Here is an 84,425-nt window from a genome sequence, read left to right on the forward strand (position 1 = left end):
CCCGCGTGGGCCCACCCACCCGTGGCGAGCGACCGTGTTTGCACGCCGACACACCGCAAATGGTGTCATTTCGCGGTCGCTCGCGCCGATCGAGCGTCACCACTCGATACCCTTCTGACCCTTGCGCCCGACATCCATCGGGTGCTTGACCTTGGTCATCTCGGTGACCAGATCCGCGGCATCGAGCAACTGCTGCGGGGCGTCGCGACCGGTGATGACGACGTGCTGCATCCCGGGTCGCGAGCGGAGAGTCTCGACGACCTCGTCCACGTCGATCCAGCCCCACTTCAGCGGATAGGTGAACTCGTCGAGCACATAGAAATCGTGGCGTTCGTCGGCGATCCGCCGCGCGATCTCGGCCCAGCCGTCGGCCGCCGCCGCGGCGTGGTCGACCTCGTCGCCGTGTTTGCGCGACCAGGACCAACCCGAACCCATCTTGTGCCACTGCACCGGTCCCCCGACGCCGTGCTCGTCGTACAGTTTGCCGAGTTCGCGGAAGGCCGCTTCCTCGCCCACCTTCCACTTGGCGCTCTTGACGAACTGGAACACCGCGATGTCAAAGCCTTGATTCCATGCGCGCAGCGCCATGCCGAACGCGGCGGTCGACTTGCCCTTACCCGCACCGGTGTGCACGGCGAACAGCGGGGCGTTGCGGCGTGCGCGGGTGGTCAACCCGTCGTCGGGAACCGTCAGCGGCTGACCCTGAGGCATACCTACCTCTCCCTACTCCTTGTGGCCCATCTCAGGCGGCGGTGCGGATCACGTCGGTGAGGCTGTCCGCCCGCAGCTGGGCCAACCGCACCGCCGGGGCGCCCAGTTGTTCGGCGAGCTCTGCGGCCAGACCCAACCGCACATACGACGTTTCGCAGTCGACAACGACCGCGGCGGCGCCCTCGGCCACCAACCGCGCGGCGGCCGAGCGCGTGCGCCCCAACGGGTCGGCACCGCCGGTGGCGCGGCCGTCGGTCAGCACCACCACGAGGCTGCGCCGGGCGCGGTCGCGGGCCTTCTCCCTCACGACCAGGTCGCGCGCCGCCAACAAGCCTTCCGCCAGAGGCGTCTTGCCGCCGGTGTCGAAACGGGCCAGACGCCGGCTGGCGATATGCACCGACGACGTCGGAGGCAGCAGGACCTTCGCGTCGCTTTGGCGAAACGTGATCACGGCGACCTTGTCGCGGCGCTGGTAGGCGTCGCGCAACAGCGACAGCGCCGCACCCCCGACCGCGGACATCCGGTCGCGCGCGGCCATCGAACCCGATGCGTCGACCACGAAGATCACCAGATTCCCCTCGCGGCCCTCCCGGATCGCGCGCCGCACATCGCCCGGCTGCGGCCGGGGCGCTCCGGGCCTGCGTTGGTTCTCCACGGCGGCCAGCAGGGTGCCGAACACGTGCACACCGTGACCGGTCCGGCCGTCAGACGTGGCCGAGATCGTCTTGCCGGTGCGGTTACGCGCCCGCGACCGGCGGCCCGGCGCTCCCTCCCCCACACCGGGCACCACCAGCGAACGGGTGCGAAACACCGCCGAGGGTGCGGCGCTGGGACGCGAACTCCCCGAATTCCGTTGTGATGGTTGCCCATCGCGGCCGTCACCCTCCGGCGACGACGACGCGCCACCGCCCGGTGGGTCGGGATCGGGTTCGGGGTCGGGGTTCTCGTCGGTGGCCTCGTCGGCCTGCGCCATCACGTCGTCGAGTTGGCCGGGATCCAGGCCCGGGTCGTCGAACGGGTCGCGGCGTCGGCGGTGCGGTAGCGCGAGTTCAGCGGCCACCCGGATGTCCTCCTCGGACACCACCTCGGCTCCGCGCCACGCGGCGTGCGCGACAGCGGTCCTGGCGACGACCAGGTCGGCACGCATGCCGTCGACGTCGAAAGCCGCGCACAGCGCCGCGATCCGACGTAATTCGCTGTCGGGCAACGAAACCGAGTCGACCGAAGCGCGGGCCGCCGCGACACGGCGCGCGAGCTCGTCGTCGTCTTCGGCGTAGCGTTGGGCGAACCCGGCGGGATCGGCCTCATACGTCATGCGTTGTCGGATCACCTCGACGCGCACATCGACGTCGCGCGACGCCCGCACGTCGACGGTGAGCCCGAACCGGTCGAGCAGCTGCGGACGCAGTTCGCCCTCTTCGGGATTCATCGTGCCGATCAGCACGAAGCGTGCCTCATGGCTGTGCGACACCCCGTCGCGCTCCACGTGCACCCGGCCCATCGCCGCGGCGTCGAGCAGCACGTCGACCAGATGGTCGTGCAGCAGGTTCACCTCGTCGACGTAGAGCACACCGCCGTGCGCCCGGGCGAGCAGTCCCGGCGAGAACGCGTGCTCACCGTCGCGCAGCACCTTCTGCAAATCCAGCGAGCCGACCACCCGATCCTCGGTCGCGCCTATCGGCAGTTCGACCAGCTGCCCAGTGGTGCCCGTCGTCCCGTCCGCCGCAGCGGCCGCTTCCAGCACCTTGGCCAACCCACGCACCGCCGTCGACTTCGCGGTGCCCTTCTCCCCGCGGATCAGCACCCCTCCGATGTCGGGGCTGATCGCGCACAGCAGCAGCGCCAGCCGCAGACGGTCATGCCCGACGATCGCGCTGAAGGGATAGGTCACGGCTTCAGCATAGGGACGTGCGGAATGCCGTCCTGCATGAACTCCTCTCCGTCGCGGACGAAGCCGAGGCGGGCATACATATCGGCCAGGTACGTCTGGGCGTCGATGCGGCAGGGATAGTCACCCACCTCGGCCAGCGCGGCCTGCAGCAGCCGCGTGCTGTGCCCCTGCCCGCGCGCCTCACGCTTGGTGCACACCCGGCCGATGCGGAAGCCCTTCTGCCCGCCGGGATGCTCCTCCATCAGACGCAGCGTCGAAATCACCTCACCGGTGGACGTTTCCAGCCAGAAGTGCCGCGTCTCGGCGAGAAGATCGCGGCCGTCGAGTTCTGGATACGGAATGGCCTGCTCCACGACGAAGACCTCGACCCGCAGCTTGAGCAGTTCGTAGAGCGTTGCGGCGTCGAGGTCTCGAGACCAACTGCGGCGCAGCGCAACCGTCATCCCGTGGCCACCGCCGGGGATTCGTCGAGACGCAGGACCCGCGTTCCGTGCGACCACACCTCGTCGAACAGCGCAGGCTCGGAGGACAACTCGTGTCCCAGCGACGGCACCATCTCCTTGATCTCGGACTCCCACGCCGGATAGCGCTTGGCGAAGCAGCGCTGCAGCACGTCGATCATCGCGGGCACCGCGGTCGAGGCTCCCGGGGAAGCGCCGAGCAGCCCGGCGATGGTGCCGTCACCGGAGGTGAGCACGGTGGTGCCGAAGTCGAGCACACCCTTGCCGCTCTTACCGCAGATGACCTGGACCCGTTGCCCCGCCACGTTGAGCTCCCAGTCGGATTCCTTTGCGCTGGGCGCGAATTCGCGGAGTGCTTCGATTCGCTCGGCGTCCGACAACATCAGCTGGCCCACCAGGTACTTGAGCAGTCCGAACTGGGTGAGCGCGACGTTGACCATCGACGCGACGTTGTTGAGCGTGATGGATTCGGGCAGGTCCAAGACGTCGCCCTGTTTGAGGAATTTCGGTGACCAGCCGGCGAACGGCCCGAACAGCAACCAGGACCGGCCGTTGATCACGCGCGTGTCCAGGTGCGGAACCGACATCGGCGGCGCACCCACCGGTGGCTGGCCGTACACCTTGGCCTGATGCGCATCAGTCAGGCGCGGGACGTCGGTGCGCAGGAACTTGCCGCTGACCGGGAAGCCGCCGAAGTTCTTGGCCTCCTTCATGCCTGCCTTCTGCAACAGGTTCAACGCCCCGCCGCCCGCGCCGACGAACACGAAGCCGGCCTTGAGCTTGCTGGTGCGCCCGGTGCGCAGATTGACCAGCTTCAGGGTCCACGAACCGTCGGACTCCTGGTTCAGATCGCGCACCTCGTGCCCGAAATATGTGGTCATACCGCGCTGGGCGACGTAGCCGAGCAGCTGGCGGGACAGGGCGCCGAAGTCGACGTCGGTGCCCTGCTCGGTCCAGTTGAGCGCGACCGGTTCGGAGAAGTCGCGCATCTCGGCCATCAGCGGCAGCCGCCGGGTGAACTCGTCCTCGTCGTCGATGTACTCCATGCGCGCGAACAGCGGGTTGGTCACCAACGCGTCGTAGCGGCGCCGCAGATACTTCACGCTTTCGGCGCCGTGCACGAAACTCACATGCGGGATCGGGTTGAGGAAGCTGCGCGGATCGCTGATCAACCCGTTTTCGACCGCGTACGCCCAGAACTGGCGCGTCACCTGGAACTGCTCGTTGACGCGCACGGCCTTGGAGATGTCGATCGACCCGTCGGGCTGCTGCGGGGTGTAGTTCAGCTCGCACAGCGCCGAGTGGCCGGTACCGGCGTTGTTCCACGCGTCGCTGCTCTCGGCGGCCGCCGCGTCGAGGCGCTCGATCAGCGTGATGTCCCAGTCCGGCTCCAGCTGTCGCAGCAGCGCGCCCAACGTTCCGCTCATGATGCCGGCCCCGATGAGCACGACGTCTGTCTTCCTCGGTTCGTCAGACACTCTCAGTTCCCCCGACTGGACTCGGTTTTCCGCGCGGCCGCGGCCATGGTCGATCATCAGGTTAGCCCGCAAAGCGCGTTCTCAATCCCCGCGCGATCGCCGCGCGCAGAACGCCATAGCGCCGCTTCGCCCAGCGGTACCGGCTGTCGCGGCTATCGTTGCTGTCGTGCCCGACTGGAAGGCAGACGTGCTGCCGGGCTACTGGCAACACACGATGGCCCTCGGCGCGGACCCGGACGGGGAGGGCGAGCTCGTCGCCACCCTGGTTCGGCGCGGTGAACCGGATCGGTCGGCCACGCGCGCGGTGCTGTTGGTGCACGGGTTCACCGACTACTTCTTCAACACCGAGCTCGCCGATCACTTCGCCGGTCGCGGATTCGCGTTCTACGCCATCGACCTGCACAAATGCGGGCGTTCGTGGCGGGAGGGCCAGACCCCTCACTTCACCACCGACCTGGCCCGCTACGACGTCGAACTCGAACGCGCACTCGACATCATCGGCTCGGTGTCCCCGGCCGAGGTCCTGGTGTACGGGCACTCGGCCGGTGGGCTGATCGTGTCGCTGTGGCTGGACCGGTTGCGTCGGCGCGGGCGGACCGGGCGCAAGCGCATCGGCGGCCTCGTGCTGAACAGCCCGTGGCTTGACCTGCAGGGGCCATCGATCCTTCGGGCCGCACCGACGCGCGCCGCACTGGGGGCCGTCTCGCGGGTGTACAAGCGGCTGGTGGTGCGCCCGCCGAGCGAAGGTGGCTACGGCTCGTCGTTGCACCGCGACTACCACGGCGACTTCGACTACGACCTGAAGTGGAAGCCCGTCGGCGGCTTTCCCGTCACGACGGGCTGGATCGCCGCCGTCCGCCGCGGCCACGCGAGACTGCACCGCGGTCTCGACGTCGGCGTGCCCAACCTCGTTCTGCGCTCGGACCGCAGCGTGCGCGAGGTGAAGGATCCGGACGCGATTCAGAAGGGCGATGCGGTGCTCGACGTCAAACAGATCGCCCGGTGGGCCGGATGCATCGGCAACCGGACCACGATCGTGCCGATCGCCGACGCCAAGCACGACGTGTTCCTGTCGGTACCCGAGGCACGACGGGCCGCCTACGGCGAACTGGACCGGTGGCTGGACTGGTACCTCGATCCGGCCGCCCGCGGCTCCGCCGTCACCCGATCCCCAGGAGGCTGGTCATGACGCACTTCGACATCGCGATCATCGGAGCGGGCTCGGGCAACTCGATCCTCGACGAGCGCTACATCGACAAGAAGATCGCGATCTGCGAGCAGAGTGTGTTCGGCGGAACGTGTCTCAATGTCGGTTGCATCCCGACGAAGATGTTCGTCTACGCGGCGGGCGTCGCCGACACCGTCAGGGACGCGGCGCGATACGGTGTCGACGCGCACATAGACGCGGTGCGGTGGCCCGACGTCGTCTCGAGGGTGTTCGGACGGATCGACCCGTTGGCCGTAGCGGGAGAGAACTACCGTCGCTCCTCACCGAATGTGCAGGTGTTCTCCAGCCACACCAGGTTTGCGCCCACGAGACCCGACGGCCGGTATGCGCTGCGCACCGACGCCGGCGACGAGTTCACCGCCGACCAGGTGGTGATCGCGGCCGGTTCTCGCGCGGTCGTGCCCGACGCGGTCAGCGAATGCGGTGCGCCGTACCACACCAGCGACACGATCATGCGGATCACCGATCTGCCCGAACACCTCATCATCGTCGGCGGCGGTTATGTCGCTTGCGAATTCGCCCACATCTTCTCGTCGCTCGGCAGCAAGATCACGCTGCTGATCCGCGGCAGCACTCTGCTGCGCGGCCACGACGACGACATCGCGATGCGCTTCACCGACATCGCCGCCAAGAAGTGGGAGGTGCGCAACCATCACGAGCTGGCCGACGCCCGCGAGGTCGACGGCGGCGTCGAAGTCACCTGTCACGACGGCTCGACACTGCGCGGCGACGTCTTGCTGGTGGCGACCGGTCGCGTCCCCAACGGTGACCTGCTCGACGCAGTGCATGCCGGTGTGAAGGTGACCGCGAGCGGACAGGTCGTCGTCGACGAATACCAACGCACCACCGCCCGCGGCATTTTCGCGCTCGGCGACGTGTCGTCGGACTTCCAGCTCAAGCACGTGGCCAACCACGAAGCGCGCGTCGTCAAACACAATCTTCTGCAGGACTGGGATGACACGGACGCGCTCATGCCTGCCAACCACCGCCATGTCCCGTCGGCGGTGTTCACCGACCCGCAGATCGCCAGCGTCGGGTTAACCGAAAACGAGGCGCGCGCACAGGGTTTCCGGATCCGGGTGAAGATCCAGGATTACGCCGACGTCGCCTACGGGTGGGCGATGGAGGACACCTCCGGTATCGCCAAAGTCATCGTCGACGACGACACCGGGCTGCTCCTCGGTGCGCACATCATGGGCCATCAGGCGTCATCGCTGATCCAGCCTGTCGTCCAGGGCATGGCGTTCGACCTGCCCGCGCAGGAGATGGCGCGCGGGCAGTACTGGATTCACCCCGCCCTGCCGGAGGTCGTCGAGAACGCATTGCTGGCGCTGTGCGGCGAGCCGCCGTGGCCGCCGTCCCGACGACACTGACTTGCCGGCGGTTTGTGCACGTTTGGGAGCGCTCAACGCTCCTCGATGTGCACAAGTCAGGGCCGGGTGGGCACCTCGAAGCCCCAGGGCAGCTCGAGGCGATGCGTGGCGAGCAGCTCGGTGTCGGCGAGGATCTCCCGGATGGGGCCGTCGGCGACGATCACGCCGCGATCCATCACGACCGCCCGCTCGCACAGCTGAGCGGCATAGGGCAGGTCGTGCGTGACGATCAACATCGTGGAGTCCAGCGCAGACAACGTCTCGGCCAGTTCCCGGCGAGCGACCGGATCGAGGTTCGCCGACGGTTCATCGAGCACAAGGATTTCGGGCCGGCATGCCAGTACGGTCGCCAGCGCCGCACGGCGACGCTGGCCCGCCGACAGGTGGGTAGGGCTGCGGTCGGCCTCCTCGGTCAGAGACACCGTCTGGAGCGCTTCTCGGACCCGGTCGGCCAGCGCGTCACCGCGCAACCCGAAGTTCGCGGGACCGAACGCCACATCCTGGGCGACGGTCGGCATGAACAACTGGTCGTCGGGGTCCTGGAAGACCAGGCCCACACGTCTGCGCACGTCGTGAAGCGTCTTGCGGGTCAGCGCGACATCGCCGATGCGCACCGAACCCGACGTCGCGGTCAGCACGCCGTTGAGGTGCAACATCAGCGTGGTCTTGCCCGCGCCGTTGGGGCCGAGCACGGCGATGCGTTCGCCGCCGCGCACGGTCAGGTCGACACCGTCGAGGGCGACGTGGCCGTCGGGGTAGACGTGGCGCAGACCCTCGATCGTGATCGCGTTCATCGCAGCACCCACGCCGACGCGGAAACCGCGACCGCGGCCGCGGCCGGAGCCATGACGATCACCCACTGCGACGCGACGGCGCGCGGCGGCGCACCGATCACGGCCAGATCCGGTGCGTTGCCGTCGAACCCGCGCGACAGCATCGCGACGTAGACCCGCTCACCGCGTTCGTAAGACCGCAGGAACAGCGCGCCGATACCCTTGGCGATCGCACCGGCCTGATGCAGGACGCGCGGTGAATCGCCACGCGATATGCGTGCCATGCGCATCCGGCCGGCCTCGGCGGTCAGCAGATCGACGTAGCGGATCATCAGCACCAGCACAGACGTCGCGATCGCGGGCACACCGAGCCGGCCCAGCGCGGTGGGCAGCTCTGTCGTCGACGTGGTGGCGGCCACGGTCAGTGCCGCCGCGACCCCGAGCGTGCCCTTGATGACGATGCCCCACGCCGCCCACAACCCGCTGACCGAAAGCGCCAGTCCTGCAACGTCGATACGTTCGCCGCCCTCGGCGAAGGGCAGCAGCACGGCCAGGACGAGGAACGGCGCTTCGATCAGCATCCGGGGCAGGACCCACCGCAGCGGGATGCGGGCGAGACGCCAGATGCCGACGACGATCAGCGCGTAGACGGCGAAGGGCCAGAACATCTCCCGCGGCGTCGCGACGACCGCGAGCACGAACACCAGTAGGCAGACGACCTTCACCTCGGCGGGGGCGCGGTGCACGGCGGAGTCGTCGTGCCGGTAGAGGGGGTGAGCGCCCGCGCCCATGGTCAGCCCGATCCGCTGCGGTCGGTCGCTCTGCGGTTCCGCGCGATCAGCCAGAACACCGATCCTGCGACGAAGAGCGTCGCGAGCACGCCGATGATCCCGGCGATGCCGCCGGTGCCGTCGCGTCCGCCGATGGCGTAGTCGGCGAGCGGGGAGGCCGCCAGGCTGTGCTCCTCGGCGTGCTGGGCGATGCACTCGCCGGTGAGTTCCTCGCCGGCAGCGGTCTCGACGACCTCGCACCCGCGCAGCGTCGTCGAGTCGAGCCCGTCGGGGTTCGAGCTGGCGAGGTAGGACACCACCCCGGCGATCAGCAGCGTGACAGCCGCGAAAATCGCCAAGAACTGCCAGCGCGACCTCATGCCGCAACCTCCCGCCGGGTGCGGCGCAACAGGTAGACGAGGTCGGGACGCGAACGCGCGACGGCCATCACGGTCACGGCAGTGATGATGCCTTCTCCCACGCCGATCAGCGCATGGGTTCCGAGCATGTAGCCCGTCACCGCGCCGAGCGACGTGGTGGCCGCTCCACCGATCGCGTATTCGACGACGAAGCCCATTGCCGCACAGATGGTTCCGATCAGCGCGGCTACGAAGGCGATCACGCCCAAGCCGGCCACTGGTACTTCGGCGCGCTTCCTGACCGAGGTGTAGAGCAGGACGGCGGTCAGATAGCCGGCCGCGACACCGATCACCGCCATGTTGACGATGTTGGTGCCCAGCGCGGTGACCCCGCCGTCGGCGAACAGCAGCGCCTGTACGACCAACACGATGGCGATGCACAGCGCCCCGGTGTAGGGGCCGACCAGGATCGCGGCGAGCGCCCCGCCGAGCAGGTGCCCGCTGACGCCCGGGAGGATCGGGAAGTTGATCATCTGGACGGCGAAGATGAACGCGGCGACGAGGCCTGCGAGAGGCACCGTGCGCTCGTCGAGCTCGTTTCTGGCCTTGGCCGCGCACAGTGCGACAACAGCGACGGCGATGAGACCGAAGACGACGGAGGTCGGGGCGTTGACGATGCCGTCGCTCATATGCATCGCGACGTACGAGTAGGTCACCCCGCGAGCCTAGAGCTCCAGACGAACACATGTCTAGCTGAACACATGTTCAGACGGGGTCCGCGCCGGGCGTTACGGCTTGGTCGCTGTCACCAGGAGGTACTCGGCCTCCCAGAACCCCTCTTCGGCGACGCCCTGATTGGACCGCTCGAGGAAGGCGAGAAAATCCTCGTCCAGCGCTTCGACGCGCTCGGGGTTGTTCTCGTTGAACTTGTACGCGGCGATCGTGGGACCGTAGTTGCGTTTCCAGTACTCACGGAACTCAAGCGGTGTGGCGCACTGGTCCATCCGCACCGTCTGGCGGCGCATCGTCAGGTCGGTGACCCGATCACCGAACAGCGCGCGCACGTGCTCCTCACTGCCCCACAGCGGCGGCGGGGTCGCCCCCGGCGGCGGCGGCGGCGCGTAGGGCTTCATGGTCGCGAACAACTTCCCGATGAAGCCTTCGGGCGTCCAGTTGATCATCCCGATCCTTCCGCCGGGACGGGCCACCCTGATCAGTTCGCTGGCGGTTTCCTGATGATGCGGTGCAAACATCGCACCGACACAAGACATCACGACGTCGAAGCCGTTGTCGGCGAACGGCAGTGCCTCCGCGTCGGCCTCCGCCCACTCCAGACTCACACCGCGCTCCGCGGCGATCCGACGCCCGGCGTCGAAGAGCTCCGGAGTGAGGTCGCTCGCCGTGACCACGGCGCCGAGCTCCGCCGCCGGAATCGCCGCGTTGCCCGAGCCGGCCGCGACGTCGAGCACACGATCGCCGGGACGCACCCCGCAGGCTTGGACCAACTCAGGACCGAGTGCGGGGATCAGTTCGGATGCGACGGTGGGGTAATCACCCGAGGCCCATAACGCGCGATGTTTGGCCTTGAGCTGGCGATCGCCATCACCCGTCGTCGTGTTCTGTCCGGTAGTTGCCATGTCTTGTCCTCGTCAAATGTTCCGCCGTCGCCAATGCGGTGGGTTCAACCTCAGGCCGGTCGTCCACCGCCACGGCATACAGCCTCCACCAGAACAGCGTGTGTAGGGCGGAAACGGCGTCAGCCGTGCCGGGCGCCGATCCAGTGCAGCAGGTCGTGCACGATCTCGTCGTCGAGGCGGTAGCTGACGGCCCGTCCCACCCGAGTGGCGCTGACCCAGCCCTGCTGGCGCAGCACGCGAAGCGCTTGCGAGACGGCGTTTTCCGAGCGGCCCAGCGCCGCTGCGAGGTCTCCCACGCGGATTCCCGGCACCCGATGCAGCGTGAGCAGGATCTCCAGCCGATGCGGGTCCGACAGCAGGTCGAATCGCTGCGTCCAGCTGGCGGTGTCGACGTCGGCCAGCGCCGACGCGGCGCGTTCGACGTCCACCTGGCCGACTGGCTCGTTCACGGGACTCAATGTAGCGCCGATGTGCACGCTCGCGGGCGCATGAGCGTGCGCAAAGGTTGGAAATTCGACGGCGTGTCGTCGCCAAACACGCACGCTCGCGCGAAAAAGGTGAGGCCTAGTCGAGGAAGCCGTGCAGCAGCGCGGCCGACCCCTCGACGTGAGTTCGCATCGCTGATGCCGCTCGGTCGCCGTCGCCTGCGAGGATCGCGAGCACGATCGCCTCGTGCTGCTCGTCGGAATGGGCGATGTTGCGTGGCAGCAGCGGGATCTGGTCGAGCAGGGCGTTGAGCCGCATCCTGTTCTCGGCCAGCAGCGGGACCAGCGACGGCGATCCGGCGGCCTCGGCGATCGCCAGGTGCAGGCGCGAGTCGAGCCGGCGGTAGTCGTCGGCGGCAGCGGCGCGGACGTCGGCCATCCGGGCCCACAGTTGTTCGCGCTCCGATGCGCTCAGCGTGCGGCTGGCCGCCATGTGCGCGGCGCCGACTTCGAGGATCTCCCGCAGGCGCAGTGCGTCGTCGATCTCCGCGCGCGTCACGGCGTCGGTTCTGGCAATAGGTCGCGGCAGTTCGTCGGCGAGAAACGTCCCTCCGTACCGTCCGCGCCGAGATACCAGATAACCCGCGTCGGACAGCGACTTGATCGCCTCGCGCACGGTGTCGCGGCTGACGCCGAGACGTGAGGCGAGTTCGCGTTCGGGCGGCAGGCATTCGCCGGGCGCCAGCACACCGAGCCGGATGGTCTGCAGGAGCCGGGCGACGGTGTCCTCGAAGGCGTTACCCCCACGCACCGGACGCAGCAACGCTTCGGCGGCCGCCAACGCGGTGAACCCCACGTGCGCCATTGGTGCGTCCGAGTCGGCCGACATGACTACAGCGGGGTGACGTAGTGGCCGCCGATACCGCCGTCGACCAGGAAGCTCGACGCGGTGATGAACGACGCGTCGTCGCTGGCTAAAAAGGCGACCGCGGCGGCGAGTTCCTCCGGTTCGGCGAACCGGCCCACCGGCACATGCACCAACCGTCGTGCCGCGCGCTCCGGATCCTTAGCGAACAACTCCTGCAGCAGCGGCGTGTTGACGGGCCCGGGGCACAGCGCGTTGACGCGAATCCCCTGCCGCGCGTACTGGACACCGAGTTCACGCGACATGGTCAGCACACCGCCCTTCGATGCGGTGTAGGAAATCTGCGACGTCGCCGAGCCGACCACCGCGACGAACGACGCGGTGTTGATGATCGACCCCTTCTGCTGCGGAACCATGTGCCGCAGCGCCGCCTTACAGCAGAAGAACACCGATTTGAGGTTGACGTCCTGAACCCGCTGCCAGGCGTCGACGCTGGTGTCCTCGATGAGACCGTCCTCGGGTGGGCTGATGCCCGCGTTGTTGAACGCGATGTCGACCGATCCGTGTGTCTCGGCGGCGGTGTCGAACAGCTTATCCACCGCGACCTGATCGGAGACGTCGACCTGGACGAAGGTGCCGTTCAGATCGTCGGCGACGGTCTTTCCGGCCGCCGGGTCGATGTCGCCGATGACGACGGTCGCGCCCTCGGCCTTCATCCGCTTGGCGCTCGCCAGGCCGATGCCGCTGGCGCCACCGGTGATGACGGCGACCTTGCCCGCCAGTCGTTGCGTCAGATCCATCTAGGGTGCCTCCTGCACGGCGATGAACACGTTCTTGGTTTCGGTGAACGACAGCGGCGCGTCAGGGCCGAGTTCGCGTCCGAGGCCGGACTGTTTGAAGCCACCGAACGGCGTGTTGTACCGCACCGACGAATGCGAATTGACCGACAGGTTGCCCGCCTCCACCGCCCGCGACACCCGCACCGCCCGCGACAGGTTCTCCGTCCAGATCGACCCGGACAACCCGTAGGGGGTGTCGTTGGCCAGTGCGATCGCGTCGGCCTCGTCGTCGAACGGCAGCACGGTGACCACCGGGCCGAAGATCTCCTCGCGCACCGTGCGGTCGGTGCGCTGCGGCGTCAGCACCGTCGGCGGGAACCAGTACCCTGGGCCTGAGGGAGCCGAGCCGCGGAACGCGACGGGCGCGTCGTCGGGCACGAACGAGGCGACGGTGCTCCAATGCCCCTTCGACACCAGCGGACCCATCTCGGTGTCCTTGGCGCGCGGGTCACCGACCACCACACCCTTGACCGCGGGCTCGAACAGTTCCATGAAGCGGTCATAGACGTTGCGCTGCACCAATATTCGGCTACGCGCACAGCAGTCCTGGCCCGCATTGTCGAACACCCCGTAGGGCGCGGTGGCCGCCGCCTGCTCCAGATCACAGTCGTCGAAGACGATGTTGGCGCTCTTGCCACCTAATTCGAGGGTGACGCGTTTGACCTGTTTGGCCGCGCTCGCCATGACGCGGGTGCCGACCTCGGTGGAACCGGTGAACACCACCTTGCGCACGTCGGGGTGCGAGACGAATCGTTCCCCCACCACCGAACCCTTACCGGGCAGCACACAGAACAGGTCGGCAGGAATTCCCGCCTCGACGGCCAACTCCCCCAGCCGGATCGTGGTGAGCGGCGTCCACTCAGCGGGTTTGATGAGCACCGCGTTGCCCGCGGCGAGCGCAGGCGCGAAACCCCACGAGGCGATCGTCATCGGGAAGTTCCAGGGCGTGATGACACCGACCACGCCGAGTGGCTCGTTGAACGTCACATCGATACCGCCCGCGACCGGAATCTGGTTGCCGGACAAGCGTTCCGGTGTGGCGGCGTAGAACTGCAGCACGTCGCGGACGTGGCCGGCCTCCCACTCGGCGTTACCGATGGGATGCCCGGAGTTGGCGACTTCCAGCGCCGCCAGCTCGTCGACGTGCGCGTCGACCGTCGCCGCGAATGCGCGCAACGCGGCCGCCCGTTCGGCGGGCGCCTGCCGCGCCCAATCCCGTTGCGCCGCTTTCGCCCGGGCCACCGCATCGTCGACCGCGGCCTCGTCGGTCTGCTCGACGGTACGCAGCAGCTCCTCGGTCGCCGGGTTGATCACGTCGGATGTGCTCAAGCGTTCGCCCTTTCTGTTGCGTATGCGTCCGCTGCTTCGACGACGGCAGCGAACAGCCGCAGGTCGTCGAGGCGCTCTTCGGGATGCCACTGCACGGCCAGCACGAAGTCGTCCGGGTGCGCGGCCCTGTCGACTTCGACCGCCTCGATGACTCCGTCGTCGTCCTGCGCGCTGATCACCAGGCCGTCGCCGAGTCGGTCGATGGCCTGGTGGTGGTAGCACTGCGCGTCCGACGACTCGCCGATGAGCTCGGCCAACCGGGTGCCCGCAACGGTGCGGATGGTCGACGTCGTGAACACGGCGTTGCCCTGCTGATGGCGGTTGTGCCCGATGACGTCGGCCAGGTGCTGGTGCAGTGTGCCGCCCAGCGCCACGTTGAGCACCTGGGCGCCGCGGCAGATGCCCAGCACCGGGATGCCGCGCCGCAGCGCGCCGCGCACCAGCGCGAACTCGAATTGGTCACGGCGCCGGTTGTCTTCGACGTCGGCGTCGGTGGCCGGGTGCGGTTCCTGGCCGTAGTGCGCGGGCACGACGTCGCGCCCACCGGTGATGATGACGCCGTCGAGTCCGTCGAGCACCCGGTCGGCGATGTGGTCGTCGACGGGTTGCGGCGGAAGCAGAACCGAGATTCCGCCGGCCAGTTCGACACCCTCGAAGTAGATCGCGGGCAGGAAGCTCGCCCGCACATCCCACACCCCGGTCTGTGCCTGCTGCAGGTAGGTGGTCAGCCCGAGTACGGGTCTGCGCTTCTGCCCGCCCGCCGAAACATTAGAGCCGCTCAAAACCGCGGATCCTTTCCCAGTCCGTGACGGCGGCGTTGAACGCGTCCAATTCGACGCGGGCGTTGTTGAGGTAGTGCTCGACCACCTCGTCGCCGAACGCCTCCCGCGCCACCTCGGACTTCTCGAACAGCGCCGCGGCCTCGGTGAGCGTGGTCGGAAGCCGTTCCACACCACTGGTGTAGGCGTTACCCTCCATCGGCTCGGGCAACTCGAGTTCGCGTTCGATGCCGTACAGACCGCTGGCGATCAACGCCGACACCGCGAGGTACTGGTTGACGTCACCGCCGGGGGCCCGGTTCTCCATCCGCATGCCGTGGCCGTGGCCGACGACGCGCAGCGCGCAGGTCCGGTTGTCCAGACCCCACGCGATCGTAGTCGGGGCGAAACTGCCGTCGACGAACCGCTTGTAGGAGTTGATGTTCGGTGCGTAGAACAGCGTCAGCTCCCGCATCGTGGCCAGTTGGCCGGCCACGAAGCTGCGGAACATCGGCGACATTCCGAGCGGGTCGGTGTCGTCGGCGAACACCGCCGTGCCATCAGGACTGCCATCGTCGCCTCGCAGCGAGATGTGCACATGGCAGCTGTTTCCTTCGCGCTCATCGAATTTCGCCATGAACGTCAGGCTCTTGCCGTGCTGGTCGGCGATCTCCTTGGCGCCGTTCTTGTAGATCGTGTGGTTGTCACAGGTGACCCGGGCATGGTCGAAGCGGAATGCGATCTCCTGCTGTCCGAGATTGCACTCCCCCTTGACGCCCTCGCAGTACATGCCCGCGCCGGTCATGCCCAGCCGGATGTCGCGCAGCAGCGGCTCCATCCGGGTCGAGCCGAGCATCGCGTAGTCGACGTTGTAGTCGGAGGCCGCCCTCAATCCGCGATAACCCTTGGCCCACGCCTCGCGGAAGCCGTCGTCGAACACCATGAACTCGAGTTCGGTCCCGACGTAGGGCACCAGACCGCGTTCGGCGAGCCGGTCGATCTGACGGTTGAGGATGCTCCTCGGGGCCTGCTCGACCGGACTGCCGTCGTGCCAACCCAGGTCGGCCATCACCATCGCGGTGCCCGGCAGCCACGGAATGAGGCGCAGCGTCGAGAAGTCCGGCCTCATCACCATGTCCCCGTAGCCGGTCTCCCAACTCGACATCGCATAGCCGTCAACGGTGTTCATGTCGACGTCGACCGCCAGCAGATAGTTGCAGCACTCTGCGCCGTGTTCGGCGACCTCCTCGACGAACAGCCGCGCCGACACCCGCTTCCCGGTGAGCCTGCCCTGCATGTCGCAGAACCCGACGATCACCGTGTCGATCTCGCCGTCGCCGACCATGCGCTCGAGGTCGGCCTGCGACAACATGCCCGATGTGACGCTCATCCGTGGTGGGCCTTTCCTTCGACAGCGCGAGATTGCGGGTAGTCAACCATTGGATGTGGCTCGCTCCGGCCTTCGCCCAAGGCTTTACAGAAAGGTCACTTCCAAAGGTAGGACACCAGACCTTTGCAAGTTTATTCTCCCTATGCCCCATCACCGCAAGAACGGAGCGACCACGTGGCCCAGGATCAGGCACGGGACAAGATGAAGCGCTCGGGCGGGGTCACGTACAGCCAAGCGGGCGAGGGCTACTTCGAGAAGCGGCAACTCAAACGCACCGCCGGCTTCTGGGGCCTGTGGGGCATCGGCGTCGCCGCGGTGATCTCCGGCGACTTCTCGGGCTGGAACTTCGGCATCGGCGCGGCCGGATGGGGCGGCTTGGCGATCGCTTCGGTCGTCATCGTGATCATGTACTTCGGCATGCTCTTCTCGATCGGGGAGATGTCGGCGGCCATGCCACATACCGGCGGCGCGTACTCATTCGCGCGCGCCGCGATGGGCCCGTGGGGCGGCTTCGTCACCGGGTTCGCCGAGACCATCGAGTACGTGTTCACCACCGCGGTGATCGTCTACTTCTCGGCTTCCTACGCCAACGCCGTGACGACCGACCTGTTCAACCTCTCCCTGCCGATGTGGGTGTGGTGGGTCGTCCTGTATGCGCTCTTCGTCGGGCTGAACTCGTGGGGTGCGGAGATCTCGTTCAAGTTCGCCCTCGTCGTCGCGATCCTGTCGATCGGCATCCTGGTGCTGTTCGGCATCCTGGCCATCGCCAACGGCGCCGTGGACTTCAGCAAGCTTTTCGATATCGCGCCCGATCCGGCCGCCGCCGGTTCGTCGACGTTCCTGCCGTTCGGCTGGGTGGCGATCCTGTACGCGATGCCGTTCGCGATGTGGTTCTTCCTGGGCATCGAGGAACTTCCGCTGGCGGCCGAGGAGGCACACGACCCCGCCCGCGACATTCCCCGCGCCGGCATCTGGGGACTGCTCTCGCTGATCGGCTGCGGTGCGATCGTGTTCTTCCTCAACCCGGCGGTGACCGGGTCCGAGGCGCTGGGCAGTTCGGACGAACCGCTGCTCGACGGCTTCCGCGCCTTCCTGCCCGCCAACCTCGCCGCGGTGTTGTCGGCGTTCGCGCTGATCGGCCTGCTGGCCAGCCTGCAGGGCATCATGTACGCCTACGGCCGCAACATGTACTCGCTGAGCCGCGCCGGCTACTACCCGAAGACGTTGTCGCTGACCGGTTCTCGGCAGACACCGTACGTCGCGCTGCTGGCGGGCGCGGTCATCGGATTCGTGGCGCTGCTCATCGTCAACTACAACGAGGGCGCCGGTGCGGTGGTCCTCAACATCGCGGTGTGGGGCGCGGTGCTGGCATACGGGTTGCAGATGGTCTCGTTCATCCTGCTGCGGCGAAAGTTCCCCAACGCGCGACGACCGTGGGTGAGCCCCACCGGCAACTCGGGTGCGGTCGTCGCGCTGGTCATCGCGGCGGTGACGTTCGTCGGCATCCTCGTCAACCCGGACTACCGGCCGGCGGTCATCGCGATCGTCATCTTCTACATCCTGGGGCTGCTGGTGTTCGGCCTCTATGGCAGGCACCGCCTGGTGCTGTCGCCCGAGGAGGAGTACGCCGTCACCGGCGGCCTGCACGGCTACGACCCGAGCGCCGAGGGGCTCGGCGGCACCATCGAGGACGAGATCCTCAAGGGCCGCACCGACTGAGCCGCCGCGGCGCCACACGTTGCCCGTGGGGAGCCCCGCGTGGGCGGTTTTGCGGTCCCACCAGCACTGACTAGACCTACGTCACACCCGTAACAGGTTTCGCTACCGTCAACAGGGGTAATGTCGAGGGCGTGTGTGGAGCCACCGGCGAGGTGCGTCTCGACGGCCGGATACCTGATGTAGCAGCTGTCTCGGCGATGGCCGAGGCGATGACACCGAGGGGCCCGGACTCGGCGGGCGCCTGGTCTCAGGGCAGGGTCGCGCTGGGTCACCGTCGCCTGAAGATCATCGATCTCTCCGAGGCGGGCGGTCAGCCCATGCTCGACCCCGAGCTGGGGTTGGCGATCGCGTGGAACGGCTGCATCTACAACTACAAGCAGCTGCGCCGCGAGCTCAGCGGCCATGGCTACCGGTTCTTCTCGCACAGCGACACCGAGGTGCTACTCAAGGCGTATCACCACTGGGGCGATCGGTTCGTCGACCACCTCCATGGCATGTTCGCGTTCGCGATCGTCGAACGTGACAGCGGCCGGGTCCTGCTCGGTCGCGACCGACTCGGCATCAAACCGCTGTATATCAGCGAGAATTCCGCCCGCGTCCGGTTCGCGTCGTCGCTGCCCGCACTGCTGGCCGGTGCCGCCAGGGACGGATCGGTGGACACCCGCATCGATCCGGTCGCGCTGCACCACTACATGTCGTTCCACTCGGTGGTGCCCGCGCCGCGCACCATCCTGCGCGGGGTGGCCAAGGTGCCGCCGGGGTCGCTGGTGGCGATCGAGCCCGACGGCCGCCGCACGACGACGACGTACTGGGAGCCCGACTTCACCCGCAGGGCCGACCGGGCCGACTGGTCCGAACGGGACTGGGAGAACGCGGTTCTCGACGCTCTGCGCGTGGCCGTGGAGCGACGCCTTGTCGCCGACGTGCCCGTCGGCTGCCTGCTCTCGGGCGGCGTCGACTCCAGCCTGATCGTCGGGCTTCTCGCCGAGGCGGGACAGCACGGGCTCAAGACGTTCTCGATCGGCTTCGAATCGGTCGGCGGTGTGGCCGGCGACGAATTCAAGTACTCCGACATCATCGCCGAGCACTTCGGCACCGACCATCACCAGATCCGCATCGGCACCGACCGCATGTTGCCCGCGCTCGACGGCGCGATCGGCGCCATGAGTGAACCGATGGTCAGCCACGACTGCGTCGCCTTCTACCTGCTCAGCCAGGAGGTGGCCAAGCACGTCAAGGTCGTGCAGTCGGGTCAGGGCGCCGACGAGGTGTTCGCCGGATACCACTGGTATCCCCCGCTGGGCGGACCGGACGCGGCGTCGATCGACGGGGCGGTGGCCAGCTACCGCAAGGCGTTCTTCGACCGCGACCGCGCGGGTTACGACGCGCTGGTGACACCGGCGTTCGCCGTCGACGGCGACCCGAGCCTGGACTTCGTCACCGAGCACTTTGCGCGGGCGGGCGCCGAGACCGGCATCGACCGCGGTCTGCGACTGGACACCACCGTCATGCTCGTCGACGACCCGGTCAAGCGCGTCGACAACATGACAATGGCGTGGGGCCTGGAGGGTCGCGTGCCGTTCCTCGACCACGAACTCGTCGAGCTCGCCGCGACCTGCCCGCCCGAGCTGAAGATCGCCCACGAAGGCAAGGGCGTGCTGAAGCAGGCCGCGCGCCAGGTGATTCCGTCCGACGTCATCGACCGGCCGAAGGGCTATTTCCCGGTGCCTGCGCTCACCCATCTGGAGGGCCCGTACCTGGACATGGTGCGCGACGCGTTGTACGCGCCCGCGGCCAAGGAACGTGACTTGTTCCGGCCCGCCGCGATCGACCGGTTGCTCGCCGACCCGAACGGACGCCTGACGCCGCTGCGCGGCAACGAACTGTGGCAACTGGCGCTGCTCGAGCTGTGGTTGCAGCGACACGGCATCACCGGACCCGCGGCATGACGGCGCTCGGGCCCGACGCGGAGCAGACCGAAGCGATCACCCTCGGCTTGCACGACGCGTCACCGCAGCATCTCGTCGATGCGATGGCCGACGATGTCGTCATCGAGATGGGTTGGGGGCGATTGATTTTCGGTCAGACGTTCGCCGAACCTGCCAAGCTGGCCGAAGTGCTCAGGCATGAGGGACACGGACGACGCGACATCTGCATCTACGCGCGCGAACCCCACGTCCTGGTGTCGATGGCGCCCGCCGAACTCTTCATCGATCCGAGCCACACCTACCGGCTGCGGTTCACCGAGGACCCCGAGCCCGACAAGACGCCGAACGGGTTCTCGGTGCGTACGCTGCAGAGCGCCGACGACGCCGACGAGATGAACCGCGTGTACGTGCGCTGCGGCATGGTGCCCGCGCCCGTCGAAGTGCTGTGGAACAACCACCGGACTCAGGACGCCCTCGACTACCTGGTCGCAGTGCGTGACGACGACGGGTCCGTGCTGGGCACCGTGACCGGTGTCGACCACAAACGGCTGTTTTCCGATCCGGAGAACGGTTCGAGCCTGTGGACGCTGGCTGTCGACCCGGGGACGAGCCTGCCCGGTGTCGGCGCGGCGCTCACCCGGGCGCTGGCCGCGATCTACCGCGAACGCGGCCGCGCCTACATGGATCTGTCGGTCAGCCACGACAACGCGGCTGCGATCTCGCTCTACGAAAAGCTCGGATTCGACCGCGTGCCGGTCATGGCGGTCAAGCGCAAGAACGCGATCAACGAACCGCTGTTCACCCACCCGCCCGAAACCGTCGAGGACCTCAATCCGTACGCGCGGATCATCGCCGACGAGGCCATACGCCGCGGGATCTGGGTCGAGGTGCTCGACGCCGAGGCCGGTGAGATGCGCCTGTCTCACGGGGGCCGCACCGTCATCACCCGGGAGTCGTTGTCGGAGTTCACCTCCGCGGTCGCGATGGCGCGCTGCGACGACAAGCGCCTCACCCGGCGGCTGGTGGCCGAGAACGGCATCGCGGTGCCCAAGGGCAGGCTGGCGACCTTCGACGAGAAGGACCACGAGTTTCTCGAGGAGGTCGGCGACGTCGTGGTCAAGCCGACGCGGGGTGAGCAGGGCAAGGGCATCACCGTCGGTATCAGCAGCGCCGAGGACTTGGACGCCGCGGTGGCCCGCGCCCGCCAAGAACATCCGCACGTGCTGATCGAGCAGCGGGCACCCGGCGACGATCTTCGGCTGGTGGTCATCGACGGCAAGGTGGTGGCCGCGGCGCTGCGCAAGCCCGCCGAGGTCGTCGGGACCGGACACCACACGGTGCGCGAGCTGATCGAGGCGCAGAGCCGGCGCCGGGCGGCGGCCACGGGCGGTGAATCGCGCATCCCGATCGACGCGGTCACCGAGTCGACGGTCACCGAGGCGGGTTGGTCGTTCGACGATGTGCTTCCCGAAGGCGAGCGGCTGCGGGTGCGCCGCACCGCGAACCTGCATCAGGGCGGCACCATTCACGACGTGACCGCCAAGGTCCACCCCCACCTGTGCGACGTCGGGGTCAGGGCCGCCCACGCGATCGGAATCCCCGTCACCGGGATCGACCTGCTGGTGCCCGATGTCACCGAGCCGGAGTACGTCTTCATCGAGGCCAACGAGCGGCCCGGGCTGGCCAATCACGAACCACAGCCCACCGCAAAGGCTTTCGTCGACTTTCTGTTCCCGGGCAGCCCGGCGCTGCCTCAGGCGTGGACGCCCGAGGAGTCGCCCGCCTGAGTCACCAGGTGCTGGTGCGCATCACGATCTCGGCGGCCAGCTGCGCGGTGGATTCGGCGGCGTTGCGCCTGCCGAGCAGGTCGACCATCCGGTAGTCGCCGTACACATAGCGCTGGCTGGCCTTGGCGACCGCACGCGCCGCGGGGGTGCTGACCAGTGCCGTGGTGTTCATCTCCACCGGCGGGCAGTGCTCGTCGCGAATCACGCCCGCGGCGTCCGCGACGCGCGGATGCCCGCGGTCGATGACGACCAACCCGATGAATCGGTCGAGCCGAGTGGCGGCCAGTTCCCACGCCAGCTCGCCGCCGACGCGGTCCCCCACCAGCAGCGCCCATTTCACGTCGAGGGCGTCGAGGATGCCGACCACCGACTTCGCGGTCAGCCGGGGATCGGGAGGCACGACGACGGTCCGCAGCGACGCGGTGTGCAGCCGCTGACACACGGCGTCATAGGCGGCGGCCGGCTGATGGCCTGCCCCGAGCACCACCACGACCGACCCCTTCTCGGGACCGGCGACGTCGACGGGCACGCTGAACCCCTCGACGGTGACCGTGGTGGATGGCATTGGGCCACGCTACAGCGGTCGACGGTGCGACGCGGTCATTTCGCCGGGAGTGAACGGGGCGATTCAGAGCGCGGCGACGCGCTCTGCCTGCTCGGCCGCGATGTCCAGAAAGGTTTGCGGCAGCGTGGCTTTGACCGGAACCGTCGGGTTCGGAGTCGGGAACGCGACACCGTACACCGCCATGGTCCCGATGTTCTCGAAGGTGAAGTAGACGCTGCTGTCGACTCCGCCGAGTTGCATGGTCTGCTCATAGAGGAGCGCGTCGGCGCGAGATGGATCCATCCTGGTCGTCGTCATCGGGATGCCCGGCGAGGACTCGTCGAAGAACGTCTCGAAGTGCGCACACCGTTCGGCCGTGGCCGCCAGCTTGTCGAGATCCAGACGCCATGTCAGCACCGTCATCACGATGCGGGCGCCGTCGTAGCCCACGACGTACTCCGCGGCGCTGCCCGGTCCGCGCTCCCCCGTCCCGGCGATCACCCGGGTGAGTCCCTCCGAACACCCCGCCGGTCGGGACAGCATGGCCGGAGGGGCACCAGCACCGTCGCCACCCTCGCCGGGTTCGCGGACGACGTGGTCGAACTGCACCCCCTGCGGGAAGTCGGCCGCGGTCAGCAGCGCTCGGTCCAGGCGGGCGCCTGGCCAGGTCGGCGAGCCCTCGGTCGAGTGCGCGCAACCGGTCAACGTCACCGCGGTCAGGGCGGCCGCCACGGCGAGTCGCCGGATCATCGCCGCAGTCCGGTCACGATGTCGGGCCGGGCCGGGGCGCCGTCGGAGAGCAGGGTGAGCACCGCGTCCAGGTCGAGATGGCTGGTCAGCAGGTCGGCCATCAGGTCGAGTTGCGCGTCGCGCCGGGCACTGACGTCGACATCGTCGGCCACGACGAACCCGTCGCGGCCGGCCGCCTGCGCGACCTCGACCAGCCACGCGCGCCGCACGTCGTCGTTGTCGAGCACGCCGTGCCAGTGGGTGCCGTACACCGCACCCCGCCGCAAGCCCACCCCGAGCCACTGTTCCTCGGTCGAGCGACCGATCCGACCGTGATGAATCTCGTAGCCGGACAACGGTTCTTCGTGACGCAACAGGGTCTTCTCGGACGCGAAGACGATGTCGGCATCGAGCAGGTTCAGGCCGGGCACGACGCCTGCGCCGGATTCCACGTCATCGTCGATGCGCGCGCACAGCATCTGGAAGCCGCCGCACACGCCCAGCACGGGCAGTCCGCGGGCGGCCTGTTCGCACAGTGCTTGTGCCAGGCCGCTGCGGCGCAGCCAAGCGAGGTCGGCGACGGTGGCCTTGCTGCCGGGGATGATGACCACATCGACATCGACGAGATCGGCTGGTTCGCCGACCCAGCGCACGAGCACGCCCGGCTCGCAGGCGAGGGCCTCGATGTCGGTCGAGTTGGAGATGCGCGGCAACCGGATCACGGCCACCCGCAACCACTGCTCACCCCGCGGGGGCTGCGGTTCGCCGACCACGCGACGGGCCACCACCGAGACCGAGTCCTCGGTGTCCAGCCACAAACCCTCGGCATACGGGATGACGCCGTAGGTCGGCCGTCCCGACAGTTGCTGCAGCTGCGCCAGACCGGGGTCGAGCAGCGACGGGTCACCGCGGAACTTGTTGACCACGAAGCCGGCGATCAAGCGTTGGTCCTCGGGTTCGAGCACCGCGACGGTGCCGTACAGGTGCGCGAGCACGCCGCCGCGGTCGATGTCGCCCACGACGATCACCGGGAGGTCCGCCGCGCGCGCCAACCCCATGTTCGCCAGATCGGTTGCCCGCAGATTGATTTCGGCAGGGGAACCGGCACCCTCGCAGATGACGGCGTCGAACTCGTCCCGTAGTTGCTTCAGTTCGTCGGCGACCACCGCTCCAAGGTGCTCACGGTGCCCGATGTAGTCGCGTGCGCTGACGGTGTCGACCACCCGACCGCGCACCACCAGCTGCGACGTGCGGTCGCTGCCGGGTTTGAGCAGGATCGGGTTGAACCGCGTGTGCGGCGATAGACCGGCGGCGCGGGCCTGCATCGCCTGGGCGCGGCCGATCTCGCCGCCGTCGACGGTGACCGCGGAGTTGTTCGACATGTTCTGCGCCTTGAACGGTGCGACGCGAATGCCCTTGCGCGCCAGGAGTCGACACAGCCCGGCCACCACCATCGACTTGCCCGCATCCGAGGTGGTTCCGGCCACCAGCAGCGCACCGCTCATCGATCATCCCCCGCGGTCAGTACGCGACCCCCCGTTTGTGAATCTGGCGACGGAAATCCGTGTCTGGGCGTCGTCGGATGCACAATCGAGCGCCCTAGTGGGCGACTGTCAGGATCTCGGCGCCGTCGTCGGTGACCACCAGCGTGTGCTCGAACTGCGCGGTCCACTTCTTGTCTGTGGTGGCGACGGTCCAACCGTCGTCCCAGATCTCGTAGTCCAGGCCGCCGAGGTTGATCATCGGCTCGATGGTGAACGTCATCCCCGGCTCCAGCACGGTCTCAACCGCGGGCTGGTCGTAGTGCAGGACGACAAGGCCGTTGTGGAACGTGGTGCCGATGCCGTGGCCGGTGAAGTCGCGAACCACGTTGTAGCCGAACCGGTTCGCATACGACTCGATGACCCTGCCGACGGCGGACAGCTGCCGTCCGGGTTTGACCGCCTTGATCGCGCGCATGGTCGCTTCCCGCGTCCGCTCGACGAGCAGCCGGTGTTCCTCGGAGACGTCACCCGCAAGGAATGTCGCGTTGGTGTCGCCGTGCACACCGTCGAGGTACGCGGTCACGTCGATGTTGACGATGTCGCCGTCCTCGATGACCGTCGAGTCCGGGATGCCGTGGCAGATGATCTCGTTGAGCGAGGTGCAGCAGGACTTCGGAAAACCCTTGTAGCCGAGCGTGGACGGATAGGCGCCGTTGTCGACCATGAACTCGTGCGCGATGCGGTCCAGCTCGTCGGTCGTAACCCCGGGCGCGACGGCTTTGCCCGCCTCGTCCAGCGCGCCCGCCGCGATCCTGCCCGCGACGCGCATCTTCTCGATCACCTCGGGTGTCTGCACCCACGGTTCGCTGCCCTCATCGACGGTCGGCTTCCAGGCGTACTCCGGCCGCGGGATCGACGGGGGCACCGGCAGCGTCGGGGAAACCACGCCGGGGCGGAGGGCGGTACGAACGGGCATGTCAACAGGGTAGACGAGGCTAGCGCCGGTCGAATGGGCTCAACCGCCAGGATCGGCGCGGTCCGCGGATGTCGACCGAGCCGAAGACCACCTTGCCGGTCAGGATCACGTGCGGGTTGCCTTCGGCAGGCGCGTCCCTGCGATGGTCGCGGGCGCTGCCCACGTTGACCTCGACGTCGTCGATGGAGGCGCTGGCCCCGTCGGGCAGCCGCAGTTCGAGCCCGCCGAGCTTCAGGTCGAGCTCGATCACGACCATCGGCCCGGCGAAGCGCGCCCGGGTCAGGTCCAGGTCCACCGAGCCCATCCGCCGGTGCAGGGCCAGCCGGCTGGGCACCGTCCATTCGCCGTGCCGCTTGAGGGAGCCGAGCACGCCGCGCAACTCGATGCGGTCGGCGGCCGAGGTGACGATCGCACCCGGTCCGGGCAGGTCGCCCACCAGCGCGTCCAGATCCGAGTGCAGCCGCGCCCGCGCCACCGCCGCCGAGCGCTCCTCGAACTCCTCGATGTCGATCAGGCCCAGCGCGACGGCGTTGTGCAGTCGCCGCAGCGTGCCGTTGCGGTCGGCGTCGGAGACGCGCATGGCGTCGTGGTTGGTCTCGGTCATCGCACGCTCCACGGTACGGCGATGACGCCCGATCAGGCCAGGTAGTCCGGCGGCAGTCCGTCGAGCATGCCCTTGAGCATGCGCACCGCGTACTCTGAGGAACCGCCCCCGACGATCATCGCCGCGAACGCCATGTCACCGCGGTATCCGGCGAACCAGGAGTGCGAGCCGCCCGCGAACTCCGCCTCACCGGTCTTGCCGCGCACGTCGCCCGCGCCCTGCAGGTCCTCGGCGGTGCCGTTGGTCACCACCAGTCGCATCATCGGCCGCAGCGCCTCGACAATCTTCGGGTCCATCGGCGCCGGGCTCTCGGCGACCTCGGTCTCTTTGCCTTGGATCAGTTGCGGGACAGGGGTTTTGCCGGCGGAAACGGTCGCCGCGGCCAACGCCATACCGAACGGGCTGGCCAACACCTTGCCCTGACCGAAGCCGTCCTCGGTGCGCTCGGCGAGGTCGACGGTCGGCGGTACGGAGCCGGTCACGGTCCTCAGCCCGGGGATGTCGTAGTCGGCGCCGATGCCGTACTTGGCCGCGGCCATCGTCAACCCGCGCGGCGGCATCCGGCTGGCCAGCTCGGCGAAGGTGGTGTTGCAGGAACTGGCGAACGCCCGCGACATCGGCACGGTGCCGAGGTCGAAGCCGCCGTAGTTGGGCACGGTCCGGTGGCCGATGTCCATGGTGCCGGGGCACGGAAGCATCGTGTTCGGAGTGGCCATATCGCGTTCGATGGCAGCCCCCGCGGTCACCATCTTGAACGTCGACCCGGGCGGATACAGGCCGGTGGTGGCAATGAGGCCCTCGGTGTCGGCGGCGGCGTTCTGCGCGACGGCCAGGATCTCACCGGTCGACGGTTTGATCACGACGATCATCGCCTTCTTGCCGGTGAAGTTGACCGCGTTCTGCGCGGCGTCCTGGACCGACCGGTCGAGGCTGATCCGGATCGAGGGTGCGGGATCCCCCGGCACCTCGTTGAGTACGTCGACGTCGACGCCGTTCTGGTTGACGGTGACCACCCGCCACCCCGCGTCGCCGGCCAGTTCACCCGCGACCGCCCTCTTGACCTCACCGACGATCGCCGGCGCGAAAGTCTCGTCGGTAGGCAGCATTTCGGCCAGCGGCGTGATGACCACACCGGGTTGCGCACCGATCGCGGCGGCCACCCGGTCGTGGTCGGCCTTGCGCAGCGTGATCAGGTTCAGCGGCTGTTCGGACGAGCTGGCCTGCTCGGCGAGCCGCTGCGCATCGAGTGTGTTGTCGAAGGGCCGCAATGCGTCGACGGCGGCCCGCGCGGTCTGCATCAGCGACCCGCCGGCCTCGCGCGCGTCCAGCGAGTAGCTGTACAGGTATCCCGGCACCAGCACCTCGGTGCCGCCCCGCTCGATCACCGACGCCCGCGGGGGCGCGTCGGCGCGCAGCGCGAAGGTCTGGTTCTCGCCGAGCCGCGGGTGCAGGCCGGTGGCGCTCCAGCGCACCATCCACCGGCCCTCGTCGCGGACCATGTTGAGCTGTCCGTCGTAGGTCCAGGTGCGGTCTTTGGGCAGATGCCACGTGTAGCGGTAGGTGACGCTGCCGGTGTCCATCGCGTACTTGGAGCCCAGGATCTGCGTGTCCAGGTGGGTGGCCTGCAGCCCGGCCCACGCTTCGTTGAGGTCTTCGCGCGCATCGGCGGGCCGGTCGCTGAGTTCGGCCGCGCCCGCGGTGTCACCGGTCGCGAGGGCCGCGAAGAACTTCTCGGCGGCGGTCTCGGGTCCGGCGGGCTTGGGCGTACAAGCGCTGTTGAGGCCGACGATCAGGATGCCGACCGCGACGAGGCTCACTATGCGTGTGACTGAAGATGCCATTGGGACAGATGTTACGAAGTCGAGACCTGCAATCCCGGGAGGCGCACCGCATTGCGGAAGCGGTTCTCGGGTTGGAGGGCTAGCCGGTTGATCGCATGCACCCCGGTGGGTGGGATCAACCCGTTAGAGCCCGCAGCGCACGCCGGCGGGGCGCACCGTCGAGCGGCGCCCAGGCAGCGTCGGGTGTGCTCAGCCCGCGGCCGGCGCCCGCACCACCAACGGCACTCCCGGGAAGTAGGCGGCCATTTCCGAGCGCGACTTGCGCAGCGCCGCGGTGCCGTAGCCCTGCTTGCGATGGTCGGGGTGGATCCAGATTCGCACGTTGACCTCGCCGGAGACCAGGTCGCCGAACACCATCCCGATCTTCTCGGCGCCGTGCACCGCGACCAGCCAAGCCGCCTCCTCGGCGTCGACGCGCCGCAGGCCCGCGCGGATCTCGTCGTCGAGATCGCCCGCGGGAGCGCGCGACCCGTCGCCCGCCTCGCGTACGTCCTGGGTGCGCGCGGCGAAGATGTCGCGATCAGCATCGGCGATGAACGGGCGCAGCGCCATGCTGTCGGCGCTGCGGGCGGGCTCACCCATGGTGAAGCTGAGCTGGTTGTTGAGGTCCTCGAGTTCGGCGGCGATCCGGCGCCGTGACACCTTGGTCAGCCGATCGAAGGACAGCCGCAGCACCGCCTCGGCGGCGGTGTGCGATGCGCCGAGCATGCTCGCGATCGACTCGATCGCGGCGTCGTAGTCCTCGGAATCGACGATGACGTCGAGCAGTTCGTGGCGCCGTTCCAGGGCGCGCACCATCGTGTCGGCGATCTCTCTGCGCGCGATTGTGCGGTCGTCGTCAGCCATGCCGTGAGCGTAAATCAGTCGGATCGTCAGTCGAGCAGAACGGTGGCGAACGTCCCCACCTGGCGGAAGCCGACGTGGTCATAGGTCGCGCGCGCGACGGTATTGAAGTCGTTGACGTACAGGCTGGCCGTGCGCCCAGAGCGCACCACGGCTTCGGCCAGGGTGGCGGTGCCCGTGGTGCCCAGACCGTGCCCGCGCCAGTCGGGGTGTACCCACACGCCCTGGATCTGCCCGACGGTGGGCGACTGCGAACCGATCTCGGCCTTGAAGACCACCTCGCCGCGCTCGAAGCGGGCCCAGGCCCGGCCCGCGGCGATCAGACCGGCGACCCGCCTGCGGTATCCCCTGCCTCCGTCGCCGAGCCGCGGGTCGATGCCGACCTCACCGATGAACATGTCGATCGAGGCGACGAGATAGGCGTCGAGCTCGTCGGCACGCACCTGACGCACAGCCGGATCGGTCGCACACGACGGCGGTGTGCTCAGCGCCAGCAGCGGCTGATGCTCGCGCACGTCGCGCGCGGCGCCCCAGGCGTTTTCGAGGCGACGCCACATCGGCAGCACCAACTCGGCCCGACCGACCAGCGAGGAGCAGCGGCGTGCGGTGCTCATCGCCTTCTCGGCGAACGCGTGCAGGTCAATCATGTCCCCGCGCAACGGAATCAGGTTCGCACCGGCGTAGCACAGCGATTCGGTGGGCCTGCGCCGCGTCCACAGTTCTCCGCCGATCGCCGAAGGCTCCACACCGTACTCGGCCACCCGGCAGGCGACCATGCACGAGCCGACCGGATCCTCGTCGAGCACCCGCATGACGGCGCCGGCGTCACGCACCACCGAGACCCGTCGTTCGTCGACGTGACGAAACAGCGGCGGTGCCGACATGGGATCTCTTTCTAACCGACGCCGGGCGGCTCTACCCGGTGTTTGGGATCACATTCAGCTTACGGTCACGACCGGCGAACCGCTGGCATCTGTTCCACGCTCTTCAGCGATTCGCATGGCCTCTTCGATCAGCGTCTCGACGATCTGGGCTTCGGGGACGGTCTTGATGACCTCACCCTTGACGAAGATCTGGCCCTTACCGTTGCCGGACGCCACCCCGAGGTCGGCTTCGCGCGCCTCGCCGGGACCGTTGACGACACAACCCATCACGGCCACGCGCAGCGGGACGTCCATGCCTTCCAGCCCGGCGGTGACCTCGTTGGCCAACGAGTAGACGTCGACCTGGGCGCGCCCACACGACGGGCACGACACGATCTCCAGCGACCGCGGACGCAGGTTCAGCGATTCGAGGATCTGGTTGCCCACCTTGACCTCTTCGGCGGGCGGCGCCGACAGCGAGACGCGGATGGTGTCGCCGATGCCCTTGGAAAGCAGCGCGCCGAACGCGACCGCCGACTTGATCGTGCCCTGAAACGCCGGACCCGCCTCGGTGACGCCCAGATGCAGCGGGTAGTCGCACTGCGCGGCCAACTGCTCGTAGGCGGCCACCATGACGACGGGGTCGTTGTGCTTGACGCTGATCTTGATGTCGCCGAAGCCATGCTCCTCGAACAGCGAGGCCTCCCACAGCGCGGACTCGACCAGCGCCTCGGGTGTGGCCTTGCCGTACTTCTCCATGAAGCGCTTGTCCAACGACCCCGCGTTGACGCCGATGCGAATCGGGATGTTCGCTGCGCCAGCGGCCTTGGCAACTTCGCCGACGCGGCCGTCGAACTCCTTGATGTTGCCGGGGTTGACGCGCACGGCCGCGCAGCCGGCGTCGATGGCGGCGAAGATGTACTTCGGCTGAAAGTGGATGTCGGCGATCACCGGGATCTGGCTGTGGCGGGCGATCTCGGCGAGCGCGTCGGCGTCCTCCTGCCGCGGGCACGCCACCCGCACGATGTCGCAGCCCGACGCCGTCAGTTCGGCGATCTGCTGCAGCGTGGAGTTGACGTCGTGAGTCTTGGTGGTGCACATGGACTGCACCGCAATCGGGTGGTCGCTGCCGATGCCGACATCGCCGACCATGAACTGACGGGTTTTGCGTCGCGGCGCCAGAACCGGTGCCGGGGGCGCCGGCATGCCCAGTCCTATTTGTTGAGGTCCGCTCTGTTGGCCGGAGGCCATTTACTCTCCTACTGCTTACTGGAAGATTCTGATGGGGTTGACGAAGTCGGCGGTCACGGTCAACAGCATGTAGCCGGCCACCACGACGAGGATCACGTACGTGGCGGGCATCAACCTCAGGTAGTTGACCGGAGCCGCGGCCACCTTGCCGCGTGCCGACCGGATCGAGTTGCGGATTTTCTCGTAGAACGCGATCGCGATGTGGCCGCCGTCGAACGGCAGCAGCGGTACGAGGTTGATCGCGCCGAGCACGAAGTTCAACTGCGCCAGGAAGAACCAGAACGCCACCCACAGCCCCTGATCCACGGCGTCGCCGCCGATGATGCTGGCGCCGACGACGCTGATCGGGGTTTCGGGATCGCGCTCCTCACCGCCGATGGAGCGCACCAGCGCACCCATCTTGGTCGGCAGCTTGGCCAACGACTTGCCGATCTCCACGGCGAGGTCGCCGGTGAACGCGATCGTCGCGGGCGCCGCCGACAGCGCGTTGTACTGCGTGGGCCCGAACTGCGCCGCGGTGATGCCGACCGTGCCGACCGGAACAGGTTCGGCGAGATCACCCTTGGCGACCCAGCGCTGGGCGGGCACGACGTCGACCAGGGTGGTGAACTCCTCGCCGTCGCGCTGCACGGTGAACTCGGTCGGACCGTCGAGCGCGCGGACGGCGGTGACCAACTCGTCGAAGTTCGCCACGGGCGTATCGCCGATCTTGACCACCGTGTCCCCGGCTTGGATGCCCGCGGCCGCGGCGGGAGAGGGTGCCAGGCAGTCGCCGAGCTGACCCCTGCTGACTTCGGCCTTCACACACGACGTCTCACCGACGATCGCGGTGGTCGGCGCGTGCAGGTTGGGCAGCCCCCACACCACGGCGATGCCGTAGATCAGCACCAGGCCGATGACGAAATTCATGCCGGGGCCGGCGGCCAGCACCGCGACGCGCTTCCACGTCTTCTGCTTGTACATCGCGCGGTCCTGCTCGTCGGGCGCGAGCTCCTCCACCGACGTCATGCCCGCGATGTCGCAGAATCCGCCGAGCGGGACCGCCTTGACGCCGTACTCGGTGCGGTCGCCGAGCTTGTTCGCCCGCCAGGTCGCCCACAGCGTCGGGCCGAAGCCCACGAAGTAGCGGCGCACCTTCATTCCGGTGGCGCGCGCCACCCACATGTGGCCGCATTCATGCAGGGCCACCGAGACCAAGATGGCCAGTGCGAACAGCACGACACCGGTGAGCCACATCATCTGGTGGTGATTACCTTCCGCTCGACCGCGCGCGCGGCACGGTCACGCGCCCACTGCTGGGCGTCAAGTACGTCATCCACGGTAGCTGGTTCGGCGGCCCACTGGTCGGCAGCGCGCAGCACGTCGTCGATCGTGCGCACGATCGCCGGGAAGCGGATGCGCCCGTCGAGGAACGCCGCCGCCGCCTCCTCGTTGGCGGCGTTGTAGACCGCCGTCAGGCAGCCGCCCCCTTCTCCGGCCCGCCGGGCCAGCATCACGGCGGGAAACACCTCGTCGTCGAGCGGCTCGAAATCCCAGGTCGACGCGGTGGTGAAGTCGCAGGCTGACACCGCCGCGGGCACCCGTTCGGGCCAGCCGAGCGCCAGCGCGATCGGCAGCTTCATATCCGGCGGGCTGGCCTGAGCCAGCGTGGAACCGTCGGTGAACGTGACCATCGAGTGCACGATCGACTGCGGGTGCACCACCACCTCGATGCGGTCGTAGGGCACGCCGAACAGCAGGTGCGTCTCGATCAGCTCGAGCCCCTTGTTGACCAGCGAGGCCGAGTTGAGGGTGTTCATCGGCCCCATCGACCAGGTGGGGTGGGCGCCGGCCTGTTCGGGCGTGACCGACTCCAGCCGCTCGGCGCTCCACCCGCGGAACGGGCCGCCCGATGCGGTCAACACGATCTTGGCGACCTCGTCGGGGCTGCCGCCGCGCAGGCACTGCGCCATCGCCGAGTGTTCGGAGTCCACGGGCACGATCTGGCCTGGTCGGGCCGCCTTTTGCACCAGGGGGCCACCGGCGACCAGCGACTCCTTGTTCGCCAGCGCCAGGCGAGCGCCGGTCGCGAGCGCGGCCAGCGTCGGTTGCAGCCCGAGCGCGCCGACGAGCGCGTTGAGCACCACGTCGGTCTCGGTGTTCTCGACGAGCTCGGTGACGGCATCAGGCCCCGCATACGTGACGTCGCCGACGCGAGCGGCGGCCGCCTCGTCGGCGACGGCGATATTGGTCACACCCGTCGCGGCGCGCTGCCGCGCCAGCAGGTCAGGATTACCGCCGCCTGCGGCCAGGCCGACGACCTCGAAGCGGTCGGGGTTGGCGGCGATGACGTCGAGCGCCTGCGTCCCGATCGATCCGGTGCTGCCGAGGATCAGCACGCGTCGCCGGCCTGATGCCGCGTCGCCGCGCTCGGCCCCGCCGGAAATACTCACCGAACCATTGTGCCGCCTGCCGGTGCCCACTCGTCAGCCCGCCGACCGCAGGCACACCCGTTTCGCAGATGTGACGTGAATCTGACGGGATCCATCCGTTGGCCGCTCCGGTCCGAATCCCCGGTGTCACAGCAGAGGACGGCACCGCCCGTCCACGACAAGGGAGCAGCGCATGAAGATCAAGTTCGGCAAGTCCGTATCCGCGGCGGGTGTGGCCGCGGCCGCGATCCTGACCCTCTCGGCGTGTTCGAACGACGCCACCACCGCGGCGCCGTCGGCCACGGCGGAGTCGGCATCGACCAGCGTCGCGCCGGCCCCGATGGAGCAATCCATGGACCCGGCCGGCAGCCTGGTGGGCGCCGGGTGTGCGGCGTACGCCGAGCAGGTGCCGTCGGGCCCGGGTTCGGTCAACGGAATGGCGCCGTCCCCGGTGACCGTCGCCGCCTCGAACAACCCGATGCTCACCACCCTGACACAGGCGCTTTCCGGACAGCTGAATCCGAACGTCAACCTCGTCGAGACGCTCGACAGCGGTGAGTTCACGGTGTTCGCACCGACTGACGACGCGTTCGCCAAGATCGACCCGGCCACCATCGAGACGCTCAAGACCGACTCGGAGTTGCTGACCAGCATCCTGACCTACCACGTGGTGCCGGGCCAGGCCAGCCCGGCTCAGGTCGCCGGCGACCACAAGACCGTGCAGGGCGCGACCGTCACGGTGACCGGCGAGGGCGACAACCTGAAGGTCAACGACGCGGGCCTGGTGTGCGGCGGAGTGCGCACTGCCAACGCGACGGTGTACATGATCGACACCGTCCTGATGCCGCCGGCCGCCTCCTAGGCCGCTCCCGGGCGGGGCGGGCACGGAATCGCTTTCGACTCCACATGCGCGGTTCCGGGCCCGTCGCAACCCCGATCGGAAATTGCCACCCATCCGACACGTCGTCGGCACCGAATAGAGATCGAAGCAAAGATCCGACGGCACAAGCCGTCCCGTCCCGAACGGAGCACGAGTGATGAACGCAAGGAAGAGATTGGCCGGCGCAGGGTTGGCCGCGTTGGGAGCCACCGCCCTGATGTTGGGCACCACCGCCACGGCCCAAGCCGAGATGGTCGGACCCGGCTGCACGGCATACGCACAACAGGTGCCTGCCGGTCCGGGCTCGGTGACGGGCATGGCCCAGGATCCGGTCACGGTTGCGGCTTCGAACAACCCGCTGCTGACCACGTTGACGAAAGCTGTTTCCGGACAGCTGAACCCGAATGTCAACCTCGTCGAGACGCTCGACGGCGGCCAGTTCACGGTGTTCGCGCCGACCGACGATGCGTTCGCCAAGATCGACCCGGCCACCATCGAGACGCTCAAGACCGACTCGGAGTTGCTGACCAGCGTCCTGACCTACCACGTGGTGCCCGGCCAGGCCGCTCCGGCTCAGGTCGTCGGCACGCACAAGACGGCGCAGGGCGCCGATGTCACCGTGACCGGTCACGGGTCTGACCTGCGGGTCAACGACGCCTCTGTGGTGTGCGGCGGCGTGCAGACGGCCAACGCCACCGTCTACCTCATCGACACGGTGCTGATGCCCCCGATGAACTGATCTGCGCCACAGCAGGATCCGAGGGCAGCCCGGTACCCCCGAACCGGGCTGCCCGCTCCTGTCGGCGTCAGCCCCGTCTCAGCCCGCCCCGAGTTGCCGCAGCAGCCCGTGCAGGTCGAGTTGGCCGCGGTGGGCGACCAGCATGTCGCCCTGAAACCGGTCGATGTGGATTCCGGTGACCTCGACCTTGGTCCCCGTCGCCGATATGCCGCGGAACTCGCCGTCGTGGGTGCCGGTGAACGTGAACCGCGTGATGCCGTGCGAACCGTCGACCAGAATCTCCTCGATCGCATGCCGTCCGTCGGAAAAACCCCGGGTGAACTCCTCGAGGTGCGACTGCCACTCCTGCCACCCGAGGACCGGCGGTCCGTCGACCTCGACGACCAGCCGTGGCGAGACGAGGCTCTCGACCGTCGCCCAGTCCCTGCGGTCGATCGAGGTGTAGAGGCACTCGACCAGTTCGCGGATCTCGTCCTCGGAGAAGGTCATGGCCGCACCTTGGCGATGATGGTCTCGGCGAACCGCTCGATCGGCTCCCGATACCGCTCCACCCCACCGGGTTCGAGGTCCATACCCATCCACGGACTGCACATCACCGCGGTGATGCCTGCGTCCTCGGCCCGCTTGTACAAATCCGGTGACGGCGGCTCGAGCAGCGCCAGCATGATGCCGAACGGCTCGTTCTCGCGACCGTACTCGCGCAGCAGCGCGCGCAGCTTCTGGGCGTAGCCCACGGCATCGTCCCACCGGTAGGCGTAGCCGACCCACCCGTCACACAGGCGTGCGGCGCGGCGCAGCGCGGCATCGGACTCCCCGCCGCACAGGATCGGCACCGGGGCCACCGGATGGGGTTCGATCATCATCTCCGGCACCTGGTAGTACTCGCCGCTCCACGACACCCAGCCGCCGCGCCACAGTTCGCGCAGGGCGGGGATCATCTCGTCGAGCCGCTTGCCGCGGGTGCGGAAATCCTGGCCCATCAACTCGTACTCCTCGCGCATCCAGCCGACGCCCGCGGCCAGCGACACCCGGCCGTCGGACAGCACCGACGCGGTCGCGACCTGCTTGGCCACCTCCAGCAGCGGTCGCGCCGGCGCGATGTACACGGCGTTGGAGAACCGCAGCCGCGTCGTCACCGCCGCCATCGCACCGATCTGCACCCAGCAGTCGGGCCAGGCGGTTTCCGGTGCCCACATCGGCTTTCCGGTCGGCGAATCCGGATACGGCGAACTGAGTTCGCGCGGATAGATCATGTGGTCCGAGCACACCATCCCGTCGTAACCGGCCTCGTCGAAGGCGCGGGCGAGCCCGAGGATCTCTGACGTTTTCATGAACGCGGTGCCCGACCAGAACTCCATCCTGTTTCTCTACCGCGATTTCAGGGCAGCATCAATGCCATGCCCACATTGTTGTGGTTTCGTCGCGATCTGCGCCTGAGCGATCTGCCCTCGCTGCTGGCCGCGGCCGCCGGCGACGGCGAGGTGCTCGCCTGCTACGTCCTCGATCCCCGGCTCGAAGCGTCGGCGGGCGCCCGTCGACTGCAGTACCTCTACGACGCGCTGCGCGATCTGCGCGACGGTCTCGGCGGCAGGCTGTACCTCACGCGAGGCCGGCCTGAAAAACGAATACCCGTTGTCGCCAAGGCGATTGGCGCGCCGGCGGTGCACATCTCGGCGGACTACACGCCGTTCGGTCGGCGGCGCGACGACGCCGTGGAGGCCGCACTGGGCGATATCCCTCTCGAGGCGTCGGGTTCGCCGTACCTCGTCTCCCCCGGGCGGGTGACCAAACCCGACGGCGGCCCGTACAAGGTGTTCACCCCGTTTCACCGGGCTTGGCGCGAACACGGCTGGCGCGCGCCCGCCACGTCCGGCCTGAAATCGGCGCGCTGGCTCGACCCCTCGGATGTCGCGGGCGCGGTGGACATCCCGGATGCGGGGGTCGCCCTCGACATGCCCGCCGGTGAGACGGCGGCCCGCAAGCAGTGGAAGTCGTTCGTGGCCAACGGAATCGATACGTATGCCGACGACCGGAACCGCCCCGACCGCAGCGGCACCAGCCGCATGTCGGCGCATCTGAAGTTCGGCACCATCCATCCGCGCACCATGGCCGCCGATCTCGGCCGGGGCGAGGGCGCGCAGGCGTACCTGCGCGAGTTGGCGTTTCGCGACTTCTACGCCGCGGTGCTCGCCGAATGGCCCCGCAGCGCCTGGTGGAACTGGAATTCGTCGTTTGACGACATGGAGGTCGACGACGGTCCCGACGCACAGAACCGGTACGAGGTCTGGAAAGAGGGCAGGACGGGCTATCCCATCGTCGACGCCGGCATGCGCCAGCTCGCTGAGACCGGCTGGATGCACAACCGGGTCCGCATGATCGTCGCCTCCTTCCTGGTCAAGGACCTGCATCTGCCGTGGCAATGGGGTGCGCGCTGGTTCCTCGAGCAGCTGGTCGACGGCGACATGGCCAACAACCAGCACGGCTGGCAGTGGGCCGCAGGCACCGGGACGGACGCCGCACCGTTCTTCCGCGTCTTCAACCCGACCACCCAGGGTGAGAAGTTCGATCCCGACGGCAGTTACGTGCGGCGCTGGGTGCCCGACCTCGACGACGACAGTTATCCGGAGCCGATCGTCGACCACGCCGCCGAACGCAAGGAGGCGCTGCGGCGGTACTCCGAGATCACTTGATGATCTGGCCCCCGTCGACCGGGAGCGCAACCCCGGTCAGGTATCTGCCGGTTGCGCCGCACAGGTACACCATCGCGTCGCTGATCGCCTCCGGCTCGACCGGTGGAACGTTGAGCAGCGGCTGCTGGCTGACACTGAACGCCGGATGCTCACCTGACCACTGCGCCAACGCCTCGTTGTAGATCATCGGGGTGGCCACCCCGCCGGGGTGAACCGAGTTGACGCGAATGTTCTTCTCCGCCAATGCCCGCGCGAAGTGGCGCATCACGCCGATGACTCCGTGCTTGGCGACCGTGTAGCCCGCCGCGCCGTGGTTCATGGTGCCGAAGTCGACGGTGACGGGTTTGAACGCGGCCGCCGAACTGGTGATCACGATCGCGCCGCCGTCGCCGTGGGCGAGCAGGGCCGGCAACGTCGCGGTGATCGTGTAGTAGACGCCGTTGAGCATGACGTTCACCGCGTCGACGAACGCGGAGATCCCGCGGCCCTGCTCGCCCGCGGCGGGCAGGATCCCCGCATTGGCGAGCACGAAGTCGATACGGCCGAACTCTTGGGCGCCCTTGGCCGCGATCTCCTGCATCCGCTCCAGGTCGCGCACGTCCCCGCGTTCGGCGATGATCCTGCGGCCGGTCTTCTCCACCAGGTTGACGGTCTCGTCGAGGTCCTCCTGCGTCGCCATGGGGTAGGCGACGCTGTCGATCTGCTCGCACAGGTCGACGGCGATGATGTCGGCGCCCTCCTCGGCGAACCGCACGGCGTGCGCCCGGCCCTGGCCTCGCGCAGCACCGGTGATGAACGCGACCTTGCCCTCGAACTGCATCCGTTGCACTCCTTGCGTCCGCGGTGTCATGACGCATCACCCTACGGCTGGGCGTAGTAGGTCCCCTGTGTTGGGCATATGCCAGAATGTCGGCAGTACCGAGCCCGACCATGAGGAGCAGCCGTGGCCAACACCGAGGTGCAGCGACACACCGGGGTGGACGTCGAAGACGTGCCGTCCGCCGAATGGGGCTGGTCGAAGGAAAACCCCAAGTTCTTCCACATCGGCGGCATCATCGCGGCGCTGTTCCTGCTCTCACTCATCCACGGCAACCACACCGGGCGCGTCGAGGACATCTTCCTGGTCGGATTCGCCGTGCTGATCCTCGGCGCGGTCGCGCGCGACTGGTGGCTGCGTAAACGGGGCTGGATCCGCTAGACCGGATTCAGCGGCCGGAGGGAATCGACCCCAAGGTCGAACAACGTCTCGGTGGCGTCCACACCACGCGCCAATCCGGCCGCGGCCAGGGCGTGTGCCTTGAACGCGCGGGCCGCGACACTCAGCCGGTGCTCGATCGTGTCGATGCGATCACCGTCACCCGGCCGGTCCTGACCCCAGGCCATCACCTCCACGCCGCGCTTCGCCAGCTCGACGACGCGGGTGCGGACCTGCGGATCGTCGCGCAGCAACGCCGTGCTGACCGCCAGCACACCGTTGCGGGGCACGTCGCGCAGGACGGCCTCCGAGGTCTCGTCGAGGGCGGCAGCACCCAGGATCGTCAGCGGCCGCTCGTCAGCGCAGCGCTCGACCCAGACGTCGACATCCCATCCCGCCTGCGCCCGGTCGAACAGCCAGCCGCCGGCGGGCCCGATCACGTCGGCCAGGTCCGCCGCCAGCACCGTCAGGTGATGGCGGTTGGCCGGGCCGTCGGCGGCCGAAGCACCGTCCACCGACACGACGTCGTCGGGAAAGGTTCGAGTTGCCATAGTTTCTATCCGATCGGTCAGCGGCGCCGGTCGAGGAGCTGTCACGGCGCCCCTAGAGCGTGACACTATTGTCGCGATCTGTAAAGGTCCGAGGCTGCGGTGTCGGTCAGTGCGATGCGGCGGCCAGCGGGAGGGCCGATGCCACGGTGGCCAACTCACCGGGGAGCCCGGCCGCGCGGCGGATCTCGGCGAAGGACTCCAGCAGCGCGTCGGTGGCCTCATGCGGGTCGTCGAGTGTGCGATCGTCGGTCAGCACCGAGATGGCCAGTTGGTCGACGTAGCTCCACACGGTGATGTTCATCCCGCTGCCGGTGACCACCGGGCCCACCGAGTAGATCTCGCTGAGCACACCGCCCGCGATGTGCCCGCGGTCGCGGGGCCCCGCCACGTTGGAGATGGTCAGGTTCATCACCGCGCCGGACTCCATCCGACGCGCCTGTAGCCGAAAGAATCTGGGTGCCAACGCCGGCGGCAGGTACGACATCCACGCCGGCAGCACCGCCGGCCCGAGCAGCTGGTGGCTCTCCTTGGCGATCCTGGTCGCCACTGCGGTGAGCCGGACCCGTTCGAGCGGGTCGGCGATGTGCACCGGCAGCGACGGCATCATGTAGGTGAACTCGTTGCCCGTCAACCGATCTGGCGAGGGATTGGTGCTGACCGGGACGCCGGCGATCAGCGGTGCGTCGGCGTGCCCGTCGTAGCGCAGCAGCAGCGTGCGCAGCGCCCCGGCCGCGGTGGCCAGCACGATGTCGTTGAGCGTCACACCCAGATGCCTGCCGGTCTCCTTGACTTCGGCCAACGACAGCGGGGCCGTCGCGAAGCGGCGTCCAGGGGACACGACGTGGTTGATGAAGGTCTGCGGCGGGGCGAAGCTGCGGGCCAGGTCGGGATGGCGGCCGCGCTCCTTGGCGCGCTTGCGCACCCGGGCGACACCCGCGGCCGTCTCGTTGACGAGCCTGGGGAGTCGGCGGATGAGGTGCGCGTGGTCGCGGCCCGCGGCCTTGACCAGCTGCGCGGTGCTGCGCATCGCGGGATCGGCGACGGCGCGAACGGGCGTCGGCGTCTCGTCCTCCAAGGCCTTGGCCAATTGGTTGGCCGAGGCCACGCCGTCGGCCAGCACGTGATGGACCTTGTGGATGATCGCGACGCGCCCGTCGGCCAGCCCCTCGGCGACGTACATCTCCCACAACGGCCGACTGCGGTCCAGCGGCGTGCTGGCGATCTGGCCGATCAGGTCGTCGAGTTCGCGCCGTCCACCCGGCGGCGCGACGTGTGCTCGGCGCAGGTGGTAGTCGAGGTCGATGTCATGGTTCTCCCACCACATCGGATGGTGCAGCCGCAGCGGGATGTCGACGAGTTGGTAGCGCAGTGCCGACAGCGCGAGCAGGCGCGGATAGGCGACCTCCCGCAGCATGTCGAAGCTGTAGTTCTCGACGCCCGACACGTCGAGGATGCCGATCTTGAGGGTGTGCATGTGGACCTCGGGCGTCTCGCTGTACAGCATCAACGCGTCCACGCCGTTGAGTCGCTTCATACCTCCCCGCATCCCCCTCGCCCAGCCGACGCCTACCGGTTTCCCAATCGTGCTCCTTCTCAAGCGTGTTCGGTCAAGAGGTGACGATCTGCCCGAAATTTGTCAGGCTGACGGCATGACCCTCGTCGCCGCCCACGGACCGCTGAGCAACGATCCGGCCGGCTGGTTCACGCCCCCGCTGCCCGACGACGTGGTGTTCGTCGAACCCCATCCGCGCCGCGTGCAGGCGCTGCGCGGCGGTCGCACGGTGCTCGACACCGAGCGGGCGTTGATGGTGCATCGGCGCGACCATCCGCTCAGCTACGCCTTTCCCGTCGACGAGGTCGGCGACCTTCCGAGTGAGCCGGTGGTCGAGGCGCCCGGATACGTCCGCGTGCCGTGGGACGCCGTCGACACCTGGCTCGAGGAAGGCCGCACGCTCGTGCACTATCCGCCCAACCCTTACCACCGCGTGGACTGCCGTCCGACGCACCGCGCGCTGCGGGTGACGGTGGCGGGTCAGGCACTGGTCGACACGGCCGAGACGGTGATCGTGTTCGAGACGTCGCTGGAGCCGCGCCTCTACGTCGACCCGTCGCACGTGCGAACCGACCTGCTGCGGCCGTCGCCGACCACGACCTACTGCAACTACAAGGGCTACGCGTCGTACTGGTCGGCCGTCGTCGGCGACACGGTGGTCGAGGACGTCGCGTGGAGTTATCCGGAACCGCCGCCCGAGACGCTGCCGATTGCGGGCTTCTTGAGCTTCGACCCCGAGCGCGTCGAGATGTCGGCCGAACTGCCCTCACCCCACCGATAACCCCTGTGCCGATAACCACCGCGCCGAAACTGAATCTGTGCTCGATATTGCGCCGAAATTTCGCACAGAAGTTCAGATTCGGCGACCGTAGCTAGGCTTTGGCGATCACCGACTCCCCGAACCGCTCGATGGTGTCGAGCACGTGCGCGAGGCTGTCGCCGGGAAGACCGACCTGAACCCATGTCACCCCGATCCCGGCCAGCTTCTCCAAGCCGGACAGGTACGCATCGGCGTTGAAGTCATCGCCGCCGGGGCTGCCGCCGTCGGGGTTGGTGAACGTGACGTCGATGCGCGACCAGTCGCTTCCCGCCTCGTCGAAGCGGCGGCGAAGGTCCTCGACGCCGGAGGTCAGTGCGTCCACGTCCATCGGTGCCGTGCGCGCGGTCTGGGCCAGTACGGCCGGTGCGGGGAACGGGCACCACCCGTCGCCGTAGGCGACGACGCGTTTGCGGGCGGCGCCGGTGTTGCCGCCGATCCAGATGGGGGGATGGGGATCGGTCACGGGCCGCGGGTGCGCGGTGATCCCGCTGGCGGTGAAGTGGCGGCCCTCGTACGAGAAGTCGTCGGTGGTCCAGATGCCGCGGATCACCTCCAGCGCCTCCTCGAACAGGGCGGCGCGCTCTTCGAAATCGACCCCGAGCGCGGCGAATTCGCGTTTCAGGTAGCCGACCCCCACACCGAGCGTGAACCGTCCCTCCGACAACAGGTCCAGGGTGGCACCGGCCTTGGCGACCACGAACGGATTGCGGTACGGCAGCACGACGATGTTGGGGATGAGCCGCAGCGTGGTCGTGGTCGCGGCCGCATAACCCATGGCCACGAACGGGTCCACCGCGTCGTGGCCGCCGGCGTTCAGCCAGCGCTCAGTCGGCGCAGGGTGGTCGGTGAATCCGAAGCCGTGAAACCCCGCGGCCTCGGCGGCGGCTGCGACCGTCGCGATTCCCCTGCCGGTGACCAACTCCGGGTTGTACGGATGGGTGTGCATCGGGTGGGTGAAGGTGAACCGCATGTCTTTGTGTCCCGTCTAGAACATTCTTCTCGTTTTCCGAGAATGTCGTTACCATGCGAACCGCGGAAAGTACAGCTTCGACAGCGATGGGAACTGCGGACATGGGCAAGCCCGAGATCGGCGTGTACCTGCCTCAGATGGGCTTCACCTACGGGCAGATGCTGGATCGCACCCGGCGCTGCGAGCAACTCGGCATCGACTCGCTGTGGCTCTACGACCATCTCTACGGCCCGGGCGTTCCGGACTATCCGTCGCTGGAGGCGTGGACGCTGGCCACCGCGCTGCTCAGCAACACCGAACGCATCCGCGTCGGACACATGGTGCTGTGCAACCAGTTTCGCCATCCCGCGGTGCTGGCCAAGATGGTCACCACACTCGACCAGATCTCGGCCGGCCGGCTGCAACTCGGGCTCGGCAGCGGGTCGATCGAGGACGAGCACAACCGGGTGGGGCTGCCGTGGGGGTCGTTTCGCGAGCGTTCCGAACGCCTCGGCGAGACGCTGGAGATCCTCACCCAGGCCTTCGCCGAGGAGCGAATCGACTTCAGCGGCAAGCATTTCACCGTCACGGACTTCCCCGTCAAGCCCGGTCCTGTGCAGCAGGGGCCACCTCTCGTGGTCGGCGGTGTCGGCGAGAAGTACACGCTGCCGTTGGTCGCGCGCTACGCCGACGTCTGGAACGTGCCGACGTACGCCCTGGGGGAACTGGAGCACAAGGTGTCGGTGCTGCGTGCCATCTGTGAGGACGTCGGCCGGGATCCGTCGAGCATCTTGCTGTCGGTCGAGGCGGTGATGGCACTGGCACCCGACGACGCATCGCTGCCGGACGTGAAGCGGCTAGCCGAGAAACGTTTCACCCACGATCGCGCATCCGACCAGACGTTGGACCTGCTGGCCGGCGAGGTGATCGCACGGCTCTAAGCGGGCCGCTTCGCCGGTGGCGAGTAGTTCGGCCTGCCGAGCCCGAGTGCGTGCTGGGCGATCATGTTGCGGAACACTTCCAGCGTGCCGCCGTAGATACCGGCGGGTCCGGCTAGGCGGAAGGCGTACTCGACTCCCCCGTCGCCCGCCGCACCCTCGGCGCCGGTCGGCAAGCTTCCTACGGCGCATACCAGATCCATCAGATCCGGTGCGACGTCGCGCATCGTCTGCGCGTTGGCCACCCGGCCGAACATCTCCGGCGTGCTCATCGCCGCCTCGATCCTGGCGATCGCGCGGCCGAGGCGATACCGGGCCGAATCCTCCTCGCCGACAACGGCGGCGATGCGGTCGACCGCCTCGGCGAGCAGTAGCAGGTGCTCGGTCATCGTCGCCAGCTTCTGCAGACCCTGGTCGTCGCGTTCGATGGTGCCGTGCTCGGCGTTGAGCGCCTCGCGCAACACCGACCAGCCGCCGTTGACGGCGCCGACGCGGTACTTGTCGTCGACGCGGACGTCGCTGTAGTAAGTGATGTTGGTGCGGTCGCCGTCGACGGTGCGGATCGGCTGGATCTCGATGCCCGGCGAGGAGAGCGGCACCAGGAACATCGTCAGGCTCTGGTGTTTCGGCGCGGCGGGGTCGGTATTGGTGATCAGGAAGACGTAGTGCGCGTTGTGCGCGTTCGATGTGAACATCTTGGAGCCGTTGACCACCCAGGCGTCGCCGTCGCGTACCGCCCGGGTCTTGCAGGTCGCGACGTCCGAGCCGCCCTCGGGTTCGGTGTAGCCCAAGCAGAGCCGGTAGTGCCCCGAGAGTACCTTCGGGAGTATCTCCTGCTTCAGTTCCTCGGAGCCGAACTGCTGCAGGCTTCGTGCCACCATCATCGTCGTCGGCCAGTGGAACCACGGTGCGTGCGAGCGGCCGATCTCCAGCTCCCAGATCCGTCGGCGAATGGCGTTGAACCCACCTTCGGCCTCGGAGTTGAAGTCCGCGGCGAGGTATCCGCGCGCGGCGAGCGCCATATGGACACCCTCGTCGAAGTTCTCGCCGGTTTCGCGGTCCCGCTGGATGACCTCGTCGGTGACGACGGAGCGCAGGAAGTCCCGGAGCTCGTCCTGAAACGCGCTGTCGTCCTCGCTCAGCTGCACGCGGGAGAAGTCCACCTGGACACCGTGACACTATTGCGGTTAGTTGTAAAGTCTTGAGCGGTTCATCCACGGAAGGCAGCACATTGGGCATCGTCACCACCAGTTCGGAGACCGCCTTTCGACACCCGGCGGAGACGATCTATGACTTCGTGACCAACCCGGCGAACTGGCCCAAGACGTATCCCACCAGCGCCCACATCGGCGGACTGCCTGAGCACCTGCCGTTGCGCGTCGGTGACACCTGGACCGAGACCGGCCCCGACGGGAACCGCATCTTCACCTGGCACCTGGCCGTCGCCGCGCGCCCGACGATCTGGGTCTTCACCTCGGTCGGCCGGCTCGGTCATGACAGCGACGGCAACGGCGGCATGGAGGGCCGCATCACCGTCGAGTACCACTTCACCCGGCCGGGCGAGGACATCACACTGTTCACCCGGACGATGACGGTCGAGGCCCCCAAGCACGCCCCGATGCCCGACGGTTTCTTCCGGACGGTCAACCCGGCACACATCGACGCCTACCACTCCGCGATCGCCCGCGAACTCACCTTGTAAAAAAATCCCCGCGAGCGACCGTGTCTGCACACGACACGCCGCCACATCACGACAATTTGTGGACACTCGCGGCCGGCGAGCGTCCGTACTCAGCTGCCGTGCAACGCGCGCCGCAACGCCGCGCCCTGCAGTTCGAACAGCCGGATGCTGGTGTCCCACTCGGGAAGCAGCGAGTCGAACCCGTGACAGGTGCCCGGAAACACGTGCAGTTCGGTCGCGACGCCGGCGCGCATCATCCGCAGCGCATACTCCACCGCTTCGTCACGTAACGGGTCGAGCTCTGAGCAACTGATGAAAGCGTCTGCCACACCGGACAAGTCGGCCGAGCGGGCCGGAACCGCGGATGCATCGGCGGCCGTATCGCCCAGGTAGTGCCGCCACATCATCTCGGTCGCGGGCCCGTCGAAGCCCGGCGTCGTGGTGAACTCCGTCTTCGATTCGGTGGGCCGGTCGTCGAGCACCGGTTGGTGCAGCAGCTGAAACACCACCGGCGGCGCCGACGAGTCCGCCGAACGTTGCGCGAGTCCTGCCGCCAGCGCGCCGCCTGCGCTGCTCCCCGCGACCGCCAACCTGGTGGCGTCGAGTCCGAGTTCGGTCGCGCACTCGACCGTCCAGTTCAGCACGGCCAGCGCGTCCTCGAGCGCCGCCGGGAAGGGATTCTCAGGCGCCAACCGGTAGTCGACCGAAAGCACCGTACAACCGGCGCGCCTGGCCAGCTCGACGCACTGCAGGTGGTCGGTGTCGAGATTGCCCAATACGAACGCCCCGGCGTGACAGTAGATCACCGCCGGCGACGGTGCGGCCGCGCCGCGGTATATCCGCACCGGAACCGAGTGCGCCACCCGCTCTTCGATCTCGACGACGATGTCGTTGACCGCCCTGGCGGTTTCGGCGCGGCGCTGGTTGAGCGAATCGCGCACGACGCCGAGCAGTCCTGGCGACAGGTCGGTGCGGGCCTCCGCCAGGTGGCGCAGCGCGGGGTCGAGCCGCTCGGTGATGGTCACGACGTCAGCGCCTCGCAGCGGTCGGGGTCTGCGTCGTCGCCGCCCGGTCCCGCAGTGGCGCGTCGAACGTATAATCGGACGGATTGAACCGCCGCGTCATACCCCAGAACGCGCGGGCACTGCGCGGCCACTGCGTGACGACCCGGCCGTTGGCGGCGCGAAAGTAGTTGCTGCAGCGGGTCAGCCAGACGGTGCCCGCCATCCAGCGGTCGACCTTGGCCAGGAACGCCGCCATCGTGCGCGGACGTACCTCGATGTACGACTTACCCCGGCGCCGAAGGTGATTCAGCGCCCGCACGATGTAATGCGCCTGCGCCTCGAGCATGAAGATCACGCTGTTGGACCCGACGTTGGTGTTGGGACCGTAGAGCATGAAGAAATTGGGAAAGCGCGGCACCGCCATCCCCAGGTAGGCGTAGGCCCCGTCACTCCAGGTCTCACGCAGCGAGACCCCGCCCGCGCCGACGACGTCGATCTGGCCCAGGTAGTCGGCGGCGGCGTAACCGGTCGCGCAGAGCACCGCGTCGACGTCGAGTTCGGTGCCGTCCTCGGTCACCAGCGAACGCGCCCGCAACGCTCGCGCTGGGCTCGCGATGACCTCGACGTGCGGCTGCGTCAGGGCCTGCAGGTAATCGGTGGCGAACACCAACCGCTTACAGCCGAAGGGATGGTCGGGGGTCAGCTTGCGACGTAACTCGTCGTCGGGGATCGTCGCCTCGAGCACCTTGAGCGCAATGCCCTTGAACTCCTGTGTCTTGTCGCTGCCGTTCTCGATGACCGAGATATTCGACTCGCTGCGCAGCCACAGCCGGGTCCGGTAGATCTTCTTCGCCAGCGGGATGTTGCGAAACATCCACTTCTCCCGCCCGCTGTAGGCCCGATCGGGTTTGGGCAGCACCCACGTCGGTGAGCGCTGCACCGAGTAGACGCGCTCGGCCACCTTGGCGACCTCCGGAACCAGTTGCGCCGCTGTCGATCCCGTACCCAGCACCGCCACTCGCTTGCCGGAGAGGTCGACGTCGTGGTCCCACCGCGCGGTGTGCATCAACGTACCGGTGAACGGTTCCTCTTCCACCAGGTCGGGCATGACGGGCCGGGTGAACAGGCCGACCGCGGAAACCACCACGTCGAAATCAAACCGATCACCGCTCGCCGAGGTCAGCTGCCATCGGTCACCCGCCCATCGCGCCGAGGTGATCTCGGTGTTGAGCCGCAGGTGCGGCGTGAGTTCGTAGCGTAGCGCGCAGCGTTCGAAGTATTCGAGGATCTCCTTCTGCCCGGACCACAGCCGTGACCAGTCGGGGTTCAGGTCGAACGAGTAGGAGTACAGGTGCGACTTCACATCGCAGGCCAGGCCGGGATAGGTGTTGATCCGCCACGTGCCGCCGACGCCGTCCTCCCGATCGAAGATCGTGAAGTCGCGAAAACCGGCCTTGCGCAGGAAGATCCCCAGCGCCAGGCCGCCGGGGCCGGCGCCGATGATCCCGACCGAGAGGCTCGGATACCTCACCCGATTCGAAGGCATTGCCCTCCATCCACGACGACTTCGGCTCCCGTCATGAAGGACGCCTGCTCGGAGACCAGAAAGGCGACCACGTTCGCGACCTCGTCGGGTTTCCCGATCCGGCCGAGCGTCGCGATCAGCCGCTGCTGTGTGGCGGGGTCGAGCATCGGGGTTTCGATCGGGCCCGGGAACACCGCATTGACCCGAATGCCGGCCCCGGCGAGTTCAGCGGCGACGGCCTGGGTCAGCCCGCGCAACGCCCACTTCGACGATCCGTACGCGGCGTGGTTCGGGAAGGGCCGGATGGCACCGGTGCTGACGGTGTTGACGATCACGGGCCCCGCTGCCCGCCGGAGATGCTCCAGTGCTGCCTTGATTCCGAGGAACGGGCCCAGACAGTTGAACCGCCAACTGCTTTCGAACGCCTCGGGTGTTTCGTCGTCGAGGGAGCAACGATGCAGCACCCCGGCGTTGTTGATCAGCGTCGACAACCCCCCGAACCGGTCGACCACCTGGCTCACGGCGGCTTGCCACTGCTCGGGCGAGGTGACGTCGAGTTCGACCGGGATCACCTCGTCGCCGAGGTCGGCGATCGTCGCCCGCAATTCGTCCATCCGCACGTCACATGCCGCGACCCGGAATCCGTCCTGGAGCAGGCGTTTCGTGATCGCCGCGCCCTGCCCGCGTGCGGCGCCGGTCACCAGCGCGACGCGATCGCCCGTCACTGGGAATCCTTGAGGATCTCCTCGGCGCCGCGCCGCAACGCCTGAGACTCCGACGCGACCGTGAGCATGCGATACCCCATGTCGGCCATGGCCCTTCCATTCTTGCCGGCGTGGATGCCGGCGATCACGCCGGACGCGGCGGCGCTGGACTGGATACGAGCGAGCGCGTCCGTGACGGGCGTCGCGGTCCAGGCCGCGGCCGGGGCGTGCCCGAGCGCGATCGCCAGATCGTTGGGGCCGACGTACACCCCCGTCACCCCGGGCACCGCGCAGATCTCGTCGACCGCGGCCAGTCCCTGCACGCTCTCGATCATCGCGAACACCCCCGCGCGGGCTTCGTGTTCGGCCGGATCGCGCCCGACGTCGGCGCGCAGCGGCCCGTAGCTGCGCACCCCCGCGGGTGGGTACCGGGTCGCCGCGACGGCCGCGGCGGCCTGCTCCGGCGATTCCACCATCGCGATGATGACGGCGTCGGCGCCCGCGTCGAGCACACGGCCGATCGGTGCGGGGTCGGCAGAGGGTAACCGCACCGCCGTCGCGATCCGGACGTGTTCGAGGCGACGCAACAACAGCGCGACATCGGCGTCGCCCAGATACCCGTGCTGCACGTCGAATCCGACATAGTCGTAGCCGGCCTGGGCGAATTCTTCGGGACCCATGATGGTCGGCCCGACCACCCATCCTCCCCACACGTGCTCACGGGAGGCGAGGGCCTGCTGAATTCTGCTGGTCATTCGACGATCGCGATCTTGATGCGGTCCGGCGCCGGGCGGCACGCGAGTTCGAACGCGGCCTGGGCATCGTCGACGCCGAATGTGTGTGTCACATAAGCCGGCAGCAGATCGGGGTGGTGCCGGACGAACTCGTTGGCAGCGGCCAGCATCCGTCGCCGGTCCAGGGTCACACCGGACTTCAGCGTCAGATTGTTGCGCAGCATGGTGCGCATGCTGATCGGATAGCTGTCGTCGTCGGGCACACCGAAATAGAACACGGTCCCACCCGGCGCGGCCGCCTCGATCGCGTGACCGAGGGTGGCGACCTGGTGCCCGACGGCTTCGATGACCACATCGGGCCGGTCGCCGGGCTCGAGGTGGCTCACCCACCGGTCGCTGGTGGCGCGCACGATCGTGTCCACGCCGAACTCCTTGCCCACCACGTCGCGGTCGACCGGGTCGACGCCGGTGACGCGACGTGCGCCGAACGCCTTTGCCGCATAGGAGAACAGCAGACCGATCGAGCCCTGCCCGATCACCGCGACGTGCAGGCCTTTGAGTTTGGGCAACTGTTCGACCGCATACAGCACACACGCCAGCGGCTGCAGGGCAACGGCATGCTGCGGGCTCAGATTATGGTCGTAGTAGGCCAGCCCGTCACCGTCGGCGACGACATGTTGCATCAGGCCGTCGAAGCCGGACGCCCAGCCGACGACCCAGTCCCCCACACCGTGGCTGCGATGCCTGCTGGCGATCACCTCGCCGACGACCTCGTGGATCGGGAAGCCCGGCATCTCGGCCGCGCTCACCCCCCGATCGCCTGCGATCTTGCCGCGAACACCCCGGAACGGCGGCAGGTCGCTACCGCAGACCCCCGCCGCGCGAAAGCGCAGCAGCACCTGCTGATCCGCCAACGACTCCGGCGTTGTCTCCGGAATGTCTTGGCGCTCGAAGGTGTACGGCGCGACCAGTCGATAGGACCACATCTCACACACCCTCCGCGTGGACCTCGACAGGAACACTGCTCCAGCCCCACTGGAAACTCGACGGCGGCCGGGACGCGGCCTCACCGTCGATGCGCCAGTCTCCGACCCGCTTGAGCCATTCGGTCACCATGATGCCGATCTCCAACCGCGCCAGGTGCACCCCGAGGCAGAAATGTTGTCCGCGACCGAAGGCCAGCAGGCGCTCGATGGGACGGTCCCAGATGAACGTGTCCGGATCGGAGTATTCGCGTTCGTCACGGTTGGCCGACGCCAGCAGCGAGATGATCCGTTGCCCTGGTCGAATTGTGGTGCCGTGCATGGTGAACGGCTTACGCACGGTGCGTGCAAACCATTGCGCGGGCGCGCAATAGCGGATCATCTCCTCGCGCGCGACGAGAACATGGTTGTCGACGTCGCTGCGCACGGCGGACAGCTGATCGGGCCGAAGGCCCAGCTCCCAGAGGCCGTGTGCGACGATCTTCGGCACCGTTTCGGTTCCGCCGATGAAGATCCCGAGCAACTGGGTGGCGGCCTCGACATCGTTGAACGCCGAGCCGTCCGGCAGCCGGTACTCGATCAGGTTGTCGGCGATCGGGTTCTCGCCGGGCGTGGTCCTGCTGCGTTGGATGATCGGAATCAGGTACTCCAGGTAACCCGGCCGTGCATTGGCCACCTCGACCCCGCTGCCCGGCTGCGCGAGGCTGCCTGCGTTGACGGTCGCCAGCACGTCGGCCGCGAGATCCACCGGCAATCCGAGCAATTCGCAGACCATGGATGCGGCGACTATGCCGCCGTAGTCCTGGGTCAGGTCGAAGGCGCCGCGCGGCAGCAGCTCGTCGAGGCGCTCGTTGGCCAGTTGACGGATGCGGTCGGCCAACTTGCCCGCCGACCTCGGCCGGAACGGGGCCGATGTGCAGCGTCGCACGGTGTCGTAGATCGGCGCGTCGAAGTTCGCGTGGAAGGGCATCGGATGCAGCGCCGGATCGGGCACGGGCCCGTCGTTGTGCTTCGCGAGAACCGTTGCCGCGGGCAGGGTTCCCTCGGAGGCGACGAACGTGCCGTCGTTGACCTCCAACACCCGCCAGATGTCCTCGAAACGCGAAAGGGCGTAGGTGTCCCATTTCTCGACGTAGTACACCGGGTGCCGATCGCGCAGCGCCCGATAGAACGGTAGCGGGTCGGCCATCACCGCCGGGTCGAACGGATCATAGGAGAACGTCTCGAGAACAGTCATGTTCATCGCAGCGGTGACGGTGGGAGGGCGGCCAGGATGGAGTCTTCCCAGCCGTCGCGCAGCGCGGGCGCGACGCTCATCCAGGTGACGATCTCGGCGGGCGGGCTGTCCTTCCACGACGGGTAGTGGTTGGCGAAGCAGTCCCAGTCGTCGTCGAGCGCCCAGTAATGGATGACCTCGTTGAAGCGGAAGGTCGTGATGAACGAACCGAGCCAACGCTTTCCGGTACGTTCCGACCACGGCACGTAGAGGCGTTCCAGTTCGCGGATGTAGTCGTCCTGGCGGCCGGGTTTGGTCTGCATGATCTCCTGGATCACCAGCCCGGCACCGAAGTTCGCCTCCTGCAGCTGCGCGAGTGTCCGATTGTATTTGCCCGCGTACATGATGCGGCCCTCACCCGAGGCGCCGATCTCGGCGAGGTATGTCGACCACTTCGCTGCGGCTTCCTCATGGCTGCCGCCCCTGGCCTGCGCCTTGCCGATGCGCGCATAGTCGGCGAACGTGTCGATCTCCCAGATGATCGTCACCTGCGGCCAGTGGCCGTTGTACGGCGTCGTCTCCCAGATCGCGAACAGCCGCGCGCCGAGGTCGGCCATCATCGGCTGGTACACGTCGCCAAAAACCTCACTGAACCCGCCGGACCGGCCGGAACCGAGCGCGATGGTCTCGTGGAGATAGAGCAGCGTGTGACCGTAGTACTTCTTCATGACCTGCACCCATTTGACAGCGACACCTTGCGAGCGTGACACTTATCGCGTGTTTTGTAAAGGTGTGCCGGGATGACTCCGACGCCGCTGGCGAAGGGGTTCTGCTTCGGCGAGGGCCCGCGCTGGTTCGAAGGTCTGCTCTGGTTCTCCGACATGCTCGGCGAAGCGGTGCACACCGTCGACCTCAACGGTGATCTGACGACGCTGCCCCTTCCGGGACATGCGCCTGCCGGCCTCGGATTTCGCCCCGACGGGTCGTTGCTGATCTCCTCCACCGAGGCGCGCCAGGTGCTGCGCTACGACGGCGAGAACGTCACGGCGATCGCCGACCTCTCCGCGATCGTCCCGGCCCCACTCGGCGACATGGTCGTCGACCGCACCGGGCGCGCTTACGTCGGCTCCCAGGCCCGCGAACAGGGAGTGATCGTGCGGCTCGATCCCGACGACACGTTCACCGTCGTCGCCGACGGCCTCGACTTCCCGAACGGGATGGTCATCACCACCGACGGCACAACGCTGATCGTCGCCGAGTCGACCGGACGCCGACTGACCGCGTACTCCCTTGCAGGTGACGGCGCACTGTCCGATCGCCGCATCTTCGCCGACAAGCTCGACGGACCACCGGACGGCATCTGCCTCGACGCCGAGGGCGCCGTGTGGGCCGCGATGACGCTGGCCGGTCAGTTCGAGCGGATCACCGAAGGCGGCGGCGTCACCGACCGCATCGACATCGGCGAGCGCATCGCGATCGCCTGCGCGCTCGGCGGTCCCGAGCGTCGCACCCTTTTTCTGTTGTCCAGCACCGACGCGTATCCACAGCGGCTCAAAGGCACCAAGCTGTCGCGCCTCGATGCGACCACCGTCGACATACCGGGAGCCGGGCTACCGTGAGCGATTCCTATTACGAGCTCATCGACGACGCCGATCCGCTCGGCGAGAAGTTCCGCGCGACCGACCTGGTCCGCAGCACCTGGTCGGCCGCGATCCAGCACGGAGCGCCGGTGTCTGCCATCCTGGTTCGCGCGCTCGAACGCTGCGAGGCCCGCGACGACACCCGCTTGAGCCGGGTGCTGATCGACCTGCTCGGCGGTGTTCCCGCCGAGGGTGATCTGTGGGTGCGGTCGCGAATCGAGCGCTCGGGCAAGCAGATCGAACTCGTCAGCTCCGAACTGCTGGCTGCGAGGCCGGACGGGGACCCGCGGCCCGTCGCGCGGGCCAGCGGGTGGCGGTTGAAGACCGTCGACACCCACGCCGTGCAGCATGCGCCGCAAGCTCCTCTGCGTCCGCTGTCCGAGGCGAAAAGCCGTGACATGAAGAAGGATTGGGATCGCAACTACGTGCACAGCCTCGACTGGCGGTGGCTGACCGAACCGCTGTGCGAGGGGCCCGGCGAGTCGTGGATCCGCCCGGAGGTCGACTTGGTCAAAGGCGAGGCCATGACCCCGCTGGAGCGGTTGTTCGCGGTGGCCGACGACGCCAACGGCATCGGGACCAAGCTGGACATCCGCCGCTGGACGTTCATGAACACCGATCTCGTCGTGCACGTGCACCGGATCCCGGAGGGCGAGTGGATCGGTATCCGCGCCGAGACCAGCTACGGGCCCGACGGCATCGGTACGACGCTCGGCACGCTGTTCGACGAGACCGGCGCGGTCGGCGCGATCCAGCAGTCCGTGCTCGTCCGGCCGATGCCCCAGCGCTGATCAGGGCGTGCAGGCGCCGGTCGCGACCGGGATGTTCGCGCGCGCCCCGTCGGTCACCGTCGCCGAGACCTGCTTGGCGGTGAGCACGAAACCGGTCTCGGGGTCGTCGATGGCCGCCCCGAAGCTGATGCCGAGCACGTGGCCGTTCAGGTCGATGAGCGGTCCACCGGAACCGCCGCGCCGGATCGGGCCCCTGATGACGTAGACCTCGCGGTTCACCGTCGTGGTGCGGTAGATGTCCGGCCCGAGAAGCTCCATGACCCTGCGGATTCGCGCAGGGGTGGCCACGAACGGCCCTCCCCCCGGATATCCGAGCACGAGGGCATCGGCGCCGATGACGGCGGTGTGCTGGTCCATCGCCAGCGTGGGGGCTTGCAGGTCGGGCACGTCAAGCACGGCGACGTCCATCGCCGGGTCGAAAACCACGACGGTGGCCGGTATCTCCCGGTCGCCCGCCCAGACTCTGACGACGTCCGCGCCCGCCACGGTGTGTGCGGCCGACATCACCCGGTTCGGTGCGACGACGACCCCGCTGCCGTCCACCGTCCTCGCGCACTGCAGGGCCTCCGTGTGGATCTTCACGACGCTGCGCGCCGCCTCTGCGACGACAGCGCTGTCGGCCAGCGTGGCATCGGGTGCGGCGAGCGTGGTGATCGCGATCGGAGTGGGCTCCTCGGCGACGAGGTCGAACGATCCCCTGATCGCGCCGCAGCCAGTCACGCCGATCGCGACCAGGCACACCGCAAGCAATCTCGACCTCATTGCCGAAACGATAACTCCGCGGGAGGCGAATCGGAGGCCAAGCTCGCCCAGCCAGTCGAGCCGGTTGAGCTAGTCGATCAAGCGCAACGCCGCGGCCGGGCACTGCGTCACAGCCTGCAGCATCCGGTCCCTGTCGGACTCCGGACGTTCGGGCTCGTGGATCAGCACGATACCGTCGTCACGCACCTCGAACACCTCCTCGGCGATCGACTCGCAGATCCCGTGTCCGGTGCACCGGTCCAGATCGACTTCGACGCGCATGCGCACTCCTAGCGAACGACGGCGGGCAGCCGTTTGACGCCGTGCACGAAACTGCTGTACAGCAGGTCGGGTTCGCCGAACTCGATCGTCGTCAACCGAGTCAGCAACTCTCGGAACAGGTTTCGCAACTCGGCTTTGGCCAGCTGGCTTCCCAGGCAGAAATGCGGGCCTCCGCCGCCGAACCCGAGGTGCGGGTTGGGCGAACGGGAAAGGTCGAATGCGGCGGGGTCGGTGAAGGCGGCCTCGTCGCGGTTGGCCGAGCAGTAGAACAGCGCGACCTTGTCCCCGGCCTTGACCGGCTGGCCGTTGATCTCGGTGTCCTCGGTGACAAAGCGCGCGAACTGCAGGACCGGCGAGGACCAGCGGACGAATTCCTCGATCGCCAAACCGATCCGGCCGTCGAAGTCCGCCATCAACCAGTCGCGCTGGTCCGGGTTGTCGACCAGCGCCATCATCGCGTGTGTCGTCGCCTGCTTGGTGGTGTCGTTGCCGGCCGAGGCGAGCAGGATCAGGAAGGCCCCGATCTCCTCGTCGGTCAGCCGGTGGCCGTCGACCTCGGCGTTGACGATGCTCGTCATCAGGTCGTCGCCGGGGTGGGTGCGCCGGAACTTGGCCAGCTCGACGCCGGTGTTCGACAACAGCGCGATCTGTGCGACCGGGTCGGCGACGCGCTCATCCTCGGTGGCGTACTCGTCGTCGCTCATGCCGAACAATTTCTCCGCGGCGTAGGCGACGGCGGGCTGGTCGGCGCTGGCCACGCCGAGCATGTCCATGATCGTCAGCATCGGCAGTTGCGCCGAGCATGCCGACACGAACTCGACTTCGCCTGCGCCGACCAGGTTTTCGACGATGGTGACCGCGTTCTTGTGGATCTGTTCCTCGATCAGCCGCACGTTGCGGGGCGTGAACGCCGAGCTGATCAGCCGGCGGTACACGGTGTGCTGCGGCGGGTCCATGGTCAAGAAGAACGAGGCGAACCGCTGAATCTCGGCGGGCATCGGGTTCAGCGCGACGCCCTGAGCCGAGGTGAACAGTTCGGGATGCTGGCTGACGTAGGCGATGTCGGCGCGCCGCGTCAGCGCCCAGAAGCCGGGCTCCTCGATTCCGAACATGGAGGGCAGCGGAGGATGCCAGGACAGCCCGTCGGCGGCTCGCAGCCGCGCGAACGTCTCGTCGCGCACGGCGAAGGGCCGACTCCAGAACTTTTCCGACGTGATGTCGACAGCGCTGTATTCGCGGGCTGATGTCACCGATTCAGCGTGACACTTCGTCAAAAGTTTGTAAAGCTATGACGGTGCCGGTAGCCGACGCAGACTCTTCGACGCGCGAACGCATCCTCGCCGCGACCGCGGAAGTACTGGGCCGCCACGGCATGACCAAGCTCAGCCTCTCCGAGGTCGCACTGCAGGCGCAGGTCTCCCGTCCCACTCTCTACCGTTGGTTCGCCTCCAAGCGTGACCTGCTCGACGCGTTCGTGGTGTGGGAACGCCAGTACTACGAACGTGCGGTGGCCGAGGCGACGGCGGGCCTGCCTCCCAGCGAACGGCTCGACGCGGCGCTGCGGGTGATCGTCGACTACCAGCAGTCATATCCGGGTCTGCGGATGATCGACATCGAACCCGAGCAGGTGATCAAACGGCTCTCCCGGGTGATTCCGTTGATGCGCCAGCGCCTGGAACGGCTGGCCACCGGACCCGATCCCGGTCTTGCCGTGGCGACGGCGGTGCGGGTCGCGGTGTCGCACTATCTGGTGCGCAGCGACGACGACGCCGACTTCCTCGCGCAGCTACGCCACGCGGTGCGGGTCAAGCACCCGACGTCTTGAGCTCAGCGACGATCTCGTCGGTGTGCTGGCCCAAGCGCGGTGCGGCCCAACGGGGCTCCCACGGCGTGCCCGAGAAGTCGGCCGGCGAGGCGACCATCGGCGCTGCGCCTTCGCCGTCGGGCACGTAGACGATGCCGCCGGCGGCGTGAAACTGCTCGTCGGCCACGATGTCCTCCAGCGAGTTGATCGGCGACCAGAAGAAGTCCGGTTCGGCGGCGAAGACCTCCCCCCATTCGGCGAGGGTTTTCGAGGCGAAGATCTCGTCGAGTTCAGCGACGAGTTCGACCGCGTTGACGGCGCGCGCCCGCGGGGTGTCGAACCGGGGATCGGTCAGCCACTGTGGGCGCCCGACCGCGCGACACAACGGCGGCCAGTGCCTGCCGGCCTCCAGTCCGACGATCCAAAAGCGGCGCCCGTCACCGGCCGCGTAGTTGTTCATGCAGGGGTTGCCCATCGTCTCCCGCTGCCCGATCGCGATCGAATTCCCGGTCAGCAGAAAGGTATTGAGGTCGAAGCTCACCGTGTAGGCCCCCTGGCGGTACAGCGAGGTGCTGACCAACTGCCCCTTCCCGGTGCGGCCCCGCGCCACCAACGCGGCGCAGACCCCGGCGGCCAGCGTCATCCCCGCCGCGTGGTCGCCCATGCCGCCGCGTTGGAACGGCGGGGTCTGGCCGGGACGGGTCAGCAGGTGCGCCAGGCCCGCTCGCGCCCAGAACGCGGCGACGTCGTAGGCCGCCCGGTCCGCGTCCGGCCCGTTCTCGCCGTAGCCGGTGATCAACCCGTAGACAAGTTGCGGATTGTGCGCGGCGAGAGCCGCGAAGTCCAGTCCCATGCGCGCGAGCGCGCCGGGCCGGACATTGGTCACGAAAACGTCTGCGCCCTCGATCAATTCGCGGGCCGTAGCGCGGCCGTCGGCGGTCGTCATGTCGAGCACGATGCTGCGCTTACCGCGGTTGTCCATCTCGAACGGCGGGCTCACGTCGCCGTCGACACCGAGCATCTTGCCGAACAACCGCGCCGGATCGCCGGTCGGCGGTTCGATCTTGACGACGTCGGCGCCCCAATCGGCGAGTATCCCGGCAGCCGCCGGCCCGGCGACCCACACGCCGAGTTCGACCACCCGTACTCCCTCGAGCGGACCCGCCATCGACACCTTCTTTACATGTATTCCCGAATTTGTAAACTAGCGTGGTGAAGCACGCTGCGCCGGTGCTCGGCCTGGCCGCACATGTGGGCCGCGGGATACAACGTATCGCCACCGACGCCGCGTTCGGCCGTCTCCGCCCACTTCCGCGGTCCGTGTCCGAACTGGACGCGCCCGCCATGTCGCGGATCATCGGCCGCCCTGTGGCCGCGGTGTCGGTGCTGGGCGGCGACGCCGGCACCTCGTCGCGCGCACGCCTCGCCCTGAGCGGCGACGACGTCCCGCCGACTGTGTTCGTCAAGCTGGCGGCCGAGACCGTCGCCACCCGCCTGATGGGCGAGATGGGGCGGCTGGGCGCGACCGAAACCCGCTTCTACCGCGAACTGTCCCCGCGGCTCACCGGCGTCCCGACGTGTCACGGCTCGGCGTTCGACTCGGTGACGGGTCGCTACCTTCTCGTGCTGGAGGATCTGTCGGCCGACGAATGCGAGTTTCCCGACACCTTGCATCCGATCAGCGCCGACCGGACCGGCAAGATCGTAGAGCTGCTCGCCAGGCTGCACGCGACCTTCTGGAACCGGGTGCCCGACTGGCTCTACACCGCATCGGGCGATACCGCGTCCTTGCTCACCGGACCGCTGCTGAAGATGTCGGCGCGCCGCATTGCCGAGCGCACCGATATCGCGGTCGGCGCCGGCCGCTTCATCGACGAGAACTACCGTGCCGTGGCCCGGCTCATCGACGAGCCGCCCCACACCGTGATGCACGGCGACGCGCATCCGGGCAACGTGTACTTCCGCAACGGCGAGGCCGGGCTACTGGACTGGCAAGCCGTCCGGCGAGGGCATCCCAACCGTGAGCTGGCGTACACGCTGGTCACCAGCATGACGCCCGCCGATCGCCAGGCGCATCAACGCGACCTGCTCGACGTCTACCGCCAAGCGCTCACCGCATGCGGCGGACCGGAGTTGGACCGCGACGAGCTGTGGGAGCGGTACCGCCAGGGCGCCCTGTATGCCTACGTCGCCGCGCTGATCACCGCCGGGATGGGAGGCATGCAGGCCGAGGGCATCGCCCTGGAGGGCCTGCGCCGCGGCATCGCGGCGCTAGAAGATCTCGACACTGTCGCCGTACTCCAGAAGTCGATGTGAAGAACGATCTAGGCTTGCCCCGTGAACGAAGCGCTGCGCGACGCACTCGGACCCGAGGACATCTCGACGCGGCACCGGATTCTCGTCGCGACCTCGGAGGTCCTGGCCCGAAGCGGTCAGACCAAGCTCAGCCTCTCGGAGGTCGCGCTGCAGGCCGGCGTGTCCCGCCCGACGCTCTACCGCTGGTTCGCCTCCAAAGGTGAACTGCTCGACGCGTTCGGCATCTTCGAGCGCGACCTGTTCGACAACGGCATCAGCAAGGCGACGGCCGGCCTGCGGGGCACCGAGAAGCTCGACGCCGCGCTCCAGTTCATCGTCGAATACCAGCACTCGTACTCCGGTGTTCGCGTGGTCGACATCGAACCCGAGGTCGTCATCCCGCAGCTCACGAAGATCATCCCGGTCATGCGGGCGCGGCTGCAGAAACTGCTGAGCGGCCCGAACGCAGCGGTCAAGGCGGCCACCGCAATTCGCGTGGCCATCTCGCACTACATCGTCCGCAGTGACGACGACGACCAGTTCCTGGCACAACTGCGGCACGCCACCGGGATCAAGCCACAGGGTTAGCCGTCCGGCTCTCGCGAAAAGCTGACACTCGCGCAAAAATTTGTAAAGCTGTCCGCATGACCCAGGTTGAGACTGACACCGGCGTGCTGGCCGGCGACGAGCGGATGTTGATCGACGGCGAAATGCTGACCACGGCCAGTGGCGCGACGTTCGATGTCATCCACCCCGCCAGTGAACAGGTCGCAGGCCGGGCGACCGACGGCACCGTCGAGGACATGGCCCGCGCGGTCGGCGCGGCGCGCCGCGCCTTCGACGAAACAGACTGGTCGCGTGATCTGGACTTCCGCTACCACTGCCTGACGCAGCTGCACGAGGCCTTCGAACGCAACAAGGAACGGCTGCGCCGGATCCTGATCACCGAGGTCGGCTGCCCGGTGTCGGTGAGCGGCAGCCAGATCGAGAGCCCGATCGACGAAGTCAAGCACTGGGCCGAGCACGGGAAGAACTTCGACTACCTGGTCGACAACGGTGTGCACGAGACACCGTTGGGGCCGGCCCGCCGCAAGATCCACTACGAGCCGGTCGGTGTAGTCGGCGCGATCACCCCGTGGAACGTGCCGTTCTACCTCAACGTCGCCGAGACCGTGCCCGCGCTGATGGCCGGTAACACCGTCGTCCTCAAACCCGCGCAGCTGACGCCGTGGTCGGGCAGCGAGTACGGCCGCATCGTCGCTGAGGAGACCGACATCCCGGCCGGCGTGTTCAACGTGGTGGTGTCCAACGCCAACGAGGTCGGCGCCGCGCTGTCGGCCGATCCGAGGGTCGACATGATCACGTTCACCGGATCGACGGCCACCGGGCGGGCCATCCTGGCCGCAGGCGCGCCGACGGTGAAGAAGACGCTGCTCGAGTTGGGCGGCAAGTCGGCCCACATCGTGCTCGACGATGCCGACTTCAACTCGGCGTTGTCGATGGCGGCGATGATGGCGTGCGTGATGAGCGGGCAGTCCTGCATCCTGCCGAGCCGGATCCTGTTGCCGCGCAGTCGCTATGACGAGGGCATCGAGATCCTCAAGACGATGATGGAGGGCTTCCCGGTCGGCGACCCGTGGACACCGGGCAACATGCAGGGCCCGCAGATCAGCGAGACCCAGCGCCAGAAGGTGCTTGGCCTGATCAAGAGCGGTATCGACTCCCGTGCGCGGCTGGTCACCGGCGGCGGAATCCCGGAGAACCTGCCGACCGGCTACTACACCCAGCCGACGCTGTTGGCCGATGTCGACCCGAATTCCGAAGTGGCTCAGGAAGAGATCTTCGGCCCTGTGCTGACGGTCACCCCGTACGACACCGACGACGAGGCGGTCGCGATCGCCAACAACACGATCTACGGGCTCTCCGGTGAGGTGTCCGGCGCCGACCTCGATCGCGCGTTCGCGGTGGCCTGCCGCATGCGCACCGGCAACGTGACGATCAACAGCAAGAGCCACTTCGGCATCAACAGCCCGTTCGGCGGCACCAAACAGTCCGGGCTGGGTTACCGCAACGGCGAAGAGGGCTACAAGGAATACCTGGAAGCCAAGACCATCGGCATGCCCGACACGGTCGAACCGTGAATCAGGCAACGATGGACGATCGGCGGATCCGCGACGAACTCGACATCGCCGCACTGCTGCACCGCTACGCCCGCGCAGTCGACACCAAGGACTGGGAACTGTACCGCTCGGTGTTCACCGACGACGCCCACATCGACTACTCGTCGGCGGGGGCCGTGGTCGGAAGCCGCGACGAGGTGGTGGACTGGTTCGCGGCGAACTTCGGGGTGATCGCGTGGAGTTTGCACCACATCACCAACATCGAGGCCGACATCGGCACCGGGCCCGAGGGTGACACCGCACGGGTCAGGGCGATGTTCTACAACCCGATGCAGTTGCCCGGCATGACCGAGCCCAGCTTCTGCGGCGGGTACTACCACCACGAACTCGTGCGCACCCCCGACGGTTGGCGCAGCCGTCGGCTGGTCGAGGAGAACGTCTGGTTCACCAATCCCCCCGCTCAGTAACGCCCAGACCGACGTTTTGGCGGAAAAGTCCGAGCGAAACCCGCCATTACGTCGGTCTCGACGGGAAGAACTCAGCTCTGGGCCGCCAACTGCCCACAGGCGGCGGCGATTTCGCGCCCTCGCGTGTCGCGCACAGTGCAGGACACGCCGCGCTCGCGGACCCGCCGGACGAATTCGCGTTCGGCCGGTTTGGGGCTGGCATCCCACTCGCTGCCCGGCGTCGGGTTCAGCGGGATGACGTTGACATGCGCGAGCGGGCCGAGCACGCCGTGCAGCCGCTTGCCCAAAAGGTCTGCCCGCCAAGGCTGGTCGTTCACATCGCGGATCAACGCGTACTCGATTGACACGCGGCGGCCGGTCACGTCGGCGTAGTAGCGCGCAGCGTCGAGCGCCTCGGACACCTTCCACCGGTTGTTCACCGGCACGAGGGTGTCGCGCAGTTCGTCGTCCGGGGCGTGCAGCGACAACGCCAGCGTGACTCCGAGCCGTTCGTCGGCGAGCTTGCGGATGGCGGGCGCTAAGCCGACCGTCGACACCGTGACCGACCGGGCCGAGATCCCGAAACCGTTGGGGGCCGGGTCGACGATCCGTCGCACCGCGGCCAGCACCCGGTTGTAGTTGGCAAGTGGCTCCCCCATGCCCATGAACACGATGTTGGACAGCCGCCCGCCTCGCGCCACAGGTGTGATTCCGTCGCCGTCGCGGTCACGCAGTTCCACCGCGGCCGCCCGTACCTGTTCGAGGATCTCGGCCGTCGACAGGTTGCGCTTGAGCCCGCCCTGGCCCGTCGCGCAGAACGGGCAGGCCATCCCACATCCGGCCTGCGACGAGATGCAGACCGTGTTCCGTTGCGGGTAGCGCATCAGCACCGACTCGAACGTGGTGCCGTCGACCGCGCGCCACAGCATCTTGCGCGTCTCACCCGCATCGGTCTCGATCTCGCGCACCGCATCGAGAAGCGTGGGGAACAGCGCGCCCGCTACCTGGTCGCGCACACCCGCGGGCAGGTCGGTCATCTGGTGGGGGTTGGCGATCAGCCTGCCGTAGTACTGGTTGGCCAGCTGTTTGGCACGAAACGCCGGCAGCCCGAGTTCAGCGACGGCCGCGGCACGACCCGCGTCGTCGAGGTCGGCGAAATGCCGCGGCGGCATGGCGCGGCGCGGCGGGTCGAAGACGAGAGGTAGCGAAGTGGGCATGAGCTGCGACCAGTATCCCACTTCTGACGTCGGATAAATCCAAGCGCCGCGCGCGGTCGTCACATCCGCGCCGAGGCCCGGCCGGCCGAGCGGGCAAGCCTCAGATCAGGGCGTGCCGGTGCTCCTCCCGTGGTTCACCGGCGACGGTGGCGAAGGCGTCCAACGCCACTACCAGCGTTTCACGTTGGGCCGCGGGCATCTCCCGCAGGATCCGACGGATCGCGATGCGGCGGTGATGGATGACGCGATCGATCAGCACCTGCCCGTCGGAGGTGAGCGTCAACGCGATGTTGCGCCGGTCGGCGGGATCGTCCCTGCGGTCGACCATTCCGATCTTGAGCAGCCGATCACAGATTCGGCTGGCGTTTGACGCGCTGACCTGCAGACCCGCCGCCACCGCGGCGAGATTGACGGCGCCGCGGGTCGCGATCATCATCATCACCCGCAGCTGAGGCACGGTCACCACGTCGTCGACGGTCGAGATCGACGCTGCGGTGATAGCGACCAGAGCCCGTGACGCCCTCATCACCGACTCCACCTGCTCGTTCGTCACACCAGCGCCGCGACCGGCCATGTCCACCTCATTCCAGGTTCAAGAATATTTATCAAACCGCAATTATTCGCTGTTTGCAATTACTGCTCAACGGCAAGTCTCAACCGTATGCAGGCATTGACCGTTCAGCCTGGAAAGGCGGACACACTTGCCGTGGACGATGTCGACGAACCCACCCCAGGCTCGGACGAACTACTGGTCGACGGCCTGGCCATCGGTGTGTGCGGGACCGACAAGGAGATTGCGGCCGGACGGTACGGCTGGGCCCCGCCTGGTCGGGACAAGTTGATCATCGGACATGAGTCCCTCGGCCGGGTGGCGACCGCCCCGCCCGGCGCGTCGTTCACCCCCGGCGACCTGGTGGTCGGCGTGGTGCGCAGGCCCGACCCAATGCCGTGCCGGGCCTGCGCCCATGGCGAATTCGACATGTGCCGCAATGGTCGCTACACCGAACGCGGGATCAAGGCGATCGACGGTTACGGCAGCCAAAGATGGTGCGTCAAAACTGATTACGCGATGCGCATCGACGAGGGCCTGCGAGACGTCGGAATGCTTATGGAGCCCACCACGGTGGTGGCCAAAGCGTGGGAGCAGGTTCGGCGGGTGGGCCAGCGGGCCTACTTCGAACCCGAACGGGCGCTGATCACCGGCGCCGGTCCGATCGGGCTGCTGGCAGCCCTGCTGTCTGTGCAGTCCGGCCTTGACACCCACATCCTCGACCGCGTCACCGACGGACCCAAACCCGGGATCGCCGCGGCACTGGGCGCGACGTATCACCACGACGACATCGACGACGTCGCATCCCGGCTGCAGCCGGACGTGGTGATCGAGGCGACCGGAGCCGGACCGGTCGTCTTCGGCGCCATCGCCAACACCTCGACATACGGCATCGTCTGCCTGACCGGAGTCTCACCGGCCGGACGAAGCCTCAAGATCGACGCGGGTGCCGTCAACCGCGAGTTGGTGCTCGAAAACGATGCGGTCATCGGATCGGTCAACGCCAACCTGCGCCACTATCGGCAGGCCGCCGAGGCGTTGGCCAAAACCGATAAGGATTGGCTGGCCAGCCTGATCACCCGGCGAGTGCCGCTGCACCGCGCCGCCGACGCCTTCACCGCCCGACCCGACGACGTGAAGGTGGTCATCACCCTCGACGACGCGAGCTGACATGGCCGCGATCGAGGACTACGCGCTGATCGGGGATCTGCAAACCGCAGCCCTGGTGGATCGCAGCGGAGCCATCGACTGGTTGTGTCTGCCACACTTCGACTCGCCGGCCTGCTTTGCGGCGCTGCTCGGCGGGGCCGAGGCGGGTACCTGGCTGATGGCGCCGGCGGGCGGCGAGGCGGCGACGCGCCGGCGCTACCGCGACGACGCGTTGATCCTCGAAACCGAATGGGACACCGGGGACGGAACTGTCCGGCTCATCGATTTCATGCCACCGCGCGGCGTGGCCGCCGACGTCGTCCGCATCGTCGAGGGCGTGCGCGGCACGGTCTCGATGGCGATGTCGCTGTGCCTACGCTTCGACTACGGCCACGTCGTGCCCTGGGTGCGCCGCAGCGACGGCGGGCTGTCGGCGATCGCCGGCCCGGACGCGGTGTGGTTGCGCACGCCCGTCGACACGCACGGTCGCGAGCTCACCACCGTGGCGGAGTTCACCGTCACCGAGGGCCGGCGCATACCGTTCGTCCTGACGTATCAGCTCTCTCATCTGGCCGCACCCCCGCCCGTCGACGCCGAGCAGGCGCTGTCGGAGACCGAACGCTGGTGGAGCGCATGGGTGGCCCAATGCAACTACACCGGATCGTGGCAACCGGAGGTGCGTCGGGCGTTGATGTTGCTCAAGGCCCTGACTTTCGCTCCCACCGGCGGCATCCTCGCCGCCGCCACCACGTCATTGCCCGAGCAACTCGGTGGGCCGCGCAACTGGGATTACCGCTACTGCTGGCTACGCGACGCCACCTTCACCCTGCAGGCGCTGCTCGGCACCGGATTTGTTGACGAGGCGCGGGCCTGGAGGGAATGGTTGGTGCGCGCGGTGGCCGGCGACCCCGCCGATCTGCAGATCATGTACGGCGCCGACGGGCGGCGGCGGCTACCCGAGTTCGAACTCCCCTGGCTGGCCGGTTACGAGAACTCGAACCCGGTGCGGATCGGCAACGCCGCCGCGGCCCAATTCCAACTCGACGTGTGGGGCGAGGTGCTCGACGGTCTGCACCTGGCCAGGGACAGCGGGCTGCCGACCGACGACATCGCCTGGGACGTCCAGCGCGCACTTCTCGACTTTCTCGAGGGCGATTGGCAACGGCGCGACTACAGCCTCTGGGAGATTCGCGGGCCCGCAAGGCATTTCGTGCATTCGAAGGTCATGGCATGGGCCGGGGTCGATCGTGCGGTACGCACCGTCGAGAACCATCAGCTGGAGGGCCCGCTGTCGAGATGGCGAGCCCTGCGCGACGAAATCCACGCCGACGTCTGCGAGCACGGATACAACCCGCACCGCCGTAGCTTCACCCAGTCCTACGGCTCCGACCACCTCGACGCGGCACTGCTGCTGCTCCCGCGGGTCGGCTTCCTGCCCTATGACGACCCGCGCATCGTCGGCACCGTCGTGGCGGTCCAGAAGGAACTCTGCTGTGACGGCCTGCTTTTGCGCTACCTTCCCGAACGAAGCGACGATGGCCTCCCGGGCCGTGAAGGCAGTTTCCTGGCATGCAGCTTCTGGCTCGTCGACGCGCTGTGCGGCATCGGCCGCTCCGACGAAGCCACCGCGCTCTTCGAGCGACTGCTGGGACTCCGCAACGACGTGGGGCTGCTCAGCGAGGAGTACGACCCGAAAGCCGGGCGCCAGCTGGGTAACACACCACAGGCCTTCAGCCTCGTCGGGTTGATCAACAGCGCCCGACAACTCAGCGGGCACCACACCATGACGTCCGGACACCACCGGCAACAGCATCCCCACTCGACGGCACGACAGTGAAGGGAGACGACGATGCCCCCACCCCACGCACCTCCGCACAGCAACTGCCGACGATGACCGCTCCGCGAACGCAGTTGGTCGAGGTCAGCCTGAACCGGTCGCGGTATCGGAGCGGCCGGTGGTTGCTCGTCGCCGAGGGGGTGGCGTGCGCCGCCGCCGGAAGCGCCGCCGCCATAGGTCACCTCGGCGGCGGATCCCGTTCGGGGACCGGAATATCCGTATTCGGGCTGCACATCTCCCCCGTCGAATGCGTCGTCCTGGCGGTGTTCGGTGTGCTGGCCGTGGTGGCGGCGTTTCGACGCGGCACGGCGGTGGCCCTGAGCGCGATCGGTGTCGTGGGCGGCATGACGATGGTCATCGTCACCTCCGTGGCGGCCGTACACGACGCCTCCGGAGCGCTGGGGTTCGAGTTCGGCGACATCCTGCTCTCCGGCCTGCTCGGCGCCTACAACCTGGGCCTGCTCATGTGGCTGTGTTCGGACGCCGTGGAGGGGAAGGTGTGGCGATACCGACACAGATCCGCGACAACCGGATCGACCGGCCGGCGACGAAGTCTCAATTAATTTTCAGGAAGCAATAGTTGCTGTACAGCAAATGAAAGCGTAGGACGGAGATAACGCCTCCGTCCGCGAATCCGACCGACAAGGAGCAGTCATGCCCGACCAAACCGTCGCTGATTACTTGCTCGAACGGTTACGCGCCTGGGGTGTTCGCCGCGTATTCGCGTATCCGGGTGATGGGATCAACGCGATCCTGGCAGCCTGGGGCCGCGCCGACGACGATCCTCAGTTCGTGCAGTCCCGCCACGAAGAGATGAGCGCGTTCGAGGCGGTCGGCTACGCCAAGTTCGGCGGCGCGACATTCGGCGTCTGCATGGCGACGTCAGGCCCCGGGGCGGTACATCTGCTCAACGGCCTCTACGACGCCAAACTCGACCACGTACCGGTGGTGGCCATCGTCGGACAGACCAATCGCAGCGCGATGGGCGGGTCCTATCAACAGGAGATCGACCTGCTGAGCCTCTATAAGGACGTCGCCGCCGACTACGTGCAGATGGTGACCGTGCCCGAGCAGCTTCCCAATGTCCTCGACCGGGCGATCCGCACCGCGGTGGCGAGGCGGTGCCCCACGGCCTTGATCATTCCGGCCGACGTGCAGGAGCTCCCCTACCGCCCACCCCGACACGCCTTCAAGATGGTGCCGTCAAGTCTGGGTGTCGACTGGCCGGCGGTAAACGCCGATGACGCGGCCATCGCGCGGGCCGCCGAGATCCTCAATGCCGGAACCAAAGTCGCGATGTTGGTCGGCAACGGCGCCAGAGGCGCTGCGGCCGAACTGGCCGAGACCGCTGAGCTGCTCGGCGCCGGAGCTGCCAAGGCCCTGTTGGGCAAGGACGTGCTGTCCGACGAACTGCCATGGGTGACCGGTGCGATCGGCCTGCTGGGCACCCGGCCCAGCTACGAGTTGATGCGTGACTGCGACACGCTGCTCACGATCGGATCAAGCTTCCCCTACACCCAGTTCCTTCCCGACTTCGGACAGACCCGCAGCGTGCAGATCGACATCGATCCCACCATGATCGGAATGCGCTACCCCTACGACGTGAACCTGGTGGCCGATGCGAAATCCGCTCTGCGCGGTCTCATTCCGCATCTGCAATACAAATCCGACAGATCGTGGCGGTCCACGGTCGAATCGAACGTCAGCCGCTGGTGGGAGACCATGGCCAAGGAGGCCGCCGTCAGTACCGACCGTGTCAACCCGCTGCGGCTCTTCTCCGAACTCTCCGCGCAGCTGCCCGGCAACGCGATCGTCACCGCCGATTCCGGATCCGCCGCCAACTGGTATGCCCGGCAGCTGCGCTTCGGGCCGGGCGTGCGCGGCTCGCTGTCCGGAACGCTGGCGACCATGGGCCCGGGGATTCCGTACGCCATCGGCGCCAAGTTCGCCCACCCGGACCGGCCCGTCATCGCCCTCGTCGGCGACGGTGCCATGCAGATGAACGGTATGGCCGAACTCATCACGATCAAGCACTACCACCAGCAGTGGTCGGACCGCCGCCTGATCGTGGCGGTCCTGCACAACAACGACCTCAACCAGGTGACCTGGGAGATGCGTGCGATGAACGGATCACCGAAATTCGCGGCGTCACAGACTCTTCCGGATGTTGACTACGCCGGCTTCGCCGCCAGCCTTGGACTTCAGGCACACACCGTGCGTGACCCCGACGGGCTCGCCGACGCGTGGCGTTCCGCGCTCTCGGCCGACCGGCCGACGGTGCTCGACGTGCACACCGACCCCAACATGCCACCCATTCCGCCACACGCCACCTTCGAACAAGCCAAAGCCACCGCCACCGCAGTGCTCAAGGGCGATGAGGACAGTCGCAGCTTCATCAAGGAAGGCATCAAAACCAAGGCGCAAGAGTTCATGCCGCACACACGCTCATGATCACCGACGACGCTGTCCGCACCGGAATTCCCGCCGCCACCGTCGATGCGCTGCGCGTCACGGCGTACCGCATCCCCACCGAAGCGCCGGAGGCCGACGGGACACTGGCCTGGGATCACACCACGCTGGTGGTGGTCAACGCCGACTGCGGCGACATCACCGGAACGGGGTGGACGTACGGGCATCCGGCTTGCGCCGACGTCATCACCCGAAGCCTCGTCACTCACGTTGTCGGGCGGGACGCGCTCGACGGCGCGGCGGCGTTCGACGCCATGGCCAAGGCCGTGCGGAACTTCGGGCGCAGCGGCATTGCGGGACAGGCGCTCTCCGCGGTCGACGTGGCGCTGTGGGACCTCAAAGCCCGGGTTCTAGGCATGCCGCTACACCGGCTCCTCGGAGCCGTGCGCGACAGCGTCCCCGTCTACGGCAGTGGCGGGTTCACCACCTACGGCCCCCACCAGATGGGGGACCAACTGCTCGGCTGGGTGCGTGACCACGGCATCACCCGCGTAAAGATCAAGATCGGGCAGTCGTGGGGCACACGCACCAGACGCGACGTGTCGCGGATGCGGCAGGCCCGGGCCGCGATCGGCGACGAAACCGCACTGATGGTCGACGCAAACGGTGGCTACACCGCCAAACAGGCCGTCCGGGTGATGTCCGAGGTTGCCGACCTCGCCATCACCTGGCTGGAAGAGCCGGTCTCATCCGACGACCTCTCCGGCCTGCGAGCCGTACGCGACGCGGTCGGCGCCGATGTCACGGCGGGCGAATACGGCCACCGGCTGGCCGATTTCGTCCCGCTGTGTTCCGCGGTCGATTGCCTGCAGATTGACGCATCGCGGTGCGGCGGCATCACCGGTTGGCAGCAGGTGGCCGCGCTCGCCGCCGCACACCATCTGGAAGTCTCCGCACACTGCGCGCCGTGGCTGCACGCCGCGGTCGGCGCCGCGACACGCAATCTCCGCCACCTCGAATGGTTTCACGATCACGCCCGTATCGAGACCCGTTACTTCGATGGCGCGACACCGCCGACCGACGGGGTTATCCGCCCCGACCCGGACAGTCCTGGGCACGGGCTGACCGTACGCAGCCTGGACCTCGAGCCCTATCGCGTCGGCTGAAAGAGACACTGCCACATGAGCACTTCCTCACTGATCTATTCCAAGCTCGCCGCCGAGCTGAATCGCCGCATGGCGGGTGAGGTCCGGTTCGACCCCGGCTCGCGAGCGGCCTACTCCACCGACGCATCGAACTACCGCCAGGTCCCGATCGGCGTGGTCGTGCCGGATACGCCGGACGATGCGGTCGAAGCCATCGCGGTATGTCGCGACAACGACGTCCCAGTCCTCTCCCGCGGCGGCGGCACCAGCTTGGCCGGTCAGTGCTGCAATGCCGCCGTGGTGCTCGACTGGAGCAAGTACTGCACCCGCATCCGCACGGTCGACGTCGACAGGGGCACCGCGGTCGTCGAACCCGGCATCAAGCTCGACGTTCTCAACGACCGTCTGGCGGACACCGGATGGATGGTGGGCCCGAAACCCTCTACGCATGTCAGTTGCACGATCGGCGGAATGATCGGCAACAATTCGTGCGGCTCGACCGCGCAGGCGTACGGAAAGATGGTCGACTCGGTTCGCGCCCTGGAGATCCTGACCTACGACGGCATCCAACGCTGGATCGGCCCGACCGAGGACCGCGACATCGACCGAATCATCGCCTCGGGAGGACGGCTCGCCGAAATCTACGGTGGGCTGCGCTCGATCGTCACCGAGTTCGGGGACGACATTCGCGAGCGCTACCCCCACATTCCACGCCGGGTGTCGGGCTACAACCTCGATAGCCTGTTGCCCGACAACGGCTTTGACCTCGCAAAGGGGTTGGTCGGAAGCGAGAGCACGCTTGTCACCGTGCTGTGCGCCGAGATCGACCTGGTTCGCCGGCCCGCGGCGAGCGCCCTGGCGCTACTCGGCTTCGACGACATCGCCGCCGCCGCCGACGCCGTACCGGCCGTGCTCGAGCACGAGCCGGCAGCGCTTGAAGGCCTCGATCAGCGGCTGGTCGAACTCGAGCACTCACGGCGGTTGGCCGAAAAGGCCCTCCACCAGCTGCCCCGCGGAGGCGGTTGGCTCATGGTGCAAATGGACGGCGGGGACCAGGATCAGGCCGATCACCGCGCCAAGGCGATGATCGAGGCCGTGCAGGCGGCGGCCGGCTGCGACGCCAAGGTCCTCGGCGATCCCGCACACAAGAAGCAGGTGTGGGCCGCCCGGGAGGCCGGGCTGGGCGCGACGGCCTATCCACCGGTCGGCCCCGAGACGCACGAAGGATGGGAGGATGCGGCGGTCCCGCCGCACCGGTTGGGTGATTACCTGCGCGACTTTCATTCCCTGCTCGATCGCTACGGCTACGGAACATCGTCGCTCTACGGGCATTTCGGTCAAGGCTGCGTGCACACCCGGATCCCGTTCGACCTGCGCACCTCCGATGGCATCGCCGCATACCGCCGGTTCGCCCACGACGCCGCCCACCTCGTGGTCGATTACGGCGGGTCGCTGTCCGGGGAACACGGCGACGGCCAGTCACGCGGCGAACTGTTGCCGATCATGTTCGGCCACCGCGTCGTTCGGGCGTTCGAGAAGACCAAGGTGCTCTTCGATCCTGACAACCGGATGAATCCGGGCAAGGTCGTCAAACCATACCGTCTCGACGACAACCTGCGGTTCGGTACCGGATATCTACCGATCGAGCCGGCGACGGCGTTCGCCTACGCCGAAGACGGGCACCGCTTCTCGCATGCGGCGGCGCGGTGCGTCGGCGTAGGGAAGTGCCGCGGTGACGAGTCCGGAGTGATGTGTCCTAGTTACCGCGCCACCGGCGAGGAGCACCATTCGACCCGCGGGCGGGCGCGGCTGCTGTTCGAGATGCTGCAGCAAGACGTCATCACCGACGGCTGGGCGTCGACCGAGATCCGCGACGCCCTCGATCTGTGCCTGGCGTGCAAGGGCTGCCTGAGCGACTGCCCGGTCAACGTCGACATGGCAACGTACAAGGCGGAGTTCCTTTTTCACCACTATCGTCGTCGCCTACGTCCTATGGCCCACTACACCATGGGATGGATACCGCTGTGGGCCCGAATAGCCACGCTCGCACCGCGAGCCGTCAACGCCCTGACACACACACCGCACCTGGACGGGGCGATCAAGGTCCTCGGCGGGATCGACTCGCATCGAGACCTCCCGCGGTTCGCGGCGCGCCGGTTCACCCGATGGTGGCGCGATCAGCCGGCACAAACCGGACAACGCGAGTCGGTCATCCTGTTCGCGGACACCTTCACCAACAACTTCGATCCGGATATCGGCCGCGACGCTGTAGAGGTGCTCCGATCGGCCGGCTTCAGCGTCACCGTTCCCAGCAACACGCTCTGTTGTGGGCTCACGTGGATCTCGACCGGCCAACTCGGTGTCGCGAAAAAGGTTCTGGCAAGGACGTTGCGAGCCCTTCGGCCCGCGCTGCGCACCGGTACTCCGATCGTCGTTCTCGAACCCAGTTGCGCGGCGGTGTTCCGCTCCGATGCGACGAACCTGTTGCGCGGCAACGAGGATGCACACCGACTCGCCGCGCAGACGTACACGATCGGTGAACTTCTGCACCTCAGGGCGGACGACTGGGAACCACCGCGGATCGGCGGCCACGCCGTCGTGCAGCCGCACTGTCATCAGCACGCGGTGCTGCACTACGCCGAGGAGAAGGCGGTTCTCGAGGACGCCGGTGTCGACGCCCGAGTGCTCGATGCCGGATGCTGCGGCCTTGCCGGGAATTTCGGTTTCCAACGTGGACATCACAACGTATCGGTGGCATGCGCCGAGGACAAACTGCTCCCCGCGCTGCGCGGCGTGGACCCCGAGACGATGGTGCTCGCCGACGGATTCAGCTGCCGAACACAGATCCGCGACCTGACCGAGAACTGCACCCCGCGTCACACAGCTTCCGTCCTCGCCGGAGCGCTACGAGAACGAAAGGAGCAACGATGACCCTCACCTGGTCCGCCGTAGACCAGGCCACCCGCGTGACGGTCGCTGCACCTGTCACCGAGGCCGAACGGCTGCGGCTCGAAATCGATCAGCTGCGGGACAAGCTCGCCGGTCTCCCCATGATCGAACAAGCCAAAGGGATGCTGATGCAGACCTTCGGCCTCAGTGACGAGCAGGCATTCGACGTCCTTCGCATGCTGTCTCAGATCAGCAATGTCCGGGTCCGCCAGGTCGCGGGATCTGGACCCGCTGCGGGCCTCGACCCGACTTCGATGACGCGGCTGACTTCCTGGTGAGAGTGCGCGAGGCGCTACGGGCAATGCACGCCACGATGTGCGCTGACTGAAACCTACACTGCCGCTGACGAAGCATGCGACACGCCGCGCGGTACCGCGGTTGCGCGGGGTCCAGGCGCAAAATGCAGGAATGTGGCCCTTCGGCATAGGCGCTGCTTGATGCATGCCCACAATCGGGTGCGTATTGCTGCCGTGCTGCTACTGATGGCCAGTGTGCTCGCGCTGATACTGACCAGCTGTCCGAGCAATCGCGACGGGATGCCCGGGAAACTTGCGTCGGCAAAGGAGGAGACGGAGTCGGCGGCGCGCACGGGCGCGCAGGCGCTCGATCTCTGGATCCAGCGCCGGTCGACGAGGAATCTGGCCGCGGTGCAACTCAGCGATGCACGCGATCAGGTCGTCCAGTCCTATTCGGGTATCGCGGTGCTGCGAGCCGAAGATCCGCAGGATCTGCGTCGGCAGTCGCTACTGACCGAGACGATGACAACCCTCATCGGTCAGCTCAACGCCGCCAACGCCGCCGTGCGCGCGCTGGACGGCCAACCCGACGCGCGGCAACTGCGCCGGTCCATGCTCGATGTCGTCGACCACCTCACGGCCACCTACCGATGAAACGCATCTTCGCGGTAGCCCTCGGCATCCTCACCGCCATCGGTGGCTTCCTCGACATCGGCGACCTGGTGACCAATGCCGTGGTCGGTTCGCGGTTCGGTCTCGCGCTCGCGTGGGTGGTGCCTGTCGGGGTGCTCGGCATCTGCCTCTTCGTGCAGATGTCGGGCCGGGTGGCCGCGGTCAGCGGGCGGGCCACTTTCGAGATCATTCGTGAACGGCTCGGGCCACGCACTGCCGCGGCCAATCTCAGCGCCTCGTTCTTCATCAACCTGATGACCGTCACCGCCGAGATCGGCGGTGTCGCGCTGGCTTTGCAGCTGGCCACCGACGTCGGCCCCAAACTCTGGTTCCGTTAGCGGCGTTCGCGGTCTGGGTCGTCATCTGGCGGGTGAAGTTCTCCCATATGGAGAACGTCGCCGGCATGCTCGGATTGGCGCTGATCGTCTTCGTCGCCGCGGTGTTCCTGCTGTCACCCGACTGGGGCGACATGGCCTCCCAGGCCACTGCCCCGACCATCCCGGAGAGCGAATCGGCGGCCACCTACTGGTACTTCGCGGTCGCGCTGTTCGGAGCGGCGATGACGCCCTACGAAGTCTTCTTCTTCTCCTCCGGCGCAGTGGAAGAAGGCTGGACCGTCCAGGATCTCAGTACCTAACGGCTCAACGTGCTGGTCGGGTTCCCGCTGGGCGGCGTGCTCTCGGTCGCGATCGCCGCCTGCGCGACGATCGTGCTGCTGCCCGCGCAGATCGAGGTCACCTCGCTGTCGGAGGTGGTCATGCCGATCGTGACCGCAGGCGGCCAACTCGCCCTTGCGTTCGCCATCGTCGGTATCGTCGCCGCCACCTTCGGCGCCGCGTTGGAGACCACGTTGTCCTCCGGCTACACCCTGGCCCAGTTCTTCGGCTGGACGTGGGGCAAGTTCCGTCGTCCGGCCGAGGCGTCGCGTTTTCACGTCGTGTGCTCGTGGCGTTGATCGTCTGTACCGCAGTACTTTTCAGTGGAGTGGATCCGATCCAGGTGACCGAGTTCTCGGTGGTGTTCTCCGCTATCGCGTTGCCGCTGACGTATCTACCGATCCTGATCGTGGCCAATGACCCGGGGTACATGGGTGAGCACGTGAACGGCCGGGTCACCAACGCCTTGGCATCGGTGTATCTGGTCATCATCCTCGCCACCTCACTGGCCGCGATCCCGCTGATGATCCTCACAGGAGCGGGCCAATGAGCTCATATGACTTTCCTGAAGCACCGCACCGCGGACGGCTGCTCGACGCGCGACTGCACTTGCTGGACCGACAACTGGTCGTCGGCGACGGTGACCCGGTCGGAATCGTCGACGATCTGGAAATCGACGGCATCACCGCCGGCGCCGATATCGACAAAAGCGCTTCACCGCCGACCGTGAGCGCGATCCTGACGGGCGACGTGCTGATCACCCGAATCTTCGGCGGCCGCCCTCCGGTTTCGCGGATGCAGTCGATCGCCTGGCGGGCCGTCGCCGAAGTCCATGGCGTCATCCAGGTCGACATCGACGACACCGACTTGGACCCGCCCTGGATCGAGAGGTGGTTACGCGAACGACTGATGGTCCACATCCCTGGAGGACGCCATGCAGCTGAGTGAGATCCTCGGGCTGCCGGTGTGCGACGCAGACGCGCTGTCGGTGGGCACCGTGGTCGATGTCCGACTGCATTTTCGCGACGGCGGCGACCCGGCGTCCAGCACACCGCAACTGTTCGGCCTGGTGGTCAGCCCGCACACCCGTTCGTCGTATCTCGGCTACGAGCGCTCCGGAGTCAACAAGCCCCGCGCGTTGGCGGCGTTGCTGCGGTGGCGGCACCGCGGTACCCGCCTGGTGCTGTGGCAGGATGTCGCGCGCATCGACTCCGACGCGGTGACGCTGCGCCCCGGCTTCCAGAGCTATTCGCCGGTACTGCACTAGTCGCAGCGGCAGTCACGCCAACAGCGTCAGGACGATCCAACCCGCCACGGCCGACGGGAGCATCGCGTCGATGCGGTCCATGATGCCGCCGTGGCCGGGCAGCAACGTGCCCATGTCCTTGATTCCGAGGTCGCGTTTGACCTGCGACTCGACCAGGTCGCCGAGCACACCGGTGATCACCAGCATGAGCCCGAGGGGCAGACCCACCCAGGCGGGCTTGTCCATCAGGAACGTCACCGAGAGCACGGCGGCGGCGGTGCCGAACACCAGCGACCCGCCCAGTCCCTCCCACGACTTCTTCGGGCTGATCGCAGGCGCCATCAGATGCTTGCCGAACAGCACGCCGGCCACATAGCCGCCGATGTCGGCGAACACGACGGTCGCGATCACCGTGAACACCCTGCCGCCGCCGTGGTCCTGGAAGATCAGCAGCGCGCTGAAGCTGGCGAACAACGGCACCCACGTCGACAGCAGCACCGCGGCGGCGATGTCGCGCAGGTAGTTGACCGGTTGGTGGCGCAGGCCGTGCCCGACCAGCCGCCACACCATGCAGACCACGACCGTCCCGCCGTACGCTCCGAGCACCCCGGCAGGCCCAAACGGCCAACTCAACCAGATCATCGCCTGGCCACCGAGCAGCAACGGAATCACCGGAAGGTCGTATCCGGCCTCGCGCAGCCGACGGATCACCTCGTGGGTGGCGATCGGGATGAACACCGCCAGCACGGGCAGCCATCCAATCGGCCAGAAGAGCAGGATGCCGATCGCCATAGCGCCGAGCAGGACGCCGACTCCAATGGCGGCGGGCAGGTCGCGGCCCGCCCGCGACTTCTTCTTGGGCGGTTCGTCGACCGGCGTCTCTGCCACGGGACCCCTCTGCTGTTCGGTCACTAGACCTCCAGCAGCTCGCCTTCTTTGTGCTTGACCAACTCGTCGATCTGGTGGGTGTAGGTGGCGGTGGACTTGTCGAGATCCTTCTCCGCGCGCGACACCTCGTCCTCGCCTGCCTCGCCGTCCTTCTTGATGCGGTGCAGCTCCTCCATCGCCTTGCGGCGGATGTTGCGCACCGCGACCTTGGCGTCCTCGCCCTTGGCCTTGGCCTGCTTGACCAGGTCGCGGCGACGCTCCTCGGTCAGCTGCGGGATCGCCACGCGGATGATGTTGCCGTCGTTGGTCGGGTTCACGCCGAGGTCGGAGTTGCGGATCGCATCCTCGATGTTGCGCAGCTGGCCCGCCTCGTAGGGCTTGATCACCACCATCCGCGCTTCGGGCACGTTGATGCTCGACAGCTGGGTGATCGGTGTCGGCGACCCGTAGTAGTCGACGTTGACACGCGAGAACATGCCGGGATTGGCGCGGCCGGTGCGAATCGACGACAGGTCATCGCGCGCGACCGACACCGCCTTCTCCATCTTCTCCTCGGCATCGAAGAGGGTTTCGTCGATCACGGTCCTTCTCCTTCGTCTGTGCGCGTCGGTCACCGGTCTGGGGTGCGCACCTCCGCTGCGGGGCGCGGGCGTGTCAGGTGGTGACCAGTGTTCCGATCTTCTCACCCGCGACCGCCCGGGCGATATTGCCGTCCGTGAGCAGGTTGAACACCAGGATCGGCATGCCGTTGTCCATACACAGGCTGAACGCGGTGGCGTCGGCGACCTTCAGGCCGCGGTCGATGACTTCGCGATGGCTGATCGCGGTGAGCAGTTCGGCGTCGGGGTTCTGGCGCGGGTCGGCGGTGAAGACGCCGTCGACGGCCTTGGCCATCAGCACCACCTCGGCGCCGATCTCGAGCGCGCGCTGAGCGGCGGTGGTGTCGGTGGAGAAATACGGCAGGCCCATGCCCGCTCCGAAGATGACGACGCGGCCCTTCTCGAGGTGCCGCACGGCGCGCAGCGGAATGTACGGTTCGGCGACCTGACCCATCGTGATCGCGGTCTGTACCCGGGTCGCGATGCCTTCCTTCTCCAGGAAGTCCTGCAGCGCCAGGCTGTTCATGACGGTGCCGAGCATCCCCATGTAGTCACTGCGGGTGCGCTCCATACCGCGCTGCTGCAATTGCGCACCGCGGAAGAAATTGCCGCCGCCGATGACCACGGCCATCTGCACGCCGCTGCGGACCACTTCGGCGATCTGACGCGCCACCAGGTGGACGACGTCGGGATCGAGGCCCACTTCCCCGCCGCCGAACATCTCGCCGCCCAGCTTGAGCAGTACGCGGTTGTACATGGGACGGATGGAACCTGCGGTGGCTCCGTTGGGTTTGCTCGCATCCGGAGCCGCTCCGGTGGCGACTTCGGAGTTCGGAGCTGCCTGACCGGCGACGTTGGGATCCGCCATCCGACTCCTTACGGGTCCTCGCTGAGATCCCTTCATCCTGCCTCATGGCGGGCGTCAGGGCGGCCAGTGGGTCGCGACTCGCCGGGTCAGTCGGGCAGGTGGGCGCTCAGCAGCCAGGCGGGCACGGATTTGCGGCCTTTGGGCTCGTCGCGGATGTCGAGTGCCGGGAAGAACTCCTCGAATCCGTCCGGGAAGACGCCGTGGATGCGCGCCGGCCTGATCTCGTCGATCGTCCAGTACTTGGAGACGACGTCACGCAGCTCGTCTTCGGTGACGGGGTTGGCCGGACCATTGGGCATGCCCGCCCTGTCGAACACCAACACGAAGTAGGAGGCGCCGGGTGCCGCGGCCCGCACGATCGAACGCTGATAGCCGTCGCGCAGTTCCACGGGCATCGAGTGGAACAGCGTCGAGTCGACGATCGTGCCGAACCGACCGTCGTAGCCCGAGAAGTCGCTGATATCGGCGACCTCGAAGGTGGCGTTGGTCAGTCGGCGCTTGGCGGCCTCCTGTTTGGCGAGTTCGATCGCGGTGGGCGATTGGTCCAGACCCACCGTGGTATAGCCCCGTTCGGCGAGGTGGATCGCCAGCGCGGCCTCCCCGCACCCCGCGTCGAGCACATCGCCGTGGAATCTGCCCTCTTCTATCAGAGGCATGAGCTCCGGCTGCGGCTCACCGATGCTCCACGGCGGCTTGCCGCCACTCATCTCGGGCATCTCGCCCTTGTATGCGTTCTCGAACAGCTCACCCATTGGTTCGGTCATCCATCGTTGATATCAATGTGGTTGATATATGTCAATATGGTTGACATGAATGGACCGCTCGAGGATCAGCCGCTGGGTTTGCTCCTGTCCCGGGTTGCCAAGGCGCTGCGCAGCGAGGTCACTGCGACGGTGCTCGAACCGCTGGGCGTGGCGTTCCCCCAGTACCTGTGCATGCGGATCCTTTCCCAGCACGAGGGACGGTCCAATGCGGAACTGGCCCGCGACTTCAACGTCTCGCCGCAGGCGATGAACATGGTGCTGCGCGGCCTCGAGGACCGCGGGCTCGTCTCCCGTCCCGCGAGCGTGTCGTCGGGACGGTCGCTGCCCGCCCAACTCACCCGCGGGGGCCGGGAGTTGTTAAAACGCACCGATTCCGGAGTCCGCGCGGCCGAACGCAAGTTGATGGCGAATCTGACGCAGCGCCAACAGCGGGACTTCAAGCAGATCCTCGCGGCGCTCGGTACCGACTGAGTTCTGCGAGACTACGTCCATGAAAATCGTTCTGGCACCTGACTCGTTCAAGGAATCGATGACCGCGTCCGAAGCGGTCGCCGCGATGAGGGCCGGTGTCACGGAGGTGCTGCCCGACGCCGAGGTCGTCGGCGTGCCGATGGCCGACGGCGGTGAAGGCACGGTCGATGCGGTCGTCGACGCACTCCACGGCGAGCACGTCGAGGTCCAGGTGTCCGACGCGCTGGGCCGCCCCGTCACCGCACGGTACGGCTACGTGCCGCTGCGCCAATTGGCGGTCATCGAGATGGCTGCAGCGGCGGGACTCGAACTCGTCGCGCCTCACGAACGAGACATCCTGCGCGCCAGCACATTCGGCGTGGGTGAGCTGATCACGTCCGCCCTCGACCGCGGCGCCGAGGATGTCCTGATCGGCCTGGGCGGCTCGGCCACCAACGACGGCGGAACAGGCATGCTCACCGCATTGGGCGTGAAGTTCGTCGATGCCGACGGCCTGCCGCTGAGTCCCGGCGGGGCCGATCTGGAACGCCTCGAGCGCATCGACCCGCGCGGGATGGATCCGCGCCTGCGCGACGTTCGGATCCGGGTGGCCTCCGACGTAACCGCGCCTCTGCTGGGTCCCGACGGCGCCACTGCGGTGTTCGGTCCGCAGAAGGGCGCCGGTGCAGACGACATCCCGCGACTCGAGGCGGGGCTGTCCCGACTGGCCGCGGTCGCCTCGGCGACGCTCGGCGGCACCCAACCCCAGCGGCCTGGCGCGGGGGCGGCCGGCGGTGTGGGTTTTGCACTTGTCGAATTCCTCGGTGCCGCAAGCAGACCGGGCGTCGACGAGGTGGCCGAAACGGTCGGTCTCGAGCGGGCGCTGCGGGGCGCGGACTGGGTGTTCACCGGCGAGGGCAGCGTCGATGCGCAGACGGTCATGGGTAAGACGCCGTTCGGCGTGGCCCAAGCCGCCGTACGCGCAGGGGCGCGGGTGGTCATCTTCGCAGGCCGGGTCGCCCCTGACGCCGCCGTGCTGCTGGATCACGGCGTCGAACGACTCGTCGCGATCACCGCCGAAGGCACGCCGATCGAGCGGGCGCTCCGTGAGGGCGCACGGTCGCTCACCCGCGCCACCGCCGAGGTGTGCCGCTCCCTGTAGCGCGGCTCAACCCTGAATGCGTGCGAACGGACGCGCTTCCTCGAGTTCGTACGCCAGCTGGAGCAACCGGCCCTCCTGGCCCACCGGCGCAGCGAGCATCATGCCAACCGGCAGGCCCGATGCCGACTCGGCGAGAGGCAGCGAGATCGCCGGGTCCCCCGTGGCGTTCTGCAAAGGAGTGAATGCCACCCACTCGACGAGCCGGTCGATGATCGTCTGGTAGTCCAGCGTCGGGTCGAGATGACCGATGCGCGGCGTGACGTCGGCAAGCGTCGGGGTGAGCACGACGTCATGGTCCCGCGTGACACGCTCGGTGACCCGGCGAATCCGCGACAGTCGCGCGAGTGCCCTCGGCATCCGGTGCAGGTTGCGCGACGCGTGGCGGTCGAGTCCGAGGGTCAGGTTGTCGAGGCGCCCACGGTCGAAACTGCGCCCGAACGTCGATCGCCCGCCGCGCACGAGCGCGAACGCCAGAAACGACCAGTAGAGCAGGAAGTCGGTCATGAAGTGCGACGGCACGGGGTTGTCGATCACCGTGACCCGGTGTCCGAGTTCCTCGAGCAGCGCGGCGTTCTTCAGCGTGAGCTCGCGCACCTCCGGGCTCGCCTCGCGCGCTATCGACTGCGTGCACACCGCGATCCGTAGCCGCTGCGCCCCGGGCCCGGTGATGTTGCCGACGGCGGGCAACGCCGGGTTGCGATACACCCGCTCGATCTCGCGGTAGAACGCCGCAGAGTCGCGCACCGAGCGCGTGACAACACCGTTGGCGACGATGCGAAGCGGCATCTGCCGCAGTTTCTTGTCCAGGGGCAGTCGACCACGCGACGGCTTGAGACCCACTAAGCCGTTGCAGGCGGCAGGAATTCGGATCGAACCGCCGCCGTCGTTGGCGTGGGCGATCGGCACCACCCCGGCGGCCACGAACGCCGCGGCACCCGACGACGACGCGCCCGCGGTGTGCTCGGGATTCCACGGATTGCGCACCGGGCCCAGCCGCGGATGCTCGGCCGACGCGCTGAATCCGAATTCGGACATCTGCGTCTTGCCGAGCGGAGCCAGTCCAGTGGCGAGAAACGACCGCGCGAAGTCGCCGTGCGTGCGCTCCGGGTGCGGATCCCAGGCGTCGGTGCCGTTCATTGTCGGCATCGTGGCGACCGCGACGTTGTCCTTGAGAAACGACGGAACGCCGTTGAAGTAGCCGCCGTACGGGCGCGCGGCAGCACGGGCACGGGCCCGCTCGAACGCCTCGTGCGCCAGTCCGTTGAGCGCCGGATTGACGGCCTCGGTGCGGGCGATCGCGGCGTCGACGAGTTCGGCCCGCGACACCGCACCCGCCTGCAGCGCCTCCACGAGACCGACCGCATCGAGATCGCCGAGGGCGTCGTCGCCGAAGGCGCTTATCCGAGTCATGACGACGACGGTACCAAGTCGTACCGCCGCGGCCCACAAATGCGCGAGCGCTCACCCTCGTACGGTTCCCGGCGTCCGGGCCGTACAACGATGAGCGCTCGCGCCAGAGAGTGGTTCGCTAGAAAGTGGTCAGGCCTGGCCGACTTCGAAACGAACGAAGCGGGTCACGGTCACACCGGCCTCGTCGAGCAGGGCCTTCACGGTCTTTTTGCTGTCGGACACCGACGGCTGGTCGAGCAGCACGACGTCCTTGTAGAAGCCGGTCACGCGGCCCTCGACGATCTTGGGCAGGGCCTGCTCGGGCTTGCCCTCGTTGCGGGCGGTCTCCTCGGCGATGCGCCGCTCGTTGGCGACGACGTCCTCGGGCACGTCCTCGCGGGTGAGGTACTTGGCCTTGAGCGCGGCGATCTGCAGGGCGACCGCGTGGGCGGCCTGCTTGTCATCGCCGGTGTACTCGACCAGCACACCCACCGCCGGCGGCAGGTCGGCGGCCCGCTTGTGCAGGTAGGTCTCCACGGTGCCGTCGAAGTAGGCGACGCGGCGCAGCTCGAGCTTCTCGCCGATCTTGGCCGACAGGTCCGCAATGACCTGCTCCACTGTGGCGTCGCCGACCTTGGCGGCCTTGAGCGCGTCGACGTCGTTGGCCTTGGCAGCCGCGGCGGCGGCGACGATCTGCTCGGCGACGGACTGGAACTCCGAGTTCTTGGCGACGAAGTCGGTTTCGGAGTTCAGCTCGATCAGTGCGCCGTCCTTGGCCGCCACCAGGCCTTCGGCGGTTGCGCGCTCGGCGCGCTTGCCGACGTCCTTGGCGCCCTTGATGCGCAGCAACTCGACGGCCTTGTCGAAGTCGCCGCCGGCCTCGACGAGCGCGTTCTTGCTGTCGAGCATGCCGGCGCCGGTCAGCTCCCGCAGTCGCTTGACGTCGGCAGCGGTGTAGTTAGCCATATCAGCCTTCTCTTACGGATTCTGGGAGGGTTTCGGTTCGGTCTGGACTTCCGCCTCGGGGGTGCCGGGCGCGGCACCTGCGGCGGTGGGGCTTGCGGTGGCGGTCGCGCTCGCAAGCAGCTCCTGCTCCCACTCGGCGAGCGGCTCGGCAGCGTCGGCGTCCGGCTTGTCACCGTCACGACCCACGCCCGCGCGGGCCTGCAGGCCCTCGGCGACCGCGGCGGCGATCACCTTGGTCAACAGCGCGGCCGAGCGGATCGCGTCGTCGTTGCCCGGAATCGGGTAGTCGACGAGATCCGGGTCGCAGTTGGTGTCCAGGATCGCGATGACCGGGATGTTGAGCTTGCGCGCCTCACCGACGGCGATGTGCTCCTTGTTGGTGTCGACGACCCACACCGCCGAGGGCAGCTTGGACATGTCCCGGATACCACCGAGCGACCGTTCGAGCTTGTTCTTCTCGCGGGTCAGCATCAGGATTTCCTTCTTGGTGCGACCCTCGAACCCGCCGGTCTGCTCCATCGTCTCGAGTTCCTTGAGACGCTGCAGCCGCTTGTGCACGGTCTGGAAGTTGGTGAGCATGCCGCCCAGCCAGCGCTGGTTCACGTACGGCATGCCGACGCGCGTGGCCTCTTCGGCGATCGACTCCTGCGCCTGCTTCTTGGTGCCGACGAACATGATCGTCCCGCCGTGCGCGACCGTCTCCTTGACGAACTCGTACGCCTTGTCGATGTAGGTCAGCGTCTGCTGCAGGTCGATGATGTAGATGCCGTTGCGGTCGGTGAAGATGAACCGCTTCATCTTGGGGTTCCAGCGACGGGTCTGATGCCCGAAGTGAGTGCCGCTGTCGAGCAGCTGCTTCATGGTTACAACAGCCATGAGTCCATGGTCCTTTTCGTCGGTTGATGCCGGCGCCGGGTGACGCCGAGCCCTGGTGACTGCTCGGAATGCCAGAACCCGTCTTGAGACGGGACCGACGGCATCCGGGGAAACGACCTAGTGGAACGGGTCGCGGGTGCAGACACGCGAAGTCAGCCCGCGCAAGCGAGCTGCGGTTAGCAGTTTACACCCTGCACAGGGGTGCTTTTTCCACGCCGAGCTGGTTGTCCACAGATCCGCGTTCCCCTCTGGCGCCAGTGGAGCATCACCCGCTGAGCTGGGGTGATGCGATTTGTCGCGCTCGCTTGCGCCGCGCTGGTGGCCGGGCTGGTCTGGGCGGGACCCGTCGTGGCCGAGGGCGGCCGGTTGGCCTGGCCGCTGCGGCCGCGCCCCGAGGTGACCAGGACTTTCGACGCGGCCGAGCCGAACTGGACGCCCGGGCACCGCGGCGTCGACCTGGCGGGCACACCCGGCCAGCGGGTGCTGGCGGCGGCCGAGGGCACCGTGGTCTTCGCGGGTGAGCTGGCGGGCCGGCCGGTCATCTCGATCGCTCACCCCGGCGGCCTGCGGACCAGCTACGAACCGGTCCGGGCGACCGTCGTGCGGGGACAACGCGTCGACGCGGAGGCGGTGATCGGCGTGCTGGAAGCCGGACATCCGGGCTGTCCGCGCCCGGCCTGCCTGCACTGGGGCGCGATGTGGGGTCCGGCGTCGCGCGCCGACTACGTCGACCCGCTCGCCCTGGTGGTCACCACCCCGATCCGCCTCAAACCCGCGAGCATTGCTCCTATGTCAAGCCGCGGCGGGCTGGGGGGTGTGGTGGCGGGTTTGTTCATCGTTTCTGAGGTGG

General features: G+C 67.7%; 84 protein-coding genes and 2 pseudogenes. 33 read left to right on the forward strand and 53 right to left on the reverse strand.

The window, feature by feature from the left end:
- Nucleotides 1-96 precede the first annotated feature (96 nt).
- The 4 genes from cobO to mqo are packed head-to-tail and all read right to left on the reverse strand — an operon-like array spanning nt 97 to nt 4,547.
- Nucleotides 97-711 (reverse strand): cob(I)yrinic acid a,c-diamide adenosyltransferase, encoded by a 615-nt coding sequence (gene cobO, locus A5790_RS09620; protein ID WP_066843009.1) that lies wholly within the window; start codon nt 709-711, stop codon nt 97-99.
- A 31-nt stretch (nt 712-742) separates the two neighbouring features.
- Nucleotides 743-2,602 (reverse strand): magnesium chelatase subunit D family protein, encoded by a 1,860-nt coding sequence (locus A5790_RS09625; RefSeq protein ID WP_066843013.1) that lies wholly within the window; start codon nt 2,600-2,602, stop codon nt 743-745.
- Nucleotides 2,599-3,045, reverse strand: coding sequence for a GNAT family N-acetyltransferase (locus A5790_RS09630; RefSeq protein ID WP_066843014.1), 447 nt, complete (start codon nt 3,043-3,045; stop codon nt 2,599-2,601). The genes A5790_RS09625 and A5790_RS09630 overlap by 4 nt, the downstream gene beginning before the upstream one ends.
- Nucleotides 3,042-4,547 (reverse strand): malate dehydrogenase (quinone), encoded by a 1,506-nt coding sequence (gene mqo / locus A5790_RS09635; RefSeq protein ID WP_369829782.1) that lies wholly within the window; start codon nt 4,545-4,547, stop codon nt 3,042-3,044. The genes A5790_RS09630 and mqo overlap by 4 nt, the downstream gene beginning before the upstream one ends.
- A 208-nt stretch (nt 4,548-4,755) precedes the next feature.
- Here mqo and A5790_RS09640 point away from each other — a divergent pair, with 208 nt between their 5' ends.
- Nucleotides 4,756-5,730 (forward strand): alpha/beta hydrolase, encoded by a 975-nt coding sequence (locus tag A5790_RS09640; protein WP_066843151.1) that lies wholly within the window; start codon nt 4,756-4,758, stop codon nt 5,728-5,730.
- Nucleotides 5,727-7,142 carry a mycothione reductase gene (mtr, locus tag A5790_RS09645; RefSeq protein ID WP_066843015.1) on the forward strand — a complete coding sequence of 472 codons (1,416 nt, stop codon included), beginning with the start codon at nt 5,727-5,729 and terminating at the stop codon, nt 7,140-7,142. The genes A5790_RS09640 and mtr overlap by 4 nt, the downstream gene beginning before the upstream one ends.
- A 56-nt stretch (nt 7,143-7,198) precedes the next feature.
- Here mtr and A5790_RS09650 read toward each other — a convergent pair whose 3' ends face one another.
- The 11 genes from A5790_RS09650 to A5790_RS09700 all read right to left on the reverse strand — a co-directional run bounded on the left by A5790_RS09650 (nt 7,199) and on the right by A5790_RS09700 (nt 16,287).
- Nucleotides 7,199-7,936, reverse strand: coding sequence for an energy-coupling factor ABC transporter ATP-binding protein (locus tag A5790_RS09650; protein WP_066843016.1), 738 nt, complete (start codon nt 7,934-7,936; stop codon nt 7,199-7,201).
- Entirely contained in the window at nt 7,933-8,706 is a 774-nt protein-coding gene (gene cbiQ, locus A5790_RS09655; protein WP_066843017.1) for a cobalt ECF transporter T component CbiQ, read from the reverse strand. Before cbiQ ends, A5790_RS09650 begins: the two co-directional genes overlap by 4 nt.
- Nucleotides 8,707-8,708: 2 nt before the next feature.
- A complete protein-coding gene (locus tag A5790_RS09660; protein ID WP_066843018.1) occupies nt 8,709-9,065 on the reverse strand; it encodes a PDGLE domain-containing protein in 357 nt (118 codons plus the stop codon).
- A complete protein-coding gene (locus A5790_RS09665) occupies nt 9,062-9,739 on the reverse strand; it encodes an energy-coupling factor ABC transporter permease (protein ID WP_066843152.1) in 678 nt (225 codons plus the stop codon). The genes A5790_RS09660 and A5790_RS09665 overlap by 4 nt, the downstream gene beginning before the upstream one ends.
- A gap of 93 nt (nt 9,740-9,832) precedes the next feature.
- Entirely contained in the window at nt 9,833-10,681 is an 849-nt protein-coding gene (locus A5790_RS09670; RefSeq protein ID WP_066843020.1) for a class I SAM-dependent methyltransferase, read from the reverse strand.
- 119 nt (nt 10,682-10,800) lie between these two features.
- Nucleotides 10,801-11,130: a helix-turn-helix transcriptional regulator gene (locus A5790_RS09675; RefSeq protein WP_164673997.1), complete on the reverse strand. Its 330-nt coding sequence runs from the start codon at nt 11,128-11,130 to the stop codon at nt 10,801-10,803.
- Between the two features lie 115 nt (nt 11,131-11,245).
- Nucleotides 11,246-11,995 (reverse strand): FadR/GntR family transcriptional regulator, encoded by a 750-nt coding sequence (locus tag A5790_RS09680; RefSeq protein ID WP_066843022.1) that lies wholly within the window; start codon nt 11,993-11,995, stop codon nt 11,246-11,248.
- 2 nt (nt 11,996-11,997) lie between these two features.
- Nucleotides 11,998-12,771 carry a 3-oxoacyl-ACP reductase gene (locus A5790_RS09685; protein ID WP_066843024.1) on the reverse strand — a complete coding sequence of 258 codons (774 nt, stop codon included), beginning with the start codon at nt 12,769-12,771 and terminating at the stop codon, nt 11,998-12,000.
- Nucleotides 12,772-14,139: an aldehyde dehydrogenase gene (locus A5790_RS09690; RefSeq protein ID WP_066843030.1), complete on the reverse strand. Its 1,368-nt coding sequence runs from the start codon at nt 14,137-14,139 to the stop codon at nt 12,772-12,774.
- Entirely contained in the window at nt 14,136-14,921 is a 786-nt protein-coding gene (locus A5790_RS09695) for a gamma-glutamyl-gamma-aminobutyrate hydrolase family protein (RefSeq protein WP_066843032.1), read from the reverse strand. The genes A5790_RS09690 and A5790_RS09695 overlap by 4 nt, the downstream gene beginning before the upstream one ends.
- Complete coding sequence (locus A5790_RS09700; protein ID WP_066843033.1) at nt 14,908-16,287, reverse strand: glutamine synthetase family protein; 1,380 nt, start codon at nt 16,285-16,287, stop codon at nt 14,908-14,910. Before A5790_RS09700 ends, A5790_RS09695 begins: the two co-directional genes overlap by 14 nt.
- Before the next feature lie 201 nt (nt 16,288-16,488).
- Here A5790_RS09700 and A5790_RS09705 point away from each other — a divergent pair, with 201 nt between their 5' ends.
- The 3 genes from A5790_RS09705 to ngg all read left to right on the forward strand — a co-directional run bounded on the left by A5790_RS09705 (nt 16,489) and on the right by ngg (nt 21,721).
- On the forward strand, nt 16,489-18,006 hold the full coding sequence (locus A5790_RS09705) for an amino acid permease (RefSeq protein ID WP_066843154.1): 1,518 nt from the start codon (nt 16,489-16,491) through the stop codon (nt 18,004-18,006).
- A 131-nt stretch (nt 18,007-18,137) separates the two neighbouring features.
- Nucleotides 18,138-19,955, forward strand: coding sequence for an N-acetylglutaminylglutamine amidotransferase (locus tag A5790_RS09710; RefSeq protein WP_066843035.1), 1,818 nt, complete (start codon nt 18,138-18,140; stop codon nt 19,953-19,955).
- Nucleotides 19,952-21,721 (forward strand): N-acetylglutaminylglutamine synthetase, encoded by a 1,770-nt coding sequence (gene ngg / locus A5790_RS09715; RefSeq protein WP_066843043.1) that lies wholly within the window; start codon nt 19,952-19,954, stop codon nt 21,719-21,721. The genes A5790_RS09710 and ngg overlap by 4 nt, the downstream gene beginning before the upstream one ends.
- Nucleotide 21,722: 1 nt before the next feature.
- On the opposite strand, the gene A5790_RS09720 is transcribed toward ngg, so the two are convergent.
- From A5790_RS09720 to dxr, 11 genes are all read right to left on the reverse strand, one after another.
- The gene (locus A5790_RS09720) at nt 21,723-22,286 is read right to left on the reverse strand and encodes an alpha/beta fold hydrolase (RefSeq protein ID WP_066843045.1); all 564 of its coding nucleotides are present in this window, start codon (nt 22,284-22,286) and stop codon (nt 21,723-21,725) included.
- A gap of 63 nt (nt 22,287-22,349) precedes the next feature.
- A complete protein-coding gene (locus tag A5790_RS09725) occupies nt 22,350-23,015 on the reverse strand; it encodes a hypothetical protein (RefSeq protein ID WP_066843049.1) in 666 nt (221 codons plus the stop codon).
- Complete coding sequence (locus A5790_RS09730) at nt 23,012-24,499, reverse strand: cobyric acid synthase (protein WP_066843050.1); 1,488 nt, start codon at nt 24,497-24,499, stop codon at nt 23,012-23,014. Before A5790_RS09730 ends, A5790_RS09725 begins: the two co-directional genes overlap by 4 nt.
- Before the next feature lie 94 nt (nt 24,500-24,593).
- Nucleotides 24,594-25,454 (reverse strand): type I methionyl aminopeptidase, encoded by an 861-nt coding sequence (gene map, locus A5790_RS09735; protein ID WP_066843052.1) that lies wholly within the window; start codon nt 25,452-25,454, stop codon nt 24,594-24,596.
- A gap of 19 nt (nt 25,455-25,473) precedes the next feature.
- Entirely contained in the window at nt 25,474-26,058 is a 585-nt protein-coding gene (locus tag A5790_RS09740) for a DUF1707 domain-containing protein (RefSeq protein WP_066843054.1), read from the reverse strand.
- A gap of 32 nt (nt 26,059-26,090) precedes the next feature.
- A complete protein-coding gene (locus A5790_RS09745; RefSeq protein ID WP_066843058.1) occupies nt 26,091-27,899 on the reverse strand; it encodes a penicillin-binding transpeptidase domain-containing protein in 1,809 nt (602 codons plus the stop codon).
- Between the two features lie 189 nt (nt 27,900-28,088).
- On the reverse strand, nt 28,089-28,745 hold the full coding sequence (locus A5790_RS09750) for a GNAT family N-acetyltransferase (protein WP_066843060.1): 657 nt from the start codon (nt 28,743-28,745) through the stop codon (nt 28,089-28,091).
- 26 nt (nt 28,746-28,771) lie between these two features.
- A complete protein-coding gene (locus tag A5790_RS09755; RefSeq protein ID WP_066843062.1) occupies nt 28,772-29,626 on the reverse strand; it encodes a GNAT family N-acetyltransferase in 855 nt (284 codons plus the stop codon).
- 54 nt (nt 29,627-29,680) lie between these two features.
- Nucleotides 29,681-30,856: a flavodoxin-dependent (E)-4-hydroxy-3-methylbut-2-enyl-diphosphate synthase gene (gene ispG, locus A5790_RS09760; RefSeq protein ID WP_082961648.1), complete on the reverse strand. Its 1,176-nt coding sequence runs from the start codon at nt 30,854-30,856 to the stop codon at nt 29,681-29,683.
- A 15-nt stretch (nt 30,857-30,871) separates the two neighbouring features.
- On the reverse strand, nt 30,872-32,095 hold the full coding sequence (locus A5790_RS09765; RefSeq protein ID WP_066843071.1) for an RIP metalloprotease: 1,224 nt from the start codon (nt 32,093-32,095) through the stop codon (nt 30,872-30,874).
- Complete coding sequence (gene dxr / locus A5790_RS09770) at nt 32,092-33,282, reverse strand: 1-deoxy-D-xylulose-5-phosphate reductoisomerase (protein WP_066843156.1); 1,191 nt, start codon at nt 33,280-33,282, stop codon at nt 32,092-32,094. Before dxr ends, A5790_RS09765 begins: the two co-directional genes overlap by 4 nt.
- A gap of 178 nt (nt 33,283-33,460) precedes the next feature.
- On the opposite strand from dxr, the gene A5790_RS09775 reads away from it, so the two are divergent.
- The gene (locus A5790_RS09775) at nt 33,461-34,129 is read left to right on the forward strand and encodes a fasciclin domain-containing protein (protein WP_066843072.1); all 669 of its coding nucleotides are present in this window, start codon (nt 33,461-33,463) and stop codon (nt 34,127-34,129) included.
- Between the two features lie 175 nt (nt 34,130-34,304).
- Nucleotides 34,305-34,886: a fasciclin domain-containing protein gene (locus tag A5790_RS09780; protein WP_066843157.1), complete on the forward strand. Its 582-nt coding sequence runs from the start codon at nt 34,305-34,307 to the stop codon at nt 34,884-34,886.
- A 78-nt stretch (nt 34,887-34,964) separates the two neighbouring features.
- Here A5790_RS09780 and A5790_RS09785 read toward each other — a convergent pair whose 3' ends face one another.
- Nucleotides 34,965-35,375 carry an ester cyclase gene (locus A5790_RS09785; RefSeq protein ID WP_066843073.1) on the reverse strand — a complete coding sequence of 137 codons (411 nt, stop codon included), beginning with the start codon at nt 35,373-35,375 and terminating at the stop codon, nt 34,965-34,967.
- Entirely contained in the window at nt 35,372-36,244 is an 873-nt protein-coding gene (locus A5790_RS09790; protein WP_066843075.1) for a TIGR03619 family F420-dependent LLM class oxidoreductase, read from the reverse strand. The genes A5790_RS09785 and A5790_RS09790 overlap by 4 nt, the downstream gene beginning before the upstream one ends.
- A gap of 39 nt (nt 36,245-36,283) precedes the next feature.
- On the opposite strand from A5790_RS09790, the gene A5790_RS09795 reads away from it, so the two are divergent.
- Nucleotides 36,284-37,576, forward strand: a complete 1,293-nt coding sequence (locus A5790_RS09795) for a deoxyribodipyrimidine photo-lyase (RefSeq protein WP_066843076.1) — start codon at nt 36,284-36,286, stop codon at nt 37,574-37,576.
- Here the strand turns inward: A5790_RS09795 and A5790_RS09800 are convergent.
- The gene (locus A5790_RS09800; protein ID WP_231987694.1) at nt 37,569-38,426 is read right to left on the reverse strand and encodes a mycofactocin-coupled SDR family oxidoreductase; all 858 of its coding nucleotides are present in this window, start codon (nt 38,424-38,426) and stop codon (nt 37,569-37,571) included. The two genes, A5790_RS09795 and A5790_RS09800, sit on opposite strands and share 8 nt — an antisense overlap.
- 93 nt (nt 38,427-38,519) lie before the next feature.
- Between A5790_RS09800 and A5790_RS09805 the strand changes: the two genes are divergently transcribed.
- Complete coding sequence (locus A5790_RS09805) at nt 38,520-38,774, forward strand: DUF2631 domain-containing protein (protein WP_066843080.1); 255 nt, start codon at nt 38,520-38,522, stop codon at nt 38,772-38,774.
- Here A5790_RS09805 and A5790_RS09810 read toward each other — a convergent pair.
- Entirely contained in the window at nt 38,771-39,322 is a 552-nt protein-coding gene (locus A5790_RS09810) for a hypothetical protein (protein WP_082961649.1), read from the reverse strand. The genes A5790_RS09805 and A5790_RS09810 overlap by 4 nt on opposite strands.
- Nucleotides 39,323-39,428: 106 nt before the next feature.
- Complete coding sequence (locus A5790_RS09815) at nt 39,429-40,856, reverse strand: wax ester/triacylglycerol synthase family O-acyltransferase (RefSeq protein WP_066843082.1); 1,428 nt, start codon at nt 40,854-40,856, stop codon at nt 39,429-39,431.
- Nucleotides 40,857-40,971: 115 nt separating this feature from the next.
- Between A5790_RS09815 and A5790_RS09820 the strand changes: the two genes are divergently transcribed.
- A complete protein-coding gene (locus tag A5790_RS09820; RefSeq protein ID WP_066843083.1) occupies nt 40,972-41,655 on the forward strand; it encodes a DUF427 domain-containing protein in 684 nt (227 codons plus the stop codon).
- 91 nt (nt 41,656-41,746) lie between these two features.
- Here A5790_RS09820 and A5790_RS09825 read toward each other — a convergent pair whose 3' ends face one another.
- The gene (locus tag A5790_RS09825; RefSeq protein ID WP_066843085.1) at nt 41,747-42,664 is read right to left on the reverse strand and encodes an LLM class F420-dependent oxidoreductase; all 918 of its coding nucleotides are present in this window, start codon (nt 42,662-42,664) and stop codon (nt 41,747-41,749) included.
- Nucleotides 42,665-42,765: 101 nt separating this feature from the next.
- On the opposite strand from A5790_RS09825, the gene A5790_RS09830 reads away from it, so the two are divergent.
- Entirely contained in the window at nt 42,766-43,584 is an 819-nt protein-coding gene (locus A5790_RS09830) for an LLM class flavin-dependent oxidoreductase (RefSeq protein ID WP_066843087.1), read from the forward strand.
- Here the strand turns inward: A5790_RS09830 and A5790_RS09835 are convergent.
- Nucleotides 43,581-44,744, reverse strand: a complete 1,164-nt coding sequence (locus A5790_RS09835) for an acyl-CoA dehydrogenase family protein (protein WP_066843091.1) — start codon at nt 44,742-44,744, stop codon at nt 43,581-43,583. The genes A5790_RS09830 and A5790_RS09835 overlap by 4 nt on opposite strands.
- 68 nt (nt 44,745-44,812) lie before the next feature.
- Between A5790_RS09835 and A5790_RS09840 the strand changes: the two genes are divergently transcribed.
- Entirely contained in the window at nt 44,813-45,283 is a 471-nt protein-coding gene (locus tag A5790_RS09840; protein WP_066843093.1) for an SRPBCC family protein, read from the forward strand.
- An 89-nt stretch (nt 45,284-45,372) separates the two neighbouring features.
- On the opposite strand, the gene A5790_RS09845 is transcribed toward A5790_RS09840, so the two are convergent.
- Genes A5790_RS09845 through A5790_RS09875 form a run of 7 tightly spaced genes read right to left on the reverse strand, consistent with a single transcriptional unit; the run spans nt 45,373 to nt 52,156 of the window.
- A complete protein-coding gene (locus A5790_RS09845; protein ID WP_066843095.1) occupies nt 45,373-46,287 on the reverse strand; it encodes an alpha/beta hydrolase in 915 nt (304 codons plus the stop codon).
- Nucleotides 46,288-46,291: 4 nt separating this feature from the next.
- On the reverse strand, nt 46,292-47,797 hold the full coding sequence (locus A5790_RS09850) for a flavin-containing monooxygenase (protein WP_369829781.1): 1,506 nt from the start codon (nt 47,795-47,797) through the stop codon (nt 46,292-46,294).
- Complete coding sequence (locus A5790_RS26170) at nt 47,794-48,516, reverse strand: SDR family NAD(P)-dependent oxidoreductase (protein WP_066843098.1); 723 nt, start codon at nt 48,514-48,516, stop codon at nt 47,794-47,796. The genes A5790_RS09850 and A5790_RS26170 overlap by 4 nt, the downstream gene beginning before the upstream one ends.
- Entirely contained in the window at nt 48,513-49,250 is a 738-nt protein-coding gene (locus tag A5790_RS26175) for an HpcH/HpaI aldolase/citrate lyase family protein (RefSeq protein WP_066843100.1), read from the reverse strand. The genes A5790_RS26170 and A5790_RS26175 overlap by 4 nt, the downstream gene beginning before the upstream one ends.
- The gene (locus tag A5790_RS09865; RefSeq protein WP_066843103.1) at nt 49,247-50,215 is read right to left on the reverse strand and encodes a zinc-binding dehydrogenase; all 969 of its coding nucleotides are present in this window, start codon (nt 50,213-50,215) and stop codon (nt 49,247-49,249) included. The genes A5790_RS26175 and A5790_RS09865 overlap by 4 nt, the downstream gene beginning before the upstream one ends.
- A 1-nt stretch (nt 50,216) precedes the next feature.
- Nucleotides 50,217-51,455 carry a cytochrome P450 gene (locus A5790_RS09870; protein ID WP_156656347.1) on the reverse strand — a complete coding sequence of 413 codons (1,239 nt, stop codon included), beginning with the start codon at nt 51,453-51,455 and terminating at the stop codon, nt 50,217-50,219.
- On the reverse strand, nt 51,452-52,156 hold the full coding sequence (locus tag A5790_RS09875; RefSeq protein WP_156656348.1) for an NIPSNAP family protein: 705 nt from the start codon (nt 52,154-52,156) through the stop codon (nt 51,452-51,454). Before A5790_RS09875 ends, A5790_RS09870 begins: the two co-directional genes overlap by 4 nt.
- Before the next feature lie 72 nt (nt 52,157-52,228).
- Between A5790_RS09875 and A5790_RS09880 the strand changes: the two genes are divergently transcribed.
- Nucleotides 52,229-53,047 (forward strand): SMP-30/gluconolactonase/LRE family protein, encoded by an 819-nt coding sequence (locus tag A5790_RS09880; RefSeq protein WP_066843108.1) that lies wholly within the window; start codon nt 52,229-52,231, stop codon nt 53,045-53,047.
- Nucleotides 53,044-53,859, forward strand: coding sequence for a thioesterase family protein (locus tag A5790_RS09885; RefSeq protein WP_066843110.1), 816 nt, complete (start codon nt 53,044-53,046; stop codon nt 53,857-53,859). The genes A5790_RS09880 and A5790_RS09885 overlap by 4 nt, the downstream gene beginning before the upstream one ends.
- Here A5790_RS09885 and A5790_RS09890 read toward each other — a convergent pair whose 3' ends face one another.
- The 3 genes from A5790_RS09890 to A5790_RS09900 form a co-directional block, all read right to left on the reverse strand.
- Complete coding sequence (locus A5790_RS09890) at nt 53,860-54,621, reverse strand: MarP family serine protease (RefSeq protein ID WP_082961651.1); 762 nt, start codon at nt 54,619-54,621, stop codon at nt 53,860-53,862.
- Nucleotides 54,622-54,690: 69 nt separating this feature from the next.
- Nucleotides 54,691-54,882 (reverse strand): ferredoxin, encoded by a 192-nt coding sequence (locus A5790_RS09895; RefSeq protein WP_066843159.1) that lies wholly within the window; start codon nt 54,880-54,882, stop codon nt 54,691-54,693.
- Nucleotides 54,883-54,890: 8 nt separating this feature from the next.
- Nucleotides 54,891-56,132: a cytochrome P450 gene (locus A5790_RS09900; RefSeq protein ID WP_156656349.1), complete on the reverse strand. Its 1,242-nt coding sequence runs from the start codon at nt 56,130-56,132 to the stop codon at nt 54,891-54,893.
- Between the two features lie 38 nt (nt 56,133-56,170).
- Between A5790_RS09900 and A5790_RS09905 the strand changes: the two genes are divergently transcribed.
- On the forward strand, nt 56,171-56,707 hold the full coding sequence (locus A5790_RS09905; protein ID WP_064394586.1) for a TetR/AcrR family transcriptional regulator: 537 nt from the start codon (nt 56,171-56,173) through the stop codon (nt 56,705-56,707).
- Here A5790_RS09905 and A5790_RS09910 read toward each other — a convergent pair.
- Nucleotides 56,688-57,854, reverse strand: coding sequence for a CaiB/BaiF CoA-transferase family protein (locus tag A5790_RS09910; protein ID WP_066843160.1), 1,167 nt, complete (start codon nt 57,852-57,854; stop codon nt 56,688-56,690). The two genes, A5790_RS09905 and A5790_RS09910, sit on opposite strands and share 20 nt — an antisense overlap.
- Before the next feature lie 44 nt (nt 57,855-57,898).
- On the opposite strand from A5790_RS09910, the gene A5790_RS09915 reads away from it, so the two are divergent.
- From A5790_RS09915 to A5790_RS09930, 4 genes are read left to right on the forward strand one after another with little or no spacing between them, the layout of a single operon-like run.
- Nucleotides 57,899-59,002 (forward strand): phosphotransferase, encoded by a 1,104-nt coding sequence (locus A5790_RS09915; protein ID WP_066843113.1) that lies wholly within the window; start codon nt 57,899-57,901, stop codon nt 59,000-59,002.
- Between the two features lie 21 nt (nt 59,003-59,023).
- Entirely contained in the window at nt 59,024-59,569 is a 546-nt protein-coding gene (locus A5790_RS09920; RefSeq protein ID WP_066843115.1) for a TetR/AcrR family transcriptional regulator, read from the forward strand.
- Nucleotides 59,570-59,625: 56 nt separating this feature from the next.
- Nucleotides 59,626-61,122 carry an aldehyde dehydrogenase family protein gene (locus tag A5790_RS09925; protein WP_066843117.1) on the forward strand — a complete coding sequence of 499 codons (1,497 nt, stop codon included), beginning with the start codon at nt 59,626-59,628 and terminating at the stop codon, nt 61,120-61,122.
- An 11-nt stretch (nt 61,123-61,133) separates the two neighbouring features.
- On the forward strand, nt 61,134-61,568 hold the full coding sequence (locus A5790_RS09930) for a nuclear transport factor 2 family protein (protein ID WP_066843162.1): 435 nt from the start codon (nt 61,134-61,136) through the stop codon (nt 61,566-61,568).
- 71 nt (nt 61,569-61,639) lie between these two features.
- On the opposite strand, the gene rlmN is transcribed toward A5790_RS09930, so the two are convergent.
- Complete coding sequence (gene rlmN / locus A5790_RS09935) at nt 61,640-62,764, reverse strand: 23S rRNA (adenine(2503)-C(2))-methyltransferase RlmN (protein ID WP_066843166.1); 1,125 nt, start codon at nt 62,762-62,764, stop codon at nt 61,640-61,642.
- A 100-nt stretch (nt 62,765-62,864) separates the two neighbouring features.
- Complete coding sequence (locus A5790_RS09940) at nt 62,865-63,338, reverse strand: MarR family winged helix-turn-helix transcriptional regulator (protein ID WP_066843167.1); 474 nt, start codon at nt 63,336-63,338, stop codon at nt 62,865-62,867.
- 132 nt (nt 63,339-63,470) lie between these two features.
- Between A5790_RS09940 and A5790_RS09945 the strand changes: the two genes are divergently transcribed.
- From A5790_RS09945 to A5790_RS09995, 11 genes and pseudogenes are all read left to right on the forward strand, one after another.
- Nucleotides 63,471-64,484: a glucose 1-dehydrogenase gene (locus A5790_RS09945; protein ID WP_231987696.1), complete on the forward strand. Its 1,014-nt coding sequence runs from the start codon at nt 63,471-63,473 to the stop codon at nt 64,482-64,484.
- Nucleotide 64,485: 1 nt separating this feature from the next.
- Nucleotides 64,486-66,300 (forward strand): glycoside hydrolase family 15 protein, encoded by a 1,815-nt coding sequence (locus A5790_RS09950; RefSeq protein WP_066843121.1) that lies wholly within the window; start codon nt 64,486-64,488, stop codon nt 66,298-66,300.
- Between the two features lie 53 nt (nt 66,301-66,353).
- Nucleotides 66,354-66,863, forward strand: a complete 510-nt coding sequence (locus A5790_RS09955; RefSeq protein WP_156656350.1) for a hypothetical protein — start codon at nt 66,354-66,356, stop codon at nt 66,861-66,863.
- 91 nt (nt 66,864-66,954) lie between these two features.
- The gene (locus A5790_RS09960) at nt 66,955-68,751 is read left to right on the forward strand and encodes a thiamine pyrophosphate-requiring protein (RefSeq protein ID WP_066843124.1); all 1,797 of its coding nucleotides are present in this window, start codon (nt 66,955-66,957) and stop codon (nt 68,749-68,751) included.
- The gene (locus A5790_RS09965; protein WP_082961652.1) at nt 68,748-69,875 is read left to right on the forward strand and encodes an enolase C-terminal domain-like protein; all 1,128 of its coding nucleotides are present in this window, start codon (nt 68,748-68,750) and stop codon (nt 69,873-69,875) included. Before A5790_RS09960 ends, A5790_RS09965 begins: the two co-directional genes overlap by 4 nt.
- Before the next feature lie 15 nt (nt 69,876-69,890).
- Entirely contained in the window at nt 69,891-72,785 is a 2,895-nt protein-coding gene (locus tag A5790_RS09970) for an FAD-binding and (Fe-S)-binding domain-containing protein (protein ID WP_066843126.1), read from the forward strand.
- Entirely contained in the window at nt 72,782-73,081 is a 300-nt protein-coding gene (locus tag A5790_RS09975) for an ANTAR domain-containing protein (RefSeq protein WP_066843127.1), read from the forward strand. Before A5790_RS09970 ends, A5790_RS09975 begins: the two co-directional genes overlap by 4 nt.
- Nucleotides 73,082-73,258: 177 nt before the next feature.
- Nucleotides 73,259-73,693, forward strand: coding sequence for a hypothetical protein (locus A5790_RS09980; RefSeq protein WP_231987698.1), 435 nt, complete (start codon nt 73,259-73,261; stop codon nt 73,691-73,693).
- A pseudogene (locus tag A5790_RS09985) lies at nt 73,690-74,917 on the forward strand (NRAMP family divalent metal transporter). The gene A5790_RS09980 and the pseudogene A5790_RS09985 overlap by 4 nt, the downstream one beginning before the upstream one ends.
- The gene (locus A5790_RS09990; RefSeq protein ID WP_066843129.1) at nt 74,914-75,315 is read left to right on the forward strand and encodes a hypothetical protein; all 402 of its coding nucleotides are present in this window, start codon (nt 74,914-74,916) and stop codon (nt 75,313-75,315) included. The pseudogene A5790_RS09985 and the gene A5790_RS09990 overlap by 4 nt, the downstream one beginning before the upstream one ends.
- The gene (locus A5790_RS09995; protein WP_066843130.1) at nt 75,302-75,634 is read left to right on the forward strand and encodes a PRC-barrel domain containing protein; all 333 of its coding nucleotides are present in this window, start codon (nt 75,302-75,304) and stop codon (nt 75,632-75,634) included. The genes A5790_RS09990 and A5790_RS09995 overlap by 14 nt, the downstream gene beginning before the upstream one ends.
- Before the next feature lie 12 nt (nt 75,635-75,646).
- Here the strand turns inward: A5790_RS09995 and A5790_RS10000 are convergent, their stop codons facing one another.
- The 4 genes from A5790_RS10000 to A5790_RS10015 form a co-directional block, all read right to left on the reverse strand.
- Nucleotides 75,647-76,525: a phosphatidate cytidylyltransferase gene (locus A5790_RS10000; protein WP_066843131.1), complete on the reverse strand. Its 879-nt coding sequence runs from the start codon at nt 76,523-76,525 to the stop codon at nt 75,647-75,649.
- Complete coding sequence (gene frr / locus A5790_RS10005; RefSeq protein WP_066843132.1) at nt 76,525-77,082, reverse strand: ribosome recycling factor; 558 nt, start codon at nt 77,080-77,082, stop codon at nt 76,525-76,527. Before frr ends, A5790_RS10000 begins: the two co-directional genes overlap by 1 nt.
- 73 nt (nt 77,083-77,155) lie before the next feature.
- Entirely contained in the window at nt 77,156-77,857 is a 702-nt protein-coding gene (gene pyrH, locus A5790_RS10010) for a UMP kinase (RefSeq protein WP_064398889.1), read from the reverse strand.
- A gap of 197 nt (nt 77,858-78,054) precedes the next feature.
- A complete protein-coding gene (locus A5790_RS10015) occupies nt 78,055-78,732 on the reverse strand; it encodes a class I SAM-dependent methyltransferase (RefSeq protein ID WP_064398769.1) in 678 nt (225 codons plus the stop codon).
- 36 nt (nt 78,733-78,768) lie between these two features.
- Here A5790_RS10015 and A5790_RS10020 point away from each other — a divergent pair, with 36 nt between their 5' ends.
- Nucleotides 78,769-79,203: a MarR family transcriptional regulator gene (locus tag A5790_RS10020; RefSeq protein ID WP_066843135.1), complete on the forward strand. Its 435-nt coding sequence runs from the start codon at nt 78,769-78,771 to the stop codon at nt 79,201-79,203.
- A 19-nt stretch (nt 79,204-79,222) separates the two neighbouring features.
- Nucleotides 79,223-80,344 (forward strand): glycerate kinase, encoded by a 1,122-nt coding sequence (locus A5790_RS10025; RefSeq protein WP_066843137.1) that lies wholly within the window; start codon nt 79,223-79,225, stop codon nt 80,342-80,344.
- 6 nt (nt 80,345-80,350) lie between these two features.
- On the opposite strand, the gene A5790_RS10030 is transcribed toward A5790_RS10025, so the two are convergent.
- The 3 genes from A5790_RS10030 to rpsB all read right to left on the reverse strand — a co-directional run bounded on the left by A5790_RS10030 (nt 80,351) and on the right by rpsB (nt 83,575).
- On the reverse strand, nt 80,351-81,754 hold the full coding sequence (locus tag A5790_RS10030) for an amidase (RefSeq protein WP_066843140.1): 1,404 nt from the start codon (nt 81,752-81,754) through the stop codon (nt 80,351-80,353).
- 129 nt (nt 81,755-81,883) lie between these two features.
- Nucleotides 81,884-82,699, reverse strand: coding sequence for a translation elongation factor Ts (tsf, locus tag A5790_RS10035; RefSeq protein WP_066843143.1), 816 nt, complete (start codon nt 82,697-82,699; stop codon nt 81,884-81,886).
- Between the two features lie 12 nt (nt 82,700-82,711).
- Nucleotides 82,712-83,575 carry a 30S ribosomal protein S2 gene (gene rpsB, locus A5790_RS10040; RefSeq protein WP_064398757.1) on the reverse strand — a complete coding sequence of 288 codons (864 nt, stop codon included), beginning with the start codon at nt 83,573-83,575 and terminating at the stop codon, nt 82,712-82,714.
- 285 nt (nt 83,576-83,860) lie between these two features.
- On the opposite strand from rpsB, the pseudogene A5790_RS10045 reads away from it, so the two are divergent.
- A pseudogene (locus tag A5790_RS10045) lies at nt 83,861-84,349 on the forward strand (murein hydrolase activator EnvC); the annotation flags it as partial.
- Nucleotides 84,350-84,425: the final 76 nt, after the last annotated feature.

The sequence above is a fragment of the Mycobacterium sp. 852002-51152_SCH6134967 genome, assembly GCF_001667105.1.
GTDB classification, from domain to species: domain Bacteria; phylum Actinomycetota; class Actinomycetes; order Mycobacteriales; family Mycobacteriaceae; genus Mycobacterium; species Mycobacterium neumannii_A.

Excerpts from the sequence above, each read along its gene's own strand:
- cobO (WP_066843009.1), bottom strand. The coding sequence starts at position 711 with ATGCCTCAGGGTCAGCCGCTGACGGTTCCCGACGACGGGTTGACCACC.
- A5790_RS09630 (WP_066843014.1), bottom strand. The coding sequence starts at position 3,045 with ATGACGGTTGCGCTGCGCCGCAGTTGGTCTCGAGACCTCGACGCCGCA.
- A5790_RS09640 (WP_066843151.1), top strand. The coding sequence starts at position 4,756 with ATGGCCCTCGGCGCGGACCCGGACGGGGAGGGCGAGCTCGTCGCCACC.
- mtr (WP_066843015.1), top strand. The coding sequence starts at position 5,727 with ATGACGCACTTCGACATCGCGATCATCGGAGCGGGCTCGGGCAACTCG.
- A5790_RS09650 (WP_066843016.1), bottom strand. The coding sequence starts at position 7,936 with ATGAACGCGATCACGATCGAGGGTCTGCGCCACGTCTACCCCGACGGC.
- cbiQ (WP_066843017.1), bottom strand. The coding sequence starts at position 8,706 with ATGGGCGCGGGCGCTCACCCCCTCTACCGGCACGACGACTCCGCCGTG.
- A5790_RS09660 (WP_066843018.1), bottom strand. The coding sequence starts at position 9,065 with ATGAGGTCGCGCTGGCAGTTCTTGGCGATTTTCGCGGCTGTCACGCTG.
- A5790_RS09665 (WP_066843152.1), bottom strand. The coding sequence starts at position 9,739 with ATGCATATGAGCGACGGCATCGTCAACGCCCCGACCTCCGTCGTCTTC.
- A5790_RS09670 (WP_066843020.1), bottom strand. The coding sequence starts at position 10,681 with ATGGCAACTACCGGACAGAACACGACGACGGGTGATGGCGATCGCCAG.
- A5790_RS09680 (WP_066843022.1), bottom strand. The coding sequence starts at position 11,995 with ATGTCGGCCGACTCGGACGCACCAATGGCGCACGTGGGGTTCACCGCG.
- A5790_RS09685 (WP_066843024.1), bottom strand. The coding sequence starts at position 12,771 with ATGGATCTGACGCAACGACTGGCGGGCAAGGTCGCCGTCATCACCGGT.
- A5790_RS09700 (WP_066843033.1), bottom strand. The coding sequence starts at position 16,287 with ATGAGCGTCACATCGGGCATGTTGTCGCAGGCCGACCTCGAGCGCATG.
- A5790_RS09705 (WP_066843154.1), top strand. The coding sequence starts at position 16,489 with ATGAAGCGCTCGGGCGGGGTCACGTACAGCCAAGCGGGCGAGGGCTAC.
- ngg (WP_066843043.1), top strand. The coding sequence starts at position 19,952 with ATGACGGCGCTCGGGCCCGACGCGGAGCAGACCGAAGCGATCACCCTC.
- A5790_RS09720 (WP_066843045.1), bottom strand. The coding sequence starts at position 22,286 with ATGCCATCCACCACGGTCACCGTCGAGGGGTTCAGCGTGCCCGTCGAC.
- A5790_RS09725 (WP_066843049.1), bottom strand. The coding sequence starts at position 23,015 with ATGATCCGGCGACTCGCCGTGGCGGCCGCCCTGACCGCGGTGACGTTG.
- A5790_RS09730 (WP_066843050.1), bottom strand. The coding sequence starts at position 24,499 with ATGAGCGGTGCGCTGCTGGTGGCCGGAACCACCTCGGATGCGGGCAAG.
- map (WP_066843052.1), bottom strand. The coding sequence starts at position 25,454 with ATGCCCGTTCGTACCGCCCTCCGCCCCGGCGTGGTTTCCCCGACGCTG.
- A5790_RS09740 (WP_066843054.1), bottom strand. The coding sequence starts at position 26,058 with ATGACCGAGACCAACCACGACGCCATGCGCGTCTCCGACGCCGACCGC.
- A5790_RS09745 (WP_066843058.1), bottom strand. The coding sequence starts at position 27,899 with ATGGCATCTTCAGTCACACGCATAGTGAGCCTCGTCGCGGTCGGCATC.
- A5790_RS09750 (WP_066843060.1), bottom strand. The coding sequence starts at position 28,745 with ATGGCTGACGACGACCGCACAATCGCGCGCAGAGAGATCGCCGACACG.
- A5790_RS09755 (WP_066843062.1), bottom strand. The coding sequence starts at position 29,626 with ATGTCGGCACCGCCGCTGTTTCGTCACGTCGACGAACGACGGGTCTCG.
- ispG (WP_082961648.1), bottom strand. The coding sequence starts at position 30,856 with ATGGCCTCCGGCCAACAGAGCGGACCTCAACAAATAGGACTGGGCATG.
- A5790_RS09765 (WP_066843071.1), bottom strand. The coding sequence starts at position 32,095 with ATGATGTGGCTCACCGGTGTCGTGCTGTTCGCACTGGCCATCTTGGTC.
- A5790_RS09775 (WP_066843072.1), top strand. The coding sequence starts at position 33,461 with ATGAAGATCAAGTTCGGCAAGTCCGTATCCGCGGCGGGTGTGGCCGCG.
- A5790_RS09780 (WP_066843157.1), top strand. The coding sequence starts at position 34,305 with ATGAACGCAAGGAAGAGATTGGCCGGCGCAGGGTTGGCCGCGTTGGGA.
- A5790_RS09785 (WP_066843073.1), bottom strand. The coding sequence starts at position 35,375 with ATGACCTTCTCCGAGGACGAGATCCGCGAACTGGTCGAGTGCCTCTAC.
- A5790_RS09790 (WP_066843075.1), bottom strand. The coding sequence starts at position 36,244 with ATGGAGTTCTGGTCGGGCACCGCGTTCATGAAAACGTCAGAGATCCTC.
- A5790_RS09795 (WP_066843076.1), top strand. The coding sequence starts at position 36,284 with ATGCCCACATTGTTGTGGTTTCGTCGCGATCTGCGCCTGAGCGATCTG.
- A5790_RS09800 (WP_231987694.1), bottom strand. The coding sequence starts at position 38,426 with ATGACACCGCGGACGCAAGGAGTGCAACGGATGCAGTTCGAGGGCAAG.
- A5790_RS09810 (WP_082961649.1), bottom strand. The coding sequence starts at position 39,322 with ATGGCAACTCGAACCTTTCCCGACGACGTCGTGTCGGTGGACGGTGCT.
- A5790_RS09815 (WP_066843082.1), bottom strand. The coding sequence starts at position 40,856 with ATGAAGCGACTCAACGGCGTGGACGCGTTGATGCTGTACAGCGAGACG.
- A5790_RS09820 (WP_066843083.1), top strand. The coding sequence starts at position 40,972 with ATGACCCTCGTCGCCGCCCACGGACCGCTGAGCAACGATCCGGCCGGC.
- A5790_RS09825 (WP_066843085.1), bottom strand. The coding sequence starts at position 42,664 with ATGCGGTTCACCTTCACCCACCCGATGCACACCCATCCGTACAACCCG.
- A5790_RS09830 (WP_066843087.1), top strand. The coding sequence starts at position 42,766 with ATGGGCAAGCCCGAGATCGGCGTGTACCTGCCTCAGATGGGCTTCACC.
- A5790_RS26175 (WP_066843100.1), bottom strand. The coding sequence starts at position 49,250 with ATGACCAGCAGAATTCAGCAGGCCCTCGCCTCCCGTGAGCACGTGTGG.
- A5790_RS09865 (WP_066843103.1), bottom strand. The coding sequence starts at position 50,215 with ATGTGGTCCTATCGACTGGTCGCGCCGTACACCTTCGAGCGCCAAGAC.
- A5790_RS09870 (WP_156656347.1), bottom strand. The coding sequence starts at position 51,455 with ATGAACATGACTGTTCTCGAGACGTTCTCCTATGATCCGTTCGACCCG.
- A5790_RS09875 (WP_156656348.1), bottom strand. The coding sequence starts at position 52,156 with ATGAAGAAGTACTACGGTCACACGCTGCTCTATCTCCACGAGACCATC.
- A5790_RS09880 (WP_066843108.1), top strand. The coding sequence starts at position 52,229 with ATGACTCCGACGCCGCTGGCGAAGGGGTTCTGCTTCGGCGAGGGCCCG.
- A5790_RS09890 (WP_082961651.1), bottom strand. The coding sequence starts at position 54,621 with ATGAGGTCGAGATTGCTTGCGGTGTGCCTGGTCGCGATCGGCGTGACT.
- A5790_RS09895 (WP_066843159.1), bottom strand. The coding sequence starts at position 54,882 with ATGCGCGTCGAAGTCGATCTGGACCGGTGCACCGGACACGGGATCTGC.
- A5790_RS09905 (WP_064394586.1), top strand. The coding sequence starts at position 56,171 with ATGACGGTGCCGGTAGCCGACGCAGACTCTTCGACGCGCGAACGCATC.
- A5790_RS09910 (WP_066843160.1), bottom strand. The coding sequence starts at position 57,854 with ATGGCGGGTCCGCTCGAGGGAGTACGGGTGGTCGAACTCGGCGTGTGG.
- A5790_RS09925 (WP_066843117.1), top strand. The coding sequence starts at position 59,626 with ATGACCCAGGTTGAGACTGACACCGGCGTGCTGGCCGGCGACGAGCGG.
- A5790_RS09930 (WP_066843162.1), top strand. The coding sequence starts at position 61,134 with ATGGACGATCGGCGGATCCGCGACGAACTCGACATCGCCGCACTGCTG.
- rlmN (WP_066843166.1), bottom strand. The coding sequence starts at position 62,764 with ATGCCCACTTCGCTACCTCTCGTCTTCGACCCGCCGCGCCGCGCCATG.
- A5790_RS09940 (WP_066843167.1), bottom strand. The coding sequence starts at position 63,338 with ATGGCCGGTCGCGGCGCTGGTGTGACGAACGAGCAGGTGGAGTCGGTG.
- A5790_RS09950 (WP_066843121.1), top strand. The coding sequence starts at position 64,486 with ATGGCCGCGATCGAGGACTACGCGCTGATCGGGGATCTGCAAACCGCA.
- A5790_RS09955 (WP_156656350.1), top strand. The coding sequence starts at position 66,354 with ATGACCGCTCCGCGAACGCAGTTGGTCGAGGTCAGCCTGAACCGGTCG.
- A5790_RS09960 (WP_066843124.1), top strand. The coding sequence starts at position 66,955 with ATGCCCGACCAAACCGTCGCTGATTACTTGCTCGAACGGTTACGCGCC.
- A5790_RS09965 (WP_082961652.1), top strand. The coding sequence starts at position 68,748 with ATGATCACCGACGACGCTGTCCGCACCGGAATTCCCGCCGCCACCGTC.
- A5790_RS09970 (WP_066843126.1), top strand. The coding sequence starts at position 69,891 with ATGAGCACTTCCTCACTGATCTATTCCAAGCTCGCCGCCGAGCTGAAT.
- A5790_RS09975 (WP_066843127.1), top strand. The coding sequence starts at position 72,782 with ATGACCCTCACCTGGTCCGCCGTAGACCAGGCCACCCGCGTGACGGTC.
- A5790_RS09990 (WP_066843129.1), top strand. The coding sequence starts at position 74,914 with ATGAGCTCATATGACTTTCCTGAAGCACCGCACCGCGGACGGCTGCTC.
- A5790_RS09995 (WP_066843130.1), top strand. The coding sequence starts at position 75,302 with ATGCAGCTGAGTGAGATCCTCGGGCTGCCGGTGTGCGACGCAGACGCG.
- pyrH (WP_064398889.1), bottom strand. The coding sequence starts at position 77,857 with ATGTACAACCGCGTACTGCTCAAGCTGGGCGGCGAGATGTTCGGCGGC.
- A5790_RS10015 (WP_064398769.1), bottom strand. The coding sequence starts at position 78,732 with ATGACCGAACCAATGGGTGAGCTGTTCGAGAACGCATACAAGGGCGAG.
- A5790_RS10020 (WP_066843135.1), top strand. The coding sequence starts at position 78,769 with ATGGTTGACATGAATGGACCGCTCGAGGATCAGCCGCTGGGTTTGCTC.
- A5790_RS10025 (WP_066843137.1), top strand. The coding sequence starts at position 79,223 with ATGAAAATCGTTCTGGCACCTGACTCGTTCAAGGAATCGATGACCGCG.
- A5790_RS10030 (WP_066843140.1), bottom strand. The coding sequence starts at position 81,754 with ATGACTCGGATAAGCGCCTTCGGCGACGACGCCCTCGGCGATCTCGAT.
- tsf (WP_066843143.1), bottom strand. The coding sequence starts at position 82,699 with ATGGCTAACTACACCGCTGCCGACGTCAAGCGACTGCGGGAGCTGACC.
- rpsB (WP_064398757.1), bottom strand. The coding sequence starts at position 83,575 with ATGGCTGTTGTAACCATGAAGCAGCTGCTCGACAGCGGCACTCACTTC.